The organism is Bacteroides sp. MSK.20.82 (genome assembly GCF_019052485.1).
GTDB classification, from domain to species: Bacteria; Bacteroidota; Bacteroidia; order Bacteroidales; family Bacteroidaceae; genus Bacteroides; species Bacteroides thetaiotaomicron.
The window spans coordinates 115,344-217,884 of the sequence record NZ_JAHQUN010000006.1 but is presented as its reverse complement, the minus strand read 5'-3'; the positions used below and the strand labels follow the sequence as shown (position 1 = coordinate 217,884).

The following is a 102,541-nucleotide window of genomic DNA, read 5'->3' as shown; positions in this document are numbered from 1 at the left end:
AGGTATTGGACAATGACAATCATCCGGATGCAAAATTGGGTAAAGACAATAACCGGCAGTCGGCTTCTTTATATGACATGATTCCGGCAGTTCCTCAGAATGCCAAACCTTTCGGCGAATGGAACAAGGCTAAGATCATGGTTTATAAAGGTACGGTTGTTCATGGACAAAATGACGAGAATGTACTCGAATACCACTTGTGGACTAAACAATGGACAGACCTTTTGCAGGCCAGCAAGTTCAGTCAGGACAAATGGCCGTTGGCTTTCGAACTGCTGAATAATTGCGGTGGTGAAAACCACGAAGGATTTATCGGAATGCAGGACCACGGTGATGACGTTTGGTTCCGCAATATTCGTGTGAAGGTTCTTGACTAATCACAATAACTCATAAGGCTGGCTGAAGAATGGGGTTTCTATCCCTAATCTTTCTACAGATATATCTGCATAGGGAGTAAAACAAAACTTCATTTTTTAGCTATCCCGATAATCATAACCTTATTTACAAGTATGTCAAAGACAGATTGGATAAGGTAGACAATAAAGATTATAGCTTCTCGGGTAAAGATGCACTTTAACCATTTTATTATTTATATTTATGAAAAACCACCTAATAACAGTACTTGTCTGCTGTTTATTCTTCATCGGTTGTAAAGATGATAAAGCCAACTCTAATCAGTATGACCCATCTCAACCAGTAGTATTTACAGATTTTAGCCCTAAAGAGGGAAGTATGCGAACCCGCCTGTACATTGAAGGCAGTAATTTCGGGAATGATCCCACCAAAATTCACATTACGATCGGTGGAGAAAAAACCAAAACCATCGGAGCCGATGGAAAAAAGATTTATTGCATGGTTCCTTCCAAGGCTTTTGATGGAATAATCAATGTTCGTGTAGATGGTCCGAATAGCAAACCTATTGCAGAACATACATTTGAAGAGGAATTCAAATACACTCCTGCAACGATCGTAGGTACCTTGCTACGTAAGGTAGACGAGGATAATAATTCTGCATTTCAAGAGGGTTCGTTCGATGAAGGAGCTTCTATTCCTTCCAATGACTGTATGGTGTTCGATCCCAAATACAAGGATGGGGACAATCGGTTACTTTTTTCTTCAAACCATTCTGACGGTCTCCACCTAATAGACCTGACAGAACGGACTGTAAAACGTCTCTTCCCAAGAACGGGATATAGCACAATGTACTCTTTCACATTCAGTGCTGACGGAGACACGTTGCTGTTTACCGATGATCACGGTCAGGACAACACCACCCGGGCAAATATCTATTATTCGCTCCGTCGTGAGAATTTTCGACGAATTCGTCCCTACAACTATGGCAGGACAGCATATAGTTTAGTGTATATGGATGACGGAACCATCTTTTACACCACCTGGTGGGAGGGAAAAGTCTACAAAATGATACGCAATGGAGCTATTCCCAATATCGACGAGAATGCGGAAGTTGCCTTTAGCCTGAGCCAGATATCGGCAGTGGGCGGTTCACATACGATATTATTCAGGCACCCGTCCAATAAATTCATGTATATGCTTTCCGACAATTTTGGCGCAGTGTTCAGAGCCGATTATGATCCGGTGGCAAAAACATTCGGTAATCCTAGCATCATTGCCGGAAACATGAACGATAAAAGTTTCAAGGAAGGAACGGGAGGAAGCGCCCGGTTTAACAAACCACAGTTCGGTGTATTCGTAAAAAATGAGAAATACGGCGAAGGAATTGGTCCTGACAACGACCAATATGACTTCTATTTTTGTGACAGAGAAAATCACTGCATCTGGAAACTGGATCCTCATGGGGTAGCATCTCTTGCAGCCGGACGAAGTAACGAAAACGCCGACGGCAAAATATGGGGATACGTAGACGGCAATCCGTTGCATGAGGCACGTTTCAATCAGCCAGCCGGTCTTGCTTACGACCCTGATACAGATATGTTCTATATTGGAGATATTGATAATAAAGGGATTCGTTATATGACAACGGAATAATACTATTTAAAACACAAGTAAATATGAGAAATGTAATCTTACTATTTTTATTGATAGTAGGCTGGACAACTACAGTCTACGCTCAAAACGAACAAGAGACGATTGAGGTGACGGGAATCGTCACTGATCCAAAGAACGAACCTTTAATAGGCGTGAACGTTACAGCAAGAAATATGCCCGGCTTCGGTGCGATAACAGACATAAACGGACGTTACAAGATCAAGGTTCCCAATTACTCTTACTTGATTTTTTCCTATGTGGGCTTTACAAAGCAGGAAATCTTTATCAAAGACAAAAAAATCATTAACGTCGTTATGGCAGAAACGAAAGAAACGGTCATCGACGAGGTTGTTGTCACAGGAACCGGTGCTCAGAAGAAGGTAACTGTGACAGGTGCCGTTACCACAGTCGACGTTTCCCAGCTACGTACTCCGACGGCAAGCATCACCAATGCTCTTGCGGGCAATGTGGCCGGTATACTCGCTCGCCAGACTTCCGGACAGCCGGGTAGCAATATCTCCGAGTTCTGGATACGCGGTATCTCCACTTTCGGTGCCGGAGGCAGTGCATTGGTGCTGGTCGATGGCTTCGAGCGTGATATGAATGAGATCAATGTGGAAGATATCCAGGACTTCTCTGTGTTGAAAGATGCCTCTGCGACGGCCATTTACGGTTCACGCGGTGCAAATGGCGTTGTCTTGATTACGACTAAACGCGGTAAGGAAGGGAAGACCCGCGTCAATGCCAAAGTAGAAACCTCGTATAATACACGTACCAGAACTCCGGAATTTGTGGACGGTCCAACATATGCCCGCATGATGAACGAAGCCTTGGTTAGTCGTAGTCAGGCTCCGGCCTATAGCGAAAGCGACTTGGAACTGTTTGCAAACGGGCTGGATCAGGATCTTTTCCCCAATGTGGACTGGATGAACTTAATACTGAAAGACGGTGCCCCCACTTATCGCGCAACTGTAGACTTGACCGGAGGTGGTACGGTAGCCCGCTATTTCATTTCTGCCAGTTATGTAAATGAAGGCGGTATGTACGAGACGGATCGTGCTATGACGGACTATAACACCAATGCCAACTACCATCGCTGGAACTACCGCATGAATGTAGACATAGACCTGACAAAATCCACACTGCTAAAAGTAGGTGTATCAGGTTCTCTGGACAAGCAGAACCTGCCGGGAAGCCAGTATCATGAGATTTGGAACTCATTAATGGGATACAGTCCCATCGCTTCTCCGGTACAGTATAGTGACGGGAAATGGGCAGCAGTCGGTAGTGAAGGACGAAGAAATCCGTGGGTACTGACCACCCAGCAGGGATATCAGGAAACATGGAAGAATAAAATACAGACTACGGTTAATCTTGAACAAGATTTGAAATTTATCACAAAGGGATTAAAATTCTACGGACGTTTCGGATTCGATACATATACGGATAACGGTGACAACCGTTTCAAATGGCCGGAAAGTTGGTTAGCGGAACGGCAGCGTACTTCCGACGGAGAACTGCAATTCAGAAGAATAGAGACGCAGAAACTGATGGACGGAACGATGTATTCAAGTGGACAACGGAAGGAATACTTGGAAGCAGAGCTACACTATAACCGTACGTTTGGTGACCATATGCTAGGAGCCGTTTTAAAGTATTCTCAGGATAAGACTACCAATACATCTCACAACGGCAATACAGATAGCTACGAGAAGATTGTGCAGAGTATTCAGAACCGTCATCAGGGGTTTGCAGGACGTTTCACATACGGATGGAAATACCGCTACTTCTTTGACTTTAATTTCGGTTACAACGGCTCCGAGAACTTCGCCTCAGGTCAGCAGTTTGGATTCTTTCCCGCCTATTCTGTAGCATGGAACATCGCTGAAGAGTCAATCATCAAGAAACATCTCAAATGGCTGAATATGTTTAAGCTGCGTTACTCATACGGTAAGGTAGGTAACGACAATGTGGGAACCCGCTTCCCATACGTAGAGAAATTCGGGACATGGGATGAAGACGGTTACTACTACGGTGATATCGGCACCAGTAATTATTATTATACCGGACTGACCTATTCGAGAATAGCATCAAACAGCATCACTTGGGAGGTAGCCAAGAAACATGACCTCGGACTTGACTTCTCTATGTTCAATGATAAGTTCAGTGGCAGCATTGACTACTTCCACGAACAGCGCAACGGTATTTATATGGTACGTAGTTACCTTCCTCAGATCATCGGTCTGAATCACATCACAACGAAACCTTACGCTAACGTGGGTTCTGTCTTGTCCGAGGGTTTTGACGGCAACATCGCTTATAAACAGAGGATAGGTGAGGTAGACCTTACAGTACGTGCCAACATGACCTATAGTAAGAATGAAATCAAGGAGTATGACGAAGAGAACAGCCGCTATCCGTATAAGATGAAATACGGATTCCGTGTAGACCAGGCACGCGGTCTGATAGCCGAAGGGCTGTTCAAGGACTATGAAGAAATCCGCAACAGACCCTCACAGGGTTCAGGTATCATGCCGGGAGACATCAAGTACAAGGACGTAAACGGTGACGGAGTCATTAACGGAGATGACGAAGTGCCCATCGGTGCGACTACCCGCCCTAACCTGATTTACGGGTTCGGTGTATCTGCACAATGGAAAGGATTTGATATCAACGTTCACTTCCAAGGAGCCGGCAAGTCATCCTTCTTCATAGACGGATTCACCGTATATCCATTCCAAGAGAAGTCATGGGGCAATATTCTGACGGATGTAGTGGGTAACTACTGGTCGCTGGGAACCAACGAAGACCCGAATGCCAAATACCCGCGTCTGAGTTATGGAGGTAATAGCAACAACTATCGTGCTTCTACTTACTGGCTGCGAAACGGTTCGTACATCCGTTTAAAGAATGTGGAATTAGGTTACAGCATCCCCAAACGGTTTGTCAATAAACTCCATTTGGACCGTGTGCGCCTCTACCTGATGGGAACGAATCTGCTGACCTTCTCCGACTTTAAGCTTTGGGATCCGGAACTGGGTAGTTCCAATGGACAACAATATCCGTTATCCAGAACAGTGACCATCGGACTGACGGTAGGAATCTAAAACAATCATTAAAAGAAAAGTTATGAATAAAAATAAATACATTTTATTGGGAGCAGTGGTACTCGGCTTGGGACTCACTTCCTGTTCCGATTTCCTAAATGTAGATCGCTATTTCAGAGACCAACAATCTACAGAACGCATTTTCTCGGACAAAGACTATACACTTCAATGGCTGTCATTCTGCTACAGTCGCCTGCAGGGAGATAATCTGGAGGTGGGACACAGTGACGTATGCCCTTTCAATTTCTCAGACGACCAAGTATTCAACGAACGAGGAGACCGTTTTGCCAAATTCAAACGCGGCGAATATTTAAACTCCACTGGTGGCCAAAATGCATGGAAATGGTCGTATGACGGAATCTATCAAGCCTCCATTCTGCTGAATGAATTGCACGAGAATGAAGATCTCACTCCGGAGGAAGTGACGGACGTAAGAGGACAGGCCCGTTTTCTGCGTGCCTATTTTTACTGGTTACTGCTGAGAAAATTCGGTCCGATACCTATCCTACCACCGGAAGGAGCCGACTATACAAAATCGTATGACGAGCTGGCCTACCCACGTAAAACCTATGATGAGTGCGTGGCATTCATCACTTCGGAACTGGAAATTGCAGCTACCGAACTATTCGAAAAACGCGATAACTTGAACATTGCCCGCCCGACTAAAGGAGCCGCGCTAGCTGTACGTGCCAAAGTTTTCCTTTATGCTGCCAGTCCGCTGGTAAACGGAAATACGGAAATGGCAGACTTCATCAACAAGGACGGCCAACAGTTAATTCCACAAGAATACAATGAAGAGAAATGGGCAAAAGCCGCTGCCGCCGCCAGAGACATGATCGAGTACTCGGAAACGAGCGGACTCTATAAACTTTATACTTTTGAAAGGCGCCCGGTTAGTACAGACGAGGCTTATCCAACCACTATTGAACCACCTTATCATGAGGAATACAGTAACAAGCCTTTTCCGGAAGGATGGTCCAATATAGATCCATTTGAATCATATCGGTCTCTTTTCAATGGAGATATCTATGCAGCCGAAAATCCGGAACTTATTTTTACCCGAGGAACCAATGGTGACAGCAATGACTTAAAAACAGACAACACGATGGTAGATTTCGTAAAGCATCAACTGCCCGGAACTTTTGGAGGATATAACGTACACGGAATGACCCTGAAGCAAAGTGAAGCATACGCTATGGCAGATGGTACATCATTTGACAAAGAATGCTACACATTATGGAAAGGGAAGTTCACAAACGATGAAAACAAAGATGAACACAAGTACGACAATGTAAAAAATGGCGTATGGTGGGGATATACCGATCGTGAGCCTCGCTTCTATGCTTCCGTAGCTTTCAACGGAGCACAATGGAACGCACTGAGCATTAAGGAAGAAGGAGGAAAAGACTCACGAAACAAACAAATCTGGTATTATCGCGGAGCAACCGACGGTCGTATCAATGGATCTGATAACTGGTGCATTACGGGCATCGGCATCATGAAATATGTAAATCCGAACGATTGCGCCAAATGGGGAGGCTCGATCTACCAGAAAGTGGAACCTACACTTCGTTATGCCGACATATTACTGATGTATGCAGAAGCACTGAATAATATTTCCGAAGGGACACACTACCAGGTGGCCTCATGGGACGGAAGCCAGACTTACGACATCTTCCGTGACAAAGAACAGATGCGCCGCGGAGTAAAGCCTGTCCGTATGCGTGCCGGAGTCCCCGACTATAGCGATGAAGTATATGAAAACCCGAAAAAATTCTTTGAAAAAATAGTTCATGAACGGCAGATCGAATTCTTTGCAGAAACCCAACGCTACTATGACCTGCGTCGTTGGAAAATTGTCGAAGAACATGAAGGAGAACAAATCTACGGTTGCAATACACTGATGAACGAAGAATACAAGGACATGTTTTATCTGCCAGTCAGAGTGGCCGAACTACAGACTTCTTTCTCACGCAAACAGTACTTCTGGCCTATCAGCTTTGATGAGCTGAAACGCAACAATAATCTCTCACAAGCTCCCGGATGGCAGAATTATGATTAGTGTTAACATTATAAACCAAAAGATCAATATGAGAAAATTATATATTTTAGGAATGATACTGGGGATGTATGCAACATTCAGTGCATGCAATGACGAGTGGAAAGATGAACTTTACACACAGATGCTTTCTTTCAAGGCACCTTTAGGTGACAACGGCTTGAGTGAAATTTATGTACGCTATCAGCCGGATGGAACAGGAATATACCAGTTGCCGGTCATTGTCAGCGGCTCGAAAAGCAACAGTCGGAATATCGATGCAAAAATAGCCGTGGATGAGGATACGCTCCGAATACTTAACCAGGAAAAATTCCCCGTAGGTCGTCAGGACCTCTGGTATGTCCCCCTTGCAGAACAGCATTATTCTTTTGAATCAAACATTTGCCATATTCCTGCGGGAGAGAATATACAGCTCTACCCCATCCATTTCAACTTTAACGGGTTGGAACTGGATGAGAAATACGTACTTCCGCTGACTATTGAAGAAGACCCTTCTTATGTTCAAAACAAATATAAGGGACGTTATAAAGCGCTGCTGGGAGTCAATCTGTTCAATGACTACTCCGGAACGTATAACACCACGCTGATGAACATCTACATCGAAGGAACGACAACCGATCCCGCTAAGGTAGATACACGCTTAGCCCGCGTAGTGGACGAGAATACCATTTTCTTCTATGCCGGTTCAACGTGGGTGGAAGATGAGAATCGCTCCAGGTATAAAGTATTCGTCGAGTTTGAAGAAGGAACGGAGGACGAGGAAGGTACTATTAAAGGAAAGTTGAGATTGTACGGTGACGAAGGCGAACCGGGAATCAATATCCGACCATTGGGAGAATGCAAATATGAAAAACGAATCATTCAGCACGAGACCATCAAATATATGGAACGCCACCTTACCACACTGGAACTGAGTTATAAGTACACGGATGTCACTTCCAATCCGGATTATCCGATAACTTACGAAGTAAAAGGTTCTATGACAATGGAACGCCAAATCAACCCGTTGATACCGGATGAGGATCAAGCTATTGAATGGTAAGAGAAAATTAAAAAAGGAGGAGACAAGCACTTGATTAAACATAGAAGCTTATCTCCTCTTTCTTTTATCAGGATACTCCATACAGCATTTTTATTAGATGATACGAATGCAAACACCATACTAGTCATAAGGTATTCGAGATTGATGAAGAATAATCCCCCCCCTAAAAACGTAAGTATCCGACAGCCATATATGGGAATATATTTATTACATTTGCGGAAGAATCTTGAATTTTAAATTATAGGCTAATTCGGCTCTCATAACTTATCATTCAACGTTTCAAATTAGTAATTCAAAATTAATCATTATGACCCCACAAGAGTTTTTTAAAAAGGACCTGTTCGCCGAAAATGCAGGCGTAGTATTGCTTGAAGTACGCGAAGGATACAGTAAAGCCAAACTGGAAATAAAACCCGAACATCTTAATGCCGGAGCACGGACACAAGGAGGAGCGATTTTCACGCTGGCAGATCTGGCACTCGCCGCAGCTGCCAATTCGCACGGAACACTCGCTTTCTCTCTTTCATCCTCAATCACTTTTCTGCGTGCCAGCGGTCCGGGCGACACCCTCTATGCCGAGGCACGCGAACGGTATATCGGCCGAAGCACCGGCTGCTATCAAGTAGATATTACTAACCAGAACGGAGACTTGATCGCTACATTCGAATCAAGTGTTTTCCGGAAAGATCAGAAAGTACCTTTTACTCTGTAGACAGACTATTTAACTATAGAAGTCAATGGATGACGGTGACCTCTGACATCATTTAAGAAAGCTTTGGCTGAACCGAAATTCAAGAACATATCTAAACGGACAGGAAGGTGGTTCTTATCATCTGTTACGAAGAAAGTAATCACTTCCTTTTCTTTCCCTTTTTTATCGTATTCAACTAATGAAAAGATCAGGCAGCGATAGGTAACCCCATTTTCCGCTTTCACATTCTCTTTTCCCCGATAAATCAGTGTCTGCTCTTCCACTTTACGTCCGGTAGCCATCGGGAATTTGATTTTATCGCCTACCTTATAATCAGCAGGATCATAAGAACGTGCCTGAGCAAGGATAGTCAGCATATCGTAGATGCAGCGACTGTCACTTTCTTCCGACTCCTGAACTTCTCCGTCACGGAACGTACGTTTTTGTTTGGCAAAGCAAAGGCCGTCTTTATAAGAGAACCAAGCCTCATCTACCGTATAGCGTTTTCCTTCCTCGGCACCTTTACGGAAATAACGAGGTTCCAGTTTTTCACCCATGACGCAAGTCAATGTATCGCGCATCTTGAAAAAGAAGTCGGCACGCTTGCTACCTAAGGCAAGCAGATTGATACGGTAAGCCGGTTCCGAATGATAGGTAGTTGCATTAGTCGTCAGACTGGCTATACCCGCTTTCACCCAAACGAATTTCCAGTTGAAGTACAAGTCATACATTACATGCTCTCCGGATTGAAAAGCATCGTTTTTAGCTTCACACTGAGCATTGGCAGGAAGCGCAAAACTTCCCATCAACAATGCAAGAATTCCAACAATTAAATGACGTCGCAAATTAGCGACGGTTACGGTTTTGGTTATTTCTATCTCTTTCTCTTTCTTTCTTTTTCTTGTCTTCATCTGGTTTTTGTTTTTTTAGTTCATCCAGTTTCTGTTTGTCTACAGGAGTTGCGTGTATATCCCAATTCTGGTCAACATCCCATAACGCTTTATATTCAACAACCTTGGGGAAATAGTAAACTTCTTCCGGTTGTATTCCTTTTGCATAGTCTCCCGTGTCCCATTCTCCGTTTCCATTTCTATCATTAATCAGTCTGGCGGCATATTTCCCCGGATTCAGGTAATAGAAATCTGCCCTTCCATCCTCCACCAGTCTTCGTCGAACCACTTTATCTTGGGTATCCAGTAATTCTACAAATGCCTGAGGATCTGCTCCTGTAACAATAAAATGAAGAGTAAAATATTCATCCTCGCTACGTACCTTAAATGATTGTTTTATCTTATCGGTAAACAAACCATAAATGCCATGAAACGCAGTTGAGTCCACCGAGAACTCATATTCCATTGTAGGCTCCCAATCATTTTCCGGATACAGATTAAACCGCCTCAGATTCAATGAGTCTTGTTCGAATTCGAAAGTAATATCTTTCCAAATCGTATCCACCTTCTGCCGCAGATGAATTGCCGCAGTATCAAAACTTGCAATCGGCTCCTCAAAGTTTAAAGAAACATAGCCATACACGTCCATTGATGAAGGTGCATTCACATTCACCGGTAAGAATTTAGTCGGTATCGGCTCATCTTCTTCACCCTCTTTCTTTTTCTTCTTTTTCTTCTTCTCGGGCTCTTCTTTGGTCAGAGTCTTTTGTTTGGATACCAATTTCAAGGTATCTGTACGCGGAATTAACTGGTTCAGCGTATCCGTATAAAGATAGGTAAGGCTAAGGGCCAGAGTATCCTGTTTATAGAGCAAAGAGTCCTTTACCCAATAATGAATCGTATCGTTCCGTTGGTTCGTTTCTATCACAAAAGCCTCCTTTTCATCGAAGTTCAACCCTTTCAGTACAGGCAGGGTATCTGCTTTGCCAGCAAAATAAAAGGTGAATTTCTGGGGAACCAGTCGTTCGGACTTTATCAAATATTGCGAATAATTGAGTTCTTTAAAAGCACGGAGAATCACATCATCCGGCAAATAATGCATATATTTCTTCTCAACGATCGTATCATAAGTCAATGAATCCACCCAAGCCGTATCCATACGAAGTCTTTCTTCCATACGGGGGATGATCAGTGAATCATTAAAAGCAATGACTTCACTCTTCTGAGTGAAAGCAAAGTTCTGATCTGAATCCATCAAGCCAAAAATACGATACTTGCCGGGAGCTACCCCACGAATAGAGAAACGCCCACGGCTGTCGGTACGTGCCACACGGTCGAAAGGAAGTTTAGTAAAGGCGGAGTCATTCAGATTTGCATGCAGTCCGACCAGTATACCTTTAATAGGCTCCAGATTAGAGGCGTCAAGTACCGTTCCCGATACTTCCATCGTATCGATCTGCGCACCGGTAGAAAAAGTAAATGCAAAATTACCCAGAGGATTGCCTTCGTTATTATCGACGATGGCATCCGAGAAGTCTATAGTATAGGTAGTATTAGGCTTCAGTGAGTCAAGCAGGTTCACTTGTATTCTCTTTCCGGAAGCCTTTATCTCCGGTTGTTGAATCTGAGGAGGAGAAACAACCACTTTCTCGGTTGCTTTCTCTAACTTAATAAACTCATCGAACTGAAGAGAAACCTTAGTCCTCTTATTATTAATCGCACCTGCAGCAGGAGTACTGCCGATGAAACGCGGAGGATCGTAATCTTTAGGCCCTCCTTCCGGCCGTCCAATGCTGGCGCAGGAGTACAGCATAGCTACCAGTACTGCCACCGGAAGAGCTTTGCGCACGATATGTTTTATCTTTTGATTCTCAAATTGTAACATGGTGCAAAAATAAACGTTCTTCACCAATAAACACTACACTTTCTAGCTAATTTATTAAAAAGTAGCCTTAAATGAATGATTATTGGTCCTTATCTTGTTAATAAATCCCTATCTTTGACTCCCGAAATTCAAACCTAATACAAAAAACCCATGAAGAAACAACTACTTTCCTGCTGTTTGGCTGCACTAGGACTAACAACAGCCATCCAAGCACAAAACTTTAACGAGTGGAAAGACCCGGAAGTGAATTCCGTAAACCGCTCCGCAATGCACACTAATTATTTCGCCTATGCATCGGCTGATGAAGCTAAAGCGGGCAGCAAAGAAGACTCTCAGAATTTTATGACTCTGAACGGTCTCTGGAAATTTAACTGGGTAAGAAATGCAGACGCACGCCCGACAAACTTTTATCAGACAAGTTTTAACGACAAAGGATGGGACAATATTAAAGTGCCCGCCGTTTGGGAATTGAATGGTTATGGCGATCCGATTTACGTAAATGTCGGCTATGCCTGGAGAAACCAATTTCAGAACAATCCTCCCCTTGTCCCCACAGAAAACAATCACGTAGGCTCTTACCGAAAAGAAATCGTTCTTCCTGCTGACTGGAAAGGAAAAGACATCTTTGCCCACTTCGGCTCGGTAACTTCCAATATGTATCTTTGGGTAAACGGCCGCTACGTAGGCTATAGCGAAGACAGCAAACTGGAAGCCGAATTTGATCTGACCAACTACCTGAAACCCGGCAAAAACCTGATTGCCTTCCAGGTGTTCCGCTGGTGCGACGGCAGTTATCTGGAAGATCAGGACTTCTTCCGTTATTCCGGCGTAGGACGTGACTGCTATCTGTATGCACGCGACAAGAAACGCATTCAGGATATCCGCGTCACTCCCGACCTGGACAGCCAGTATAAGGATGGTACACTGAACATAGCTATCGACATGAAAGGCAGCGGCACTGTAGCTCTTGACCTGACAGACGCACAAGGAAAAAGTGTAGCCACAGCCGATCTGAAAGGTTCCGGCAAATTGAACACGACTATCAACGTAGCCAATCCTGCCAAATGGACTGCTGAAACGCCCAACCTCTACACATTGACCGCTACTCTGAAAAATGGAAGTACCGTTACTGAAGTGATCCCTGTCAAGGTAGGTTTCCGCAAGATCGAACTGACAGGCGGACAAATACTCGTCAACGGCCAACCAGTACTCTTTAAAGGAGCCGACCGTCATGAAATGGACCCGGACGGTGGTTATGTCGTTTCCCTCGAACGTATGATACAAGATATCAAAGTTATGAAACAGCTTAATATCAATGCAGTACGTACCTGCCATTATCCGGACGACAACCGCTGGTATGACCTTTGCGACCAATATGGTTTATACGTAGTAGCCGAAGCCAATGTCGAATCTCACGGAATGGGATATGGAGACAAGAGCCTTGCCAAAAACCCCATTTACGCCAAAGCACATATGGAACGTAATCAGCGCAATGTACAACGTAGTTACAACCATCCGTCCATCATCTTCTGGTCATTGGGTAACGAAGCCGGTATGGGACCTAACTTCGAACATTGCTATACATGGATCAAGAACGAAGACAAGACACGTGCCGTACAATATGAACAAGCGGGAACCAGCGAATTCACCGACATTTTCTGCCCGATGTATTATGATTACAATAACTGTATCAAATATTGTGAAGGCAACATTGACAAACCCCTTATCCAATGCGAATATGCACACGCTATGGGCAACTCACAAGGTGGATTCAAGGAGTACTGGGACATCACCCGCAAGTACCCGAAATATCAAGGTGGATTTATCTGGGACTTTGTCGACCAGTCCTGCCATTGGAAAAATAAAGACGGTGTAGCCATCTACGGCTATGGAGGCGACTTTAACAAATATGACGCTTCGGACAATAACTTCAATGACAACGGCTTGATCAGCCCCGACCGCGTACCAAACCCGCACGCTTACGAAGTAGGATATTTCTATCAGAATATCTGGACTACTCCGGCCGATCTTTCCAAAGGTGAGATCAATATCTATAACGAGAACTTCTTCCGTGACTTGTCTGCATTCTATCTGGAATGGCAGTTACTGGCTAACGGGGAAATCGTACAAAACGGCATCGTATCAGACCTGAATGTAGCCCCGCAACAGACTGCAAAACTTCAACTCCCATTCGACATAAAGAACATCTGTTCTTGCAAGGAGTTGCTTCTGAACGTCAGCTACAAGCTAAAAGCTGCCGAGACATTGCTTCCTGCGGGAGAAACCATCGCTTATGACCAAATGAGTATCCGTGACTACAAGGCACCGGAACTAAAACTGGAAAACAAGCAGTCCTCCAATATCGCAGTCGTAGTTCCCTCTTTCCAGGATAACGACCGCAACTATCTGATTGTCTCCGGCGAAGACTTCACGCTCGAATTCAACAAGCACAACGGTTACCTCTGCCGCTACGACGTCAGCGGAACGCAACTGATGGAAGACGGAAGTGCACTGACTCCCAACTTCTGGCGTGCTCCGACCGACAACGACTTTGGAGCAGGATTACAACACAGATATGCCGCATGGAAGAATCCGGAACTAAAACTGACTTCATTGAAGCATGATATAGAAAACGAACAAGCAGTGGTTCGTGCAGAATATGACATGAAATCTATTGGTGGAAAGCTGTACCTGACGTATGCCATCAATAATAAGGGAGCAGTAAAAGTAACTCAAAAGATGGAAGCAGACAAGAGCAAGAAGGTTTCCGACATGTTCCGTTTCGGAATGCAGCTGCGTATGCCTGTCACCTTCAATGAGATTGAATATTACGGACGCGGACCGGGTGAAAACTATTCTGACCGTAACCACGCCGCAAGGATCGGCAAGTACCGCCAGACCGTAGAAGAACAATTCTATCCATACATCCGCCCGCAGGAAACCGGTACCAAAACTGATATCCGCTGGTGGAGACTGCTTAATATCGGCGGCAACGGACTGCAGTTTGTAGCCGATGCACCGTTCTCCGCTTCCGCACTGAATTATACAATCGAATCATTGGATGACGGTGCCGGCAAAGACCAGCGTCACTCACCGGAAGTAGAAAAAGCCAACTTCACAAACTTCTGTATTGATAAGGCACAAACGGGACTCGCCTGCGTAAACAGCTGGGGTGCTATCGCTTTGGAAAAATACCGTCTTCCATATCAGGATTATGAGTTCAGTTTCATAATGAATCCTGTATATCATAAACTGAAGTAAAAAACATAGTTAAAAAACACGGTATCAGAGTACAAGAATACCGAATTTAAAGTACTTTTGCAGCCGGAAACTTATTTCATAGAATAAGTTTCCGGCTTTTCTTCCTTAGATCATCTATCCATACAATGAATGTACACAGCGACGAACGCACAATTTTAAAAAACAGATAAATATAAAGTATGAAAAGTAGAATTGTTTTTTTTGCATTTTGCTTAGCCCTCTTGTCTAGTTGCGGCAATAAGGGCAATGACACAGGGAAAGTCCCAGAATATGCAGTACAAGAATTACAGAAGACAACTGCAGATCTAATGAAAGCTTATCCGGCTACTATCAAAGGTAGACAAGACGTAGAAATCCGCCCGCAGGTATCGGGATTCATCACAAAGTTATGTGTAGATGAAGGAGCAACCGTTCGCAAAGGACAGCTCTTATTCATCATAGACCCTACTCAGTATGAAGCAGCAGTACGCACAGCAAAAGCTTCAGTTGCAACAGCAGAAGCAGCCGTGAATACACAACAAATGACTGTTGACAATAAGATCGAACTGAACAAGAAACAGATTATCAGCGATTATGACTTGTCAATGGCGAAGAACTCACTGGCACAGGCTCAGGCACAACTCGCCCAGGCTAAAGCACAGCTGGCCACAGCACAACAAAATTACTCTTTCACACAAGTAAAGAGTCCTTCAGACGGCGTTATCAACGACATTCCTTATCGTTTGGGAGCACTCGTAAGCCCCTCTATGGCTACGCCAATGACTACAGTATCTGAAATAGATGAAGTATATGTATACTTCTCTACAACTGAAAAAGAACTGCTGGCTATGACCAAAACCGGAGGAACCATCAAAGAAGAAATCAGTAAAATACCAGCCATCAAACTACAATTGATTGACGGCACAACATATGATGCAGAAGGAAAGGTAGACGCTATCACAGGAGTGATCGACCAGTCAACCGGTTCTGTTAGCATGCGTGCTATCTTCCCTAACAAGGAACATATGCTTCGTAGTGGTGGAACTGCCAACGTTCTGATCCCTTATAATATGGAGAACGTTATCAGCATCCCACAATCGGCTACTGTAGAAATCCAGGACAAAAAGTTCGTTTACGTTCTGCAGCCGGACAACACGGTGAAATATACCGAGATCGGTATATTCAACCTGGACAACGGAAAAGAATATCTGGTAACTTCCGGACTGAACCCCGGCGATAAAATCGTAGTCGAAGGTGTACAGAGCCTGAAGGACGGCCAAAAAATACAACCAATCACGCCGGCTCAAAAAGAAGCGAACTATCAACAGCATTTGAAAGACCAGCACGACGGAAATTTAGCTACAGCTTTCAACTAATAATTTAGATAATCGTATGAAATTAGATAAATTCATTAACCGTCCGGTACTATCAACAGTTATTTCCATTTTGATAGTTATCCTAGGTGCTATCGGATTGGCAACACTGCCTATCACACAGTATCCGGACATTGCGCCTCCTACCGTATCGGTAAGAGCCACATATACGGGTGCCAGTGCATCGACCGTATTGAACTCTGTAATTGCCCCTCTGGAAGAGCAGATCAACGGTGTAGAAAACATGATGTACATGACTTCCAACGCATCCAATACCGGTTCCGGTGATATCTCGATCTACTTCAAACAAGGAACTGATCCGGATATGGCTGCCGTTAACGTACAGAACCGTGTTTCCATGGCACAAGGTTTGCTACCTGCCGAAGTTACCAGAATTGGTGTGACTACTCAGAAACGTCAGACATCCATGCTGGTAGTATTCTCTCTTTACGATGAAACCGATACATATACAGATGCTTTCATCGAGAACTATGCAAAAATCAACCTGATTCCTCAGGTTCAACGTGTACAGGGTGTAGGTGATGCCAGTGTGATGGGTCAGGACTACTCCATGCGTATCTGGCTGAGACCGGACGTAATGGCTCAGTATAAACTGATCCCCAACGACGTATCTACCGCTTTGGCTGAACAGAATATAGAAGCGGCTCCGGGACAATTCGGTGAACGTAGTAACCAGACTTTCCAATATACCATTCGTTACAAAGGACGTCTGCAACAGCCGGAAGAGTTTGAGAACATTGTCATCAAGTCTCTGCCTAACGGTGAGGTACTTCGACTGAATGATATTGCGGAGATTCAGCTGGACCGTCTGGGATATAACTTTACCAACCGTGTAAACGGACACAAAGCTGTAACCTGTATCGTTTATCAGATGGCTGGTACAAATGCTACGCAAACCATCACTGATATCCAGAAATTATTGGATGAAGCATCCACAACACTGCCTTCGGGATTGAAGATTAACGTTTCTATGAACGCCAACGACTTCTTGTTCGCTTCTATCCACGAAGTGTTGAAGACATTGATCGAGGCATTTATTCTGGTATTTATCGTAGTATATATCTTCTTGCAGGATTTGCGTTCTACCTTGATTCCGACCATTGCTATTCCGGTAGCCCTTATCGGTACATTCTTCGTACTGTCACTGATCGGATTCAGTTTGAACTTGCTGACCCTGTGTGCCCTTGTGCTTGCCATTGCGATTGTGGTCGATGATGCGATTGTGGTTGTTGAGGGTGTACATGCCAAGCTCGATCAGGGATATACATCCGCCCGTCTGGCATCTATCGATGCGATGAACGAATTGGGTGGTGCCATCGTATCTATCACACTGGTCATGATGTCCGTGTTTATTCCGGTAAGTTTCATGGGTGGTACGGCAGGTACGTTCTATCGCCAATTCGGTTTGACAATGGCTATCGCTATCGGTCTGTCCGCATTGAACGCCTTGACACTGAGTCCGGCATTGTGTGCCGTTCTTCTGAAACCGCATACTGATCATGGAGATAAGAAACAAACACTTGTTTCTCGCTTCCACACTTCTTTCAATGCCGCTTATGACTCTATATTAAAGAGGTATAAGAAACGCGTACTCTTCTTTATCCAGAAAAAGTGGTTGTCAATGGGATTGGTAGTTCTCTCTATCGTATTGCTGATCTTCTTTATGAACACTACTCCGACAGGTATGGTCCCTAATGAAGATACCGGTACGCTGATGGGAGCTGTAACACTACCTCCGGGTACATCACAAGACCGCTCGGAACAAATACTGGCACGTGTAGACAGTCTGATTGCTGCGGACCCTGCCGTAGCTTCACGTACATTGATCTCCGGTTTCAGTTTCATTGGTGGTCAGGGACCGTCTTACGGTTCTTTCATTATCAAACTGAAAGACTGGGATGAACGCTCCATGATTCAGAACTCAGACGTTATCGTCGGTTCTTTATACATGCGTGCGCAGAAGATTATCAAGGAAGCACAGGTATTGTTCTTCGCTCCTCCTATGATCCCCGGTTACTCGGCATCTACGGATATCGAGGTGAACATGCAGGACAAGACAGGTGGTGACCTGAACAAATTCTTTGATGTAGCCAACAACTACACCGCAGCATTGGAGGCGCGTCCGGAAATTAACTCTGCAAAAACGACCTTCAACCCGAACTTCCCGCAATATATGATTGATATTGATGCGGCAGCTTGTAAGAAGGCAGGTATCAGCCCAAGCGATATTCTTAGCACGATGCAGGGATATTACGGAGGTTTGTACGCATCCAACTTCAACCGTTTCGGTAAGATGTACCGCGTAATGATTCAGTCGGACCCGTTATCACGCAAGAATCTGGAATCACTGAATAATGTCAAGGTTCGTAACAACCAAGGCGAAATGGCTCCGATTTCCCAGTTCATCTCTGTAGAGAAGGTATACGGACCTGATATTATCAGCCGTTTCAACTTGTATACTTCCATGAAGGTGATGGTAGCTCCGGCTTCCGGTTATACTTCCGGTCAGGCACTGGCTGCACTGGCAGAAGTGGCCAAAGAAAACCTTCCGGCAGGTTACACTTATGAACTAGGAGGTATGGCTCGTGAGGAAGCACAAAGTAGCGGCAGTACGACTGGTTTGATCTTTATCCTTTGTTTCGTATTCGTTTATTTGCTGTTGAGTGCTCAGTACGAAAGTTATATTCTTCCGCTGGCCGTATTGTTATCCATTCCGTTCGGTTTGCTAGGCAGCTTCCTGTTCGTCAACGGAATGAGCGCGATCGGTAGTATATCGGCCTTGAAAATGATACTCGGTACCATGTCCAACAATATCTATATGCAGATTGCGTTGATCATGTTGATGGGTCTGTTGGCAAAGAACGCGATCCTGATTGTAGAGTTTGCCCTCGACCGTCGTAAGATGGGTATGAGCATCACATGGGCAGCCGTTCTGGGTGCCGGTGCCCGTCTCCGCCCGATCCTGATGACCTCATTGGCTATGGTAGTCGGTCTGCTTCCGTTGATGTTCGCATTCGGTGTAGGTGCCCACGGTAACCGTACACTGGGAACAGCTTCTATTGGTGGTATGTTGATCGGTATGATCTGCCAGATCTTCATCGTTCCTGCTTTGTTCGTTATCTTCCAGTACCTGCAAGAGAAGGTTAAACCGATGGAATGGGAAGACATCGACAATACGGATGCCGTAACTGAGATTGAACAATACGCTAAATAATGAAATTCGATATGAAGAAACAGATTCTATATATGGTGTGTGCAACTGCTCTCCTGAGCAGCTGCCACATCTATAAGTCGTATGACAGACCCGAAGATATTACCGCTTCCGGCCTGTATCGTGATCCGGCAGCGGACAATGATACATTAGCTTCGGATACCACCAACTTCGGTAACCTGCCGTGGAGAGAAGTCTTCACCGACCCACAGCTCCAGTCTCTCATCGAACAGGGACTGAAACAAAACACTGACCTCCTTTCCGCTGCATTGAACGTCAAAGCGGCAGAAGCGTCTCTGATGTCAGCCCGACTGGCTTATGCACCGTCCATCGGTTTGTCTCCACAGGGAACAATCAGCAGTTTTGACAAGAACGCAGCAACTAAAACGTACTCATTGCCGGTTACTGCCAGTTGGCAAGTAGACCTGTTCGGGCAACTGCTGAACTCCAAACGAAATGCACAAGTCACCCTGAAACAGACAAAGGCCTATCGCCAGGCTGTACAGACACAAGTTATTGCCAACATTGCCAACATGTATTATACCTTGCTTATGCTCGACCGCCAGCTGGAGATCACTCAGGCTACGGCTGAGGTACTGAAACGTAATGCTGAAACCGTACAGGCACTTTCGGAAAGATCGACCTACACATCTGCCGCTTTAGCACAAAGCAAAGCTGCCTATGCACAAGTAGTGGCTTCCATCCCCGACATCGAGCAGAGCATCCGCGAAACGGAAAATGCCCTGTCTACCTTCCTGGGAGAAGCTCCGCACGCGATCAAACGTGGTGTACTGGAAGCACAGGCACTTCCTGAGGAACTTTCCGCAGGGATTCCTTTGCAGTTGTTATCTAACCGTCCGGACGTAAAAGCAGCCGAAATGTCCTTGGCAAGCTGCTATTATAATACGAACTCTGCCCGTGCCGCTTTCTATCCGCAGATCACTCTCAGCGGTTCTGCCGGATGGACGAACAGTGCAGGTTCCGCCATTATCAATCCGGGTAAGTTACTGGCTTCCGCTATCGGTTCACTGACTCAGCCATTGTTCTACCGTGGTACGAATATTGCCCGCCTGAAAGCAGCGAAAGCACAGGAAGAACAAGCTAAATTATCTTTCCAGCAAACGTTGTACAATGCCGGAAGCGAAGTCAGCAATGCGCTAAGTTTATACCAAAACACCAGTAAAAAGGCTGAATCCCGCCAAATGCAGGTAGAATCTGCCAAGAAAGCTTCGGAAGATACAAAAGAATTGTTTAACTTAGGGACGTCAACCTATCTGGAAGTATTGTCGGCACAGCAATCTTATCTGAGCGCACAGATTTCTCAGGTTTCCGACTGTTTCGACAAGATGCAGGCTGTGGTCAGCCTCTACCAGGCATTAGGCGGTGGAAGAGAAGATTAACTTTAAACATATACTATTATGATTAGTCCGTTAGCTTACGTAGACCCCGAAGCGAAATTAGGCAAGAATGTAACTGTCTTGCCTTTCGCCTACATCGAGAAAGATGTGGAAATCGGCGATGACTGTACCATCATGTCATACGCCAGTATCCTGAAAGGTACAAAAATGGGGAAAGGAAACAAAATACATCAGAATGCTGTCCTGGGAGCAGAACCGCAAGACTTTCACTATACAGGGGAAGAAAGCAGTCTGATCATCGGAGACAATAACGATATCCGTGAGAATGTAGTAATCAGCCGTGCCACTTTTGCAGGAAATGCTACCAGAATTGGAAACGGGAACTACCTGATGGATAAGGTACACCTTTGCCATGATGTGCAGATCAGCAATAATTGTGTGGTAGGAATAGGTACTACAATTGCAGGAGAATGCTCATTAGATAATTGTGTGATCCTAAGCGGCAACGTAACGTTGCACCAATATTGTCACATTGGTAGCTGGACACTTGTACAAAGCGGATGCCGCATCTCCAAAGATGTTCCTCCCTACGTAATTATGTCCGGTAATCCTGTTGCCTATCATGGAGTGAATGCAGTCGTTCTGTCACAGCATCACAATACGTCGGAAAGAATCCTTCGTCATATTGCCAATGCTTACCGGTTGATCTATCAAGGTAATTTCAGTGTTCAGGATGCTGTCCAGAAGATTATCGATCAGGTTCCGATGAGTGAAGAAATCGAGAATATCGTGAATTTCGTAAAAGGTTCGGAACGTGGGATTGTGAAATAGACAAAATACACTTTTCATAGAGAAAGGGTGATGTCTTTTTACGGACATCACCCTTCTTATTTATTCAAACTCCAGCGTACCGAAGAAGTCGGGACGATGGAAGTCCGGTTTCTCAATCTTTATCGGATTCCATGACAGGAAGTGAGGGGTTTGCAGTTCATCCCCGCATTTATAGAAATTCGCTTTAACTTCCTTTCCATCCAGTGACTGTATCTGATGCTTGAAGAATGCAGCATAAGGAATAATCAAGGCTACTTCCCAAGTCGTATCGTCCACACGTTCTTCGAAGGGTTCATTGCCCAGACTGGACCAACGCTGCACGAGAGCCGTCACTTCTTTCGGAGCGTGTTCCCGACCGTTACGGGCTGGTCCGGCACCGATCAGAATCGTTCCGATGCAGTTACATTCTATATTATAATAGATTCCGTCACTGGCCGGAACAGAGAAAAACTCCACACAGGAATCAGTCCATACAGATCCATTGTCTTCTCCATACTTGGCACGTACACTTTCTTCTCTGACTTTGAAGTGCAACAGAATAGAATCTTTGGTATGCGCAATCCGGAAACTTACTTTTGGCTTGTAAGGATATTCAGCCCAGTTGACACACTGAACCGGCTGGAAATCTATCTTTTCCTCATCAAATAATTTAGGAAGCGAACAAGCCTCTACATTAGCAGAACTAATTTTCTTTACTTTCATATATCTTTCGTTTGGAGGATACAAATATAGTTACTTTCTCCTAATAAGGTTCCCGAAAATCAAATAAAAACAATATATTTGCCATTAGTAATACCCTAAACAACCGAATTAGTGAGAAAAACAATCCTTTTATTTCTGCTATTTTTAAGCGTAACTGCTGTCCGTACGTTAGGACAAAATATTACTTTCAGCCATTTGACCACAGATGACGGACTTTCCCAGTTTTCTGTCAACAGCCTATACATTGACGAACGGGGTATTATATGGATAGGTACGCGCGAAGGGCTGAACCGTTATAACGGTAACGATATCAAAAGTTTCAAGCTCAAGAAGAATGATCCGAACAGTCTGTTCAGCAATACCGTGCTCCGTATCACAGGTAATAAGAACGGGAAGGTTTACCTGCTTTGCACCGACGGTGTAGCCGAATTTGACATGACCACTCAACGATTCAAAACCTTGTTGCAAGGCAATGTGGACGCTATCTACTACAACGAAAAACTATATATCGGAAAAAGAGAAGAAGTATTCGTTTTCAACGAGAACACGAACAACTTCGACCTTTACTACCACCTTGCCGGGAAAGACATTAACCTATCCTGCCTCCATCTGGACGAGAAGAAAAACCTGTGGATGGGAACCACCAGCAATGGTGTTTACTGCCTGTCGGACGACAAGCAACTCTCTCAGCCCATCACGAAAGGAAACATAGCCAGCATCTACGAAGACTCATCCAAAGAACTGTGGATTGGCAGCTGGGAAGAAGGACTCTACCGTATCCGTACAAACGGTACCATCGACAACTTCCGCCACGACCCGAAGAATCCGAACAGTATATGTTCCGATTTTGTCAGAAGCTGCTGCGAAGATAATCTGGGAAATCTATGGATCGGAACTTTCCACGGCTTGAATCGCTACGATAAGACCACGGGACAGTTCCAACTTTATACCGCCAATGACAACAAACCCGACGGACTCACCCACTCTTCCATCTGGTGTATCGTGAAAGACGAACAGGGAACCCTGTGGCTGGGAACTTACTTCGGCGGTGTCAACTACTTCAATCCGGAATATGAGATCTATACCCGCTATAAAGTGGGAGACACGGAGAAAGAAGGATTAAGCAGTCCCATCGTCGGCAGAATGACGGAAGACAAAGACGGTAACTTATGGATCTGCACCGAAGGCGGCGGCGTGAACGTCTATAACCGGAAAAACAATACTTATCGCTGGTACCGCCATGAAGAAGGTAGGAACAGTATCTCGCACAACAACGTCAAGGCAATCTATTACGATCGGACAGAGGAGATTATGTGGATCGGCACACACTTGGGAGGACTGAACAAACTCGACCTGCGCACCAACCGCTTTACCGTTTACCGGATGAAAGCGGGAGACCCGACCACACTGCCTTCGGACATTGTACGCGACATCGTGCCCTACGAAGACAAACTGATCATCGCCACGCAAAACGGAGTCTGCCTTTTCAATCCGGCTACAGGCACCTGCGAGCATCTTTTCAAGGATACCAAAGAAGGCAGAAATATCGGTATGGTGGCCAGCCTCTACATCGACAAGGACGGAACGCTATGGGTTTCCGCTACTGGAGAGGGCGTATATTCTTACCGCTTCGACACCGGCAAGCTCACCCACTATGCACACAATCCCTCCATTCCGAACACTCTCAGCAACAACAATGTCAACAACATCATGCAGGACAGCAACGGTAACCTGTGGTTCTCCACTTCCGGAAGCGGGCTCGACCGTTACCGCAAGGAGAGCAACGACTTCGAGAACTTCGATATGCAGAAAGACGGACTATCCAGCGACTGTATCTACGAAGTATTCGAGTCGTCCATACAAAAGGGAGACTTGCTGCTGATTACCAATCAGGGATTCTCCCAGTTTGACTACCCGCAGAAGAAGTTCTACAACTACGGAACAGAGAACGGCTTCCCGCTGACTGCCGTCAACGAAAACGCATTGTTCGTGACACATGACGGAGAAGTATTTCTGGGCGGTATCCAAGGTATGATTTCTTTCTGGGAAAAGAAACTGCACTTTACGCCCAAGTCCTACAGCATCATCCTTTCCCGCCTGCTGGTCAACGGAAAGGAAATCTCTGCCGGAGACGACACCGGCATTCTGGAACAATCCATCGCCTATACACCGGAAATCAGCCTGAAAGCCGATCAATCCATGTTCAGCATAGAATACGCCACTTCCAACTTCATCCCTGCCAACAGGAATGAAATCGTCTACCGCCTCGAAGGTTTCTCCGACGAATGGAATCACACCGACCGCAAGCAGACGCTTATCACTTATACCAACCTGAATCCGGGCAAATATACGCTCGTCATCAAGTCGGATGGAGACGGTATTGAAGAAGCCCGACTCCTGATCCGCGTATTACCACCCTGGTATGAGACATGGTGGGCTTATCTGATTTACACCATTTGCACCGTCAGTCTGTTATGGTATCTCATTCAGAACTACAATTCCCGCATCAAACTGCGTGAGTCACTGAAATATGAAAAGAAGCACATCGAAGACCTCGAAGCATTAAACCAATCCAAGCTGCGCTTCTTTACCAACATCTCCCACGAATTCCGCACTCCGCTGACGTTGATCGTAGGACAGGTAGAAACGCTGTTGCAAGTACAGACATTCACACCTAATATTTATCACAAGATATTGGGAATTTACAAAAACAGCCTCCAACTGCGTGAACTAATTACGGAACTGCTCGACTTCCGCAAGCAGGAACAAGGGCACATGAAAATCAAAGTCAGCCGACATAATCTGGTGAACTTCCTGTACGAGAATTATCTGTTATTCCTTGAATACGCCAGCAGCAAGCAAATCAATTTCAAGTTCAACAAGCAGTCGGATGATATTGAAGTATGGTACGACCAGAAGCAGATGCAGAAGGTAGTGAACAATCTGCTGTCCAACGCATTGAAGCATACGAAAGCGGAAGATACCATCTCCATCAACGTATCGCAGGAGGATAAACAGGTCATTATCGAGATCAAAGACACGGGAACAGGCATTGCCGCCGCCGAGATCGACAAGATATTCGACCGTTTCTATCAGACCGAACGCCTCGATTCACTGAATACCGGAGCCGGCACGGGCATCGGACTGGCATTGACAAAAGGTATCATCGAACTTCATCACGGAACCATCCGTGTAGAGAGCGAACCGGGCAAGGGAAGTCGTTTTATCATTACGCTAAAATCGGGTAACCAGCACTTCACGGAGGAACAAATCATACGGGACAATGCCGACGCCAACATCCAGCAACAACCGGAAACAATCGTTCCAACCGTAGAAATACTGCCCGACTCCGAATGGAAGGAGGAAGACAACAAACGCATCGAAGATGCGAAAATGCTGATAGTGGAAGACAACGAATCCATCAAACAAATGCTGGTAGGTATCTTCGAAACATTCTATCAGGTCACCACCGCTTCCGACGGTGTAGAGGCACTGGATATCATACAGAAAGATATGCCAAGCATCATACTGAGCGACGTTGTCATGCCACGTATGTCGGGTACGGAACTCTGCAAACAGGTCAAGACGGACTTCAACACCTGTCACATTCCGGTAGTACTACTGACGGCACGCACAGCCGTGGAACACAACATTGAAGGATTAAAAATCGGCGCGGACGATTATATCACCAAGCCGTTCAACACCAACCTCCTGATTTCCCGTTGCAACAATCTGGTGAACTCCCGACGGTTGCTACAGGAGAAATTCAGCAAACAGCCACAGGCTTTTGCCCAGATGCTTGCCACCAACCCGATGGATAAAGAAATGCTGGATCGTGCCATGGCCATCATCGAACAGCACTTGGATAATACGGACTTTAATGTCAACATCTTCGCCCGTGAAATGGGGATGGCACGTACCAATCTGTTCACGAAGCTGAAAGCCGTCACCGGTCAGACACCGAACGACTTTATATTAAGTATCCGTCTCAAGAAAGGGGCCGTCATGCTGCGGAACAATCCGGAGCTGAACATTACGGAGATTTCCGACCGCATCGGTTTCTCTTCTTCCCGCTATTTCAGTAAATGCTTTAAGGAGATTTACCACGTTAGTCCGCTTGCCTACCGCAAGGGTGAAGAAAAAGAGGAAGAAGGGAACGAAGAAACGGATCAATAACCCATAAACAGGTAAGCAAGTAGCATTTGTAACAGGAGAACCTATGCCAAAGTAGTTCCCTCCTGTTGGCACACTTGTGCCACGCTGCTGGCACGACCGTGCCATCGCAGTGGCACAGCTGTGCCAACAGCGTGGCACAAGATCCGGGCTACGATGTCAGGAAAAGGCATCCGTAGCCCCGAAACATTTAACCCTTTAGAATGGACTATTTTGTATCACACCTGTACATTCCTGCTCACTCATTTCCGCCAATCCTCTTATCTTTGTGTTCAGTAATCACTCCATAAAAGATCAACATTATGAAGAATGTCTCACGTTTACTACCGCTATTGCCCGGTATAGCCCTGCTGACCGGATGCAATCAGAAAGTACAAAAAGACAACGGACAAAACTCACAAAAGCCTAACATTATTTATATATTCGCGGACGACCTTGGCATAGGTGACCTTAGCTGCTATGGAGCAACGAAGGTCAGTACTCCCCATATCGACCGCCTTGCCGGACAGGGCGTACAGTTCACCAACGCCTATGCAACTTCCGCCACCAGTACCCCTTCCCGCTTCGGACTCCTGACAGGCATGTACCCGTGGCGACAGGAGAACACAGGCATCGCCCCCGGAAACTCGGAACTAATCATCGACACCGCCTGCGTCACCATGGCCGATATGCTGAAAGAAGCAGGTTACGCCACCGGAGTTGTCGGCAAATGGCATCTTGGACTCGGTCCGAAAGGAGGCACCGACTTCAACGGCCACATCACCCCCAACGCCCAAAGTATCGGCTTCGACTACGAGTTCGTGATTCCAGCAACCGTAGACCGTGTCCCCTGTGTATTCGTCGAGAACGGACACGTGGTAGGACTCGACCCGAACGACCCGATCACAGTGAACTACGAGCATAAAGTAGGCGACTGGCCTACAGGCGAGGAGAATCCGGAACTCGTAAAACTAAAACCCAGTCAGGGACATAACAATACGATAATCAACGGTATCCCCCGCATCGGCTGGATGACCGGAGGCAAGTCCGCTCTCTGGAAAGACGAAGACATCGCCGACATCATCACCGATAAAGCAAAGAACTTCATCGCCTCCCATAAGGAAGAACCTTTCTTCTTATATATGGGTACGCAGGACGTACACGTACCACGCGTCCCGCATCCCCGTTTTGCCGGGAAAAGCGGTTTGGGAACTCGTGGAGACGTAATCCTGCAACTCGACTGGACCATCGGAGAGATCATGAACACCCTCGACAGCCTCCAGCTGACGGACAACACCATCCTGATATTCACCAGCGACAATGGCCCCGTCATCGACGACGGCTACCAGGACCAAGCCTTTGAACGTCTCAACGGACATACCCCGATGGGTATTTACCGTGGTGGAAAGTACAGCGCTTACGAAGCCGGAACCCGCATTCCGTTCATCGTCCGCTGGCCTGCCAAAGTGAAGCCGAACAAGCAACAGGCTCTCTTCTCACAAATCGATATCTTTGCCTCACTTGCCGCTTTACTGAAACAACCGCTTCCGGAAGACGCAGCTCCTGACAGTCAGGAACATCTGAACACGCTTCTGGGAAAAGACTACACCAGTCGTGAATACATCGTACAGCAAAATCTCAATAATACGCTCGCCATCGTGAAAGGACAATGGAAGTACATCGAACCGAGTGACGCCCCCGCCATCGAATACTGGACAAAAATGGAACTGGGCAATGACAGGCATCCCCAGCTGTACGATTTATCCGCCGATCCATCGGAGAAAAACAATGTAGCGAAACAGCATCCGGAAGTTGTCAGGGAGCTGTCCGAACTGCTTGAATCGGTAAAGACAAGATAACCAATGAGAATAGCAGATTTGTATTATTTTGTATCAATCTTGAATAATTCTATCCATATGAGAACAATCAATGCGTATATCTTTGCCATCGTAAATTCAACAAAATCACTTAATTTTTAATATATGAAAAAACATCTATCCAACCAGACAAGAAAAAGGATGCTCTCCATTTTGGGAATGCTCCTGCTTTCTGTTCCATTTGTGCTTGCACAAGTACTTGTCAAAGGTACTGTGAAGGATAATCTAGGAGAAGGTGTTCCCGGAGCCAGTGTTCAGGTAAAAGGCACTTCGCAGGGAACGATCACCGACCTTGACGGTAAATTCACTCTTAACATCCCCCAAAAGAACGCTACCTTGGTTATTTCCTTTATCGGCTACGTCACCGTAGAACAAAAGGCGGACTCGCAAAAACCAATGGTCATCACATTAAAAGAAGATACTAAAACGCTGGACGAAGTAGTGGTTGTCGGCTATCAGGAAGTACGCCGCCGCGACCTTACGGGTTCCGTGGCGAAAGCCAACATGGCAGATGTACTTACCGCCCCCGTCGCTTCATTCGATCAGGCACTCGGCGGACGTATCGCCGGAGTAAACGTAACTTCGGGCGAAGGTATGCCGGGCGGCAACATGAGTATCGTGATCCGTGGTAACAACTCACTGACACAAGAAAACTCGCCGCTGTTCGTTATCGACGGTTTCCCGATAGAAGATTCATCGGCAGCCAGCACGCTGAACCCTTCCGATATCGAGTCGCTCGACTTCCTCAAAGATGCGTCGGCTACGGCCATTTACGGTGCGCGCGGTGCCAACGGTGTTGTCATCATCACCACCAAGAAAGGTAAGGTAGGACGGGCACAGTTGTCCTATGACGGTAGTTTCGGTGTGCAGCACGTCACCCGCACTATTCCGATGATGGATGCTTATGAGTTTGTCAAGCTACAGAATGAAATGTATCCTACCGTCGTTGCCGGCTCATACCTAATGAACTACGAAGGCAAGCAATGGACACTGGACGATTATAAAAACATACCGCAATATAACTGGCAGGACGAGATATTCAAGACTGCCTGGCAGCAGAATCATACGGTCAGACTTGCCGGTGGTACGGAAGGTGTACGCTACAATGCTTCCTTATCTTACTTCGATCAGGACGGTACGCTGATAGAAACCGGTTACAAACGTATGCAAGGACGTATGAACACAGTAGTCCGTCGCGGCAAACTGAACATGAGCCTGACCACCAACTATTCACGCTCTATCCAGACAGGTAGTACTCCATCATCCACCTCTTACAGTGGTATGAACAACCTTTTCTATAGCGTATGGGGATACCGTCCGGTGACTTCCCCCGACACTCCGCTCAGCTTCCTGATGGACAGTTCAACGGACAATGCCGTAGATTCAAGCAACGACTACCGTTTCAACCCGATCAAATCACAGAAGAACGAATACCGGAAGAGCTACACCAACAATCTTCAAATGAACGGATTCGCAGAATACGAAGTACTGAAAGGACTGAAACTGAAAGTTTCCGCCGGATATACTTATGATTCACGCAAGCAGGATCAGTTCAACAACTCGAATACCCGCTACGGAGGTCCTACCTCTACAGATAAAGTGAATGCTCAGGTAACCCGCCAGGAACGCCTGACATGGCTGAACGAAAACACCCTGACTTATCAGACTAACATCAAAAAGAAACACTTCCTCAATGTATTGGGAGGTATCACGTTCCAGAACTCGGACTATGAGATTTATTCATTCCGCACAACGCACATCCCCAACGAATCACTCGGTATGGCAGGCATGAGCGAAGGACAGGCAGGTACTACCACTTCGGCAAAGTCTTCATGGGCGATGTTATCATACCTCGGACGTGTGACTTACAACTATATGTCTAAATATTACGCTACCGTTTCTTTCCGTGCCGACGGTTCTTCCAAGTTCAACAAGGACAACCGTTACGGATACTTCCCTTCCGGTTCTCTCGCATGGAGCTTCTCGGAAGAAGAATTTATGAAGCCGTTGAAAAGTGTACTGTCCAGCGGTAAGGTTCGTTTGAGCTGGGGACTCACGGGTAACAACCGTATCGGCGAATATGATTATTATGCGCTGCTGGCGGTATTGAAATCAAGAGTCGGCTCGTATACATCGACAAACTCCCTCCCAAGCGGTGTTTATCCGTTCGACAATGATGCGACGAATGCAGGTGTTGTTCCTACTTCTCTGCCCAACAAGGATTTGAAATGGGAAACAACCGAACAATGGAACGCAGGTCTCGACCTCGGATTCTTCGACGAACGCATCGGTATAACGATGGATATTTACCGGAAGACCACCCGCGACCTGTTGCTGGACGCTTCCCTGCCTTTTTCTTCGGGTTATTACAGCGCTACCAAGAATATCGGTAAAGTACGTAACGATGGTCTGGAACTTAGTCTGAACACCGTCAACTTCCAGACACGCGCCTTCAAGTGGACGACTAACTTCAACATTTCATTCAATAAGAATAAAGTACTGGCATTGTCGGAGAATCAGACAGCCTTGCTGACTGCCGCGCAATTCGACCAGAACTACAACGGTCAGTCCAGCTACATCGCCAAAGTCGGTCTGCCGATGGGACTGATGTATGGTTATGTCTATGAAGGTACATACAAGTACGACGACTTCAACAAATCGGGTAACTCATACAGCCTGAAACCGGGAGTGCCCCACTACTCTACTGAGACCAACACTCAGCCGGGTATGCCCAAATATGCCGACCTTAACGGAGACGGAGTAGTTGACTCCAACGACCGTACGATTATCGGACGCGGACTTCCGATACATACAGGTGGTTTCACCAACAACTTTGAATATAAAGGCATCGATCTGAGCGTCTTCTTCCAGTGGTCATACGGCAACGATATCATGAATGCCAACCGCCTGTTCTTTGAAAGCTCCAACAACCGTTCACGCGAATTGAACCAGTTCGCCAGCTATGCCAACCGCTGGACACCGGAAAATCCGACCAGTGACATCCCTGCGGCTACCAACTCCTCTTCCAACCGTGTGATCTCTTCACGCATCATCGAAGACGGTTCGTACCTGCGTCTGAAGAACGTAACAGTAGGCTATACCTTCCCCGCCAAGCTGGTGAAGAAATGGAAGATAGACAAAGCACGTGTTTACGTTGCCGCACAAAACCTGTGGACATGTACCGGTTATTCCGGTTATGATCCGGAAGTATCTGTACGCAACAGTGCGCTCACTCCCGGTCTGGACTACTCTTCCTATCCGAGAGCATACTCTATCAGCTTCGGTGTAAGCCTGGGATTCTAAACGGATAATGATAGTAACAGTTAGAAAAAAGAATTCGATTATGAAAGCATTAAAAATAACAATCATAGCTCTATTGGCAGGTTTCAGCATGGCATCCTGTGACTTTCTGGACAAAGAACCTACCAAACTGACGCCGGAGAACTACTTCAACACCCCCGCTGAAGCCAACTCCTTCCTGACAGGCATCTACGCCATACTGTCGCAACCTACTTTCTACGGCGGTGACTATATGTACCTCGTAGCCGGTGACGACTTATCCCACTACGGAGGCAGCGGACGCGGTCCCGCATCTACCGGACTGATCTGCAACAACGCCACCACCAGTGACAACGCCGTGACTGCCTTCTGGTATGCCCTCTATTCAGGCATCAACCGTGCCAATATGTTCCTCGAAAACATCGACAAAGTAAACGGTTTCGATGCAGGCGTCAAAGAACAGTACATCGCCGAAGCCCGCTTCCTGCGTGCATTCTATTATTTCAATCTGGTAGAGTGCTGGGGAGATGTTCCTTTCAAAACAGTTTCAACCCAAAGCGTTACCAACCTGAATATCCCGCGTACGGACAAGCAGGAAATCTATGACTTCATCATCTCCGAAATGGCAGATGCCGCCGATACTGGTCTGAAATCGGCCTCCGATCTTGCTTACAAGCCGGGACGTATCTCTCAGTCTACCGCATGGGGCATACTGGCACGTGTATATCTGTTCCGTGCAGGCGAGCATTACCGTGAAGGTCGCAATGCCACACAGGCCGAAAAGAAAGACTATTTCGAAAGAGCCAGCTTCTATGCCCAGAAAGTAATGACTGCCGGTCACAAACTAGCTGCCAACTACTGGGATCCTTTCATCGATATGTGTTCCGACAAGTATAACACCACTGCCAACGAAAGCATCTGGGAAGCCGAATTTGCCGGCAACAACACTTCGGATACACAAGCCGAAGGCCGTATCGGTAACATCATCGGACTCGCCGGTCCGGATCTGTCCTCCAAAAGCGATGTGACGGGAGCCAAAGACCCCGGATATGGCTATGCCTTTATCTACAGCACTCCGAAACTGTACAACCTTTATGTGAACAACGGTGATACCAAACGTTTCAACTGGAGTATCGCTCCGTTTGAATACAAAGAAGCCGGAGGCAAGAATACAGGCGTTACCCACCGTGAATTTGAGCAGGGCAAACTTGCTGAAGTAATGTCCCAATACGGTCAGCAACGCGGAACTTACCAGTACGCAGATGACACAGAAAAGACCACAGCCACCAAGAACTTCAGCCGTATGTGCGGCAAATACCGCCGTGAATACGAAGCGGATAAGAAAGACAAGAACTATACGTCTATCAACTTCCCGATCCTGCGCTATGCTGACGTACTGCTGATGATCGCAGAAGCGGAAAACGAAGCGAACAACGGCCCTACCACTCTGGCTTACCAATGTATGAAGGAAGTAAGAGAACGTGCCGGACTGAACGAGCTTCCCGACATGACGCAGGAAGAATTCCGCCAGACCGTGAAAGACGAACGTGCCATGGAACTTTGTTTCGAATACACCCGCCGTTTCGACCTGATCCGCTGGGGTGAGTATGTGAAAAATATGAGAGCATTGGTAACCGAAGCACAATCCGGCAACAACTGGACGCAGGGACCTACCAACGTATATACCTACTTCAACATCTCCAGCACCTACAACTACTTCCCGATTCCGGATGCGGAAATGAGTGTGAACAAAGATATCACACAGAACAATCCGGGTTGGTAATCACAGTATTCATCGATAAAAGTATCATAGATTATGAAAACATATAAACTCATAGCCATCTGTGTAGCAAGTCTCTTCTTCGGGGCTTGCAGCGACGGGCTGGACGAAGCGGTAGGTCTGCACGTAAAAGTAGCGACCAACGAGAATGTAAGCTTCGACGGACAGATCATTACTGCCAAAAAAGGTACTCCGATAGAGTTCATCCTTTCGGGCGATCCGGACTTCCTGACATTCTTCAGTGGAGAAGCGGGCAGCAAATACGAATATCGCGAACGCGAAACAATTGATCCTTCACAGATCAAGTCGTCTATGCTGAACTTCTCTATCTGGTTCCAGTACGGTAACCCGAGCACGACATTGGAGAAACACGTATATATCTCCGATGAATTCACCGGATTATACAAGGATAATTTCGAAGCTGACTCTTTGCTTGTAGAGCAATTTGAGAAAGACGGTAAATGGAAAGAACTGGTTCCGCAGTCCGCATTCCCGACAGCGGCGGTAGGCAATGCCGATCTTGCCACTCCATACAGTTTTGATATGAAAGAATACATGGGCAAACGGATTGCAATCGCTATCTGCTACCGTGGCATTGACAATACAGTGGCACAATCCAAGATGTACTTTGAGCGGATGCGCATCAATAATGTGATGACGAGCGGACAGGAAGCAGAATATTCTGCCGGTTCTTTCGGCTTTACTCCGATCAATATGAAGAACAAATGGAATCTGAAGGATCAGACCAGCATGACCAAAGACCGTGAATACGGGACAGTTACCAATAACGTATCCGGTATCTGGAACCTGACAGGTGTAGGCGGCGGCTCCTTCTTCATCCATAGTACCAATGCCAACGATCCGCTGAAATACAGCTGGCTGGTTTCCGATCTGATTACCGTTAACTCTTGCAGCCCCGATCAGGGAACGAAAGTAAAGGATATTACCCAGCGTCTGGATAAGTACACATATACCTACAATCAAATTGGTATCTACAACGTGACATTCCTCGCTCGTAATGCCAATATCGATCATTCCTCCACGACTACTTACCACATGGTGGTAAACGTAGTGGAATAAAAATAAACGAATAAAATAATAACTAATACATTATATCTATGAATTACTTTAAATCAATCATGTTAACCGCATTTGCGCTGTTTGCATTGGCAGCGTGCGATACAGACGACTTGAGAGACGATGTTGACAATCTGAAAGACCGCGTAGAGTCTTTGGAAGCACAAGTCAGTCTATTGAACGATAACATGACAGCTATCAAGCGACTGCTTGAAGGTGGTCAGACTATCACAGAAGTGACGAATACAAACGGTACATATAAACTGAAACTGAGTAACGGAGAAACCATCTCACTGACACAAGGCTCGAAGGGAGAAGTTGCTTATCCAGAGATTACTGTCAATGACGAGGGCCAATGGGTAGTGAACGGTGAGGTATTGATGCAGAATGGCATACCTGTTCAGGCTGTGGGCACTCCCGGTAAGGATGGTATAGCTCCCAAGTTCCGGATTACGGACGAGGGAAGTTTCTGGCAGGTAAGTTATGATAACGGAACCAGCTGGGAAGACGTACTCGACACAGACGGTCAAAAGGTATCCGCAGTCAGCGATGGTTCCGGAGGAAGCAGTGCAGACTCTTTCTTTGAGGAAGTATACGTAGATTCAACCGGGGAATTCTTCGTTGTCAAACTGAAAGGACAGACGGAAGCTATCTCTATCCCTATCGTAAAAGACTTGCTTTGCGAAATCACCGAACCGGAAACCGGAATGAAGAACGGATACTGGGAAATAGGCTATGGCAAGACTGCCACTACGACTGTAAAAGTAAAAGGTGAAAACATTATCGTTACTGCTCCTGCCGGATGGGTGGCTACTGTGAGCGAAGCGGATGAAATGACCAATGTAGCTACATTGAGCATTACAGCTCCGGCAAACGCAATGAGTACACGTGCAACGGCGGATAACGGTTCCGACGTAACAGTGCAGGTTAATAAGGGTGCCAGTTGGGCGGTTGCCAAGATTCAGGTGAAGGCAATTCAAGTAGTTGACAGCTACTATGCTTTATATAATAGCGGAGCCACATTTACGGTAAATGGAATTGAAGTAAATAACACTAAATTCGAGAATGCAACATACATTGATTCTGATCAGACAATCACTACTCCAGGCATCTATTTTATCAAAGGAGGGGTCACTGTCAACTATAACAGTACCGTTAATGCTGCTAATTTGCTTTTCATCGGAGATGATTCACAAAACATCAGTACAGTGGCAATTACAGGAAATTATATCAGACTCAGACAAAATACCGAGACTGGACATTTCTTGTGTAAAAACATTGTATTTAAAGCAGCCGAGGGATTCACTAATTATCTGTTTACTGTTTATGCAGACGAGTCATTTGCTAATGTAGCTTTTGATCAATGTCAGATTGTACTTAATGGCAAACCTGTAAGTGCCATTACTAACGACAAAAGGAGCATTGCCAATTTCAGCATGGAAAATAGTACCATCAAGATAACAGCTGTTACACAACAGTTTATTATCAATACCAGCAGTAATAAGAATCAGGATTATGGCAATGTCATCTTTAGAAACAACACATTCTATTGTCCGTCAGGTAAAGTAAATCAATTGGTTTTATTCAATGGTTCAGCTTCAGGTATAGCCAGTCTGACCATAGAAAACAATACATTTATAAACTTGGAAACAAATACCGGTGGCTACGTAAACATAGGCAATCTGGCGAAAACCTCTATTAAAAATAATATCTTCTGGACAAATACAGACGGAACAGGTAATGTAGTCATCATTCGTCCTCAGATAACATCCCCAACAGGAGATATTTGCGCAGATAACCTCCTTTACAAAACTATGACTTATAATTGGCAAATGTTCTATGGAGGTAAACTACCGTTTGAAGGAGCAGAAGAACTGAAAGCATTAACATCCAATCCGTTCGACGGCGGCACCTTCGACCTCGCCAACGGTATCTTCGTTCCGAATGCAGAATATGCCGAATACGGTGCAACCAACTAATACCGACTAACGTATGAAAAAAGTAATATCAATCATATGTATCACCCTCCTCGTCGCACTTTACTCGTGCGACGAACGGGATGATCTGCGCTCCGACATTGACAACCTGAAAGAACGGGTAGCCAATCTGGAAGCGAGCATAGAACAGATGAACTCGGACATCAGCAACTATCAGCAGATGGTTGAAGGTAAGATTCTGGTGGTGGGATATAGCAAGGATGAACAGGATAACTATACCATCGAACTGAGTAACGGCGAAACTGTAACCATATACAGCGGCAAAGTAGACATGAACGATATGCCTTTGTTCAGCGTCAACGCGTCAGGTCACTGGGCATATACCATCAACGACATGACCACCGAACTGCTCGTTAACGACAAACCGGTAAGCGCCATCCCCGAAGCGGGAACAGCAGGCGTCACCCCGAAACTGAAGGTAGATGCAAACGGTTTCTGGCTGATCTCTATCGACAACGGAAGCACCTGGAACAAATTGGGCAACAACCAGATTGCCGACGGAACGCAAGCCGTTGCCAACGCAAGTTCCCTGTTCAGCAACGTAACCATCGACGAAGCGACCGGACAGATCACCTTTACCATCCGTGCCGACAACAGCCAAGTAAAAGTCCCCATCTACGGAAAAGACTTCTACCTGACAATCAAGTATGAAGGCACAGCCACTTTCGGTCTGGGACAAAAGCAGGAATTCCTTGTAGAACAAGCCAACGTGGAAACAGCCACCATCGAAAACCAGACATGGGGCGTGAAACTGACGGAAAACAAACTGATCGTCACCGCCCCCAAAACAAACGTGCAAGGGAAAGAATACGAAGAACAGATTTACATCAAGATATTCTCGAAAGAAGGTTACTGCCGGGTAGTGAAACTTCCGGTAAAACTGCTGACCACGGAGATAGATGCCAACTCGGCTTTAGCTTGGCAACGCTTCAGGCAGGGAGAGGACAATGTGCTACCCGACTATTCGTATGCCGGATATAATCATGGAGAAAGTGCGCCGCAAGGCGCATTTTCTTTAGGATACCAAGTGATCAACGTAAAAGAGCGCATGACCGCCAAGAACATGACCGCCCGTGAAGCGCTGATCAGCATCCTGCAAGAGAAAGGCATGACAAGAGTAAACGGAACCAACAAGCTGAACGCCAACGCGAAGATTGTAATCTATTTCCCCGCAGGCGACTACATTCTTCACAACGACGACGATAACACCCGCGACGAAAGCAAGCAGAAGGATGCCGTTGATTCGAAAAACAACAATGTCAGCAGTGGCATTGAAATCTATGGCGGTAACTTTGTGATCAAAGGCGACGGTCCCGACAAGACCCGTCTGATCATGGAAACGCCTAATCTGCCGACAAGTATCAGCAACCTCAGTTCATCACCTATACTGTTGGCAATCAAGCACACCAACGGTCCGAACAATGCCGGTAACTCCCCCAAGCTTGCTTCCGTTACCGAGAATGCCAAGCGCGGAGACTTTACCGTGAAAGTCAGCGGAACCACCGGAATCTCCTCCGGACAGTGGGTACAGTTGCGCTTGCGCAGCGGAGACAGGGAACTGGTAAAGAAAGAGATCGGTCCGATTGCCCTCAACGAGAACTGGGCGATAGCGAAAGCCCCTATCTCCATCAACCAAAGCTCCGACGACCTGTATGGCGTCAAAATCACCGAGTTTCATCAGGTGAAATCCGCCTCAAACGGCAAGATCACTTTCTACGAACCGATCATGCACGACATCGACATCAAATATAACGATACGGAAGGGTGGGAAATCCGTACGTACAAATATCTGGAGAATGTCGGTGTGGAAGACCTGAGCTTCGTAGGAAACGCATTGGACGGCTACGCCCATCACGGAGAAGGACACGCCGAACAGGCTAAAGTAGGCTGGCAATACGACGGAGCCTATAAACCGCTGCTGCTGCAACGTGTAGTCAATTCATGGGTACGCAACGTCCACTTCGAGAGTGTCAGCGAAGCGCTTACTTTTGCCGAATCTGCCAACAGCTCGGCATACGATATCCGTATCAGTGGAAAACGCGGACATTCAGCCGTACGTTCGCAAGGTTCTTCACGCGTCTTTATCGGCAAAGTCCGCGATGAAAGTGCAGGAAATGACGTATACGGCAAGAGTTGCCAAGGGCAGTTCCACGGTTGCGGCGTATCGAAGCCAAGTGTAGGAACCGTATTATGGAACGTAACCTGGGGCAATGACGCCTGTTTCGAATCCCACGCCACACAGCCCCGTGCCACGCTGATAGACAATTGCAGCGGCGGACTTGTATACTACCGCGCAGGAGGCGACGAAAATGAAGTCCCCAATCACCTGGGCGACCTCACCCTGTGGAATCTGAATGTGACCGGAACGGATTCTCACGCTTCTAACTTCGCATGGTGGAGCGACAGCGATACATGGTGGAAGATTTTCCCGCCTATCGTAGTCGGTACACATGGTATGAACGTGAAATTCTCCGGTAAAGAGCAGCAACAAGTCACATATGAAGAAAGTACCGGTATGAAGGTATCCCCCGAATCTTTGTACGAGGCACAATTGCGGGAACGTCTGGGCTATGTACCCGGATGGCTCAACGCACTTAAATAACAACCAATCACCCGCACGATTTTTCTAACCTTCAGTTAAAAACGTATATGAAAATCAGACTTTAATCAATTTAACACCCAAAAGAGAGGGGCCGGGAGGTTCCTCTCTTTTACTTTTCCGTATATCTACAGGAAATAAGAAGTTTTTTAAGTACTTTTGTAAATCAATAATATACGCAGTATGAAAGCAGACCACCCTGAAGATATAGAAGATATAAAGGAACTCATAGCCCAAACTGAAAATGAACAAGTGGAATTTAAAGAAACCACCGGACAATTGGAACGTGGCATGGAAACGCTTTGTGCTTTTCTTAACGGAGAAGGCGGAACGGTCTTATTCGGCATTACAGACAAAGGCAAGATAATCGGGCAAGAGGTTGCCGATGTAACCAAAAGGAGCATTGCGGAGGCTATCAACAGATTAGAGCCAACAGCAAACGTACACGTCTTTTATATTCCCCTTCCAGACAGTAGTAAGAAAATAATAGCACTCCATGTTGAAAATTCAAGAGACAACCGCCCATTTTGCTATAAAAGTCGTCCTTATTATCGTGTAGAAAGTGTAACATCCGCCATGCCACAAGCAGTGTATAATCAATTGCTGATAATTCGCGACGAGGCAAAATATCGTTGGGAACTGTTTGAAAACCCTAAACTCTCTTTGCAGGATATGGATGAAAATGAAATTCTGAAAACGGTCAGACTCGGAATAGAATGTGGTCGTTTGCCAGAGAATACAGGAAACAACCTCTCCATTATTTTAGAAAAATTTGGGTTACTGGTGAATGGCGTATTAAACAATGCTGCCGCTGTACTGTTTGCCAACAGGGAACTGATAGAATATCCGCAATGTCTTTTAAGGCTGGCGCGTTTCAAAGGAACAGATAAAATGGTCTTTATGGATAATCAGCGCGTACAAGGTAATCTGTTCCAATTGCTTGATTCAGCAATGACCTTTATATTCAAGCACCTTTCTTTGTCAGGCACAACCGAAGCTTTGGAGCGGGAAGAACATTTGACGATTCCTTATAAAGCTATACGAGAAGGGATTATCAATTCACTTTGCCATAGACAATTCCGGACTCCAGGCGGCTCTGTAGGAATAGCTATTTATGATGACCGTGTGGAAATTGAAAATCCTGGAACATTCCCTCATGGCTGGGATATGGAAAGGATGAAATCCGAACATTGTTCAGAACCTCGGAATCCTTTAATTGCCAATGTCCTCTATAAGCGCAAGTTATTGGAAAACTGGGGACGTGGTATCAGCTTAATGACAGAAGAATGTCGAAAAGCCAATTTACCGGAACCGGAATTTAAGTTGGCCAATGGTTTTGTAATACTTGTTTTCCGATACGGGACAAATAACCACACAAGCACCATGCAAGTACCACATAAGCACCACATAAGTACCATACAAGTTCAGTCCCTATTGAATATAATGGAATATAACACCTATTCCGTTAAGGAAATGATGGAGCTTTTAGAATTGAAAAACCGTAGCTATTTTTCAAAAGAATACTTAAAGCCTGCTGTTGAAACAGGAGTTATAGAGCCAATTTTCCCTGACCAGCCTAAAAGCCCGAAACAGAAGTATCGGCTGACAGAAAAAGGAAAAGCTTTATTAGAGAAAAGATAACGAATAACGAATAGCAAATTAAAAGATATGCAAGATACACTACCCATCCATTTTGCTCCGCTGCAAGGTTACACCGAAGCAATTTACCGCAATGCACATGACGCCTTCTTCGGCGGTGTAGACACCTATTATACTCCGTTCGTACGATTGGAAAAAGGGAACTTCCGGCGCAGAGATGTCCGGGGAATCGAACCTGAGAACAATGGGGTGCCCCACCTGATTCCTCAGTTGATAGCCTCATCGGCAGAGAAAGCAGAAGTGATTTTATCCCTTTTCATCGAAAAAGGATATCAGGAAGTGGATATAAACCTAGGCTGTCCGTTCCCGCTTCTGGCGAAACGTCATAACGGCTCCGGCATACTTCCTTATCCCGAAGAGGTGAAAGCATTGCTCAGCATTGTCACCCGATATCCGCAGATCAGCTTCTCCGTCAAAATGAGACTGGGATGGGAACAGCCGGATGAATGCCTGGCACTCGCTCCCATACTGAATGACCTGCCTCTGCGCCAGATCACCATGCACCCCCGTCTGGGCAAACAAGGTTACAAAGGAGAAGTTGACTTGCAAGGATTCTCAGCTTTCCGGGAGGTCTGTCAGCTTCCGCTTGTTTACAATGGAGACATTCATAATTTGGAAGATATTCAACGCATCAGCACACAATTCCCCTCACTGGCGGGAATCATGATAGGACGCGGACTACTGGCAAATCCGGCTTTAGCACTGGAATACAAAGAAAACCGTACGCTCGCGCCCGATGAAATGAGGGATAGACTGAAATCCATGCACAAAAGCGTGTACAACAATTACGACGTACTATTGGAAGGAGGAGAGGGACAGCTACTGACTAAAATGAAGACCTTTTGGGAATACCTGGCGCCCCAAACCGACAGAAAAGTACTGAAAGCGATTCATAAAAGTACGAATATCAGCAAATATTATCAGGCTGTCAGTGCCTTTTTTAATCAACGGTAGATTGAGAATCAGTTATTTTATGTAATTTTGCGCCCGTTTATTAACAAGCACATTATGAAAAAATACATTCTATTATCTCTCTGCTTGATGACACTATCAAGTAGTTTCGCACAATTAAAGGATTTTAAATTCAAATTCTACGGACAGATTCGCACGGACTTCTACTATAACAGCCGTGCCAACGAGGAAACTGTAGACGGATTGTTCTACATGTATCCCAAAGATGAAGTGCTCGACGGCAATGGTGAAGACCTGAACGCTACATCGAACAGTAATTTCTATACATTATACTCCCGTTTGGGACTGGATGTGGCAGGCCCGAAGTTGGGAACAGCCAAGACATCCGCCAAAGTGGAAGTGGACTTCCGCGGGTCGGGAACTTCTTACTCCACCATTCGTCTGCGCCATGCATACTTTAACCTGGACTGGGGAAAGTCGGCTGTACTGGTAGGTCAGACATGGCATCCGTTGTTCGGTGATGTTTCTCCTCAGATTCTTAATCTTTCCGTAGGAGCACCGTTCCAGCCGTTCAGCCGTGCACCGCAGATTCGTTATCGCTTCAACAATAAACACCTTCAGTTGACCGGAGCGTTGGTATGGCAGTCTCAGTATCTGTCACAAGGACCTGCCGGTAAAAGTCAGGAATACATAAAGAAGAGCAATATCCCTGAGATTTATGTCGGAGCAGATTACAAAAACGGAGGATTTCTGGCGGGTGCCGGCATCGAAATGATTTCATTAAAGCCACGTACTCAATCTTCATGGGAAGAAAAGACGTTTGATCCGACCACCAATAGTACTATATCAATCCCACATACGTACAAAGTAGACGAACGTATCACTACCCTCTCTTATGAGGCTCATGTAAAATATACCAATAAAAATTGGTTCATCGGCGCCAAGAGCGTATTAGGTTCCAACCTGACACAAGCATCCGGTTTGGGAGGATTTGGAATTAAGCACATAGACAACAAGACAAAAGAGCAGGAATACACTCCGATACGCTTCTCCAGTTCCTGGCTGAATGTGGTCTACGGACAGAAATGGAAACCGGGAATCTTTGTAGGATACGCCAAAAACTTAGGAACAAGCGACGAATTAGTCTCTGAAAAACTCTATGGAACAGGAACCAACCTCGATAAACTGGTAACTGCCGGAGCTGAACTTACCTACAACGTTCCTCACTGGAAGTTCGGAGTTGAATATACATTGAGTTCGGCATGGTACGGCAAGCTGGATAAATCGGATGGTAAAATCATAGACACCCACTCCGTCAGCAACAACCGTATTGTAGCAGTCGCTATGTTCATGTTCTAATTTGCAGAAGATCATTCAACAGAATTTAAGTTCCTACATCACTTTAAGGCCGACTAAAAAGTCGGTGGTATCTTAAATCTCCTCCTTCGGGAAGGGAATTAATGATACTATTGACTTATTAGTCAGTCTCAATTTGTTTCAAAAAGTTTCAGACGCTTGAAACTTTTAGTTTCAAAGGTTGAAACCATTGGTTTCATTACTTGAAACTAAAGGTTTCAAGGCATGAAACCAAAAGTTTCGCCCCATGAAACAATCAGGAGAAATACTCGATTCGGATGATTTGACCGCCCGATCCGATTAACTCAACCGTATCAGTTGTTTCAATTGACCTGTTCTTTTAGGAAGCATTAAATCATTTATTAGTCAATAATGGATGATCTCTCAGTCATTAATAGCTGATTTCTCAATTATTAATGGCTGAGAGATCAAACGTTAACAGTTGAGAAATCAGCTATTAACATCCTGTAAGTCAAAAGATAACATTGTAGAAATGAGACAGATCAGGATAAGACAGAGTGAGAGCAACCGTTTGCTCTCATACCTGCCACCACAGTTGCTACCACACCGAAAACCACGATGAATAAAAGGATACAGACCATTTGTTAGAGCATGAGAGCAAAACGGCTATCAAATCACTGTGGAGAGCCTGACCGATATGTAGGCTCCTCAGCTTTCATTGCTGCTATTACAGCCGATTCCTTTGGCCGTAAATGCTCTTGGGGGATCTGATTATTCAGATAGCATGCCACAGAACAAAAGATTATTTCTCCAGTTCTACCTCATAGCTGGCTCCATCCTTACAGAGGAAGCGAAGCACCGTTTGTTTTTTATCCTCGGATACCACCTTGCAGTAAGGGGTCTCCACTACCTTCCACCTGCCTTTCAGAGTCACCGTCACAGGAATCTCACCGCTTTCATTGTCAATCCACGGGCGGGAATAGATGCTGCGCTCCATACGTTTTCCGTCTTTATCGAAAGCCTCATCACTCGGACCACGATACAATGCCAAATCCGGTTGAGCTACAGTCAATAATACTTTATCAGCAGATTCCTTACGGACCATCACTAAGCAGGACGTATCCGTACGCTGCAATAATCCACCGGGAAGCAGTGACTGGGGAGTTTCAAAAAGCACATAAGAAGTTATCTTATCAGAAGGCGATTCAAGGATATGTGCATTCCGGTCTTGCTGTAATACGCTGTAGGCAGGCTTCTTTGCAAAGGCAGTCATCGTCTTCCGGTCGGTTCCCGGCAGAATGGCATATTCGTAGCTTCCCGCTTTCGGTGCTTTCCCATGGTCGATAATCAATGATACCCAGTCTCCTTTCGTTTCTTTGCCTGTATCCTGCATACGGGAGTATTGCGGAAAGTTTTTCTCGAATCTTGCAGCAACCGGCACATAATATCCGGTACCCAGATGATCCATCCATACTTTTCCTTCACCCGCATTATTCTTCCAATAGTCATGTGCCTCTTTATCTGTCACCGCCAGTTGGAAGATGGTCGTCTCCGTAGGATAGTCCGTGTTTGTATTCTCGATATCCGAGCCTAGACAAACGATCATTCCATCGATGAAATGGAAGGATTTTCGTGCACGATGCGTTCCGTTATACTTATCGTGTTCGTGCAGTTTCATTCCGAAGTTACCATTCATCTTTCCTTGTGACAGGCCGCCGGCAAAGGCTTCATCCGAATAAAGCATCTCTTCCATTCCGGAGAATGTATCTACATTCAGCACGTTGGCTTTGAGCAGGTCCAGCGGGAGATGGATGGAAGTCACTCCCGGAATACGGTTCCAGTCGAAACCTTCCTGCTGCCATCCGCTGGTGGCGGGAGTCACTGTCTGTCCCGGAGGTGCTGTCAGTATCTGGAGACTTCCATGTGCCAGATAACGTCCATAGAGGTTGTGTCCCAGATAATGTTCGGCTGCCCAAAGGTAGCGTGAATGTCCGCGTGCCACAGCCGACCAGTTTTCACGCCGTTGCACAGATACACAGCCATAGCCTAGCGAGAGATTACCCTGCGGATCGGGTTCGGCACGAAAACCGTTCTCTACCAGTCGTTTGGCAATCTTACGCTCCTGAGCGTTCGAAACTTTCGGCATATATTCCGGTGCCTGTTCCGCAGAAGAAGAATCGGAAGATACGAGACGCAGGTAGGCGGATGCCATCTCTTTATCAAAATCACCCTTTCCATCGGGAGTTCCGGCAATTGCCATTATCGCATAGTGCATGGGAACTAATTTCCCCTTTCCATCGGGATGGCGCCCGGACATAGACAAGGGAAAGTTCAGTTTATTGCAGTAGAAACGCATGGCAAGCAAGACATCTTTGACCGTCCGGTGTGCCAATTCGGAAACGGCAAGGCTTGTCCGACTGAAAAGATATATCATATTTGTTGCCCCGTCCAGTCCTCCAACGGCATAGGCAGGATAGTTATTACGGTGATGGAAAGCTCCTCCGTCCACTTTGAAAGAACCGGCCAGTCCCGGTGCAGGACGGCAGCCGTAGTCAATCCATCGGGAGAAGGATTTCAAGTATTGCAGCTTCTCCGGTGTGTCTTCCATCATCAGAATGCTTGCGATACGCCCGGTGGTTTGTGTATTGAAAGAATCCATGTCGATTCCGTTGCCTTCCGGCTTGGGATATACTTCGTTGGTGATGGCATACCAACGCAACGTACGCTCCGCTTCGAGCAGTTTTCCTTCTTCCCGCAATACATCTTTCATCAGGAAATAAGCCGGATAAAGTCCGCGCACGCTATATCCGTAATGATGAATATTGCCCCAGCAACTACCGTAAGCCACTCCCTGATCGGTGATATGGTCGTACATCGCAAGAAATTTCCGCCTCATCTCCTTGCGGATCGGTGATCCTGCCTCACTGTTATTGTAAGCCACGGCAATCCGTTTCATTAAGTCAAAATAGGCACGCATCTCTATTCCCATCTTGGTCAGCATATCCTTGTCCCAGTCCGGAATCATCCGTTCGTAGGCTTCGGAAGCACGCACCATGAAAACGGGCACTCCGGACACTTGCCCGTCCTTATAGGTTATCTGATAGAGGTCGTATTTCTTACGGATGGTTTCGGCTTCTTTCTCCGTCACCTTCCCTTTGGTATAGATCATGTCACGGAAACGCTTTTCCAGCAGTTTCATTTCCTGCCGCTGCTTGTCGCTTACGGGAGTCAGTTCGATGTCCGGTTTCAGCAGGGAGTGTTTGTAGAGTACCAGCCAGTGATTGGTAGTGCCGGCATTGACAAAGGGGACTTGCAGATCGGCTGTCTGCTGGCGGGCATCCACCTTTGTCGCAGTGATCAGATGATCGATGAAAAGGCGTCCTTTTGCATCGGGAGCCACGATGCGGAGCTCGTTCATTCCTTCTTCCGGCGTGCCTTGCATATCGCGTTCATAGCAGACCCATGCCGCACGCCAACCTTTGAAATTGATGCCGAAAGGAAAAGAAGCGCACTTACGGCCGTCTTTCAGAAATTCAAACTCGATAGCAGCGTCCTGAGGCTGCTCATTGTATATCCATACGATGAAAGCGGAAAGATACAGGTCTTTCCCTGTCGGGTCCTTCTTTTCAAACTTCAGGTCTTTCCGGAGTTCCAGTCTCCCGTTCGGTTCGAAGGTCCATTCCAACGAATGTTTCCCGTCTTTATAATGTGCACCGGATATGCCTAACTGAGACTGAACACCGGTTATACAGGCAGGTAACTGCGGCTCTTCAAAAGAGAACATCCGCTCATCCGTAACTATCTGCGCATTGAGGAATGCCGGACAGAGAAAAGACAATATCAGCATTGTCACTGACAGAGTAAAAGATTGCTTTATCATAGAATATATCGTTTTAGGTCCGATGGTAAATCGGTTTATCATTAGCCGGTATTTACAGAGAAGATCACCTGTTCATCTCCCGAATGCAAAGAAACCCCTCTTTTGTTGGAAAGAGGGGTTCAAATCGTACAAAATAGTTCAAATTATGTGCTATCTCTTATAAATAATGACCGATATGCTCTCTGCCGGTCCTGCCCTTAAGGGTGAAGTTCTTTAAAAGCCGCATTCTCTTCCTGCACGTGCTGAATGGTTTGTTTCAGCTCTGCAATCGGCAAATCATATCCATACCAGCCGGTATAACAGTCTACTACATACCATTTTCCATCGGGCAGCAATTCGAACTCCACACGTAAGTCGATCTCCGATTCTTCGTATCCCGCCTCAAATACCTTATGCGCCGGTTCGTTCAGCGTAAACTTAGATACATAAACACCGCCCTCTTCCTGAGTGATACGTTCTTCTTTCAGCGTTTCACTGTCCAGCAACGGCCACTTTTCCTTCGTAAAAGGGAACGTTTTCTCAGTTTCCCCGTCATCCGCCAATAAAGTAACCGGCGTTTTCAACGGAAACTTGACACGAGTATACTGAAACGCCGCACTGGAAGTAAACTTATCCAGAAACGACTTGAAATCTTCTCCTGTCTGTGCTGCTTCACTTTCTACTTTCGCCCTGGAGCTATTGCCACAGGAAATAAATGAAATACCTGCCAGCAATGACATGACCATCAAACAGCATGCAAACTTCTTAGCTCTCATAACACGATATAAATTAAGAGTTTAAAATAACGCTGCAAAGATAATGACAAGTTCAATATCTTGATACGAATCGGGAAGAAAATAGTTAAACTACTACAAATAATAAACTTACCACACCTCATTATTCCGGTATTAAAATACCTTTGTCATAAATCGAAATACTAACTTAAATAAAAACACACCATGAGACCCCCCTACTGTTTTCTCCTGATAGGTCTTTTGCTTTTATGCAGTACACAGACTATCGCTTTCGCCCAATCCGGCACTTATCAGACAATTCCCGAATCTTTGCGAGGCTACTGGCAATTTAAAGCAGACAATGTGTCTGACTGGAACGGTCCGCTCATCGGAGAGAATTTCGTAGAGAACTATTATGTCGTTTTTTATGCCGAACAGATAAAACAGGAAGCTGACGGCAGCTACTTCTTCCATTTACGCAATCAGAAAGGAGATACGACGGAATTCCGTATCACACCTACCGGCAATGACGCCGCCACCATCTGGTACAAAGGCTGGAAAGAGCCGAAGAACTGTATCCGCAAGCAAGTCCCCGACCACACGGAACCGCTCACTCCCCTTACATTGCCCGACCGTGTTTATCAGAAATGGGTGAAAGGATTATCCGGAAAAGTAATCTACGAATTCACCCGTGACGGAAAACTGCTCTATGACGGAAAAACATGGGATATCTTATCGGCCGGATATTTTCTCAATAAAGAATATCGGCTGCTCGTCAAAAGCGGAGAATCATACAAACTGCTTTACCTCAGCTTCCCCCTGCCGAAAACAATGAACGTAGCCGCTGAACTGCAAAATGAAAAAGTCTCTCCCATCGCCTCACACCCTGAAATATATGCTTTCGCCGGATGTTGGATCAATCAAGCAACCGGGGACTGGCGCATCGGATTCTTCGAAGACTTTGCTGTCTACCAATGTCAATTTTGGGATTATGAGTCGATAAACACCCAAAAGAATCAGACCACCATCATCCTGAAAAATGGAACAGAACAACTGAAAGTACGTTTAACTCGTAAAGATGAAACATCCTGCACCCTGTCTGTCGGAAAAGAAAAGGCACAGACATATGTTCTTTGTAACGACAAATATCTACCCGATTATCCGGTAGCTGATACCACTCCTTTCGTAGACAATGGTTATCAAACGGATAGCGTGACTCTCATCGGATACCTGCGTAACCTGCCTTCGACACGTCCTTTCGAAGTAGACGTACCGGATATGATCACCAATAATGAAGAAGAATATACAACCGAAATCGACTCACTTGGAAGGTTCACCCTCCGTTTCCCTGTATTGAACAGCCACAACGTGTTCATCGATTGGGGACGTACCACTATCTGTACATCCGTAGAGCCGGGAGAGACCTATTTCCTCTATGTGGACTTCGCTGACAAAAAGAAATTAGTGATGGGAGAAAAGGCACGTATCCTCAACGAACTGCTGGCCCACGAAGGACTCAGTGAATATATCGGCTACGACGAAGGAGAAAAAATGGAAAATATGGAATATTTGCAAAAGACGCAGGATATCATCCGTCATAAATCAGAATATCGTGCAAAGATGCTCAATGATCATCCGCTTCTCTCGCACAAGTTCCGCTATTACACAGAACAGGAAATCCGCTACAACGCCGCACGTGACCTGATGCAGCGCCGCTTTTCGGTAGACCGTAACAAGCAGGAGCATCTGCAACCGAAATTTATGAGTTATGTAGACTCGGCACTATATCCCCGTCCGGTAGAGCCTTATACGCTTCTCAGAGATTATGGTTCTTTCCTGCGGGATTACGTCGGATACATAACGGACATTGCTCCCGCTTCTTCAAACAGATTGACCGTGACTCCTCAAAAGATGGAAATGCTCTATCTCAAATTTGAAAGGGACGGAAAGATTCAGCTATCACAAGAAGAAAAAGACGCATTACACGCCTTCAGTAACTTCGAACAAGAAATTGAAAAAATGAAAGCTGCGAATACGGCTGACTCGCTGACAATGGCTGCCTACAACAAAAAGATGGAACCGAGCATCAAAACAATACAGAGCCTCGTAGGCAGAGACGAAATTTTCAATGACTATATGATGGGAAACTTGCTCGCTAATTCCATCAATCGTACCCTTGCTATCATTGACTCCCTGCAAATGGACGAAAAATTAAAGGAGATACTAAAGGCAAATTGCTATTATGAGATGTTGCAGCAGACTCACAAAGAATTGCCGGACAGCCTCATCAATAAATTCAAAGCAGAAGTTTCTAATCCTTCCCTACAGGCTTATGTATTAAACCAACAAGGGATATACGAAGAAATATCCCATAAGGCCATCGAATATCCCGAAAGCCTGATGCCTAACGAACCTCTGGCAGAGATCACAGACGGAGAACAATTATTCCGCAAAATCATTGAGCCTTATAAAGGGAAAGTGGTTTATCTGGATGTATGGGGCACCTGGTGCGGTCCGTGCAAGGACATGATGCAATATGCAGGAAGCGCCAAGAAACTGTTTGAGGGAAAAGACGTGATATTCTTATATCTCTGCAACCATTCCTCAGACAAATCGTGGAAAAACATTATCAAGGAATATGGACTGACCGGCAAAATTGCCGTCCACTATAACTTGCCCGATGAGCAGCAAAGGGCTATTGAGAAGTTCCTGCAGGTTCGCTCCTTCCCCACCTATATGTTGATAGACAAGGAAGGAAACATCGTAAACCGTGACGCCCCCAGACCCAACAGGGAAAATGATCTTCTCAATGCAGTCTATAAGTTATTAGAGAAATAAACGACTCATTTCTTCCGCAAATACTCGTATCCGAAACGGCAAAAGAGACATTTCCGTTTATCACAATACTCTTTGCGGAGCTGTATCAATGCCTGGCTATCTGCCGCCGAACCGACCGGTAGCCCGGCATCTCCCCACGACCGGATAATATGATTATTCTCCGCTTTCAACTCTTCCAGAAAACGTCCGGCACGATCACACATCCGCTCATCGGTTCTATGCAGACCATAAGCATATAAGAAAGGAACAACGGTATTAATCACAATCAAGTCCTGTGACTTCTCTCCCATCGATTTCTCTCTTTGCGGAGAAGGCCGGCCGAATATATAATGATTATCCCAATATGCAGAAGCATGAGTAGACAGTAATTGACGCACTTCCGGCAAGGTTTCTGCCTCCATCATCTGCGAAAAGAGCTTATCAACTTTCTGATACAAGTAGGCCAACTGTGCTAACCGAATATGGGGGAAGTTTTCCGGACGAAGCCTCAAAAAACGCCATAAACCGGCATCCATCACCTGAGTTATTTCAAACTTCCGTTGCAGATAGCGAAATTCCTTACGAAGCCGGAGACTATACTCATCTTCCTGCTCCTTCTTTAAAAACGCCTCCTCCAGCAAACCGGCCTGCCCAAAGAAAAAAGCCTCTATCTGAAACAGATCATTCCGATGCTTGTCTATCGCCCGGAACGGAAGCAACCCAGCCCATGTCTCAAAGGCATCACCATTCAAGCCAAAACCGAAATTACGGGCAAGAGTGATAAAGAAAGCATCTTCCCAATGACGGTCACATCGTTCCAGCCGTTCGGCAATTTGCCTTGCCTTTTGCTCCAGTCGTTCGGTCTGAAGAGCTGTCAGCCAGGAGTGAATCGTTAATTTGGATAAAGAGCTGATGATGGAATAGCAGGCAGGATATTGGTCGGCAATGCAGAGTTCATGATAATGGGTTTGTACATTCTCGGGACAGGTCAATAGCAGTTGGGGGATTTGCTCACCGTTGGAACGGGTTACTTCGGCGTCTGCCTCGGCCACTACATGCAGAATCACAGAATCGTATGTTTTATCATGGTCGTGACCGTGACGGTACCAGTCTGAAGAATGAGTATGTATCTCTATATTTCCCACCCACAATGTACCGTCTATCTTCAGCTTTGCATTAAAGAAGTCGGGACCGGCATCAGGGTTCTGCAGTCCGGAATCGATAATTTCTACCAGTAAGCCTTTGGTGGTTTGCAGTATTTTGAGAGGGAATAATTTATGTTTCCACACATAGTGGAGAAGGTGTTCCATGTTAACAGAAAGTTAATGTGCACTGCAAATGTAATAAAAATCTTATCTTTGCGACTATTATTTTGAATATAAGTCAGAAAACAATGAAAATAGCGTTGATCGGTTATGGAAAAATGGGCAAGGAACTTGAAAAGGCAGCCCTTAGTCGCGGACACGAAATTGTCTGCATTATTGATGTTGATAATCAGGAAGACTTTGAGTCGGAAGCATTCAAGTCCGCCGACGTAGCCATTGAGTTCACCAATCCGATGGTAGCCTACAGCAATTATATGAAAGCTTTCAAAGCCGGAGTCAAATTAGTATCAGGCAGTACAGGATGGATGGCGGAACATGGCGAAGAAATCAAAAAGCTATGTACCGAAGGAGGAAAAACCCTTTTCTGGTCGTCCAACTTCAGTCTTGGAGTAGCTATCTTCTCGTCTGTCAACAAGTATCTGGCAAAAATAATGAATCAATTCCCCGGTTATGACGTCACCATGAGCGAGACTCATCATATCCATAAACTGGATGCACCCAGCGGCACTGCCATCACACTGGCTGAAGGCATACTGGAAAACATGGACCGCAAAGACAAATGGGTAAAAGGAACGCTCCTTGCACCGGACGGTACCGTCAGCGGCACCGACGCCTGCGCTTCCAACGAGTTTCCTATCGACTCGATCCGTGAAGGAGAGGTTTTCGGCATCCATACCATCCGCTACGAGTCAGAAGTAGACAGCATTTCCATCACGCACGATGCCAAGAATCGCGGCGGCTTTGTATTGGGAGCCATCCTTGCTGCCGAATACACGGCCCAACATGAGGGATATCTGGGCATGAGTGATTTATTCCCATTCTTAAACGAATAAGGCTTCAAAGCCACTATCAAACGAATATAGATTATGAGACAAGCCACACGCACACAATGGATCAAATGCACCATTGCTATTCTCCTTTATCTCGCCTTCCTCATCTGGGTACGCAGTTGGTGGGGGCTGATTGTCGTTCCTTTCATCTTCGATATTTATATCACCAAGAAAATACCCTGGTCATTCTGGAAAAAATCGAAGAATCCTACCGTTCGTAATGTTATGAGCTGGGTAGATGCCATTGTCTTTGCATTGGTTGCTGTCTACTTTGTCAATATCTACATTTTCCAAAACTATCAGATTCCTTCCTCGTCTTTGGAAAAGTCATTGCTGGTAGGCGACTTCCTGTACGTCAGTAAGATGAGCTACGGGCCACGTGTGCCGAATACGCCGCTTTCCATGCCGTTGGCGCAACATACGTTGCCTATTTTAAATACCAAATCATATATCGAATGGCCTCAGTGGAAATATAAAAGAGTGCCCGGGTTCGGAAAAGTGAAACTCAATGACATTGTTGTCTTCAACTTTCCTGCCGGTGATACGGTAGCGCTCAACAATCAGCAAACAGATTTCTACTCTATAGCTTACGGTGAAGGTCAGCGCCTGTATCCCAAGCAGATAGAGATGGACAGTCTGACACGCCAGCAGCAACGTGCTGTTTACGATTTGTATTATAATGCCGGTCGCCAGCAGATTCTATCGAATCCGCGTGTTTACGGAGAGGTCGTTTATCGTCCGGTAGACCGCCGTGAAAACTATGTAAAACGCTGTGTCGGTCTGCCCGGAGATACGCTGCAGATCGTAGACGGTCAGGTCATGATTGACGGCAAGGCTATCGAGAATCCCGAAAATCTGCAGTTCAACTACTTCGTACAGACCACAGGCCCGTATATCACAGAAGATATGTTCCGTGAATTAGGCATCAGCAAGGCAGACCAGACATTGTATGATGATTCTTCATGGGAAGAAACCTTCAGACAGATCGGACTGGACAATCGGAATGCACAAGGAAAGATGGCTCCTATTTATCATCTTCCGCTGACGAAGAAAATGTACGAAACATTGTCCGGCAACAAAAAGCTCATCAGCAAGATCCTCATGGAACCGGAAGAGTATGCCGGACAGATGTACCCGCTCAACTTACATACCAAATGGAACCGTAACAACTACGGTCCGATCTGGATTCCCGCCAAAGGTGCTACTATCACTCTGACTGAAGATAACCTGCCTATCTACGAACGTTGTATTGTCGCTTACGAAGGAAATAAGCTGGAAATCAAGCCGGACGGTATTTATATCAACGGCGAGAAAACCGATCAATATACCTTTAAGATGGACTATTACTGGATGATGGGCGACAACCGCCACAATTCTGCGGACTCCCGCTATTGGGGATTTGTTCCTGAAGACCATGTAGTAGGTAAACCTATCGTTGTATGGCTGTCACTTGACAAAGACCGCGGATGGTTTGACGGAAAAATCCGTTGGAACCGCCTCTTCAAGTGGGTAGACTGATAAGGATACAGACGTGATAGAGTGATAAGGTGATAGAAATTGATGAACATTCGTAAATTCAAATGGATATTCGCATTCGCCGGAGCAATAGCCGTCGTGCTTCTGCTCCGGGGATTCGCTTTTACATCCTGCCTTATCCCTTCCACCGGTATGGAGAATTCACTTTTTCAGGGTGAACGTATTCTGGTCAACAAATGGAGCTACGGCCTGCGGGTTCCGCTGATGTCACTGTTCTCATATCACCGTTGGTGCGAGCGATCTGTCCGGCAACAAGATGTTGTAGTCTTTAATAATCCCGCCGCCATCGGGCAACCGACTATTGACCGAAGAGAAATCTATATCAGCCGTTGTATCGGTACTCCCGGTGATACCCTGCTTGTCGATTCCCTTTTCTCCGTATCCTCTCCCGAAGCGCAATTCAATCCGGATAAGAAGAGACTCTACTCCTATCCCGCTACTAAAGAGCAGTTGATCACTTCGCTTATGCAAACCCTTTCCATCACCAATGACGGACTGATGGGAAGCAATGACAGCACTCATGTCCGCAGTTTCAGCCGCTATGAATATTACTTACTGGAACAAGCGATCAGCGATCAGAACTGGATTCAGCCTTTGACGGAAAAGAGCGAAAAAGAGCTTAAACCGCTCATCGTTCCCGGCAAAGGGAAAGCACTACGAGTATATCCGTGGAATATCACATTGCTGCGAAATACCCTCGTGATGCACGAAGGCAAACAGGCGGAAATAAAGAATGATACGCTTTATATCGACGGAAAACCCACACAGCATTGTTTTTTTACCAAAGATTACTACTGGATGGCTTCCAACAATAGTGTCAATCTGTCCGATTCACGTCTGTTCGGATTCGTTCCGCAAGACCATATTATCGGGAAAGCATCACTAATCTGGTTCTCTAAAGAAAAAGGAACGGGAATCTTTGACGGATACCGATGGAATCGCTTCTTTCAGTCTGTAAAATAATTCACATGCATAGTTTTCAACATAACATCTGTACATAAAATAATGAGAATAGCTTATTTATCTTCTGCCTACCTTGCTCCAGTAGAATATTATACCAAACTATTGGAATATGATAAAATATATGTCGAACAACACGATCATTATATAAAGCAAACCTATCGCAACCGTTGTACGATTGCCGGACCTGACGGCGAACTGGCACTCTCCATTCCAACCGTCAAACCGGATACGCTGAAATGTCCAATGAAGGATATACGTATTTCCGATCACGGTAACTGGCGCCATCTGCATTGGAATGCCATCGAATCAGCCTACAACAGTACTCCTTACTTTGAATATTACAAAGACGACTTCCGCCCTTTCTACGAAAAGAAATACGAGTTTTTAGCCGATTTCAACGAGGAACTCTGCCAGCTGGTCTGTAAGTTGATAGACATTCAACCCTGCATTGAACGAACTTCAGAATATAAAACGGAATTCACAACAGAAGAAACAGATTTCCGCGAGATTATTCATCCTAAGAAAGATTTCCAGATAGCTGATCCAGAATTTATTCCGCATCCCTATTACCAAGTCTTTGATTCCAAACTCGGTTTTCTCCCTAATCTGAGTATTATTGACCTGCTTTTCAATATGGGACCGGAGAGTTTATTGGTATTAACAAGTAAATAACATTATAATAGCCAGACAAAGACATCAAACGTCCTGACACTACGTATCTTATCATACATCCCGGTAAGGTTAACAGGCGGACAAGCCTTGATTAATATCTTTTGTCCGCTTCCTGTTTTCGTTCCACGTACGTAAACCGTTGGGACTGCGTACGTGATCCCATCGGTTCACGTACATGAACTCATGGGATTACAGACGTGAAACGAAGAAATGTAACGACCGTACTACATTAATCTAACGTTGAAAACAGCTTAATAAACGTAGCACAAACTATTAAATGAACCGGCTTACCTGAATCAGGAAGGCAGAATCTCTTATGAAGGTGACAATAGAAAAGCGATTTTTCTCTATTATCACCCTATTGTCACCACCTATTATCACCCTTATCACGCTAAATTCCAGCACATTAAGTCTGAAAAGTGACAAGTGACAATAAGAATAACGTTTTTAACTCTGTAGAAAGAGACAAATTATAATCACCAGGTCACTATTATTTCCTTCAACAGATTACTCTTCATTCAGTCGATTCAGCAAATATCTGACATTCTCAAGATGTAAATGATTGACCTGGTACATCTGTTTATATTGCCAACTATTTTTAGTAGTATCAATAATACAATCTATAAAAGAGCCCATTATATTGGCACTTTGCATACGATTGGCATTTGAAACCTGCATATTCATCATATGCATACCAAATCCTTTAATCACATCTTTTACACTAATTTTCTTAAAATGATGAACTGCCTCGAAGGCTGCTACATTACCAAAAAGAACATTCTCTAAATCTTCCAGTCTTTGCCGATCCGAGCGTTCCACCAAATAACTGGATGGATTTATAAAACGATTGAGCGTAAGATAAAAGGTCATCATTTCATGATCAGAAGAAAAAATGGCATGCATGAATTGTGTTGCGTCCCCCGGACAAACAATCTGCTGGTTGTTTAAAACCTCCCTCATAAGAATTTAAATTAAATGGTAAATAAATTAAGTTCAACGGGGCTAAACAGAAAGGTGGTTTTAGATAATAAAAGAAGCGGTTCCGCCTGTCCCATTGCTCTTCACCATCCTACAACAGCAGTAGGTGCATTAACACTCTACATGGGGGTACGAAACCGCCATATAGAAGAATGGGACAAGCATAAAAAAGCCTGCCACATTGATACAGCAGGTTCCCCTGTTGTAGGTTTTGATAAAGAGCACTACAAAGATAGGATATAAATCAGAATAGGAAAAAGAAATTCATTCTAAATTGCATATACCACAGTAAAATGCAAGGTATAAGCCTTATTTCTAATCACAAGCCAAACTCGTTTCAAAGAAAAAGGAGAATGTTGTGACTCTCTCTTTTATAAGATAACAACATTCTCCCAGCAATCTGTTTTACCGGGGGAGGACCCCAGTTTTACCAAACGGATACCTATCTCAACTCAAATGGTACAATTCCTTTAATGTCTCTGGATGATGTTCCGATGACTGCTTCAAACTTACCCGGTTCTGCCATCCACTCGTGTTTGACATCATCGAAGAAGCTCAGGGCTTTTTTATCAATCGTCAGCGTTACAGCCTTCTCCTCACCCGGAGCTAGTTTTACTTTCTTGAAGCCTTTCAGTTCCTTGACCGGACGAGGCAGAGAGGATTTCTTATCGCTGACATAAAGCTGGATAACTTCCTGACCTTCACGAGTACCTGTATTCTTTACGTTGATCGTGAAAGAGATGGTATCATCGGCAGTCATCACCTTTTTGTCAGCCGAAGGTTTCCCGTAAGCGAAAGTAGTATAGCTCAATCCGTGTCCGAACGGGAAAAGTGGTTTGATCTTTTCTTTGTCTGCCCAGCGATAGCCTACAAAAATATCTTCACGATAGATTTCGTTTATGGTATCACCATTGTTCTTGGAGTGTGCCAGTTCTTCTTTATTCCCCGGATATTCACCCAGTGTATGTGCGCCTACGTCTTCCAGTCTTGCAGGAAAAGTAAAAGGAAGTTTCCCCGACGGATTAGCATCTCCTAGCAGTACCGAAGCAAGAGCTGTTCCGGCTTCCGAACCTAAGAACCAACCCTGAACAATAGCGGGCACTTCATTTACCCAAGGCATGGCAACCGCATTACCGGAGATGTTTACGACAATCAAGTTCTTATTTACTTTTGCCAACTCGCCAATCACTCTGTCCTGCGCATACGGCAATCCAAGGGATGCACGGTCCGAATCTTCGCAATCCTGATGATTGCTCTTGTTCAGGCCACCGAAGAAAATTACGTAATCCGCATCTTTAGACACTTCTACGGCCTCAGCAAGAAGTTCATCCTCCGAACGGTCGTCTTTCAAATCTTGTCCGGTCTGTACTCCATTATATTCCCCTGTCGGGTCACCAACGTATCCACGGGCATACAAAACTTCCGCCTGTGAACCTACGCGGTTCTTCAAGCCGTCCAAAGGAGATATCTCATATTTCACTTTCAGAGAAGAACTACCACCCCCTACAGTCATCATCTTAATGGCGTTTTCACCGATAACAGCAATCTTCCTGGATTTCTTCAAGTCAATAGGCAATACATTATCCTTATTCTGTAACAGTACAATTCCTTCTTCACCGATTTTTCGTCCGGCTTGTCCATGCTCGGGCGAAGCCAGAGAACCGAAAGGTTTATACGGGTTCATCGAAGTGCGGAAGATCAGACGGAGAATATTACTCACTTTTTCGTCCAGTTCTTTGGTTCCGACTGTGCCGTCCTGGATCAGTTTCAGGTAAGGATGTGCCAAATAGTAATTGTCATAAGCATTCCTTGTCCCGGCAGAAAGTCCGTTTGTCCATGAACCGAACTCCATATCCAGACCATTCGAAATGGCCTGGAAAGTATCATGTACTCCGCCCCAATCTGAAACGACGACACCATCAAAGCCCCATTCCTTACGCAGAATATCTTGCAGTAATCGCTTATTATGGCACGCATGCTGAGTCTTATAGAGCTTACCGGAGTCGGTATCTTCACTAAACGAATAAAGGTTGTAAGCTCCCATTATTGCCCAAGCACCACCTTCCTGAACGGCCGCTTTGAAAGCCGGAAGATAAATCTCATAAAGAGCACGGTCGCTCAAATGAACATTGGTGGTGTGACGGTTGAACTCCTGATTGTTTAATGCGTAATGCTTCACACAAGCAGCAACACCGTTTTCCTGTACTCCCTTAATATAAGGAACTACCATTATGGAAGACAGGTACGGATCTTCGCCCATATATTCAAAATTACGCCCATTCAACGGGGTGCGGTAGATGTTGACACCGGGCCCCAGGAGAATATCTTTTTTCCGGTAACGGGCTTCTTCGCCAATGCTCTTCCCATAAAGGTAAGACATTTCGGGATTCCATGTTGCAGAAAGGCAAGTCAATGCAGGATAGGCTATACAGGAATCGTTTGTCCATCCTGCCTGATCCCACTCATCCCATAATACTTCGGGACGGATGCCGTGAGGACCATCGGTTGCCCATACTTCGGGAATCCCCAGACGAGGGACTCCCGGTGAACTAAATTTAGACTGCGCATGAGTCATCTTCACCTTCTCTTCAAGTGTCATACGGCTCAGCGCATCTTTCACCCGTTCTTCGACAGGCTTGCTCGTGTCCAGATATACTGGTGTCTGCGCCATATTCATAGTCGGTAAAACGGCGGCTATAGACAAGCCAAGTAACGTTGCTTTAAATTTCATGTTCATAAATGATTTCTGTATTTTTACTTCTTCACAACAGAAAGAATTCCTTTATCTATCCCCTGAGTGAAATCTAACGTAAACACATAAGTAACTCCCTGTTCCAACGGAGAGGCCAATACAAGATTTTCCTCATCAACATTGAATAAGTTCCGGGTAGCCTGATCCATTTGCAGGTTCTTTTGATGAAATTGCTGATCCCAAGACTTTCCACCCAGATATTTAACACTGATATAATCGTATCGTATGCGTTCACCAATAACCGTACTGCCTTCAGCACCAGTCTTCCCAGTAAACTGATAAACTTTCGGACTGATTTCCGCCACACAATAAGCAGTCGAAAAGTCCCAGTTAAATTCGTCCTTAATAGACGGAGAGCCCATACCATAGCCCAACAACCATACGGCACCATGCCCGTCAGCATCCAGTCCGGCTTCACTATTGCCATTCATACGTACTACTGCAAAGTATTTGCGTGTAGCATTTACCATCACCCTGTAGCTACCGGCAACCGGCAAGAACTTCAAGTGATTATCTCCGGTCTTCACCAGATAATCCGGATCAACATACCAATCATTTAGATCTTCGATGCCACCTATTTCGAGTGTCTGGTTCTGCGTCAAAGACATCTGCAATTGATACATATCGGAACTGCCTTCTTCCAGCTTCATTCCATTGATTGTAATGTCCGGTCGCGGCAAGTCTACCTGTCCTACTTTCTCTACAGTCAGTACTGCTTTGGTATTACCTTTCGTTACATCTACCGTAAACTTATAAACACCGCCTCTCTCAAATTTCTGACCTTCCTGCAACTTCAAGTTACCCGACTCTGTTATTTCAACAAGATCGCTTGTAGTAGAGATGGCATCTCCCTTAAATTCACCATTATCCCACTTGTTTATGTGGAAGAATTTAAAGTCAATATCACTTGTTTTCATAGTCACACCGGCAGTAAACGTAAGTTGATACTTCTTTGCCGTAAGTTGCGGCATACACAAACCATTCTCCGGCGTCCATCCCACTTCGTACAAAGATACCGACGGCTTGCCAATTCCATTTCCGATAGCCCAGATAGCTCCTGTTCCGTCATCCTGCAATTTAGCTGCTTCACCGTCTTTTAAAGCTATGACAGAGAAGTACTGTCTCTTACCGTTTGCTGTAATCTGATAGCTTCCGTCAATCGGCAGGAACTTCAGTGTTCCATCCTCCTGCTTTTCAAAGAAGTCCGGATCAATCCACCATTCATCATAAGCAGGCACTCCTTCGAACGTCAGAATGTCTTTCTGCTTTAACGACAGTTTAACAGCATATACATCGTTTTCTACCAATTCCATTTCTTTTCCATTCAGCAATAATTTGGCAAACGGACTTGCTTCATAGTTGAAAGTATTAAACTGAATCGTATAATTGCCCGGCTCTGTATTGGAGAACGGGATAGACGTAGTAGAGCCTACTGCAATCGTATTGTCTTCCCAGCCAAAAGTTAGCTCGTTGCCGTGCTCCCCTACTTTCGGAGTTTTGATATACGCTTTCATCTTCTGCGAAAAGTCTCCCGATACGCTATAATGATACATCGATTGCCTGTCCATCCGGTACTCCTGCCCTTCTTCATCTACCAGGGTCAGATAAGGAAAGTCCGGGCGTGCCAACGTAAGTTCCGTTTCCTGTTCCGTCGTAGTAAAGTGAATATTCTGAAGGATATACTTCAATGTCGCCTTTCCGTTAGGAATATTAGCATAATAAGGAATATAAATCTTTCCGGTATAGTCGCTTCCACTTGTCTTTGTTCGGATCACCGTTTCAGATACCTGTTCTTCTCCATAGAAAAGCTGCGCTTTCAAAGTAGAAAGAGGAACGTCTACATCCGAAGCCTTGATCGTAAACGGAAGGCTGTCGCCGAAAAGGGCATCCGCATTCTCCGCCTTGATCTCCATACTCGGATTACCGGGAAGGAACTCGTCATCATTACAGGAATTCATGGATAAGATTCCCGCCAATGCCAATGTTATATAGATACTTTTTTTCATTGTCTTTATACTTTTAAGGTTCTTACTTTGACTTTGCCCAACGGTATGAAGTTACTGATTTACCGGGAACGTCATAAGCAAAATGACGTTGACCGTCGCTGACAGTTATCTTCTTCGACTTCTCATTGTTGTTTATCAGAACAAAGGCATACGTTCCGTCCGTATTTTCGAAAGCAGAACAGGTAATACCGTTGTCCGTATAACCGGTAGTGGCGATACGCACAGCTCCCGGCCTCACAACACTTGAAAGATGAGCAATGATATAGTAGTGAGAGTTACGTATGATTGTCTTATAATCACTGTTATTGATATCTACCGCACCATAGCAAGTCTGACAACCACCTTCACGATTCGGACCACGGTCGTTATCGAGCATCAGATTCCAGACAATTACGCCCTTACACCAATTATTGATTGTTCCCAATGCTACCTCTTCCATATCTTCCATCAGACGCTTCGACAAGTCACGTCCGCTGTTCCATGTGCCGATAGAAGTTTCTGTAAACAGAAGTTCTTTCTCAGGATATGCCTGATGTATATTCAGCAATTCTTCACGGTTGCCGCCATAGTTATGGTAAGCAGCACCTGCCAGATACTGAGAAGCAGCGGCATCTTCGTAAATCTTGCCCGGATAGTTCTTCTGCGATTCGATATTGTCATAATTGTAGTTATGGTCGAAAGCATAAATCTTGGTAGACAGTCCGGCAGCTTTCATCTGAGGACCGAGCGCTGTTTTCACGAAGTCTCTTTGTTCTTCCCATTCCATATAGAGCGAAGCGGAGTTGCCACGGTTCAAAGGTTCATTTTGCGGAGTTACTGCATAAATGTCAATGCCTTCGGCTTTAAATGCCTGTATCCATTTCACAAAATAAGTAGCATAATCCTGATAATAATCCGGGTTCAATTGTCCGTTCGTCCACGAATCCAATGGTGTACGGTCTGTCAGGCTTTTCACTTTCATCCATTTCGGACAGGTCCAAGGAGCGGCAATTACCTTGATAGAAGGGTTAATGGCCAGAATCTCTTTCAGGATCGGAAGGATATAGTCCTTTTCTTCGCTCTGCAAAGCAAAGTTTTCGATCCCTTTCGTATCACAGCAGGTATATTCGCTTAACGAGAAGTCCGAACAACCGATGGAAATACGGATGTAACTGAATCCGAAACCATCTTTGTCGGAGAATGTTTCCGTCAGGAAAGCATGACGGTCAGCCGGTTTCATCAGTAACAGGTTGTAACAGGTAGAACCTGTGATAGCTGCTCCGAAACCATCCATCGTCTGGTACTGTTCCGCAGGATTCAAAGTTATTGTGGTCGGAGCCAGATTGTCTTTCGGGCTGAAGTTAACCGCATCACGGGTCAAATCACGGGTCAGACTACTGGTTGTCGTATAAATGGCTACATCTCCGGTGGGGACAGGTACTACCGGTTTTTCCGCATCATCACTATTACTACAAGCCGCTAATATGGTGAAGCATCCTAAAAAGGTCAGTGCTATATTTCTCATGTTTATCATAATCGTTAGTTTCTTTTTCTATTTAAATACATTATAAGCGATGTTATCTCCGGCTCTATCAATATCCGGGGTTCTGTTCAATCTTGTCATTGGCATCGATTACCGATTGTGGGATAGGCAGGCGATAAGAGTTCTTATCAAAGGCGTAAACCTGTGACTTGCGACCTGAATCTTTCGCATATACGGCGTTCATCACCTCTTCTACCTTATCCAGACGAACCAGATCAAACCAGCGTTGTCCTTCGAATGCCAGTTCCAGCCGACGTTCGTTGAGCAATGCGGTAATCATCGCATCCCGGTCTTTACGTACGGATGAAGACAATTCGCCCAATCCGGCACGTTCACGTACTTCGTCGATGATCTTAGCTGCCGCTTCCAGATCCGGTGTATCCTGCATGATCAATGCTTCTGCCTTCAATAACAGCACATCAGCATAGCGGTATTTAATAATGCTGCTATTAGCCGAACGGCATTTGTACATGAAAGGATAATTGTCCGACGGATAATAGTTGCTCCAATTACAATCATAGTAAACTACGGATTCCTGAAAGCGAATCTGATCTCCTTCTTTCTTGAAAGCATTGATCAAATCACGTGACGGAGTTACCCATTTTGCCCAAGTGAAGTTATTATTCCAGTTTACAAGGTCACGTCCGAACATCCATGTACACCAGTTACCCGAACCGGGAGTAAACTGAGCTTCCAGTATAGATTCTTTAGTATTACGGGCTTTTGCATCCGTTCCGGCAGCATTCATGCCGAACAAATCGCTAAAGTCCTTCACAAGCTCAAAACCATCAGCCTTCACCTCGTCACAGTAACGGATTACTTTTGAATAGTCACGCAACGGTTTCTCTGCATAGATCTTTGCAAGAAGAGTACGGGCTACGGATTTTGTAAACAGAGTTTTGTTGCCTGCCGTATTATCCGGCGCATGCTGGATGGCAGCCAGCAAATCTTTCTCTATCTGCTGATAAGCTTCCAGTTCTGTGTTTTGTGCCGGGAAATATTGTTCATACACATCTTCGATATTTTCTGAAGTAATATCATCAGCTACTGTTGTAATAACCGGGAAATCCCCCCACAGACGTACCATATCGAACATGACCATGGCACGGAATATCATTGCTTCCGCCTTATACTGCGCACGTTCGGCAGTAGTCAAAGAGTTATCGGTCACCAAGTCAATATTACATATCAATTTATTGGCACGGGCAACGTCTTCCAGATAACGGTTCCAGTCACGTTCGAGCACAGAGTTGGAACCTTCGATGGAATTGTTCTCAAACGGAAGTACCTCAGCTCCCGTAGTTCCTGCGTATGCATTATCCGCATGCGAATCTGATATGAGCAACAAGTCCACATACCAGTGTTCCTGACGGTCGCGCATCTGATTGTAGATAGTCGTCAGGTGACTTTCTACAGCCGCTTTATCTTTAAATACCACCTTTGTACCGGTATCCGTCACACCTTCGGTCACATCCGAATAAGTATCGATCGGATCGTAATTCAGTGAGCAGGAAGAAAGTCCGAACAGCAAACCGGAAGTGAGTCCATAAAATATATATCTTAGTTTCATAGTCTTTCCTTTCATTAGAATTCAACATTAATACCAAACACGTATGATCTAGAATGCGGGTATGTACCCCAGTCGATGCCTTGCACCGTACCGCTGTTGCCCCATTGGTTTACTTCCGGGTCCATGCCGGAGTAGCTTGTCCATGTCAGCAGATTGGTAGCGGTAAAGTAAGGTTGCAGACGGGTAATTCCCCATTTCTGCAGTAATTTGCCCTTAAAGTTGTACGACAAGGAAACGTCTTTCAATCTCAGGTAACTGCCATCTTCAATAAAGTAAGTAGAGTTCAGCAACTTGAAATTAGCTTTCGGCACATTGGTTATCTGTCCAGGTATCTTCCAGCGGTTCAGTACTTTGGTAGACTGATTCTTTCCATCGTACATCCCTTCTGTTTCTATACGGGAAGCATTGAAGATATCATTTCCATAAGAGCCTTGGATAAACACACTCAAATTAAATCCTTTCCATGAGAAAGTGTTGGTCAGACCATAAGTAAAGTCCGGATTCGGGTCGCCGATATAAGTACGGTCGGAAGTCGAGATTTTACCATCACCACTCAGGTCACGATACATTAATTCACCTGTCTCAGGATCTACACCGTCACTGATATATCCGTAAAAGCCTCCTAAAGCACGTCCCGGCTCATTACGCACTACATAATCGTTGACTACATCCGCAGTTTTGGCATCATAGTACACTTTCTGCAATTCAAGTTTCGTCAATTTGTTCCGGTTGAAGGAAATATTGAAGTCCGTATCCCAGGTAAATGCTCCCCCCCGGAAGTTCTTCGAACTAATGGTAAGCTCAAAACCTTTATTAGTCATTTCACCTTCATTACGGGCGATAGAAGTAGCTGCGGCAGCACCGGCAGGCAGTGATACGTTCATCAGCATGTTCTTGGTCTTCTTGTAATAGTAGTCCATGTTAAAAGTCAAACGTCCATTCAATACTGTCAGGTCCAGACCAATATTGGTCTGAGTAGTCGTTTCCCAAGTAAGGTCAGACGTACGTAAATTGGCCTGGCTGATAGTCGGTACCGCATTCGCATAATCTGTTGTATCACCTTCAGCCGCTACCTTAAACCATTCAATACGACCGATATTATAACGTTGCAAATAAGCATAGTCACCAATACCAGACTGATTACCTGTCTGTCCCCAGCCTCCACGTATTTTAAAATCATCAATCCACGTCAGATCAGCCATAAACTTCTCGGAAGATACACGCCAGGCAGCTGAGAACGATGGGAATACCCCCCAACGATGATCAGGATGCAACTTAGAAGAACCGTCGGCACGCAGGTTAGCCGTCAACAGGTACTTACTATCAAAATTGTAAGCTACACGTCCGAAAAATGACATAATTCCCCATTGAGAAGCACCTGTACCGGTATTATCCCAGGCAATCTTGTTCGCGGCATTCAAGGTCTGTATCAGATCATTGCGGTAGTGTGAACCGTTTATCCAACTGTTAGAGTAGTCTGAATCCGTCCACGATGACCCTGCCATTACCTCCAGACCATGTCTCTTGAAGTTCTTATTGTAAGTAAATACATTGTCGAATGTCAATACCGTATTCATATTCCGGTTGTCGGAGGCTTCACCATACTGGTTACGTCCCCAAGCAGTAGAAATCGGATCAAGAAAAGTAGTATTTACAGCATTGCGACGGTCAAGTGTTAGAGTTGATTTAAACTTCAACTCCGGCAGCAAGGTAAGCAACACGTTGCCCGATGCCAGCAAACGGTTTTCCTTATCTTTATTATTCTTCGCACGTGCCATGTTCTCCAACGGGTTGGTGATATTTCCAACTCCATAGAAGTTATTGTAATACTGGTTCGGATTTAAAGCATCCCAGATCGGAGCATATGTCGGCGTATTGATAACAGCCAATACAACGCCACCGCGATTCGCTCCTGTTCCCATCGCTCCCCCTCCGTTACTGGTATAGTCCGAGTAGGAGATATTAGCACTTACTGTCAACCAGCTACGAATCTGATTTTCAAGATTCACCCGGAAATTATAACGCTTGTAATAAGAGATATCCAGTATTCCCTTTTCATCGAGATATCCGGCAGAAAGATAGTATTTCATCTTTTCATTACCGTTAGATACTGCTACCTGATAATTTTGCATCTTTCCGGTCTTATATGTTTCGTCAAACCAATCAGTACGGTCGGGCAGTCCATCAGGCAAGGATACCAGTCCGATTTCATCCTGTAACTCTTTATACTGCGCAGCATTCAGAGATTCTACCTTATCCGCCACCTTGTTCAAGCCAAACTGTGCTGTCAGAGATACTTTTGCCTTTCCGGTCGCTCCGGCCTTTGTTGTAATCAGAATTACACCATTGGCAGCACGCGAACCATAAATAGAAGCCGAAGAGGCATCTTTCAGAATCTGCATGCTTTCAATATCATTCGGAGATAAAAACTTAATGTTATCCACAGGAACACCATCCACTACATATAGCGGATCGTTACTTCCGTTCATAGAAGTAGTACCACGCACACGGATAGACATCTCTCCTCCCGGCGTACCGCTAGGCTGAATTACGGAGATACCGGCTGCCTTACCCTGAATAGCCTGTCCGGCAGAAACGATGGGACGTACATCAAGATCTTTAGTAGACACAGTGGAAATGGCTGTCGTAACATCTTTACGTTTTACCGAACCATAGCCGATCACAACTACTTCTTCAAGTACTTCATTGTCTTCCTGAAGTGTAACTTTCATCTGTCGGGATGCTTTCTGTTCCTGCGATTTATATCCTACATAAGAGAATATTAAAGTAGCATTGGACTGGACCGTCAATGTAAAGTTACCGTCTAAATCAGTTATCGCTCCGTTAGTTGTCCCCTTTTCCTGTACACTTACACCGATAAGCGGTTCTTTCTGTGCATCCAGCACCTGACCGGATGCAGTAAATTGTTGTGCGGATGCACTCAGAGAAAAAAATACTGCTAAGATAGCAAAGAGAATCTTGCGACTCCCCGAAAGGATTTTTCGCCTGTTCTTTTTCATGCGTATTAATTTTAAAGTTTATAATTAAGGTATGTGCTTGACAGGACTTTCGCCACTATTTCAGAAGCACAGGTCAAAAGTATAAAGAAACTGAAGTGATTTGACAATGAGGGTATAATAAGTGGATTATACAAACAGACAAACCACTAATAAACAGCAAGTTAATATCAACCAAAGAGGCCTAAAAAGTGGATAGGTTACAACATCGATCAACGTATTTTCCGAACTAAATCTTCGAAATCTTCTCTGGAACCACGAGCTTTGTTTTTTACTTTCGCCCGATAATTATAAATTGTATTCACCGAATAACGGAGAAACTCTGCTATTTGTGAACTATCTTCAATACCAAGACGTATTAATGCAAAAATTCTCAGTTCGGTATTCAATAATTCATCTTTCTTCAGAATGATTTGTTCATTGTCTTGCAACAATGCATTGAACTTCTTCACAAAATCGGGAAATAAATGCAGGAAAGCAGTATCAAAGTTGGCATATAGTTCTTCCAATTCCTCATCAAGGGCATCCTGTGAGCGGGTGATTTTAAGTAATTCTGCTATCTGACCAGCAGATACTTTCTTATTTACCATACGACGATATGCATCGAGCCGATTGATATAAGTAGAGCAGAGTTTAATAAAACGGGCAATATATTCTTCCTTAATCTGGTTAGATTCAGACAGTTCTGCATTGGTAGATGTCAAACAGGCATTCATTTGCTGTAATTCTTCATTCAATTGATTCAATTGATGATTGGCTGTCTGCAGATGATTCCTTGCAACAGCCAATTTCTTCATCTGCCGGTATATATAGCCCAACGCACCAATCAGCAGCACCAGCAATGCCGTAATCAGCACTAAATACTGCTGAAGGCGGTCGTTCTGTTTCTCAATCATCGCCTGATAAGTTTTATCAATCAAAGAAAGCACATCGGCACTCTGCCAACTTCGAAGACGAGCATTATAGAATTTGGTAGCATTCCACGAGAAACGCATATATTGGTAAGCTCTCTCCATATCGCCATTCTCATAGAGCAACTGAGCCAACATCCACAAAGAAGCATGATCTTTAATAGCAGAACGAATATCAGAGATAGCAGAAAGGCAAAGATTCTGTTTCTCTCTTATTTTATCTCCAAGATATTTATAAATAAGTGAGCGATGGTAAGTTACAAGTGCATATTGAGGCGTATCGGGCTCTGCTGCCATCAGGCGACGGTCGTTTATCTCCAAGGCCTCATCATACTTGTGCCGGTCACGAAACAACGTTTCGCGCATGACCATAAATTCTTCCGATTGAGGAGATAATATCGCATATAATGAATCTTTATATGCTGACGATATTTCCCGATAATAAGCAGATAACGTCTGATCTTGTGTATAAAATCCCATCTCACCATACACATGATCGAAACATGTATAATAATCAAGTATCAGATGTGAAGTTACCTTCTGTCGGTCTACTGACTTCAAGACATCAATTGATTCGGTATACATACCCGTAGAAGAAAGCAAAAGAGAAAGTTGCAGTTTACTTTCTATTTCCCGGTCAGTATCTCCCAGATTACCCGCAATACGAACATTCTCATTTAAATAGTAAATAGCGGAATCGCAAATAAAGGCTTTATATTCCTTATAGATCTGATTATTCAGATTATAGCGTTCTATGGAATTAGGAGCCACGTCTCCGGCAAGCTCTTTCAGATGCTGTATCCGCGATTCGCGCTGTACCACATAAGTGTCATGTGCCAGGATTGTCTGATCAAGGACATGCAATAGTGAATCAAGAGTTTCATCAGCCCATGAAAAAATCGGAAAAGAAGCAAACAGCAACAACAGCAAACATTTATTTTTCATTAGAGTATTAAAGTTTTGTAGGAAATATGACATTCTTCACTCAAGGTATCACTTATAAATCAACGTCGACAAATATTCCTCCGCAAACATCTCATTGGCAACCTCCAGCAGTTGTTCTGCCGTCAACGCCTCAATACGATGGAACACTGATTCTGACGATTCGTACTTATGATAGTGCAGATATGTTTTCGCCATACCCAGCGCATTATTCTCGAAATTATCAGACGCCACGCCGATCTGGCCTATCAGTTGCTTCTTCGCTGCCGCCAGCTGAGAAGATGTCATCTTCACATCCCGCATTCGCTTCAGTTCTTTATAAGTCAGTTTCAGACAGGTATCCATATCTTCGATATCCGTACCGAAATAGATGCAGAAAGCTCCTGTATCGGTATAAGAAGTCAGATTGGACTCTACATTATACACCAATCCCCTCCGCTCGCGAAGCGATACATTCAGCTTACTGTTCATGCCCGGACCGCCAAGCACATTATTCAGCAGATAAAGTGCCGTACGCTTATCATCATACGCATTGTATCCCCGGCTACCAATCATTACATGCGCCTGATGAGTATCTTTAGGCACTACCAACCGTTCGGGCACATAAAGAGGAGGAGGCATACGCTGATTATCCACCGTCACTGCCGGGATATCGGATAAATGCTTCTCTGCCAGACGGATAATCTTCTTGAAATCATATTGTCCCTGAACAAAGAATACCATATTCCCCGGTTGATAAAAGCGACGGGTAAACGAGAGAACATCCTCCGTACGGAAACTCCGCAGCAGTTCCGGCTTACCGAGAATGTTCCTTCCCAACGGATGGTTACGGAAAATCATATCTTCAAAATCATCGAAGATCAACTCCGAAGGATTATCCTCATAAGACTGGATTTCGTCAATGATCACTTCCGTCTCCTTTTCTATTTCATGCTGCGGGAAAGTAGAATGGAATACAATATCTCCGAGCAATTCGAGTGCACGTTCCAGATGCCCGGTCAGGAAGGCGGCATAGACAACCGTCTCCTCTTTATTCGTATAGGCATTCAGATCGCCGCCCACATTCTCCATGCGGTTAAGGATATGCCACGCTTTCCGCTTCTCCGTCCCTTTAAAAATAAGATGTTCCACGAAATGAGCCATCCCCTGCTCATCCTCAGCCTCATCGCGCGTTCCGGCATCGATGGCAAAACCACAATAAGCTACTTTCGAGAGAGTCGGTTCATGAATTATGCGCAGGCCATTCGGCAATGTATATTCGTTGTAATGCATTGTTTTCTACTTCCTTATTGAATTAATGCCGCAAAAATACAATAAAACTTATTGTCGTTTATAGAAAATTGCAGATATTTGTAGACTATATTAGCAACAACGTGTATGAAAAAGATAGGAATATTCTGTTCTGCCTCGGAAAACATTGACAAAATGTACTTTGACAGTGCCCGTCAAATCGGAGAATGGATGGGAAAAGCAGGCAAAACGTTGATTTATGGAGGAGCCAATCTCGGACTGATGGAATGCGTAGCCCGCGCCGTGAAAGAGAATGGCGGTACGATCATCGGAGTAGTTCCTGCCAAACTGGAAGAAAAAGGTAGTGTGAGCACATTACTGGACGAGGTGATTCATACCCGTAACCTGAGCGACCGGAAAGATGTGATAACAGAGAAGTCGGAGATATTGGTCGCATTGCCTGGTGGTGTAGGTACACTCGACGAGATTTTCCACGTCATAGCCGCCGCCTCTATCGGATATCATCAGAAAAAGGTGATCTTCTATAACGAATACGGTTTTTATAATGAACTTCTGGCTGCACTTAAGACGTTAGAGGATAAGGGCTTCGCTCGACAATCTTTCTCTACCTATTATGAAACAGCAAACAATCTGGATGAATTAAAAGAAAAAATAAACTGATTATATGATAGACTCCATCAAACAACTCTTGCAACAAGAGGCACAAGCAGTGCTCAATATCCCTGTAACAGACGCTTACGAGAAAGCGGTACAACTGATTGTAGAACAGATACATCAGAAAAAAGGGAAATTAGTAACTTCCGGCATGGGAAAAGCCGGACAGATTGCCATGAACATCGCCACCACCTTCTGCTCCACCGGCATTCCATCGGTCTTCCTGCACCCCAGTGAAGCGCAGCACGGCGACCTCGGCATCTTACAAAAAAACGATTTGCTCCTGCTTATCTCCAACTCCGGCAAAACACGCGAAATCGTGGAACTGACCCGACTGGCACATAATCTGGACCCGGAACTGAAGTTTATCGTTATCACCGGAAATCCCGACAGCCCGCTGGCCAACGAATCAAACGTCTGTCTGAGCACCGGTAAACCTGCCGAAGTTTGTACGTTAGGCATGACTCCTACTACATCGACTACCGCCATGACCGTCATCGGTGACATACTGGTAGTACAGACAATGAAGAAGACAGGATTCACCATCGAAGAATACTCAAAACGCCATCACGGTGGTTATTTGGGCGAAAAATCAAGATCGCTATGCGAAAAGTAATCGGTATCGGAGAAACAATCCTCGATATCATCTTTCGGGGAAACCAGCCTTCCGCAGCCGTACCGGGAGGCTCTGTATTCAACGGCATCGTATCCCTCGGACGAATGGGGATCAAGGTAGGTTTTATCAGTGAAACAGGTAATGACCGGGTAGGAAATATCATTCTGCAATTCATGCGTGAAAATAATATTCCGACGGATCACGTAAATGTCTTCCCGGATGGTAAATCACCTGTATCACTGGCATTCCTCAATGAACAGAGCGATGCCGAATATATCTTCTATAAGGATTATCCCAAACAACGTCTGGATGTGCTTTATCCTAAGTTAGAGGAAGACGATATCGTCATGGTAGGCTCTTACTATGCGCTCAACCCGGTACTCAGGGAGAAGATTCTGGAACTGCTGGACCAGGCACGCGAGAAGAAAGCAATCATCTATTACGACCCGAACTTCCGCTCTTCACATAAGAACGAAGCAATGAAACTAGCTCCTACGATTATCGAGAATCTGGAGTACGCCGATATTGTACGGGGATCGCTGGAAGATTTCTTCTATATGTATGGCTTGCAAGATGTGGACAAGATATATAAAGACAAGATTAAATTCTACTGCCCGCGGTTTATATGCACGGCCGGTGGGGACAAAGTATCACTTCGTACCAATCTGGTCAGCAAAGAATATCCGATAGAACCGCTGGAAGCAGTCAGCACCATCGGTGCCGGAGATAATTTCAATGCGGGATTGATCTACGGATTGCTTAAATATGATGTACGATACCGTGACCTTAATAATCTGAATGAAGAAGTCTGGGACAAAGTAGTTCAGTGCGGGAAAGACTTTGCCGCCGAAGTATGCCGTAGTTTCAGTAATTCAGTATCGGTGGAGTTTGCCGGACAGTACGCATCGAAGTAATTACGGATACAACCATCCCCTAAATTACTATTAACTTTGGCTAATAATCGCAAAGGAATTACCACATCTAACGGTAATTCCTATCTTTGCAGTACATGATTCATCAGACAAAGAAACTATGTACAGAAACCTGTTAAACTGGCTGACCATCCTACTGGTACTTCCGTCATGTTCCGGCACTTCGCCCACTATATCCGTAGTGTGTGAAGAGAACAATGTGGGAAACGCCATTATCAAATGGGAAACAGCCCCTATACTGAAAGGACAGGTAAAAGTATATGCTTCCACTTCTCCCGACTTCATTCCCGAAGAAAATCCCGTAGCCACCATCAACATTGAAAAAGGGAAAAAGACCATCGTGACCAATGATCCGTCTCAGCGCTATTACTACCTGATGGTATTCAACAACAGATATCGGGTGAGGGTAGCTGCCCGTAACGTCAATATTCCCGGCATTCAGAACTTCCGTGACCTGGGAGGATACAAGTCTGCAGAAACAGGCAAACATACCCGCTGGGGAATGCTGTACCGTTCTGCACAGATTGACAGCATTCCATTCTGCTCCCGCCGGGAATTGAAAAACATGGGCATAAGGACTATCATCGATTTGCGTTCGGAAGAAGAACGCCATAACTATCCACAGTTTCATGATGAAGACTTTAACGTCCTGCACCTCCCCATTGCAACAGGAAACATGGAACACATCCTGCAAGACATACGTGATAAGAAAATAGAAACGGATACGATCTATCGTTTAGTAGAGCGGATGAACCGTCAACTGGTCACCAACTACCGCAAGGAATACAAAGAACTGTTCACACTCCTGCTCGACCGCAACAATTACCCCGTCGTCATCCACTGTACTTCAGGCAAAGGACGTACGGGCATTGTTTCAGCACTGGTACTTGCCGCTTTGGGAGTCAATGAAGAAGCCATCATGAAAGACTATCGCCTGAGTAATGACTATTTCAACATCCCCAAAGCCTCCAGATACGCGTATAAACTCCCTATCAACTCGCAGGAAGCCATCACTACAATCTACTCTGCCAAGGAAGACTTCCTGAATGCAGCCAAAGAACAGATTGATGCGGAATACGGCAGCGTACAGGCATATCTGAAAAAAGGAATAGGACTCTCGGCAGAAGAAATCGAACGGTTGCGCAGCATTTTATTAATAGATAATGGTTAATGGAAAATGGAGAATGCTATGCAGGCAGCAATAATTATCCATTATCCATTATTCATTATTCATTATTTTTCTCTATCTTTGCGCCCGAAATAAAAGATATACAGAGATTTAATGAAGACATTTGAAGAGCTTGGCGTTTCTCCGGAGATACGTAAAGCAATTGAAGAGATGGGATATGAGAATCCCATGCCGGTACAAGAGGAAGTGATTCCGTACCTTTTAGGAGAAAATAATGATGTAGTAGCTCTTGCACAAACTGGAACAGGTAAAACAGCCGCATTCGGCCTGCCTCTGCTCCAACAGATTGACGTAAAGAACAGGGTTCCCCAGTCACTAATACTTTGCCCCACCCGTGAGCTATGCCTCCAGATAGCGGGCGATCTGAACGATTACTCAAAATACATTGACGGACTGAAAGTACTGCCAGTTTACGGCGGTTCTTCCATCGACAGCCAGATACGCAGCCTGAAACGCGGCGTACATATCATCGTGGCAACACCGGGACGACTGCTCGACCTGATGGAGCGCAAAACCGTATCTTTATCGACCGTTCACAACATAGTGATGGACGAAGCGGACGAAATGCTGAATATGGGATTCACCGACAGCATCAACGCTATCCTTGCCGATGTCCCCAAAGAACGGAACACCTTGCTCTTCTCGGCAACCATGAGCCCCGAAATCGCCCGCATCTCCAAGAACTACTTGCAGAATGCCAAGGAGATTACCATCGGACGCAAGAACGAAAGTACAAGCAACGTGAAACACGTAGCTTATACCGTACAAGCCAAAGACAAATATGCAGCCCTGAAACGCATTGTTGACTATTACCCGCAAATATATGGTATCATTTTCTGCCGTACCCGTAAAGAAACGCAGGAAATAGCCGATAAATTGATGCAGGAAGGCTATAACGCAGATTCACTGCACGGAGAACTGTCACAGGCTCAGCGCGATGCCGTGATGCAGAAATTCCGCATCCGCAACCTGCAATTACTGGTTGCTACGGACGTTGCCGCGCGCGGACTGGACGTAGACGACCTGACACACGTGATCAACTACGGCCTGCCCGATGATACGGAAAGCTACACACATCGTAGCGGACGTACCGGACGTGCCGGAAAGACAGGTACTTCCATCGCTATCATCAACCTGCGCGAAAAAGGAAAGCTGCGTGAGATAGAGCGCATCATCGGCAAGAAGTTTATTGCCGGAGAAATGCCGACAGGCAAGCAGATCTGCGAAAAACAGCTTATCAAAGTGATTGATGAACTGGAAAAGGTGAAGGTAAACGAAGAAGAAATCACGGACTTCATGCCGGAGATTTATCGTAAGCTGGAATGGCTGAGCAAAGAGGATCTGATCAAACGCATGGTATCGCATGAGTTCAATCGTTTTCTGGACTACTACCGCGACCGTGAAGAGATCGAGACTCCGACCGACAGCCGCGAACGTAACACACATGACAGCCGTGAAAGAGGCAGCCGCAAGGCAGCGCCGGGTTTCACCCGCTTATTCATCAATCTGGGAAAAATGGACAGTTTCTTCCCAAGCGAGCTGATCAGCTTACTGAACAGCAATACACGTGGACGAATCGAGTTGGGACGCATTGACTTGATGAAAAATTTCTCCTTCTTCGAAGTAGAAGAGAAAGAAGCACAAAACGTAGTGAAGGCGTTGAACCGCGCTAACTGGAACGGCCGCAAAGTATCTGTAGAAGTTGCCGGTGAGGAAGCAGGAGAAGGCCGGAGAGGCAGTGGTTCTGCCGAACGCAGAGGAGGAAAACGTCCTTTCGGAAGTTCCTCCGAAAAGCGTGGTGACAGTAGCCGCAACTCACGTTCCGAAAGATCGGACAGAGCACCGCGAGCTGACAGAGCGACTAAAGGCAGTGACAAGACCGACAAGAAAAAAAGAAGCGACAAGCCCAGCCGCGAAGAACGGGGTTACGGAGCACGTGGTCCTAAAAAGACAGACGACTGGCAACAGTTCTTTAAAGATAAAGAGCCTGACTTCAGCGAGGAAGGATGGGCACGCAGAAAGCCGAAAAAGAAGTAACAGGCAAAACAGCCATTATAAGGTAATGTTGGAAAAGAAGAAGATTTAAGGCGTTGATATAGTTTACCTATTCATAACCGATATTGACGTAGCATATTTATTCTCTATCCGACTCTGCTGAAAAATACTGAACTGTTATGCCTAATCTATATTTCAGTTTTTAATAAACTTCTTGATCGTTTATTAGAAACGGTATCCAAGTTTATTAAAAACGATTACATGGCTTTTCGATAGCATTTATCCGAATTTATATAACAAAACAGGCTGCAAACCTCTCAAAAGTTTGCAGCCTGTTTCTTATATACAAGCTACCGAAAAGCCTTCCGAAGCAAGGCATTATCGGATAAAATGTTGTCATATTATACTATATCAGCACAACAAATGCAGTATAAGGTAAGATATTCTCATTGGTCTAAGTTTTAATTCATTTATTGTAAGGATACAAATATACAACATTAAAAGCCGTTTGTCAAGTCTTCAGGAGTTTTATACGTTCATAGTTCCTCCTCCTTCCTCAGAAGCATCATGAACATCCTTCGTCTTGATATTCCTGTACTGCTTGGGCGTCATCTCGAACTTCTGGGCAAATGCTTTATAGAAAGTCCCCCTGTTCGAGAATCCGGTTTTATCCATAATCTCTTCAATGGAAAGTTGCGTTGTCAGCAACAAGCGTTCTACAATCGTCAGGCGATACTCTCTGATGATGTCGGCAGGAGTCTTCTCCGTGACATTTTTCAGCTTCCGATAGAACTGCCGGGTACTGTATCCTAATGAACTACTCAACAATTCCACTGATAAATCCGTATTCTGTATATGACTATCAATAATCTGCATCATCTTCTCGAAGAAGGATTTATCCTCTTTATGCAGAAAATGACCATCATCCAGTTCAAAAGCACTTAGAACAGAGCTATAATACTCTTTCAGGTCCTCTTCGCGCTGTAACAGCCTTCTAACGACTTTCTCGAGATATTCCACATTGAAAGGTTTCGTGATATATGCTTCCGCGCCGGATTCAATTCCCCTCGTCTGCTCGTCAATATTATTCAGTGCCGAAAGCAGTATTAACGGGATACGGCTCAACAGTTTATCCGACTTTATCTTTTTGGCAAACGACATTCCATCCATACCGGGCATCATTACATCCGAAATAATCAAATCCGGTAACTGGATGCCCAACTGCTTCAAGGCTTCCTCTGCACTGCCTAAAGAGACAACATTGTATGCCCCGACAAATATCTCCGTAACAAACCATAACATAGAAGGGTCATCGTCAATAATCATAATCGTCTGCTTGTTCTTATCAAATTCAACCGACGAATTCTTGAGTTCGACTGCTTGCTCATCTGATGACAAAACCAATTCTTCAGCTACTTTTTCATCTTCATTATCCACCGTAACCTCCATAACAGGCAGCCATACATCAAAAGTAGTCACCTCATTAGGAATACTGGATACCTGAATCTGTCCATTCAACAGATTTACCATACTGTGACAAATGGCCAGTCCCAATCCATTTCGCGGAGAAATCCCATTCTTGTTCTGCACTTCGAAATTATCCAGAATCTTATAACGGTCGAATATTTTCGTGAGATCAGCCTCCTTGATTCCTTTTCCCGTATTAGATACCCGAATGCAAAGTTGTTCTCCTTCAATACGCAGCTCTACCGTAATGGAACCATTCTCCGGAGTATATTTGAAAGCGTTAGAAATCAGGTTATTTACAATTTTACTCAGACAGCTGACATCCGTATTCCAAAAAACTCCATCTTCTATCTGCAATCGATAGTTCAGTTTCCGGCTTTCCGCCAGCTCTCCGAATGATTCGGCAATAGTCCGTATCTGTTCTGTGACAGGAACATGTTTTATCTTCAAAATCTTGTTCCCCGTCTCCAGTCGGCGGAACTCAATCAGTTCCAATATCAGCGCATTCAGTTTCAACGCATTCTGCTGAATCATGGAAGCATACTTCCGGACATAACTGTCTACCCGGCTATAGGAAAGGATTTTTTCACACGGACCGTTGATCAATGTCAACGGAGTACAAAATTCATGGGTAATGTTAGTAAAGAAACGCAATTTCGATTCATACAGTTCTTCGCGCTGCTGGCGGTTCATTTCCTCGATCATAACATTCCGCTTTCTGCGATAACGTTTTATCACCATCCGGATAGCTCCTGCAATTACCCCGGCTAATAATAAGAAATAGACAATATAAGCACAAGTAGTCATATACCAGGGAGGAGTGATACGGATCAATAATGAATAAGGTTCACTCTCTTTCCCTGTTATATTACTTCGGTACTTCACTAGCAAGGTGTATTCTCCAGGAGATAGATTAGAGAAAACCGCCACCGTAGACAATCCGTTCTCAATCCAACTATCGCTCAAACCGTCTATCTTATAAGAGTAAGTATAATTGTTCCCGTTAATGTAATCGACAGCAATAAATGAAAGGTTAAAGAAGTTCTGACTATAGTCCAGCACCAAAGTTTCTTGCTTCGTAGCGCCTTGCAGAAAATCATAAATATTGCACTCTTTACCAAAAATAGAGAGGCGGTTGAAATGCAAAGGAGGCATGTATTCTTCCGAAAGTTGATCATTCTCGCTAATCGTAATGAATCCGTTCGTACCACCAAAAAATAATGTCCCCGTCTGCTGATCCTTGAAGAAAGCACCGTCACTAAACTCAATCACTTCCAGGTCGCCCTGCTGCCGATACGTCTGAACTGTGTTTTCGCGGACATTAAACCTCACCAACCCTTGATTGGTGCTAAGCCACAAGTTATTGTCCCTTCCTTCCAATATGCCGTGAATCGTATTGTTGGGAAAGCCGTCAGTCTCGTTATATACCCTATATTCGCCCTGATAAAGCCGGGTCAATCCGAAACTCGTACCAAACCAGTATCCTTCGTCATTCTTATGAATGGCAAAAATATCATTTACAGTCTGATTCTTCACTACATCGTCAATGCGGCAGGGAGTTAGTTGATTGGTATGCGTATTCATTTTATACGCACCATATCCACGGTTACCAAACCAAATAACCGAATCATTCTCCTGAAAAGAGACAAAGAAATAATTGGAGTTTCTCTTTCCGCCATCCAGTGTAAAGCGACGGGCAGACTTCACTTTAGGTAAAAGTGAAGTAGCATCCAGAATGATTTTCACAATACCTTCACCGGCAGAAACCACCCACAACGTACTATCATTTGTCTCACGGACAGAATGTACATACTTCACCATCTTGCCATCTGCCATGACCGGAAATTCCTGTATCCGCTTTTGTGAATAGGAGTAGTAATTAAGTCCGCTCTCCGTTCCAATCCATAAGAGTTTCCTCCGGCTGGGAGCAAAACTATACACCGAGTTGTCCATCAACGGACTATTACTTGCCAGGATCCTTTCTGCCCGAGGCAAAGTTTCCATATCAGGATGGAAATCAAACATCTTTAATATTCCCCCTCCCTTCGTACCTATCCACAATGTCTGATCCTGATCCTGATATAGAGCACGAACCGGATTATCTACCCGATACTCCGGTACATCCAACATGATGTTGTCAATAGAAAACTCATCTGTAAAATACATATAAAGCCCTTGACCGTCAGCGCCCACCCAGATTATATCCTGAAACCGGTCTTTCATAAGACAAAAGATACCGGACTGAACATTTATGGACTGGAGGCTATATTTTACCTTTGAATCCGGCATATACTTTAATTGGATTAATCCACTACTCTTAAAGCCGATAAAATAATCAGTTTTCTGTTTTATAATGGAAGAAACCTCACCCCGACGAAGTATCTCTGCCTCCATATCTGCTATAAAATACGCTTTATGATTATTCAGATCGTATTCATAAAGTGCATAAGTACTGTCTATGAAATAGAGAAAATCGCCATCTACAAACGTCCACAACAACTTTTCCGAATGATTCAGGCAATTACTGGGAACCAGCTTCACTTGATTTCCGTTTTTCTCTATTATATAACTCCGGTTATCATTATCCGAAGAGAATATCCAAAGTACTCCAAAGTTATCAATAGCCATTTGTTGTACTTCCTCAAAATGTATCTTTTTCACATCAAGTTTACAGAAGTCCTTCTGCTCCGGCTGATAATAATAAATGTAGCCATCATCCTTAATAATAAAGAAATCATCTTCGGGACTTATCGCCATACGGTTTATGTATTTAAAGTCTTTGAAGCTTTGTATGGTCTGTCTGCGTGTATCAAAGCGGTCGAGCCCATAATTAGTCTGTATCCAAAGCACATCGTTGTCCGCCTCGATAATCCGTTCGATGAGATTACCGGAGAAACTATGGTGCACATTGGTTGGTTTGTACAATCCCAGATAAGTGCCGTCGTAGATATTCAGCCCATCGCATGAACCGATCCATATCACGCCATGCCTATCCTGACACATCGAAAGAATAGCACTATTGGATAATCCGTTCTTACTGGAAAATTGCCGGAGACTATACGAAGCATTTATGTCTACTCCTATCAAAAGAAAAGAAACCAGTATCAGCAGAACTCTTCTTAAAAGAGTAGTTCTCTTCGTCCATTCATTGTGTTTTTTCATATAGCATTCTCTTGTTTTAAATCAAGACACAAAAATCGACGGAAAGATATAGAAAATCGGGAAAACGTCCAAGAACTGCACAAAAAACATTCTGATCATCTGAAAATTAACATAACAGGAGTACGCTTTTACGACACATATATATATTTTTGCGACATTTCATCGAGAAGAGACATTTATGTCATGAGTCCATACATCATCTTATACTAACCACAATAACTTTGCAGCATCAGACAACGGAATAAGGTAAAAAGCAAAATAAAAAGGATTGTAGTTTGAAATAGGTAATCCACAAACAGGTAGCATATTCAGCTACCTGTATTTTGGAAGGAAAATCTTTAGTTAATAATGAATATTATATAAAATGAAAGCACTGCGTTTTTTACTAATCATAGTTTGTGCCTACTTTTTGGCAAGTTGCGTTTCCACCAAACAGGCAGACTCTAATTCAAATCTGGATAGAGCCCGGCAAACACTGGATTCACTTTATCTAAATTATTCTGTAAGCAACTCTCATCTGCTTCGTGAAAACTATCCTTTCAACGAACAATATAAAGTCACTTATCTGGCATCGGAAAACCAAGCAAACATGCCTAATCAGTTCTCCTATTTATGGCCATATTCAGGTACATTTTCCGCAGTAAACGCATTATTAGAAGCCACCCACGACAAGAAATACCAGCAATTATTAGAAAAACAGGTATTACCCGGCTTGGAAGAATACTTCGATACAGAAAGAACTCCTGTTGCTTACTCATCGTATATCCGAACTGCTCCGACCTCCGACCGCTTTTATGACGATAATATCTGGGTAGGCATTGACTTCATCGATATCTATCAGATTACCAAAGAAAAAAAATATTTGGATAAAGCTCAACTCATATGGAATTTCATAGAAAGCGGTACTGATAGTCTGCTAGGAGATGGCATCTATTGGTGTGAACAAAAGAAAGAGTCCAAAAACACTTGTTCAAATGCTCCCGGTTCTGTATTCGCCCTCAAACTATTTAAAGCAACCAATGACAGCCTCTATTTCAAACGGGGAAAAGAATTATATAAATGGACACAAAAGAATCTGCAAGATTCTACAGACTACCTCTATTTTGACAATATCCGTCTTGACGGTAAGATAGGAAAGGCCAAATTTGCCTACAACAGCGGACAAATGATGCAATCGGCTGCCCTACTCTATCAACTGACCAAAAATCCGGATTACCTGGAAGATGCGCAGAGCATTGCCAAAGAATGCTATAATTACTTCTTCACAGACTTTACAACTGACACAGGAGAAAGCCTTAAAATGTTGAAACAAGGAAATATCTGGTTTACTGCTGTCATGTTAAGAGGATTCATTGAACTTTACCAATTGGACCAAAACAAAACTTTTATCGACGCCTTCAATCAATGCCTGTCATATGCTTGGGATAATGCTCGTGATGAAAACGGCTTATTCGGTACAGACCTAACTGGCAATAACAATAATAATAAGAAGAAGTGGCTGCTAACGCAAGCTGCCATGGTCGAAATGTATAGCCGACTAGCAGCTATACAATAAGTACAAATTTAAAACAATAAATAATTAAGGCTATATAATATAAAGGTCTTCCGTCACAACACAGCACAAAATAATAGCTACATAAAAACCAATACTCAAAAGAAAATTAATATGAAACAAAAAAGACTTACGTTTTTACTCCTGTTAATCTCCAACCTTTTTTGTGCATCTGCTCAAAAATGGTATAAACCAGAGATTGATCTAAAAGTTGAAGAGCTACTGGGCCAAATGACAGTAGAAGAAAAACTAGGATATATCGGTGGCATTGACTGGATGTACACTAAAAGCATTGATCGCCTGGGTATTCATCGCATGAGAATGTCCGATGGACCGCAAGGGATAGGCACAAAAGGCAAGTCTACCGCATACCCGGCTACAGTGACACTGGCAGCTACTTGGAACGAGAATCTTGCCTATCAATACGGAAAAGCTCTGGGACGCGATTGCAGAGCAAGAAACATCAATGTCATATTAGGTCCGGCGGTCAATATCTACCGTGCCCCAATGTGTGGACGTAACTTTGAATATATGGGCGAAGACCCGTATTTAACATCCCGCATCTGTGTAGGATACATCAAAGGTGTACAAGATCAAGGTGTCATGGCTACAGTCAAACACTTCGTTGCCAACAACTCCGACTATGACCGTAATAATATCAGTAATGATATTGATGAAAGAACCTTGAATGAGATTTACTTCCCTGCTTATAAAGCTGCCATTCAGGAAGCAGAAGTAGGAGCCATCATGACAAGCTATAACTTGATGAATGGCATCTACACCACTGAAAACCCGTGGCTATTGAAAGAAGTACTCAGAAATCAATGGGGCTTCAAAGGATTAGTGATGTCTGACTGGGGATCGACTCATTACTGTGTTCCAGCTGCAAGAAGCGGATTAGATCTGGAAATGGCAGGAGGAGAAAAGATGAATCCTAAAGATATGGCTTACTATCTTAAAACAGGAGATGTGACTATGGATATGGTTGACGAAAAAGTACGCCACATCTTACGCATACTCATTGCTTTCGGATTCAAGGATGGTACGGAAGCTGACAAAAGTATCGCTCTGGATGACCCTCAATCTGTAGAAACAGCATTAAATGTTGCCAGAGAGGGACTTGTTCTTTTGAAGAATGAAAACAACATTCTTCCTATCAATCCCAAAAAATACAAACATATTATCGTTACCGGCAAAAATGCACATGGATATGTACATGGTGGTGGTAGTGGCGCTGTAGTTCCTTTCCATTATACCAATTTATTCGACGGAATCCAAAAAGAAGGTAAACTGAATAATGTAAAAGTAGAATATATTGATGAACTCGACTTTATGCCGTCCATCATGTATACAGACGACAATCTCAACGAAAAGGGATTTCATGCCGAATACTTCAAGAATATTCACTTCGAAGGAGCCCCTGTGGTAAAACAGACTGAGAAAAAAATCAATTATTCTTGGGCTGCAGGCACAGAATTGGAAGGTATGCCCAAAGATTATTTCTCTGTGAAATGGTACAGTACAATGTGCGTAGACGAAACCGCTGACTATGAGTTCACATTAGGAGGCGACGATGGTTATAAATTGTTTATCAACGACCAACCGATTATTGATGACTGGACGCCCGGAGGTTTCAGAACGACCAATGTTACCAAGACACTAAAAGCCGGTGAAAAATATCATGTACGTGTAGAATACTATCAGCAGGGTGGTGGAGCAGGTGTCTGCTTTTTATGGAAACGTAAGAATGAGACTCAGAATAAGTTTGCCGATTACCTGAACAAAGCAGATTTAGTGATTGCATGCTTCGGTCATAGTTCCGACACAGAAGGAGAAGCAAGCGACCGCACATTCGAACTACCCGAAGTAGATAAAAAAATGCTGGCCAGCTTATCCGGATGTAAAAAGCCTGTTATCGGTATTGTAAATGCCGGAGGTAATATTGAAATGCAAAAATGGGAACCGTCTTTGAAAGGACTTATTTGGGGATTCTATGGAGGTCAGGAAGCGGGAACAGCTATCGGTGAAGCTTTATTCGGTAAAGTTAACCCATCAGGCAAGTTGCCTATGACCTTTGAGAAAAAATGGGAAGACAATCCCGCTTACAAAAGCTATCACGACCCGGATAAAGACAAACATGTAGCATATACGGAAGGAATATTCATCGGCTATCGCGGCTATGACAAATTGAAACGTGAAGTACAATATCCTTTTGGCTACGGATTGTCTTATACCACCTTTAAGCTATCTAATATAGTAGTCTCAAAGCCAAATGCTGATGGAACAGTAGAAGTAACCTGCCGTCTTGCCAACACAGGAAAAAGAGATGGCGCACAAGTCATACAAGCCTATGTGGGCAAAGCAGAAAACAGCCCGGTAGAACGTCCAGAAAAAGAACTGAGAAAATTTGAAAAGATATTCCTAAAAGCCGGAGAATCCACAACTGTCAAGATGACATTACCTAAAGAATCATTTATGTATTTTAATGTCAACAGAACTCAGTTCGTCACTGATCCGGGTATTTACAATATAATGCTTGGCTTCTCCTCTAGAGATATTAAAGCACAAAAAAATATTCAATATACACTATAGATTGCATAATCAATAAGCAACATGAAATATACTTGTATCAAAACTGTAGCAATTTACTTGCTCGCAACCTTACCTTTATTGGCGAACGCCTCAACACATAAGGTAAAAATTACACATAGCGTCATGGTTGGGGACGGAATCGCAAAATTCATCCCGGAAGGCTTCGACGCTCAAAAGATACCATCTTTTGCAATAGAAAAAGAACCACGCGAACAAGGAGCACTTCCTGCCGACTGGATACTTGTTCCCGAGTTCTCACTCACGAATGGTAAAGCAAACGCATCATTGACAGTGCCGGAAGGTACAAGCATCTATGGCGGTGGTGAAGTGACCGGTTCACTTCTGAGAAATGGAAAAACCATCAAATTATGGAATACAGACTCAGGGGCTTATGGTGTAGACAAAGGTACCCGCCTGTATCAGTCACACCCTTGGATGATGGGAGTGCGAAAGGACGGAACAGCTTTTGGAATTTTATTCGATACTACTTGGAAAGCAGAACTAAGCAGTACAGACGAAAAAATCGAATTAAAAAGTGAAGGAATACCCTTCCGGGTATTCATCATTGACAGGGAATCTCCACAAGCAGTCGTTCGCGGACTATCCGAACTGACCGGCACAATGCCAATGATTCCTCGCTGGGCACTAGGTTATCAGCAATGCCGGTTCTCATATTCTCCCGACAGCCGTGTCATTGAAATAGCAGATACTTTCAGACTAAAAAGAATACCATGTGATGTTATCTGGATGGACATTGATTATATGGACGGATACCGCATCTTTACCTTTAATCCGAAAAGTTTTCCGAATCCTAAAGCGGTGAACCGTGATTTACACATACGTGGATTCCATTCTGCATGGATGATTGACCCGGGAGCAAAAGTTGACCCTAACTATTTCGTATATAAATCGGGAACAGAAAATGACGTTTGGGTGAAAACAGCAGACGGTAAGAACTTCCACGGTGATGCATGGCCGGGAGCAGCAGCATTCCCTGATTTTACTTCTCCTAAAGTAAACAAATGGTGGAGAAACTTATATAAAGATTTTCTGGCACAAGGAGTAGATGGCGTATGGAACGATGTTAACGAACCCCAGATCAATGATACGCCCAACAAAACAATGCCGGAAGACAACCTGCATCGTGGAGGAGGAAAGCTTCCGGCAGGTACGCATCTTCAGTATCATAATGTATATGGCTTCCTGATGGTTAAAGCATCCAGGGAAGGTATACTGGATGTTCGTCCGGAAAAACGTCCTTTCATTCTGACACGTTCCAACTTTCTTGGGGGACAACGTTATGCCGCTACATGGACTGGCGACAACGGTTCTTGCTGGGATCATCTAAAAATGTCAGTTCCCATGTCATTAACATTGGGATTATCCGGTCAACCGTTTAGTGGTGCAGATATAGGCGGTTTCTTATTCAATGCTGATGCTGACTTATTCGGCAACTGGATTGGTTTCGGTGCCTTTTATCCTTTCGCACGTGGTCATGCTTGCGCCGGAACAAACAACAAGGAACCATGGGTATTTGGACAAAAAGTAGAAGATGCCTCACGCATCGCTTTGGAACGTAGATATATGCTACTACCCTACTTTTATACACTCTTACACGAAGCCTCAACCAATGGCATGCCCATCATGCGTCCTGTCTTCTTCTCCGACCCTAAAGACTTGTCACTGAGAGCAGAGGAAGAAGCTTTCCTTGTCGGTGATAATTTACTTATCATTCCAGCATTTGCCAATCAACCGGCACTTCCGAAAGGGATCTGGAAAGAACTGTCACTTGTAGAAGGAGATCAGAATGATAAATATCAGGCAAAAATGAAGATTCGTGGGGGAGCTATCATTCCGACTGGAAAAATAATTCAGAACACTACAGAAAATTCATTAGATCCTCTGACATTACTAGTGTGTCTGGACGAACAGGGCAAAGCTTCCGGAAATATGTATTGGGATGCGGGAGATGGTTGGTCTTACAAAAAAGGGGACTATAGCCTGCTACAATTTGTCGCAGAGCGAAATGGTGATAAAGTGACTGTAAAGCTAACAAAGAAAACCGGAAAATACAACACTGAGAATAAAGACATGGCAGTGATTAAAATTATAACAGATCAAGGCATACGTCAAGCCAGTGGAAATCTAGTGGAAGGCATTGAAATAAGACTATAAAAAAGCACTATACTTTGTTTGGAAACCTAAAAAAAAAGTTTTATGAAAAAAGAACACATGAAAAAGCAATACCCCCATTGGTGCGGGGTATTGCTACTGTATCTGATGGCATGTATTAGTAGTTGCCAAGACGACAAAATCAGTCCTAGCGGATATGATCCGTCTAAACCTGTTGTTTTTACAGATTTCTCTCCAAGTCAGGGAAGTCTCCGTACTCAGCTCCATATCTACGGTGAGAACTTCGGAAATGACCCATCAAAAATTTATATTACTGTAGGAGGGCGAACTACCACTACAATTGGCTGTAACAATAATGAAATTTATTGTATGATACCCCCAAAAGCTTTTGATGGAAATATAAAAATATCTATCGAAAGTGCTGATGGGACGTCTTCACCCATAGAATATGAGTTTGAGAGACGTTTCCAATATGTATCTCAAACTTCAGTAGGTACATTAGTAGGAAACGAAGATGAACAAGGCAATTCTTCTGATGTAGATGGAGATTTTGAAAACGCAAGGTTCGGAAATGCAGAATGGTTGTTAATGGATACATTCGGAATACAAAAATGCTTGATCGTTAATGGTTTTAAAGGACCTATCCGGAGAATCAATCTGGAAACTCAAGAAGTATCCACACTTATGACTGAAGGGCAAGGATTGTTTGGAGGTATGTACTACATGTGTTTCGATGCGACTGGAGACACTTTATTTGTATCAGACGACCACGGACAAAGTAACAAAGACCGAAGAGAGATTGCCTACCTGCTACGCTCTGAAGACTTCCGAAGAGCAAGACCTTATGTTTATGATCGTACTGGATATAGTTGTGCTTATCAACCTTTGACAAAAACTCTATATTATACCGTTTATTGGCAGGGAACTATTGACAAAGCCGTTTTTGACCCGACAACACAAGGAATGGTAGCAAAAGAAGTATTCCCAACATATGAAAGCAGGAATGAACATGCCTACCTAACAGTACACCCTGAGGGTAAATATATGTATATTACAGGAGCAAATTGCCTTTATAAATCCATGTTCAATCCAGAAACAAAAGAATTCCAAAAGCCAACAATGTTTGCCGGTTCTGAAGGAGCCAGTGATTGGGTAGACTCTCCCGGTACATCAGGGCGTTTCATATGGCCTTATCAAGGCACATTTGTAAAAAACAAGGATTACATAGAAGCTGGTAAATCAGATATTTACGATTTTTATCTTTGTGATAGAAACGGACATTGCATCCGTAAAATAACTCCTGACGGTATCATCTCGACTTATGCCGGCAGAGGTAGTGTATCTTCTGATGGGCGAGTAAACGGATACATAGACGGCGAGCTACGCACAGAAGCACGTTTCGACAGTCCTTGTGGGATCGCTTATGATGAAGAAACACAAACATTCTATATAGCAGATAGAGAAAACCATCGAATTCGCACAATTTCTGTAGAATAAACTATAAAAACACATTTCGAATGAAAAAATATATTTTAAGTTTGTTTTTTCTAATTAGCTGTGTGCTTAACACATACGCACATACAGAAAAGCAACAACAAGAAAAAATAGAAATCAGCGGCATTGTTCTGGATCAGAATAAAGAGCCACTTGTCGGAGTAAACGTTTCCGTAAAAGACATACCCGGACTAGGTGCTATTACAGATATAAACGGTAAGTTTAAAATAAAGGTTGAACCTTATCAATGGTTAGTATTCACTTTTATAGGATTTGATAAACAAGAAATCCTTGTTAAAGAACAAAAGAGCATCAATGTTATTATGCAAGAAGCAAAAGCAACTGCTATCGACGAGGTTGTTATCACAGGAACAGGCGCACAGAAAAAAATTACAATGACTGGAGCGGCTACTACAGTAGATGTAAATACACTGAGAACTTCCACTTCAAGCATTACAAATGCGTTGGCTGGTAATGTAGCAGGTATAATGGCACGCCAAACATCTGGACAGCCAGGCAATAATATATCTGAATTTTGGATTCGTGGAATTTCTACTTTTGGTGCAGGTTCGGGTGCACTAGTATTAATTGATGGATTCGAAAGAGATATGAATGAGATCAATATTGAAGATATTGAATCATTTACTGTACTAAAAGATGCCTCTGCAACAGCAATATACGGTTCACGTGGAGCAAATGGGGTTGTATTGATTACTACTAAACGTGGTAAATCAGGTAAGGTTCAAATCGATGCAAAGGTTGAAACTACTTACAACACACGTACATATACCCCCGAACTTGTTGATGGCTATACCTATGCCAACTTAATGAATGAAGCACGTACTACTCGTAATAAGGAAGCATTCTTCTCTGATGAAAAGCTATACATACTCCGCAACGGATTGGACAAAGACTTATACCCCAATGTAGATTGGATGGATGTACTCTTAAAAAAAGGGGCACCAACTTATCGAGCAACTTTAAATCTGAACGGTGGTGGCTCACTTGCCCGTTATTATGTATCTGTTAGTTACGTAGACGAAGGAGGTATGTATAAAGTGGACGAAGGATTAAAAGACTATAACACCAATGCAAATTACAGACGTTGGAATTACCGTCTCAACGTAGATATGGATATCACAAAGTCCACCTTATTGAAAGTAGGAGTCGCAGGTTCACTAGATAAAAAAAACGAACCTGGAATGGCAGGAAACATTTGGGCATCAGCCATGCGCAACAATCCTATCTCAGTTCCTGTGATGTATTCCAACGGATACGTTCCTGCCTACGGTTCGGAGAATGATCAACTCAATCCGTGGGTAGCCGCTACACAAACCGGTTATCAAGAAACATGGAACAATAAGTTGCAAGCCAATGCTACTTTAGAACAAAACCTCAACTTTATTACAAAAGGATTAAAATTTATTGGCCGCTACGGATTTGACACAAACAACTATCAGTGGATAAACCGTAAAAAATTCCCTGAAATGTGGAGGGCAGAACAAAATCGTGCTTCTGACGGAAGTTTAGTCATGAAAAAAATCAAAGACGAACAACTAATGACACAAGAATCATCTTCTAACGGAAATCGTAAGGAATATCTAGAAGCCGAACTGCATTATGACCGTACCTTTGGCGACCACATTGTTGGAGCAGTATTTAAATATTCTCAAGACAAAACGATAGATACCTCTCAGAATGGAAATGATATTATGCAAGGTATTGATAAACGCCATCAAGGACTTGCTGGACGCTTCACCTATGGATGGAAATACCGTTATTTCTTCGATTTCAACTTTGGGTATAACGGTTCCGAAAACTTTGCACCGGGACATCAGTATGGCTTTTTCCCAGCTTATTCTGCAGCATGGAATATTGCAGAAGAACCTATCATCAAAAAACATTTGAAATGGATGAATATGTTCAAACTCCGTTATTCATATGGCAAAGTCGGCAATGACGTTGTAGGAGACGATGACCAGCGTTTCCCCTATTTATCTACTTTCGGTGCCAGTGGGGGATTTAATTATGCGGACATCGGACAAAAATATGAATTTACAGGTTTAAGCTACACACATTACGCTACTACAGCCGTAACATGGGAAATAGCAACTAAACATGATATTGGTATCGACTTCTCTTTATGGGACGATAAGTTCACTGGGACAATTGACTATTTCCACGAACAACGTGACGGTATTTACCAACAACGTAATTTCATTCCCATTTCTGTTGGTCTGAACGGAGCTATGAGAATATCTACCAATATTGGCTCTGTTTTATCCAAAGGATTTGATGGAAATTTCGGATTCAAACAACGTATCGGAGATGTGAACCTCACTTTACGTGGCAACTTCACCTATAGCAAAAGCGAAATTTTGGAATATGACGAAGAATATAGCAACTACCCATACAAAAGCCAGAGAGGTTTCCGAGTTGATCAAACCCGTGGACTTATCGCATTGGGACTATTTAAAGATTATGATGATATACGCAATAGCCCCAAACAATCTTGGGGAGATGTAATGCCAGGTGATATCAAATACGCAGACGTAAACGGTGATGGTTATGTAAATGATAATGATATAGTTCCTATCGGAGCTACAACACGTCCAAACTTAGTTTATGGTTTCGGTCTCTCCGGACAATGGAAAGGTATTGACATTAATGTTTTATTCCAAGGATCTGGAAAGTCTACTTTTTGCATTGATGGTCCCACTGTATATCCATTTGAAAATGGAGACTGGGGAAACATTCTAACTGATGTAGTAAAATCAAACCGTTGGATATTAGGTGAAAATGAAGATCCAAATGCTAAATATCCTCGTTTGAGCTATGGAGGAAACAGCAATAACTATCGCGCCTCCACTTATTGGTTGCGTAATGGTTCTTACCTACGTTTGAAAAATTTAGAGATAGGATATACAATACCAAAAAGTCTTGTTAATAAAATGCATTTAAATAACATCCGTATTTATTTTATGGGTACCAATTTAGTTACCTTCTCCAGTTTCAAACTTTGGGATCCTGAATTAGGTAGCAGTAATGGACAAAAATATCCACTGTCTAAATCATATACTTTAGGATTAACTATCAATATCTAATATCAAAGACATGAAAAAGAAACATATATTATTAGCCATTGCGTTCAGTATTGGACTAGGAGTTAGTTTATCTTCCTGTTCAGACTATCTAAGTGTAGAACGTTTCTTCAACGACCGACAAAGTGAAGAAAAAATCTTCAAAAGTAAACAATTTACTGAAGAATGGTTAGCTAAATGCTATGGGCTTTTAAATGGTTCGAATATAGAATACGGACTTATCAAATTTACACTCTCCAATTATTCGGACGATATTATTTTTAATGAAAGCGATGGTGCTGTAAATTACAACGCTCTTAAATTTGGACAATATGATAACGGTTGGGTAAATGACTCTTATATCCGTTGTTATGAAGGTGTACGCCAAGCTTCCATCATGATCAATAATGTAGATATTAACGAAGAATTGACAAAAGAAGAGATCTTAGACAAAAAGGCACAAGCCCGTTTCTTAAGAGCTTACTTCTATTGGTTACTACTTAGAAGATATGGTCCAGTACCCTTAATTCCTGATGAAACAATCAGTATTGATGAAACATATATAGGCATGTCCTGTCCAAGAGCTACATATGATGAAGTAGTAGACTACATTGATAAAGAGATGATACTTGCAGCTAACGATCTGCCTGACAGACGAGACAGACAAAATATTGCGCGGGCAACAAAGGACGCAGCACTAGCTGTACGTGCAAAAGTTTTATTATACTCCGCTAGTCCACTCAATAATCCATTACCAAATGATCCCGATAAGTTTACAGACTTTGTTGATGATCAAGGCCGTATATTAATGTCACAAACATATGATGAAAGTAAATGGGCAAGAGCCGCTGCAGCAGCAAAAGATGTAATTGATTTAGGTCGTTATGAGTTACATATCGCAGACTATCAAGATAAAGGAGACAATACTTATCCAGCTACAGTTAAGCCTCCATACAACGCAAAATATTCTACCAAAAACTTTCCTGATGGGTGGGCAAATATCGATCCGTTTGAATCATATCGTTCGATTTTTAACGGAGATTTATATGCAAATGAAAATGAAGAATTAATCTTTACTCGTGGTAATAACTCCTTAGCAGATCAAGTGAATTATCTCGTCAGAAATCAAATGCCGACCTTTGCAGGAGGAGAGAATCGTCATGGTTTAACCGCTAAACAATGTGATGCTTACGATATGGCAAATGGTGACGCCTTTAATTTGCAACATTTCTTGGACACTTGCGAAGCAAGTAAACGTTTTGTTACCGAAGATGAATACAAAGCAGGAAAATATCCGCAGCTTCGCCCGAATGTATGGAAAGAATATGCCAACCGAGAACCACGCTTTTATGCCAGTGTAGCATTTAGCGGTGCTTTTTGGCCATTTGCCAGTGCCAAAGATGCAGAATATCGTAACCAACAAATATGGTATTACAGAGGCAACAAAGAAGGACGCAAAAACGGATCTGATAAATGGATACCAACTGGAATTGGAATGATGAAATTCATCAATCCAAATGATTGTAATACAAATAATGGAAAGATCTATGATAAAGTAGATGTCGCAATTCGCTATGCCGATATTCTTTTGATGTATGCAGAAGCTTTAAATGAACTTACTCCAGGTAATAGTTATGAGGTAACAAACTGGCAAGGAGAAACGATGGTAGTTTCACGCAATACGGAAGAAATGAGTAAATCAGTCTCAAGAGTTCGTATTCGTGCCGGAATGCCAGATTATGAACAGGAAGTATATAACGACCAAACATTATTCCGCAAAAAATTAATGCATGAACGACAAGTTGAGTTTATGGGAGAGAACCAGCGCTACCACGATTTAAGACGCTGGAAAAATGTAGCTATCGAGGAATCGGAGCAGATCTACGGTTGCAATGTATTAATGACAGAAGCTACTAAAGAAAGATTCTATGAACGTGTAAGAGTCGAGAATCTACAAGCCAACTTCTCACGTAAAATGTATTTCTGGCCTATTCTGGAAAGAGAGCTACAGTGGAATAGACGGATGACACAAGCTCCTGGCTGGGAAACTTTCGATTAATATAAAAAGAATATAAAAATGAAAAGAAGAATAATTTATATAGTTACAATGTTTGCTGCACTATCTTTCTTTAGTGCATGTAATGACGAATGGAAAGACGAACTTTATTCACATATGATCTCCTTGAAAGCACCTATAGGCAGTGAAGAGGTGTCTGATATCTATGTACGATACAAACCTAACGGAGAAGTTGTATATGATCTCCCGGTGCTAGTCAGCGGATCAACCCCATTAGATAGAGACTTGAATGTTCGTATTGCTGTGGACCCAGACACACTGGTTGCTCTAAATCTAGCCAACTACCATGAGTTGAGAAAAGATTTATGGTATGAATTATTACCTGAGCAAAACTATGAATTTACAGCACCTACCTGCTATATGCCTGCAGGCACAAGAAAGGAATTATTCCCTATCAAATTTAAGTTTTCTGGACTAAACCTATCAAAAGAATGGGTATTACCTCTGACCGTTGAAGAAGATCCTTCATATGTGACCAATAAACGGAAAGGCTGGCGTAAAGCATTACTCCATGTTTTGCCATATAATGATTACTCAGGCAATTATTCTGCAACAGCAATGAATATTTATTTTGCTGGCTCTAATGACGATCCATTAGTAGTTGATAATCGAAGAGCACACGTCGTTGATGAAAATACAGTATTTTTCTATGTCGGAACGAAGGAAGATAACTCAATCGACCGGGAAACTTACAAAATTAATGTCAAGTTCGAAAAACCTATAGAAGAAACTGAAACAAAAAAAACAGGTAATCTGACAATAACAGCTACCAACCCGGCAATAAATTTCCAAATAATAGGTAATCCTACCTATGAGATTTGGGATGAAATGGATACAAATCAGCCTTATCTATTGCATCGTTATCATGTATTAAGAATGGAATATAGTTATGATGACGTAACCTCATCCAATGTTCCTACTTCGTACAGAGCTAGCGGTTCATTGCTCATGGAACGAAAGATTAATACTCTAATACCAGACCAAGACCAAGCTATTCAATGGTAAAAATGCAATATTATATCCCTACTCAATGAAATATATCAAGTCAATGGTTTGATTCTATACTAAGGAGCATTTAAACTATATGCTCAATCTGATTGGAGAAAGAATAATTATTGCCAAATAAAAAGTGACACTTAGCTTAGTTAGTAACTTCGCTATAAGTGTCACTTTTCATTCATAAACAGCCTTACTTAGATTAAAAATACTTATATTTGGCAAATTTAATTCATAAAGAAATAACTCATATTATAAATATAACATATTGATGATCTAAAACAATGAGAAAGTCACTCTTATTATTCCTATTTATTTGTGGATTAGTGCTACATGCACAAGCACAAAAGAATGTAGAATTAAGTTCCCCGAACGGAAAAATAAAAGTATCCGTCCGCCTCACCGACAAAATCTACTATGACGTAGCCTGCAATGATGAAGTTCTGTTGAAAGACAATTATCTCCAACTTAAACTAAAAGATAAAACATTGGGCGAACATCCCAAACTGTCCGGACAAAAACAGAACAAAATAAAAGAAACCTTAACCCCTGTCGTTCCACTGAAATTTTCAACGATCAATAACGAATATAACCAACTTCTACTCAATTTTAAAGGAAACTACTCAGTAGAATTCCGTGCTTTTAACGATGGAATAGCCTATCGTTTTATCACCCGCCAAAAAGGAGAAATCGAAGTATTGGGAGAAGACCTTTCATTGCAGTTCCCGACAGACTATTTATTACATCTCCAACAGCCGGGAGGGTTCAAAACAGCTTATGAAGAGCCGTACACACACATTTCCAGTCACTCATGGAAACCATCAGATAAAATGTCCGTACTTCCAGTTCTCATTGATACACGTAAATCGTATAAGATATTAATCAGTGAATCTGATCTGTCGGACTATCCTTGCATGTTTCTGAAAGGAAACGGGACCAATGGCATATCCTCTATTTTTCCAAAAGTCCCCCTTGCATTTGGTGAAGACGGAGACCGCAGCCTCAAAATCGAAAAAGAAGCGGAATATATCGCTAAAACAAGTGGAAAAAGGAACTTTCCATGGCGCTACTTTGTCATTACCAAGGAAGACAAGCAATTAGTTGAGAACACTATGACCTATAAACTGGCTGATAAGAATCAGTTAGAAGATGTGTCATGGATAAAACCAGGGCAAGTAAGTTGGGAATGGTGGAACGGAGCAACCCCGTATGGGCAAGATGTAACCTTTAAAGCTGGTTGTAATTTGGAAACATACAAATACTTCATTGATTTCGCGTCCAAGTTCGGAATCCCTTACATTATTATGGATGAAGGATGGGCCAAGAGTACACGCGATCCTTACACTCCTAATCCGGACGTAGACCTTCATGAGCTGATTCGTTATGGAAAAGAAAAGAATGTGGGTATTGTCCTTTGGCTGACTTGGTTAACAGTAGAAAAGAATTTTGACCTTTTCAAAACATTCAATGAATGGGGAATAAAGGGAGTAAAAATAGACTTCATGGACCGCAGCGATCAATGGATGGTTAACTACTACGAACGAGTAGCCCAAGAAGCAGCCAGACATCATTTATTTGTTGACTTCCATGGATCATTCAAGCCGGCCGGACTGGAATACAAGTATCCCAATGTATTATCCTATGAAGGGGTCAGAGGTATGGAACAAATGGGAGGCTGTAAGCCGGAGAATAGCATCTACTTGCCTTTCATGAGAAATGCGGTAGGCCCTATGGATTACACTCCTGGAGCTATGATCAGTATGCAACCGAATATCTATCGTTCCGAACGTCCTAACTCTGCAAGTATCGGTACCCGTGCATACCAAATGGCTTTATTTGTCATATTCGAAAGCGGTTTACAAATGTTGGCAGACAATCCGACCTTATATTACCGCAATGAAGATTGCACTCGTTTCATTACCCAAGTACCTGTAACATGGGATGAAACAGTTGTTCTGGAAGCCAAAGTAGGTGAATATGTAATCGTTGCGAAGCGTAAAGGAGAGAAATGGTTTATTGGTGGGATGACTAATGATAAGGAAAATGAAAGAGAATTTGAAATAAATCTCGACTTCCTGAAAGATGGCAGGACCTACCGTGTGACCTCGTTTGAGGATGGAATAAATGCAGGATATCAGGCAATGGATTACCGTATGAAATCGGCAACAATGAATAAGAATAAAAAGCTTTCTATCAGAATGGCTAGAAATGGTGGATTTGCAGCTGTTCTCGAATAAGCCTATACTGTAGAAATCAAGATATCTCCCATAAAAAAGAGACTGCCTCCAATCAAAAAATGAGGCAGTCTCTCTTTTTCATAACACTCTTTATCGCTTTTCCTATTCAGCCAAGAGAACCTCTAACTCTGCCACAGCAGCCATCTTAGCCTCTTTAATGACAGCAGACAGAGCCTGAAGTTTTACATAACGTGCTTTACATGGATTAAATTCAACTGTCTGTACTTCCTTTGAATCGGCAAATGTACCAGAAGCCACAGCTTTTCCCCACTCCTTGCCATCATGGCTGATATACACTTCATATTTACCGATTCTACCTTCCGAAGAATCCTGACGAGGTGTATATTTAAGACCTTTTACTGTAGTTTCTTTAGCTAATGCAATCTGTATCTCATGAGGATAAGGAGCCAGATAGAACTGGTTATGTACCGTATGCCAGAATGTATTAATATCACCATCCGCAGCCAATTTCATACTTCCATCAGCATCACTATCCACATATACAACCTTCTGTCTCTCTTCAGATGCACCCGATAAATTACGGACTGCATTGACATTTAATTCTGCTGCCGAAGCCCAATCCCGACCATAAATTTCAGATAAAGCAATCAATTTAAAGTAACGTGCCACAATTGGTTTCTCCAATGTTACAAACTGTGCAGAAGATGAATTTTCAAAATGACCTTTAGTCTTGTTGTCCCAGTTCTTTCCATCTTTACTGAAATAGAGCTCATAATCCTTGATACGTCCGTTCTCAGAGTTACGAGGCTGATAAATAAACTTATCAATCTCAAGTGATGAAGACATATCCACTACTATTTCGTGGGGATGTTTAGCCACAGGATCATTCCACCGACTATGCCAGATAGTATTCAGATCACCATCGATTGCGTTACGGGCCTCTTCACCCCCATTCTCACTACTAACTGATACAATCTTCCACAGTGAACGATCCACATAGATCGGAAATTCAGCTGAAGTTCCCGCACTTTTTCCTAATTGTTCTGAAACGGCATATGCTTCCACATGACCACCAGAAATAAATTCGAAAGGTTCAGTATATATCTTCTCTTCTCCGCCATTCAGACTATAATGAACAGTAGCTCCGGGAGTATTAGTCTTTAAATTCAAATAACCATTATTATCTCTTTCTATCAATACAGGCATACATACGGGCATCTGTACGCGCGCCTTCCTTATAAGTTCTTCTGTCGAATAACTTCTCTCCAAAGGTAGTATGATAAAACTGAAAACAGTAGGCTGAGAACGAAGTTCATACTTTTGCATCGGGCCAGGACCACAACTGGCATTACCAAGCGGACGCTGATTAGCATCCAGACAAAGAACAGTTTCTTTACGCATCGGTACTTCATACTTATGAAGCAACCTACGATGATTGGCAGGGTCAACCATATCCTGTGCTGTTGCATGCAAAGCAGAAGCGGACATCTTATCACCTGCAATAAAGACAAAGCCTATTCCATCAGGATTGGTTATTGAAATCCAACGCAGATCCTCGCGATTACCCATTTCCTGTGCTCTGACATAGTTCACCCATTGATCAGATACTAACTCATCATACACGCCTACGTAAGTGGCATCTTTTCGGTCAACATAGTTTTCCAACGGTCCGCGACCATACCAACGCATGCGTTCAAAGCCTTCCGGAAGTTCCATACGATAACCAATACGGGGAATAATTACACCTTTTGTTGAAGGAATAATAGTGCTATTAACCAAAATAGAACCATCGGCATCCACCGTATATTCTATATTAGTTCGATAATCAAAACCCGTTTTTCCCCGATATAGATTCTCTATCTGCAAAGTTACCTTATTATCTTCTTTCCTCACATTCCAATGTCCAGGTTCAAGAGTCATCTGATACAAGCCTTTCTGATACCAGTCACCATCCACTTGCTTATCATTATCAGTAGGAGCACGGAAAGCATTCAATTCCAACCCTTTGCTAATCATGGACACTTCATTTAATGTATAAGAAGAGATCGTTCCCTGCTGCTTTGAGAAAGACGCTTCAAACTGCGAGCTTTTTACCAGATATGCATCATCAGTCTCTATCAGATCAATACTACCTTCTCCTGCTTTAAATACAGGCTTCGCACTATCAGAAAGTTTGAATTGCTCTGATGCTACCTCATATCCGGCCTTTTCCCATTCAGTATCTTGCTTTTGACAGAAGCGGAACTTTATAAAGTATTCGGCTCCCGGGATTTTATTGATCTGATTATCAGCTATAGTAATGACCTTACTGTCCTGTGCGTTCAAGGACAATTCTTCCAGATTAGCCGAGAATACAACTTTTCCATCCTCTTCAATCTCATACCTTCCATATAAGTCATCCAACCCTGCATGAAATCTCTTATTAGTCAGTTTATACGTCCCATTTCCCATAGCCTCAACCCATACAGGCTGATGTATTTTTTTCACCTCGTATGCCTTGGCAGAGTATGTACGATCGGAAAAGATTACGCCATTCGTGCAAAAATTACCGTCATTCGGTGTATCTCCAAAATCTCCTCCGAAGGCCATATAATAACCGGAACCATCCGGAGCAGGCATCTTAATACTTTGATCTACCCAATCCCAGATAAAGCCACCGACAAGTGCAGGATAACGCTCATAAGTTTCCCAGTATTCCTTGAAATTCCCGATTGAATTACCCATCGCATGAGCATATTCACAAACCACATGAGGTTTGACCGTTTCTCCATTCTGGAATTTCTGTAAACGCTCCTTCCCTACGCTTTCCAGCCATTGCACATCGGGGTACATAGAACTGGTTACATCGCAATAAGAGCTATTACCTTCATAGTGAGTAGGACGGGTATCATCGAGCTTCTTAACAGCCTCTGCAGCAGATTTAAAGTTAATGCCATTACCGGATTCGTTGCCCAACGACCACATGACTATAGAAGCATGATTTTTATAGCGTCGCACCATATTCTCACTGCGTTCCGTAAATGCTTTCACCCATGAAGGTTCAGAGGACAATGCCATAAGACCATGGCATTCTACATTGGCTTCGGAAAGAACATATATACCATATCTGTCACATAAATCATAGAAATAAGGATTATTAGGATAATGAGAAGTACGTACAGCATTAATATTCAATGACTTCATCAACTGCACATCTTTTTCCATTTCTTCTTTAGATACCGTACGACCATTCTCCGAACTATGGTCGTGTCTGTCAACTCCCTTAAATAAGGTTGATTTTCCATTAATCAACAGCCGACCATCTTGCGCCAGTTCAATCTTACGAAAACCGACCTTGACACTACGAATATCTACAGTTTTCCCTTTTTGCTTCAAAAGAATAGTGAGATTATAAAGGTTGGGCGTTTCTGCCGTCCATTTCAAAGGATTCACAACCTCAAACTGAAGTTTATTCGTTCCCGTTACAGCACGCGCATTTTGGGTAGCAATCTCTTTACCATTCTGATCCGTCACCTTCACTTGAATCTCGTTATTACTTTTTTTTACCTGTAATATCTATATCCAGAGAGACGGATGCATTTTTATACTCCTTGTCTAAATCCGTACGGAAGAAGAAGTCTCTGATTTGCGTTTTAGGAGCCGACCACAGAAATACATCTCTGAATATACCGCTGAAACGCCAGAAATCCTGACACTCCAAAAAGCTACCATCTGTAAAGCGATACACCTCGACAGCAAGAACATTCTTTCCAGCTTTCAGATAAGGAGTCAGATTAAATTCGGCAGGCAGGTAGCTGTCCTCCGAATAGCCGACCTTTTTACCATTCACCCAAATATAAAAACCGGCTTCTACCCCATTAAAACGAATAAAGACATCACGTCCTTTCCATGAATCAGGCAATATAAACTCCCTGCGATAACTACCGACAGGATTAGGCATCGTCGCAAAAGTATAGTTAGACGGACGAGGTTGAATTACATTAGGCCACTGAATCTTTTTCCAATCCCACTCACAAAAAGGATAAATCACATTGCAATATAAGGGCTTATCCCAGTTTTTATTATGTCTTACGGCCTCTATCTGCCAAGTTGCAGGGACTTTAATATTATCCCATTGGCTTACATCATATTCCGGTTTACAGAAATCCTGCGGTCGGTCTTTCGGGTCAGCTACCCAGTGAAATTTCCATATTCCATTCAGCGTTTTGTAATAAGGTGACTCTTCAATAGTCAGATTCATTGCTTGTTGTTCATCGGTAAAAGGAATAGCAATCTGAACTGCTTCTTCCTTATTGACTCCCGAGACCAGCTCATTGCTCCACTCCGGCTTATCCGTGGTTTGTGCTGTTACAGATAAAGACATAAACAAAAGTGCAATCCATGCACTTCGCATGATTCGTAGTTTCATAATAATTGATTGAGTTATTTAGTTTAAATGTTCTTCTATAATATTTTCCTAAAATTTATTCGATTACAAATGTAGCGGCTTTTACCTATTTCATACCATAAATTTGTGACATTATTATACACATTTATCAAATATAACCGAATAATCTTCACTATGATCAGATTATTTCCTAATTTGAACAATCGTTTACACCTTTTCTTCTTTTAAATCTCTATTTTTACAATCAGCTAAGGCACTTAAATTATACAATAACAAAAATTACAAAACATGAGAAAAGCACATCTGATGCTAGTTGGTTTACTACTCTCTTTTGCAGCAAACGCAACCAATGATATTCCCCGGCCGGAATATCCCCGCCCACAATTTGAAAGAACTACCTGGGTTAATTTAAATGGTACGTGGACATATGAATTCGATCTTGATGATTCCGGGAAAAAGCGTAACTTACCTACGGCAAAGGAGCTTAGCAAAACAATTACGGTTCCTTTCTGCCCGGAAAGCAAACTATCCGGAGTTAATCACACGGACTTTATAAAAAAAATGTGGTATCAACGTTCTCTGCCGATACCCGCTGACTGGAGCAACAAGAAGATTTTACTCCATTTCGGTGCTGTCGACTATTTAGCAGAGATTTATATCGACGGACGCCTCGTCGGTTTTCATAACGGCGGGAGCTCTCCTTTTGTAATAGATATCAGTCGCATAGCCAAACCCGGGAATAGCCACAATCTGGTAGTATCCGTGTCCGATGATGCAAAATCAGGTCGTCAGGCATGCGGCAAACAGTCTCCGGAGAAGAACTCCTTTGCCTGTTTTTATACCCGTGTCACAGGCATCTGGCAAACGGTGTGGATGGAAGCGCTCTCTCCCTGTGGACTGAAATCGGCAAATACCTATCCAGATATCGACAATAATCAATTGATCATTACTCCGGAATTCTATCAGATATCCAATGACCAGACACTGGAAGTTACGATCTATGACAGCCAGAAAAAAGTCGCTCAAATGACATCAAAATGTGCCAATGGCAGTAACCTGATCTTACCGATAAAGAATATCAAGCTCTGGAGCCCCGAAACTCCACACCTTTACGATATCAGTTACTGCGTCAAAGATGCCAAAGGGCAGACCATCGATGAAGTAAAATCATATGTAGGTATGCGCAAAGTGCATATAGCCAATGGCAAATTTTACCTGAATAACGAGCCTTATTTCCAGCGTCTGGTTATGAATCAGGGGTATTAT

Annotated in this window: 56 protein-coding genes and 1 pseudogene (1 of these 57 running past the window's edge); 41 read left to right on the top strand and 16 right to left on the bottom strand. The window is 43.9% G+C overall.

The window, feature by feature from the left end; all coding sequences use genetic code 11:
• The 6 genes from KTR07_RS08670 to KTR07_RS08645 form a co-directional block, all read left to right on the top strand.
• On the top strand, positions 1 to 377 hold a 377-nt coding region (locus tag KTR07_RS08670; RefSeq protein WP_217315336.1), incomplete at its 5' end, for a DUF1080 domain-containing protein.
• Positions 378 to 597: 220 nt separating this feature from the next.
• Entirely contained in the window at positions 598 to 2,007 is a 1,410-nt protein-coding gene (locus tag KTR07_RS08665) for an IPT/TIG domain-containing protein (protein WP_117981519.1), read from the top strand.
• Between the two features lie 23 nt (positions 2,008 to 2,030).
• On the top strand, positions 2,031 to 5,114 hold the full coding sequence (locus KTR07_RS08660; RefSeq protein ID WP_117981518.1) for a TonB-dependent receptor: 3,084 nt from the start codon (positions 2,031 to 2,033) through the stop codon (positions 5,112 to 5,114).
• 22 nt (positions 5,115 to 5,136) lie between these two features.
• Positions 5,137 to 7,176 carry a RagB/SusD family nutrient uptake outer membrane protein gene (locus KTR07_RS08655; protein ID WP_117981517.1) on the top strand — a complete coding sequence of 680 codons (2,040 nt, stop codon included), beginning with the start codon at positions 5,137 to 5,139 and terminating at the stop codon, positions 7,174 to 7,176.
• A 28-nt stretch (positions 7,177 to 7,204) separates the two neighbouring features.
• Positions 7,205 to 8,215, top strand: coding sequence for a DUF4973 domain-containing protein (locus KTR07_RS08650; protein ID WP_008762945.1), 1,011 nt, complete (start codon positions 7,205 to 7,207; stop codon positions 8,213 to 8,215).
• Between the two features lie 307 nt (positions 8,216 to 8,522).
• Positions 8,523 to 8,927, top strand: coding sequence for a PaaI family thioesterase (locus tag KTR07_RS08645; protein WP_054959314.1), 405 nt, complete (start codon positions 8,523 to 8,525; stop codon positions 8,925 to 8,927).
• A 5-nt stretch (positions 8,928 to 8,932) separates the two neighbouring features.
• Here KTR07_RS08645 and KTR07_RS08640 read toward each other — a convergent pair whose 3' ends face one another.
• Both KTR07_RS08640 and KTR07_RS08635 read right to left on the bottom strand, forming a co-directional pair.
• Positions 8,933 to 9,817 carry a DUF3108 domain-containing protein gene (locus KTR07_RS08640; RefSeq protein ID WP_008762943.1) on the bottom strand — a complete coding sequence of 295 codons (885 nt, stop codon included), beginning with the start codon at positions 9,815 to 9,817 and terminating at the stop codon, positions 8,933 to 8,935.
• The gene (locus KTR07_RS08635) at positions 9,753 to 11,681 is read right to left on the bottom strand and encodes an Ig-like domain-containing protein (protein ID WP_117981516.1); all 1,929 of its coding nucleotides are present in this window, start codon (positions 11,679 to 11,681) and stop codon (positions 9,753 to 9,755) included. The genes KTR07_RS08640 and KTR07_RS08635 overlap by 65 nt, the downstream gene beginning before the upstream one ends.
• A 150-nt stretch (positions 11,682 to 11,831) precedes the next feature.
• On the opposite strand from KTR07_RS08635, the gene KTR07_RS08630 reads away from it, so the two are divergent.
• The 5 genes from KTR07_RS08630 (at position 11,832) to lpxA (ending at position 21,715) form a co-directional block, all read left to right on the top strand.
• Positions 11,832 to 14,942 carry a glycoside hydrolase family 2 TIM barrel-domain containing protein gene (locus KTR07_RS08630; RefSeq protein ID WP_117981515.1) on the top strand — a complete coding sequence of 1,037 codons (3,111 nt, stop codon included), beginning with the start codon at positions 11,832 to 11,834 and terminating at the stop codon, positions 14,940 to 14,942.
• Positions 14,943 to 15,121: 179 nt separating this feature from the next.
• Complete coding sequence (locus tag KTR07_RS08625; protein ID WP_117981514.1) at positions 15,122 to 16,297, top strand: efflux RND transporter periplasmic adaptor subunit; 1,176 nt, start codon at positions 15,122 to 15,124, stop codon at positions 16,295 to 16,297.
• Between the two features lie 16 nt (positions 16,298 to 16,313).
• A complete protein-coding gene (locus KTR07_RS08620) occupies positions 16,314 to 19,529 on the top strand; it encodes an efflux RND transporter permease subunit (protein WP_008767547.1) in 3,216 nt (1,071 codons plus the stop codon).
• A gap of 11 nt (positions 19,530 to 19,540) precedes the next feature.
• Positions 19,541 to 20,926, top strand: a complete 1,386-nt coding sequence (locus tag KTR07_RS08615) for an efflux transporter outer membrane subunit (protein WP_022471689.1) — start codon at positions 19,541 to 19,543, stop codon at positions 20,924 to 20,926.
• A gap of 18 nt (positions 20,927 to 20,944) precedes the next feature.
• Positions 20,945 to 21,715, top strand: coding sequence for an acyl-ACP--UDP-N-acetylglucosamine O-acyltransferase (gene lpxA / locus KTR07_RS08610; protein ID WP_117577451.1), 771 nt, complete (start codon positions 20,945 to 20,947; stop codon positions 21,713 to 21,715).
• A gap of 60 nt (positions 21,716 to 21,775) precedes the next feature.
• Here the strand turns inward: lpxA and KTR07_RS08605 are convergent, their stop codons facing one another.
• Positions 21,776 to 22,417 (bottom strand): carbohydrate-binding family 9-like protein, encoded by a 642-nt coding sequence (locus KTR07_RS08605; protein WP_008762936.1) that lies wholly within the window; start codon positions 22,415 to 22,417, stop codon positions 21,776 to 21,778.
• 111 nt (positions 22,418 to 22,528) lie between these two features.
• Between KTR07_RS08605 and KTR07_RS08600 the strand changes: the two genes are divergently transcribed.
• The 10 genes from KTR07_RS08600 to KTR07_RS08555 all read left to right on the top strand — a co-directional run bounded on the left by KTR07_RS08600 (position 22,529) and on the right by KTR07_RS08555 (position 43,108).
• Complete coding sequence (locus tag KTR07_RS08600) at positions 22,529 to 26,593, top strand: two-component regulator propeller domain-containing protein (protein WP_117981513.1); 4,065 nt, start codon at positions 22,529 to 22,531, stop codon at positions 26,591 to 26,593.
• 299 nt (positions 26,594 to 26,892) lie between these two features.
• Complete coding sequence (locus tag KTR07_RS08595; RefSeq protein ID WP_117981512.1) at positions 26,893 to 28,428, top strand: arylsulfatase; 1,536 nt, start codon at positions 26,893 to 26,895, stop codon at positions 28,426 to 28,428.
• Between the two features lie 159 nt (positions 28,429 to 28,587).
• Positions 28,588 to 31,749 (top strand): TonB-dependent receptor, encoded by a 3,162-nt coding sequence (locus KTR07_RS08590; protein WP_117981511.1) that lies wholly within the window; start codon positions 28,588 to 28,590, stop codon positions 31,747 to 31,749.
• 40 nt (positions 31,750 to 31,789) lie between these two features.
• Entirely contained in the window at positions 31,790 to 33,508 is a 1,719-nt protein-coding gene (locus tag KTR07_RS08585) for a RagB/SusD family nutrient uptake outer membrane protein (RefSeq protein WP_008762932.1), read from the top strand.
• 33 nt (positions 33,509 to 33,541) lie between these two features.
• Positions 33,542 to 34,585, top strand: coding sequence for a DUF5017 domain-containing protein (locus KTR07_RS08580; protein WP_008762931.1), 1,044 nt, complete (start codon positions 33,542 to 33,544; stop codon positions 34,583 to 34,585).
• Between the two features lie 38 nt (positions 34,586 to 34,623).
• Positions 34,624 to 36,561, top strand: coding sequence for a PL29 family lyase N-terminal domain-containing protein (locus KTR07_RS08575; RefSeq protein WP_070750832.1), 1,938 nt, complete (start codon positions 34,624 to 34,626; stop codon positions 36,559 to 36,561).
• A 13-nt stretch (positions 36,562 to 36,574) separates the two neighbouring features.
• Positions 36,575 to 39,181 (top strand): DUF4955 domain-containing protein, encoded by a 2,607-nt coding sequence (locus KTR07_RS08570; protein WP_008767539.1) that lies wholly within the window; start codon positions 36,575 to 36,577, stop codon positions 39,179 to 39,181.
• Positions 39,182 to 39,361: 180 nt separating this feature from the next.
• Positions 39,362 to 40,819: an ATP-binding protein gene (locus tag KTR07_RS08565; RefSeq protein ID WP_008767538.1), complete on the top strand. Its 1,458-nt coding sequence runs from the start codon at positions 39,362 to 39,364 to the stop codon at positions 40,817 to 40,819.
• Positions 40,820 to 40,846: 27 nt separating this feature from the next.
• Positions 40,847 to 41,791, top strand: a complete 945-nt coding sequence (locus KTR07_RS08560; protein ID WP_008767537.1) for a tRNA-dihydrouridine synthase family protein — start codon at positions 40,847 to 40,849, stop codon at positions 41,789 to 41,791.
• A gap of 54 nt (positions 41,792 to 41,845) precedes the next feature.
• Complete coding sequence (locus KTR07_RS08555) at positions 41,846 to 43,108, top strand: DcaP family trimeric outer membrane transporter (protein WP_008767536.1); 1,263 nt, start codon at positions 41,846 to 41,848, stop codon at positions 43,106 to 43,108.
• A 760-nt stretch (positions 43,109 to 43,868) separates the two neighbouring features.
• Here KTR07_RS08555 and KTR07_RS08550 read toward each other — a convergent pair.
• Together KTR07_RS08550 and KTR07_RS08545 are read right to left on the bottom strand one after the other, a co-directional pair.
• On the bottom strand, positions 43,869 to 46,946 hold the full coding sequence (locus tag KTR07_RS08550; protein WP_181981956.1) for a chondroitinase family polysaccharide lyase: 3,078 nt from the start codon (positions 46,944 to 46,946) through the stop codon (positions 43,869 to 43,871).
• A gap of 197 nt (positions 46,947 to 47,143) precedes the next feature.
• Positions 47,144 to 47,701 (bottom strand): hypothetical protein, encoded by a 558-nt coding sequence (locus KTR07_RS08545; RefSeq protein WP_008762925.1) that lies wholly within the window; start codon positions 47,699 to 47,701, stop codon positions 47,144 to 47,146.
• A gap of 183 nt (positions 47,702 to 47,884) precedes the next feature.
• Between KTR07_RS08545 and KTR07_RS08540 the strand changes: the two genes are divergently transcribed.
• Positions 47,885 to 50,497 carry a TlpA family protein disulfide reductase gene (locus KTR07_RS08540; protein WP_008767534.1) on the top strand — a complete coding sequence of 871 codons (2,613 nt, stop codon included), beginning with the start codon at positions 47,885 to 47,887 and terminating at the stop codon, positions 50,495 to 50,497.
• Between the two features lie 5 nt (positions 50,498 to 50,502).
• Here KTR07_RS08540 and KTR07_RS08535 read toward each other — a convergent pair whose 3' ends face one another.
• The gene (locus tag KTR07_RS08535) at positions 50,503 to 51,786 is read right to left on the bottom strand and encodes a DUF2851 family protein (protein ID WP_217315334.1); all 1,284 of its coding nucleotides are present in this window, start codon (positions 51,784 to 51,786) and stop codon (positions 50,503 to 50,505) included.
• Positions 51,787 to 51,869: 83 nt separating this feature from the next.
• Between KTR07_RS08535 and dapB the strand changes: the two genes are divergently transcribed.
• From dapB to KTR07_RS08515, 4 genes are read left to right on the top strand one after another with little or no spacing between them, the layout of a single operon-like run.
• Positions 51,870 to 52,634 carry a 4-hydroxy-tetrahydrodipicolinate reductase gene (gene dapB, locus KTR07_RS08530; protein WP_008762922.1) on the top strand — a complete coding sequence of 255 codons (765 nt, stop codon included), beginning with the start codon at positions 51,870 to 51,872 and terminating at the stop codon, positions 52,632 to 52,634.
• A 33-nt stretch (positions 52,635 to 52,667) separates the two neighbouring features.
• On the top strand, positions 52,668 to 54,149 hold the full coding sequence (lepB, locus tag KTR07_RS08525) for a signal peptidase I (RefSeq protein WP_103877811.1): 1,482 nt from the start codon (positions 52,668 to 52,670) through the stop codon (positions 54,147 to 54,149).
• A 42-nt stretch (positions 54,150 to 54,191) separates the two neighbouring features.
• Positions 54,192 to 55,130, top strand: coding sequence for a signal peptidase I (lepB, locus tag KTR07_RS08520; protein WP_022471705.1), 939 nt, complete (start codon positions 54,192 to 54,194; stop codon positions 55,128 to 55,130).
• A 42-nt stretch (positions 55,131 to 55,172) separates the two neighbouring features.
• Positions 55,173 to 55,802, top strand: coding sequence for a WbqC family protein (locus KTR07_RS08515; RefSeq protein WP_008762919.1), 630 nt, complete (start codon positions 55,173 to 55,175; stop codon positions 55,800 to 55,802).
• A 507-nt stretch (positions 55,803 to 56,309) separates the two neighbouring features.
• Here the strand turns inward: KTR07_RS08515 and KTR07_RS08510 are convergent.
• Positions 56,310 to 56,762, bottom strand: coding sequence for a hypothetical protein (locus tag KTR07_RS08510; protein ID WP_016269254.1), 453 nt, complete (start codon positions 56,760 to 56,762; stop codon positions 56,310 to 56,312).
• A 15-nt stretch (positions 56,763 to 56,777) separates the two neighbouring features.
• On the opposite strand from KTR07_RS08510, the gene KTR07_RS08505 reads away from it, so the two are divergent.
• Positions 56,778 to 57,023 carry a hypothetical protein gene (locus tag KTR07_RS08505; RefSeq protein ID WP_008767528.1) on the top strand — a complete coding sequence of 82 codons (246 nt, stop codon included), beginning with the start codon at positions 56,778 to 56,780 and terminating at the stop codon, positions 57,021 to 57,023.
• 199 nt (positions 57,024 to 57,222) lie between these two features.
• Here the strand turns inward: KTR07_RS08505 and KTR07_RS08500 are convergent, their stop codons facing one another.
• The 7 genes from KTR07_RS08500 to KTR07_RS08470 all read right to left on the bottom strand — a co-directional run bounded on the left by KTR07_RS08500 (position 57,223) and on the right by KTR07_RS08470 (position 70,772).
• Positions 57,223 to 59,517, bottom strand: a complete 2,295-nt coding sequence (locus KTR07_RS08500) for a glycoside hydrolase family 3 C-terminal domain-containing protein (RefSeq protein WP_217315332.1) — start codon at positions 59,515 to 59,517, stop codon at positions 57,223 to 57,225.
• A 17-nt stretch (positions 59,518 to 59,534) separates the two neighbouring features.
• Positions 59,535 to 61,538 (bottom strand): DUF5125 domain-containing protein, encoded by a 2,004-nt coding sequence (locus tag KTR07_RS08495; RefSeq protein ID WP_217315330.1) that lies wholly within the window; start codon positions 61,536 to 61,538, stop codon positions 59,535 to 59,537.
• Between the two features lie 22 nt (positions 61,539 to 61,560).
• Positions 61,561 to 63,051, bottom strand: coding sequence for a glycoside hydrolase family 30 beta sandwich domain-containing protein (locus KTR07_RS08490; RefSeq protein WP_217315328.1), 1,491 nt, complete (start codon positions 63,049 to 63,051; stop codon positions 61,561 to 61,563).
• Positions 63,052 to 63,109: 58 nt separating this feature from the next.
• The gene (locus tag KTR07_RS08485) at positions 63,110 to 64,645 is read right to left on the bottom strand and encodes a RagB/SusD family nutrient uptake outer membrane protein (RefSeq protein ID WP_008767524.1); all 1,536 of its coding nucleotides are present in this window, start codon (positions 64,643 to 64,645) and stop codon (positions 63,110 to 63,112) included.
• On the bottom strand, positions 64,645 to 67,650 hold the full coding sequence (locus KTR07_RS08480) for a TonB-dependent receptor (protein WP_011108758.1): 3,006 nt from the start codon (positions 67,648 to 67,650) through the stop codon (positions 64,645 to 64,647). Before KTR07_RS08480 ends, KTR07_RS08485 begins: the two co-directional genes overlap by 1 nt.
• Positions 67,651 to 67,859: 209 nt before the next feature.
• Positions 67,860 to 69,503, bottom strand: coding sequence for a DUF6377 domain-containing protein (locus tag KTR07_RS08475; RefSeq protein ID WP_074857633.1), 1,644 nt, complete (start codon positions 69,501 to 69,503; stop codon positions 67,860 to 67,862).
• A gap of 48 nt (positions 69,504 to 69,551) precedes the next feature.
• Positions 69,552 to 70,772, bottom strand: coding sequence for a pitrilysin family protein (locus KTR07_RS08470; protein WP_016269249.1), 1,221 nt, complete (start codon positions 70,770 to 70,772; stop codon positions 69,552 to 69,554).
• Between the two features lie 105 nt (positions 70,773 to 70,877).
• Here KTR07_RS08470 and KTR07_RS08465 point away from each other — a divergent pair, with 105 nt between their 5' ends.
• From KTR07_RS08465 to KTR07_RS08445, 5 genes are all read left to right on the top strand, one after another.
• Positions 70,878 to 71,411, top strand: coding sequence for a TIGR00730 family Rossman fold protein (locus tag KTR07_RS08465; protein WP_074857630.1), 534 nt, complete (start codon positions 70,878 to 70,880; stop codon positions 71,409 to 71,411).
• A 4-nt stretch (positions 71,412 to 71,415) separates the two neighbouring features.
• Positions 71,416 to 72,021, top strand: a complete 606-nt coding sequence (locus tag KTR07_RS08460; protein WP_008762908.1) for an SIS domain-containing protein — start codon at positions 71,416 to 71,418, stop codon at positions 72,019 to 72,021.
• The gene (locus KTR07_RS08455; protein ID WP_008762907.1) at positions 72,009 to 72,935 is read left to right on the top strand and encodes a carbohydrate kinase; all 927 of its coding nucleotides are present in this window, start codon (positions 72,009 to 72,011) and stop codon (positions 72,933 to 72,935) included. The genes KTR07_RS08460 and KTR07_RS08455 overlap by 13 nt, the downstream gene beginning before the upstream one ends.
• A 118-nt stretch (positions 72,936 to 73,053) precedes the next feature.
• Entirely contained in the window at positions 73,054 to 74,124 is a 1,071-nt protein-coding gene (locus tag KTR07_RS08450) for a tyrosine-protein phosphatase (RefSeq protein ID WP_062695845.1), read from the top strand.
• Between the two features lie 111 nt (positions 74,125 to 74,235).
• Positions 74,236 to 76,179 carry a DEAD/DEAH box helicase gene (locus KTR07_RS08445; protein WP_062695846.1) on the top strand — a complete coding sequence of 648 codons (1,944 nt, stop codon included), beginning with the start codon at positions 74,236 to 74,238 and terminating at the stop codon, positions 76,177 to 76,179.
• A gap of 486 nt (positions 76,180 to 76,665) precedes the next feature.
• Here the strand turns inward: KTR07_RS08445 and KTR07_RS08440 are convergent, their stop codons facing one another.
• Positions 76,666 to 80,766, bottom strand: coding sequence for a two-component regulator propeller domain-containing protein (locus KTR07_RS08440; protein WP_016269244.1), 4,101 nt, complete (start codon positions 80,764 to 80,766; stop codon positions 76,666 to 76,668).
• Between the two features lie 364 nt (positions 80,767 to 81,130).
• On the opposite strand from KTR07_RS08440, the gene KTR07_RS08435 reads away from it, so the two are divergent.
• The 8 genes from KTR07_RS08435 (at position 81,131) to KTR07_RS08400 (ending at position 96,927) form a co-directional block, all read left to right on the top strand.
• A complete protein-coding gene (locus tag KTR07_RS08435) occupies positions 81,131 to 82,321 on the top strand; it encodes a glycoside hydrolase family 76 protein (RefSeq protein WP_117981506.1) in 1,191 nt (396 codons plus the stop codon).
• 111 nt (positions 82,322 to 82,432) lie between these two features.
• On the top strand, positions 82,433 to 84,910 hold the full coding sequence (locus tag KTR07_RS08430; RefSeq protein ID WP_117981505.1) for a glycoside hydrolase family 3 C-terminal domain-containing protein: 2,478 nt from the start codon (positions 82,433 to 82,435) through the stop codon (positions 84,908 to 84,910).
• Positions 84,911 to 84,931: 21 nt separating this feature from the next.
• The gene (locus KTR07_RS08425; RefSeq protein ID WP_181981955.1) at positions 84,932 to 87,085 is read left to right on the top strand and encodes a TIM-barrel domain-containing protein; all 2,154 of its coding nucleotides are present in this window, start codon (positions 84,932 to 84,934) and stop codon (positions 87,083 to 87,085) included.
• Between the two features lie 42 nt (positions 87,086 to 87,127).
• Positions 87,128 to 88,540, top strand: a complete 1,413-nt coding sequence (locus KTR07_RS08420; protein ID WP_117981503.1) for an IPT/TIG domain-containing protein — start codon at positions 87,128 to 87,130, stop codon at positions 88,538 to 88,540.
• 20 nt (positions 88,541 to 88,560) lie between these two features.
• Positions 88,561 to 91,641, top strand: a complete 3,081-nt coding sequence (locus tag KTR07_RS08415) for a TonB-dependent receptor (RefSeq protein WP_117981502.1) — start codon at positions 88,561 to 88,563, stop codon at positions 91,639 to 91,641.
• Between the two features lie 10 nt (positions 91,642 to 91,651).
• Complete coding sequence (locus KTR07_RS08410) at positions 91,652 to 93,676, top strand: RagB/SusD family nutrient uptake outer membrane protein (RefSeq protein ID WP_117981501.1); 2,025 nt, start codon at positions 91,652 to 91,654, stop codon at positions 93,674 to 93,676.
• A gap of 18 nt (positions 93,677 to 93,694) precedes the next feature.
• Positions 93,695 to 94,699 (top strand): DUF4973 domain-containing protein, encoded by a 1,005-nt coding sequence (locus KTR07_RS08405; RefSeq protein ID WP_008762898.1) that lies wholly within the window; start codon positions 93,695 to 93,697, stop codon positions 94,697 to 94,699.
• A gap of 275 nt (positions 94,700 to 94,974) precedes the next feature.
• Positions 94,975 to 96,927 (top strand): glycoside hydrolase family 97 protein, encoded by a 1,953-nt coding sequence (locus KTR07_RS08400; protein WP_117981500.1) that lies wholly within the window; start codon positions 94,975 to 94,977, stop codon positions 96,925 to 96,927.
• A gap of 102 nt (positions 96,928 to 97,029) precedes the next feature.
• Here the strand turns inward: KTR07_RS08400 and KTR07_RS08395 are convergent.
• A pseudogene (locus KTR07_RS08395) lies at positions 97,030 to 101,296 on the bottom strand (glycoside hydrolase family 2 TIM barrel-domain containing protein).
• Positions 101,297 to 101,563: 267 nt separating this feature from the next.
• On the opposite strand from KTR07_RS08395, the gene KTR07_RS08390 reads away from it, so the two are divergent.
• A protein-coding gene (locus tag KTR07_RS08390) for a glycoside hydrolase family 2 protein (protein ID WP_117981498.1) crosses the window boundary here: on the top strand, positions 101,564 to 102,541 show its 5' portion. The gene runs 798 nt beyond the window's last position; 978 of the gene's 1,776 nt are visible here — the first part of the coding sequence; the start codon lies at positions 101,564 to 101,566; the stop codon falls past the right edge of the window.

Coding starts and splice junctions, on each gene's coding strand:
- KTR07_RS08595 (WP_117981512.1), top strand. CDS start 26,893: ATGAAGAATGTCTCACGTTTACTACCGCTATTGCCCGGTATAGCCCTG.
- KTR07_RS08510 (WP_016269254.1), bottom strand. CDS start 56,762: ATGAGGGAGGTTTTAAACAACCAGCAGATTGTTTGTCCGGGGGACGCA.
- KTR07_RS08470 (WP_016269249.1), bottom strand. CDS start 70,772: ATGCATTACAACGAATATACATTGCCGAATGGCCTGCGCATAATTCAT.
- KTR07_RS08490 (WP_217315328.1), bottom strand. CDS start 63,051: ATGATAAACATGAGAAATATAGCACTGACCTTTTTAGGATGCTTCACC.
- KTR07_RS08495 (WP_217315330.1), bottom strand. CDS start 61,538: ATGAAAAAAAGTATCTATATAACATTGGCATTGGCGGGAATCTTATCC.
- KTR07_RS08585 (WP_008762932.1), top strand. CDS start 31,790: ATGAAAGCATTAAAAATAACAATCATAGCTCTATTGGCAGGTTTCAGC.
- KTR07_RS08650 (WP_008762945.1), top strand. CDS start 7,205: ATGAGAAAATTATATATTTTAGGAATGATACTGGGGATGTATGCAACA.
- KTR07_RS08535 (WP_217315334.1), bottom strand. CDS start 51,786: ATGGAACACCTTCTCCACTATGTGTGGAAACATAAATTATTCCCTCTC.
- KTR07_RS08425 (WP_181981955.1), top strand. CDS start 84,932: ATGAAATATACTTGTATCAAAACTGTAGCAATTTACTTGCTCGCAACC.
- KTR07_RS08450 (WP_062695845.1), top strand. CDS start 73,054: ATGTACAGAAACCTGTTAAACTGGCTGACCATCCTACTGGTACTTCCG.
- KTR07_RS08410 (WP_117981501.1), top strand. CDS start 91,652: ATGAAAAAGAAACATATATTATTAGCCATTGCGTTCAGTATTGGACTA.
- KTR07_RS08655 (WP_117981517.1), top strand. CDS start 5,137: ATGAATAAAAATAAATACATTTTATTGGGAGCAGTGGTACTCGGCTTG.
- KTR07_RS08465 (WP_074857630.1), top strand. CDS start 70,878: ATGAAAAAGATAGGAATATTCTGTTCTGCCTCGGAAAACATTGACAAA.
- KTR07_RS08500 (WP_217315332.1), bottom strand. CDS start 59,517: ATGAACATGAAATTTAAAGCAACGTTACTTGGCTTGTCTATAGCCGCC.
- KTR07_RS08515 (WP_008762919.1), top strand. CDS start 55,173: ATGAGAATAGCTTATTTATCTTCTGCCTACCTTGCTCCAGTAGAATAT.
- KTR07_RS08400 (WP_117981500.1), top strand. CDS start 94,975: ATGAGAAAGTCACTCTTATTATTCCTATTTATTTGTGGATTAGTGCTA.
- KTR07_RS08420 (WP_117981503.1), top strand. CDS start 87,128: ATGAAAAAAGAACACATGAAAAAGCAATACCCCCATTGGTGCGGGGTA.
- KTR07_RS08640 (WP_008762943.1), bottom strand. CDS start 9,817: ATGAAGACAAGAAAAAGAAAGAAAGAGAAAGAGATAGAAATAACCAAA.
- lepB (WP_103877811.1), top strand. CDS start 52,668: ATGAGACAAGCCACACGCACACAATGGATCAAATGCACCATTGCTATT.
- KTR07_RS08565 (WP_008767538.1), top strand. CDS start 39,362: ATGAAAGCAGACCACCCTGAAGATATAGAAGATATAAAGGAACTCATA.
- KTR07_RS08415 (WP_117981502.1), top strand. CDS start 88,561: ATGAAAAAATATATTTTAAGTTTGTTTTTTCTAATTAGCTGTGTGCTT.
- KTR07_RS08605 (WP_008762936.1), bottom strand. CDS start 22,417: ATGAAAGTAAAGAAAATTAGTTCTGCTAATGTAGAGGCTTGTTCGCTT.
- dapB (WP_008762922.1), top strand. CDS start 51,870: ATGAAAATAGCGTTGATCGGTTATGGAAAAATGGGCAAGGAACTTGAA.
- KTR07_RS08630 (WP_117981515.1), top strand. CDS start 11,832: ATGAAGAAACAACTACTTTCCTGCTGTTTGGCTGCACTAGGACTAACA.
- KTR07_RS08545 (WP_008762925.1), bottom strand. CDS start 47,701: ATGAGAGCTAAGAAGTTTGCATGCTGTTTGATGGTCATGTCATTGCTG.
- KTR07_RS08660 (WP_117981518.1), top strand. CDS start 2,031: ATGAGAAATGTAATCTTACTATTTTTATTGATAGTAGGCTGGACAACT.
- KTR07_RS08455 (WP_008762907.1), top strand. CDS start 72,009: ATGCGAAAAGTAATCGGTATCGGAGAAACAATCCTCGATATCATCTTT.
- KTR07_RS08615 (WP_022471689.1), top strand. CDS start 19,541: ATGAAGAAACAGATTCTATATATGGTGTGTGCAACTGCTCTCCTGAGC.
- KTR07_RS08625 (WP_117981514.1), top strand. CDS start 15,122: ATGAAAAGTAGAATTGTTTTTTTTGCATTTTGCTTAGCCCTCTTGTCT.
- KTR07_RS08575 (WP_070750832.1), top strand. CDS start 34,624: ATGAATTACTTTAAATCAATCATGTTAACCGCATTTGCGCTGTTTGCA.
- KTR07_RS08460 (WP_008762908.1), top strand. CDS start 71,416: ATGATAGACTCCATCAAACAACTCTTGCAACAAGAGGCACAAGCAGTG.
- KTR07_RS08620 (WP_008767547.1), top strand. CDS start 16,314: ATGAAATTAGATAAATTCATTAACCGTCCGGTACTATCAACAGTTATT.
- KTR07_RS08475 (WP_074857633.1), bottom strand. CDS start 69,503: ATGAAAAATAAATGTTTGCTGTTGTTGCTGTTTGCTTCTTTTCCGATT.
- KTR07_RS08590 (WP_117981511.1), top strand. CDS start 28,588: ATGCTCTCCATTTTGGGAATGCTCCTGCTTTCTGTTCCATTTGTGCTT.
- KTR07_RS08435 (WP_117981506.1), top strand. CDS start 81,131: ATGAAAGCACTGCGTTTTTTACTAATCATAGTTTGTGCCTACTTTTTG.
- KTR07_RS08645 (WP_054959314.1), top strand. CDS start 8,523: ATGACCCCACAAGAGTTTTTTAAAAAGGACCTGTTCGCCGAAAATGCA.
- KTR07_RS08440 (WP_016269244.1), bottom strand. CDS start 80,766: ATGAAAAAACACAATGAATGGACGAAGAGAACTACTCTTTTAAGAAGA.
- KTR07_RS08635 (WP_117981516.1), bottom strand. CDS start 11,681: ATGTTACAATTTGAGAATCAAAAGATAAAACATATCGTGCGCAAAGCT.
- lepB (WP_022471705.1), top strand. CDS start 54,192: ATGAACATTCGTAAATTCAAATGGATATTCGCATTCGCCGGAGCAATA.
- lpxA (WP_117577451.1), top strand. CDS start 20,945: ATGATTAGTCCGTTAGCTTACGTAGACCCCGAAGCGAAATTAGGCAAG.
- KTR07_RS08580 (WP_008762931.1), top strand. CDS start 33,542: ATGAAAACATATAAACTCATAGCCATCTGTGTAGCAAGTCTCTTCTTC.
- KTR07_RS08555 (WP_008767536.1), top strand. CDS start 41,846: ATGAAAAAATACATTCTATTATCTCTCTGCTTGATGACACTATCAAGT.
- KTR07_RS08505 (WP_008767528.1), top strand. CDS start 56,778: ATGGTAAATAAATTAAGTTCAACGGGGCTAAACAGAAAGGTGGTTTTA.
- KTR07_RS08485 (WP_008767524.1), bottom strand. CDS start 64,645: ATGAAAGGAAAGACTATGAAACTAAGATATATATTTTATGGACTCACT.
- KTR07_RS08480 (WP_011108758.1), bottom strand. CDS start 67,650: ATGAAAAAGAACAGGCGAAAAATCCTTTCGGGGAGTCGCAAGATTCTC.
- KTR07_RS08560 (WP_008767537.1), top strand. CDS start 40,847: ATGCAAGATACACTACCCATCCATTTTGCTCCGCTGCAAGGTTACACC.
- KTR07_RS08430 (WP_117981505.1), top strand. CDS start 82,433: ATGAAACAAAAAAGACTTACGTTTTTACTCCTGTTAATCTCCAACCTT.
- KTR07_RS08445 (WP_062695846.1), top strand. CDS start 74,236: ATGAAGACATTTGAAGAGCTTGGCGTTTCTCCGGAGATACGTAAAGCA.
- KTR07_RS08540 (WP_008767534.1), top strand. CDS start 47,885: ATGAGACCCCCCTACTGTTTTCTCCTGATAGGTCTTTTGCTTTTATGC.
- KTR07_RS08405 (WP_008762898.1), top strand. CDS start 93,695: ATGAAAAGAAGAATAATTTATATAGTTACAATGTTTGCTGCACTATCT.
- KTR07_RS08570 (WP_008767539.1), top strand. CDS start 36,575: ATGAAAAAAGTAATATCAATCATATGTATCACCCTCCTCGTCGCACTT.
- KTR07_RS08665 (WP_117981519.1), top strand. CDS start 598: ATGAAAAACCACCTAATAACAGTACTTGTCTGCTGTTTATTCTTCATC.
- KTR07_RS08550 (WP_181981956.1), bottom strand. CDS start 46,946: ATGATAAAGCAATCTTTTACTCTGTCAGTGACAATGCTGATATTGTCT.